Origin of the sequence: Streptomyces sp. NPDC001549, assembly GCF_042894025.1 — a bacterium.
GTDB lineage: Bacteria > Actinomycetota > Actinomycetes > Streptomycetales > Streptomycetaceae > Streptomyces > Streptomyces kutzneri.
The window spans coordinates 1-111,339 of record NZ_JBIAVJ010000029.1; the positions used below are offsets into that span (position 1 = coordinate 1).

A 111,339-nucleotide genomic window follows, 5' to 3' on the forward strand; every position below is an offset into this window, starting at 1 on the left:
CCCCCCCCCCCCCCCCCCCCCCCCCCCCCCCCCCCCCCCCCCCCCCCCCCCCGGCCCCGCGCCCCCCCCCCCCCGGGGGGGGGGGGGGGGGCGGGGGGCCCCCCCCCCCCCCCCCCCCGCGTCTGTGTTTCCGGGCCGTTCCCCAGCGGCGCCGCCCGCTTCGGTGGCAGTCTGCTCAACACCAGACACGCAGAGAGACAGCTGCAACGACAAGAAGGCGGAGGTGCCGTTCACGTGGCGTCCAATGTCAATCCCACCGTCCGACGCCGCCGACTGGGCATGGAGTTGCGCAAGCTCCGCGAGGACAAGGGCATGACGGCCGAACAGGTCGCCGAGCGCCTCCTCGTCTCCCAGTCGAAGATCAGCCGACTGGAGAACGGCCGCCGCTCCATCAGCCAGCGCGATGTCCGCGACCTGTGCGACGTCTACGAGGTCGAGGACCGCCGTCTCATCGACTCGCTCATGCAGATGGCCAAGGATTCCCGCCAGCAGGGCTGGTGGCACGCCTTCGGCGACATCCCGTACAGCGTGTACATCGGCCTGGAGACGGACGCCGCCAGCCTGCGCACGTACGAGCCCCTGGTGATCCCGGGGCTGCTCCAGACGACGGAGTACGCCCAGTCCCTCGTCCGCGGCGCGTGGCCGGAGACCGCCCCGGCCGACGTCGACAAGCGCGTCCAGGTCCGGATGCACCGCCAGAAGCGGCTCTCCGAGACGGAGAACAACAACCCGGACCTCGGTCCGCTGCGTCTGTGGGCGGTGATCGACGAGGCCGCGCTGCGCCGGCGCGTGGGCGACGCCCAGTTGATGATCAGGCAGCTCGAATACTTGATAGAGCAGTCGGAGCAGCCGCACGTCACGGTGCAGGTGATGCCCTTCGAGCTGGGAGCGCACCCCGGCGTCAACGGCCAGTACGCGATCCTGGAGTTCCCGGACGCGTCCGACTCGACCGTCGTCTACATCGAGGGCGTGACGAGCGACCTGTACCTGGAGAAGGCCAACGATGTCCAGAAATACAGCGTGATGTACGAACACCTGCGCGCGCAGGCGCTCAATGTCGACCAGACCCGCGAGTTCATCTCGCAGATCATCGATCAATACGCGGACAAGGGCGCATAGGGGCGGGAAACGACCGATATCCACCATGCGTGTGGCAAGCGGGTCGGCACCGTACACCGTCACTACCCAGCCACAGAAGGCTTGAATCGAATATGCCACCCGGTCGGGTGAATGATCCCTTCACCTGTCAGGAGCTGCCGGTAGCGTCGATCAGGTCGGCCGGAAAATTGGCCGACAGGACATCGGAACCACCGGAACTACTCGCTCACCGGAGAGAAACATGGCTATTCGCCAGGGCGCCACGGCCAACTGGATCAAGTCCTCCTACTCCGCCAACGGCGCCTGCGTCGAGGTCAAGTCCCCCGTCACGGAGGCCATCGCCGTCCGCGACTCGAAGGTGCAGGACGGACCGTCCCTCACCTTCGCCCCCGACTCCTGGACCTCGTTCGTCGCCGACGTCACCGAGGGCCGGCTGGGACGCCTCGCCTGAACATCACGGCGCATCCCAACCGCCTTAGCCGTCCCTGCCGTTCGGTCCCCGCGTCCGACACCAGCACCGGCACCGGCGGGCCCGGCTTCTGCACCACCCGCATCACCTGCACCACTTGCACCACCCGCACCACCTGCGTCACTGACTTGAGCCCTCTCGACCGACCCGCCGTCTTGGCCGAGGGGGCTCGGCCATGCCCGGTGGGCCGACGGCCCGCTCAGCGCAGCTGATCGACGTAACGGTCGGTCCCCGGCACCGTCGGGATGAACGGCGCCACCAGCTCCACCCGCCCCAGCCCGGCCTCCGCGACCTCCGCGTCCAGCCCCTGGAAGCGGTCCCAGCAGGTCCGGGGGTTCTCCTGGAGGAACCACAGCAGTGTGAGGCGGGTGTCGACCCCCTCCACCTGCTTGACGTACGTCATCCGGTCACCCGGAAGCGGGGTCGGACGGAAGACCGTCACCATCGCGGCCGGACCGCCGTGCAGTCGCTTCGGCAGGGCGCGCGAGCGCAGCCACTCCAGCAACTCGGCCCGCTGCCCGGTCCCGTCGGCGTCGACGACCTGGACGACGAGGCCCTCGTACGGGTGGTCCAGGGCATGGAAGTCCCGCGGGCCGGCGGCACCGTCGCGGTAGACGGTGGCCGCGTGGTCCTGGAAGGACGTGAAGACGTGGGTGCGGTCCTGGTAGACCCGACCGTCGCGGTTCAGGCGCTTGTTGATGCCGACGGTCCACTTCATGTGCTCGTCGTAGCGGCCCTGGGTGACCCAGTACGTCGATATGTAGCAGCCCGCGGTGACGGGCTGGGCGACGGCCGACTTCTCGGGGTAGCGCAGCTCCTGCAGCTCGCGGGTGGCCACCCAGCGGCGGCCCGCGTACATCCAGGGCATGGCCATGGCGCCGGCGTAGTAGTGGTCGTCCTCGTACCACCGGTTGTACGCGTACTCGTGGCCCGGGTGCGGTTCCACCATGGTGATCAGCGCATGGCCGGGGCGGACGCCGTAGGGGCCGACGGCCGCGAGCTCGGCGTAGTCCTCGGCGCGGGTGTCCTGCTGCTGCGGCTCCTGCTCTCCTGTCGTCATGGGACCGGTCTAGCTGATGTGGCGTCAGATGGGGAGGGGTCGGGGGCCCCGGGGTCTCCGGCGGCCGGTCCACCCCCTGATACATACATGCCGTCTACAACTTTCCCTCGCTACGATGCGCGCACCCGCCTCCTGAAGGAGCTGCCCGTGTCTGCCGCCGTGCCTGCCGCCGTGTCCGCTGCCGTGTCAGCCGCCGTGCCTGCCGCCGTGCCCGCCACCGCGCCTGCCGCCGCCACCGCCGCCGCACCGCCGCCCGCGTTCGCCGCCCGCGCCGCCTCCGTGGAGGGGTCCCCCGTACGCGAGATCCTCGCGCTCACCGAACGCCCCGGGATCATCTCCCTCGCCGGCGGCCTCCCCGCGCCCGAACTCTTCGACACCGAGGGCCTGCGGGCCGCGTACGACGCCGCCTTCGCGGTGTCCGCGCGGCGCGCGCTCCAGTACTCGACCACCGAGGGCGCCCCGGAACTCCGCGAGGCCGTCGCCGCCCGGGCGACCGCGCGCGGGCTGCCGACCGGCCCGGACGACGTACTCATCACCTCGGGCTCCCAGCAGGCCCTGACCCTCATCACCACCACCCTGATCGAACCCGGCGACGTGGTGCTGGTCGAGAACCCCACCTACCTCGCGGCCCTCCAGTGCTTCCGCCTGGCGGGGGCGCGGGTGGTGGCCGTTCCCTGCGACGCGGAGGGCATCCTCCCGGACGCGCTGGCGGACGTCGTGGCGCGCGAGCGGCCGAAGCTGCTGTACACCGTCCCCACCTTCCAGAACCCGACGGGACGCACCCTCCCGGCCACCCGCCGGGCGGCGGTCGCGCAGACCGCGGCCCGGCTCGGGCTGTGGCTGGTGGAGGACGACCCCTACGGGGAACTCCGCTACGAGGGCTCCGACGTCCCGTGGCTCGCCGCGCACCCGGGGGCGGAGGACCGTACGGCCCTGCTCGGCAGCTTCTCGAAGGTCATGGCTCCCGGGCTGCGGCTGGGCTGGCTCCGGGCCCCGGCCGCGCTGCGGCGGGCCGCGGTGGTCGCGAAGCAGGCGGCGGACCTCCACACCTCCACGGTCGACCAGCTGGCCGCCGCGCACTACCTCGCGGCGGTGGACCTCGACGCGCACATAGCCACGGTCCGGACGGCGTACCGCGAGCGCCGCGACGCCCTGCAGAGCGCCCTGAGCCGGAGCCTGCCGGCCGGCTGCGAGTGGAACCTGCCCGCGGGCGGCATGTTCCTCTGGGCCCGCCTGCCGGAGGACCACGACGCGGCGGACCTCCTCAGGACGGCCGTCACCCACGGCGTCGCCTTCGTCCCGGGCGCCCCCTTCTACGCCGCCGCCCCGGACCCCCGCACCCTGCGCCTGAACTACACGACGCACACGCCGTCCGAGATCACCGAGGGCGTCGGCCGGCTGGCCGCGGCGCTGGCGGAGTACGGAGGGAAGCAGCCGGGGAGCAGGAGCAGCTTCAGCGGCTTCAGCGGCTTCAGTGCTGAAGGGCGACCTTGAGCAGCACGATGAGCAACCCGAGGAAGAGGTTGATCGCGCCGGCCAGGAACATCAGCCGGCGTGAGGCGCCGGCGCGGCTGGCGGCCACGGTGGCCCAGCCGACCTGTCCGATCAGGGCGACCGCGAGCGCCAGCCATGCGATGCCCGTGGCGCCCAGGCCGAACAGCGGGGCGATGGCCGCGGCCACGGCCGGGGGGACGGCCGCCTTGATGATCGGGCGCTCCTCCCTGGACGTACTGCGGATCACGGCCCAGCTCAGCCGGCGCACCATGCGAGCTCCGAAGAGGCGGGAGAAGACGTGCGCGGCCCAGAACACCACCCCGGTACCGAGGAGCAGCGCGACGAGTTCCAGCCGCGGGAACTTGCCGAGCGTCCCGGCACCGACCACCACGGAGGCGGCGAGCAGGGAACCGTAGACGGCGCCGCTGTAGTCCTCGCGGCCCGCCTCCCGCTCCGGGGCCGTCTCCGGGCCGCCGCCTTCCGGACCGCCCTCCGGGGGCGCTGTCACGCGGCCCCGGCCTGCGCGGTGGGCCACTTGAGTTCGATCTCCATCTCGATCTCCCCGTCGCCGATCTCGACCTCGATCTCGGTGTGGAGCTCATCGGGGACGCGCAGGCTCATCTTCCCGGGGCCGAGTTCCAGTTCGGCATTGCCGCCGTGGCGCAGCGCCTCCGCGAGCGCGGAGAGCTGATCGGCGACCTCGAGGCGGGAAAGGGAACTCTTCTGCTCAAACTTGAGGTCCTTCACGGACGTCTCCAATCCGCTACGAACACCGGGTAAGGCTCATTGTGACGCCGCACAGGAGGTCGGGCATCCCGGGCATCCCGGGCCTCAGCCGGCCGGGCCTCAGCCGGCTGGGCCCGCCCCCGGCCGGTTGGCCCCCGGCCGGTCGAAGGCCAGGGCGAGGACCTCGCTCCACTGCATGGGCGGAGCGGTCACCGGGGCCCCCGGGCGGATCCTGGGCACCAGTACGCGCAGTGCGCCGGGGCGGATGGAGCAGGTCACGGGTGTGGGCATGGTCAGCGCCTCGCCGTCCACGGCGACGGCGATGCGTTCCGCGGCCGATCCGATCACGACCTGGCGGGAGGTGAGTACGTGGAGGCCCGCCGCCTTCGCTCCGCGCAGCGCGACGTCGGCCGCCTGGGCCGCGTTGTTCACCCGGATGCCGAGGACACCCAGCTCCCCGCGGTCGAGGCGGGACCTGCGGGCGCCCATCGGTTCGGAGGACGTGTAGGGGTTGTTGCTGACCAGCAGCGCCTGCTGGGACTCCAGCCGTTTCTCGTCGGTCACCGCGTCGAGGGTGGTGCCGGCGTATCCGAGGAGAAGGTCGGGCAGGGCGGCCAGTGCCGAGTCCGCCTTGGCGTCCCGGTACTCCGGTCGCTGCACGATCTCCGCGTAGACGCCGAACGAGGCCGTATTGACGAAGGCCTGGCCGCCCACGACCCCCAGGTCGACCCTGAGCTCCTCCCCGTCGGCCAGCGCGTCCAGGCACCGGGCCGGGTCCTCGCGGTCCAGTCCGAGGTCCATGGCGAAGTGGTTCCGGGTGCCCGCGGAGATCACGAGGAACGGCAGGTCGTGCTCGGCCGCCACCTCGGCCACCCGGGCCTGGGTGCCGTCGCCGCCCGCCACCCCGAGCAGGTCCGCTCCGTCGGCCACCGCCTGCCGGGCGAGGGCGGCGACGTCCGTCACGACCGCCGGGTCCAGCAGCACCACCCGGGCGCCGAGCGCCTCGCCCTTCTCGACCAGGCCGAAGCGGCCGACCTTCCCGCCGCCGGACTTCGGGTTCATGATCAGCACCGGGTTCCGGGGTGCGGCACGTGCGACGGCCCGCATGCCGTCGGGCCGTCGCGCGGCGCGCAGCGCGGTCCGCGCACAGGCCACGGCGGCCGCCCACAGCGCGATGGCCAGCAGCGCCGTGGGCCACAGATCCTCCTGGGCGTAGATGAGCAGGATGGCCACGGGCGCGCCCACCACCAGCAGGATGCCGACCAGCCGTACGGCCCCGCGATGGGACACCACCCACCAGGTCCCCATGGCCGTGAGCGCCGCCCCGGCCACCCCGACGGCGAGGACGAGCAGCCCCCCGACGATGCCCTCGGCCACCAACGTCACCGCCGCGAGCACCGCGCAGACCAACGCCAGCAGGGCCCACAGCCGAGCGCGCCGGGTCGCCCCGGAAGTATGCGGGAGTGCCATGCCCTCACGTCCTCGCCTCGCGCCGTGGATCTTCACCACGAGGGTGTGGTCATCTCCGATCATCCCCCGAGGAGGATCGCCCGTCGACGCGACGGGCCCGGGGCGACGCCACCCAGGGAGAGTGGCGGATTTCGTTGCTCATGCAACGAACCGCATAGGCTCGACCCCCGTGAGGCCGCTGGCGCACATCTCAACTACCAGCACCCTTGCCCCCGGCACACACACCGCCGAACAGGGATTCAACTTGCCTGGCGAGATGCGTTCGCTACCGAACAGTAAATTTTGCCGGCCTGCCAAGCCATGCAAAAGTGAGTTCGATCAAGGCGTACGGGGGCTGGGGTGGGGGGCGTTGTGGTGGGGTTCGACGAGGAGTGGGGTCGCCTGCGGGCCGCTGCCGCCCAGGCTTCCGGCCGACCGGCGGTGGTCGATCCAGCGGTAGAGGCACGAGAGGCGTTGCTGGAGCGGCTGGCGGAATTCCGTAGCCGGGTGGTTCTGGTGCCGTTGGACGTGCGGGGCGGCCTGTGGACGTCCGAACTCGGCGGGCTGGACTGGATCTGCGTGTTCTCCGACGAGGAGGCGTTGGCCCGGTTCGCCGAGGCGCGCGGCGAGGGCGACCGCGAATGGACGTACCGGCGCGTGGTCGGTGCGCGCCTGCTCGACGAGCTGGTGCCGGCGCTGGACTTTTCATGCGGGGTCGCGTGGAACGCGGCGGGGCCGGACGGGCTGGCGTTCCCGCCGGTTCGGGGGATCGTGCCGGATGCCGCGGCACTCGACGGGGAGATGGCCGCATGAGCGGGGACGGGGCGGATCTCGATGTCTCGAAGCAGGCGTTGGCGCTGATCGCGCAGGGGATCACGGCGAGCCTGGCGGAGTTGAAGGAGCTCGGGTCGGTGGGCACGGCGAGCATGGGCGGCGGCTTCACCGAGCTGGCTCTCTCGGGGATGGAGACCGGGCACGAGAGCCTGGCGTCCACTCTGGGCACGTTCTGCGAGCGCTGGGGCTGGGGGGTGCGTTCGCTGGTGCAGCAGGGAAACATGTTCGCCTTGAACGTAGGGCTGTCGGCCGGCGCGATGTACGAGCAGGACCAGTACATCCAGGGCAGCTTCAAGGTCGTGGCGAACGCGGCACTGGGCAACCCGTACGCCGAGGAGAAGGACATCATCGCCAAGGACTGGGGCGAGGTCTTCTCCGACAACCCGATCACCCAGATCAAGAACGCGGACTACAAGCCGGAATCCTTCGCCCATGCCTCGGAGAACGGCAACGAGGCCTGGAAGGGCGCTGTCCGGGATCTGAACAGTTCCGACATCCTGCTGTCCAACCAGATCATCGATGCCGTCGGACTGCGGGACGAGGCGGACGCGATGGTCGACGACGTGGTCGGCCCCGCACCCGAGGCACAGCCGGACGGTGCGGGCCGATGACGGACTGGGGCAAGCTGGTCGACAAGGGTCTCGACACGATCGACGAGAAGGTCGATTCAGCCAAGAAGGTCATCGGTCACGGCGTCGACAGAGCCACCGACGAGGTCGGCGGCCTCCTCGACCGTGCAGGCGCGCACGGCTGGGCGGACACGGTCGAGGACTTCGGCGACGGACTCGCCTCCCGACTCGGTGCCTCGGTACCCGAACAGCAGCTCGGCGACAGCGAGCAGGCCGACGAGCTGATCCACGGCAAGGCGACGGCGCTCTGGGAGACGGCCAAGCATCTGGCCGACTTCCAGGCGGCGTTCGAGCGGGTCGGCCAGGGCATGAAGGCCCTCGACTCGGACCAGTGGAAGGGGCAGGCGGCCGACGCCTTCCGCGCGAAGTTCGCCCTGCATCCCACCGACTGGCTGCGCGCCTCCGACGCGTGCGAGTCGGCATGCGCTGCGCTCAGCCGGTACGCGGAGACGGTGGAATGGGCGCAGAAGCAGGCCCAGACGGCCATCGACCTGCACAAGGCCTCGGTGAAGGCGACGAAGGAAGCCCACGACGCGCACGTCGCCAAGGAGGACGCCTACAAGGCAGCCGCGCAGGCCGGCCGTGATCCCGGCCCGATCCCGGTCGAGGGCGCCGATCCGGGGGCGGCAGCCCTCAAGCGGGCCAAGGAGATCCTGGAAGAGGCCCGCAGGCAGCGCGACGAGGCGGCCACGACGGCCGAACGCACGCTCAAAGCCGCCATGGAGCACGCCCCGGCGGAGATGCCGGCGACGGACCGGCTGCTGGCCCAGATCAGCGACTACGCGGGCTCGGAGGTGTTCGAGCTCAGCCACGTCGTGGGCGGCGTGGCGAAGGGCACGGCGGGAACGCTGAACTTCGCACGCAGCGTGAACCCCTTCGACGTGTTCAACCTGACGCACCCTGCCGACTTCCAGCAGAACCTCAACATGACGCTGGCCGGTCTCGTCTCCACCGCGTCCCACCCCGAGCGCATCCCCGGTCCGATGATCGACAGCTATATGGCGGACCCCAGCGAATTCAAGGGCCGCATCCTCCCCGATCTCATCGGCACCAAGGGCTTGCCCACCCTCCGGACCGGAATGCGCTTCGCCGAGAAGACGGCGAGCAAAAAAGCGGCGCGGACGGCGGCGAAGGCCGAAGCCGAGGCTGCCGCTCGCCGCAAAGCCGACCTGAAGTGCAAGGGCGACCCGGTCGACGTGGCGACGGGCCGGATGTTCCTGTCACAGACCGACCTGGTGCTTCCCGGCGCGCTGCCGCTCGTGTTCACCCGTACCTTCGAGTCCTCGTACCGCGCGGGCCGCTGGTTCGGGCCGTCCTGGGCGTCCACGGTCGACCAGCGTCTGGAGATCGACGGGGAAGGTGTGATCCTCGTCCGCGAGGACGGCAGCCTGCTCGCCTACCCGCACCCCGAGCCCGGAGTCCCCGTACTCCCCGGTCACGGTCAGCGCTGGCCGCTCGTCCTCGATGCGGACGGCGGCTACACGGTCACCGACCCCGAGTCCGGACACGTCCGCCACTTCACGGACGAGGGCCTCCTCAGCCAGCTCGACGACCGGGGCGGCGCCTGGATCACCTTCGAGTACGACGAGACGGGCGCGCCGACGGCCCTGTCCCACAGTGGCGGCTACGAGCTGCGCCTCAGCTCGTCGGAAGGCCGAATAACCGGCCTCGCTCTCGCCGACGGCACCGAAGTGCTCCGCTACGCGTACACGGACGGCCATCTCACCCACGTCACCAACTCCTCCGGCCGCCCGCTCCGGTTCGGCTACGACGAACTCGGCCGGATCACCTCCTGGACCGACACCAACGACCGCCACTTCGACTACGTCTACGACGAACAGCACCGCTGCACCGCCCAGTCCGGCACCAACGGCCACCTCGACGTCCGCTTCACCTACGGGGACGGCTTCACCACCTACACCGACTCCCTCGGCCACGAGACCCGGTACCTGGTCGACGACCGCGCCCGGATCACGGCCGAGATCGACCCGACCGGCGCGGTCACCCGGTTCACGCACGACGCGTACAACCGCCTACTGACCCGCACCGACCCGCTCGGCCACACGACCCGCTACGTCTACGACGAGCACGGCCGGCTCACCACGGCGCTCCGCCCCGACGGCCGCGAGGTACGGGCCGAGTACGACGGGCTGGGCCTGCCGGTCACGGTGATCCAGCCCGACGGCCGGGTCACGCGGTCGACGTACGACGAGCGCGGCAACCTCACCTCCGCCACCGCAGCGCACGGGGCCACGAACCGCTTCACGTACGACGCCCGCGGCCACCTGGCCTCGGTGACGGACGTCCTGGGCGCGGTCACGACGGTCCGCTGCGACCCGGCCGGCCTGCCCCTGGAGATCACCGACCCGCTGGGCGCGACGACCACGTACACGCGCGACCCCTTCGGCCGCCCGGTCGCCGTCACCGACCCCCTCGGCCACACCACCCGCCTCACGTGGAGCGTGGAGGGCCGCCTGCTCCGCCGGGAGACCGCCGACGGCAACACGGAGTCCTGGACCTACGACGGCGAGGGCAACTGCACCTCCCACACCGACCCGGTGGGCGGGGTGACACGCTCCGAGTACGGGGACTTCGACCTCCTCGCGGCCCGCACGGGCCCGGACAGCGTCCGCTACTCCTTCACCCACGACACCGAGCTGCGCCTCACCTCGGTCACCAACCCCCAGGGCCTGACCTGGACCTACGCCTACGATCCCGCCGGGCGACTGGCCTGCGAGACGGACTTCGACGACCGCACCCTGACCTACGGCTACGACGCCGCAGGCCGCCTGGTATCCCGTACGAACGCACTCGGCGCCACGACCACGTACGCGCACGGCACCCTCTCCCAGCTCCTGCACAAGGAGACGGCGGACGGCATCACGTCGTACGAGTACGACGACTACGACGAACTCGCCCGGGCGGTCTCGCCGGACGGCACCACACTGACCCTGCAGCGGGACCTGTACGGCCGCGTCGTCTCGGAGACGGTCGACGGACGCGCCCTCGCCCACACCTACGACGTCGCGGGCCGCCGGGCCGGCCGCACCACACCCGGCGGGGCGTTCTCCGAGTGGATGTACGACGCGGCAGGCCGGCGCAGCGCCCTCAGCGCATCGGGCCGCACGCTGACGTTCGAGCGGGACGCCGCAGGCCGGGAACTGACCCGCACCATCGGCCCGGACCTGGCCCTGGCCCACGCGTACGACCCGGTGGGACGTCTCACCGACCAGCACCTCGTCGGCCAGGACGGCCGCACCCTCCAGCGCCGCGGCTACAGCTACCGCGCGGACGGCGCCCTCACGGCGATCGACGACGCGCTCGCCGGTCCCCGCACCTTCACCCTGGACCCGGCAGCCCGGGTCACGGCGGTCGACGCGTCCAACTGGACCGAGCGCTACGCCTACGACGACGCCGGCAACCAGACCAGCGCCTCCTGGCCGTCCCGCCACCCGGGCGCGGAGGCCCAGGGCCACCGCACGTACACCGGCACCCGCATCACCCGCGCCGGCTCGATCCGCTACGAACACGACGCCCTCGGCCGGGTCACCCTCCGCCAGAAGACCCGCCTCTCCCGCAAGCCGGACACCTGGCACTACGAATGGGACGCGGAAGACCGCCTCGCCGGGGTCACCACCCCCGACGGCACGCGCTGGCGCTACCGCTACGACGCCCTCTCCCGCCGCACGGCCAAGCAGCGCCTCATGCCCACCGGCGAGGTCGCGGAAGAGGTCCTCTTCACGTGGGACGGCACCACCCTCTGCGAGCAGACGGAAGGCCCGGTCACCCTCACCTGGACCCACCACGGCCTGCACCCGCTCACCCAGGCGGAGAGCGTCCTCGGGACCACGGACGACCGATTCTTCGCCATCGTCACCGACCTCATCGGCACCCCGCGCGAACTGATCGACGAATCGGGCGAGATCGCCTGGCGCGCCCGCTCCACCCTCTGGGGCGCCACCACCTGGACCCGCGACGCCGTGGCTTACACGCCGCTCCGCTTCCCGGGCCAGTACTTCGACCCCGAGTCGGGCCTCCACCACAACTACTTCCGCACGTACGACCCCGAAACAGCCCGCTACCTCACCCCGGACCCCCTCGGACTGGCCCCCGCCCCGAACCCAGCGACGTACGTCTCGAACCCCCACACGTGGTCGGATCCGCTCGGGCTCGCTCCTGAAGGCTGTCCTGAGGAGCCTGTCAAGCTGTATCGGTCTCCGCCCGTGGGCCAGAGAGCACATGAGGCTCAGGGCCTTAACCCTGACTTCCACCCGAGTACAACGAGAGGCGGCGCCGGGACCGCCTACCTAGGCGAAAGCGAAGAAGTTGCTCGCCGGTACGCAGTCCAGGGAAGGTATGAAGATGGCTACCACGAGTTCGTCATGAAGCCTGGGTTCCTGGAGGCATTCCCACCGGACGGACGGCCTGGCGGGCCAAAACTCAGGATAAGCCACGACAGCAGGCCGGACGAATGGCAATGGGTAATCGACCAGGGCGACATCCCATATTTCAACTCATTCATCGACGACGTAACATGGATCAATTTCTACCAAGGACACCGCTGGCTCGATTGACATGACGCCTCACCTCGATAAAGGAAGACACCTCGACATGCAAATGGACCACACATTGCAGCCTGGACAAGTCTGCATGGGAATCGTTACCGCAGTGGGCGACCGCCACCTGGAAATCGACCTGGGAGAAGGGGTGCACGGAACGGTCACATCTGCGAATCTGTCCTGGATGAGGTTGGATCACCCTTCGCAGGTTGCGCGGGTCGGCCAATCGGTCACCGTCGTATTCTTGATCGCCGACCCCGACCGCGGCACCATTTCCCTGTCACTGAAAGACATCGAACCCGATCCACTTATTGGATTCGCCCGCACCGAGCTAGGGAAGATCTCTCCGGGAAGAATCACGAAGCTCACCCCGATCGGAGCCTTCGTGCGCCTCCCATCCGGAATCGAGGCTCTCCTGCCGCATACCAAATCCGGGACCGAGGGGCCGGAGGGCTTCAAGATCGGTGACGCATGCGAAGTCAAGGTGGACTACATCAATGTGCACCTTCGCCAGGTAAGGGTCTCCCTCTCCACCCCCAGGCGTGAGCCACGATAGATGGGCGAGGCGCCCTGGAGAGAAATCAAGATCCTCTATCCCGTCGGCACATGCGTCACAGGGAGGGTGGAGAGCGCCGATCGCTGGGGCGAACTGCTCAATGGCGGCGACGGCCCCTTGCCATCACCGTCAGAATTCCTGGATCGCGCTTCCACGCAGGACGCGACGCCGTCGGACCCACATCAACGCGCACGTGCGGGCGCTGCTCGCCGGGCGCGGCTGACCACCGAGGCGCCCTGGGAGAGGATCGCGTATGGAAATGAACCACTCGATGGCCCGCCTGCTGGGCCGGGTCGACACGGAGGGCATCACCCCGGACGAAGCGCCTCCGGCTTTCCTCCGGATCGCGGAAGGCGGCTGGGAGGTCACCCCCGGCGGCGCGCACGTCCTGTCGGCGCTGAAGTCCGCTCCACCGGGACCGTTCTCGGACGTGGTGCACGAGGAGTACACCGTCAATGGCCGCGGCATGACGGACCACGACCTCCCGGCCTCCGGGGAGGAGCGGGAGTCGAGGCTGTTGCGGCGCTGCGTGGCGTACGCGGGCAGCGCTCTCCTGCGTGCGGACGCAATCGGCTCCGCCGTGGAGGTCTCCGCGTACATCTCCCTCTCCTACGGCGGCCTGGCCGACGACCACCTCACGGCGAACGTCACCTTCTGCGGTGACCACCCGGGCGTTCGGCCCTATGCGGCCGACCTGGAAGCGTTCGAAACCGAATCCCTTCTCAGGCTCCGGCCCATGGGCGAGCCGCCCTGGAGCGTTCGAGGTCTGTGAGTGTGGTGGATCGTCGCGGCCGGGGACCGGCGGCGGCCTGCGCCTGCGCCACTCTTCGGATCCGCACCCCTTCACACCGCCGCGCCCGCGCCGTAGCCTGACGCCCCGTCAGATCACCCGCGCCCGGAGGTCCGTCATGCTGCTGCAAGGGAAGACCGTCATCGTCTCCGGTGTCGGGGCCGGACTCGGGCATCAGGTGGCCGCCGCCGTCGTGCGGGACGGGGGGAACGCCGTGCTCGGGGCGCGGACCGAGGCGAATCTCGCCAAATCCGCCGCCGAGATCGACCCCGAGGGGGCGCACACCGCGTACCTGGCGACCGACATCACCGACGAGGCGCAGTGCGAGGCCCTCGCCGCGCTCGCGCTCACGCGCTTCGGCCGGCTCGACGGCGTCGTGCACGTCGCCGCCTGGGACTCGTACTTCGGGGGGCTGCAGGACGCCGACTTCGGGACCTGGCAGCAGATCATCGACGTGAATCTGCTGGGGACCCTGCGGATGACCCGGGCCTGCCTGCCCGGCCTCAAGGAGCGCGGCGGGGCGGTCGTGGTCATCGGGACGCAGTCCGCCGTCGCCGCGCCCAACGAGGTGCAGCAGGCCGCCTACGCCGCCTCCAAGGGGGCGCTGACCTCCGCCATGTACTCCATGGCCCGCGAGCTCGGCCCGCACCGGATCCGCGTCAACACCGTGCTGCCCGGATGGATGTGGGGCCCGCCCGTGCAGGCCTTCGTCACCTTCACCGCCCACACCGAGGGCGTGCCCGAGGCCGAGGTGCACGCACGCCTCACGGAGCGCATGGCGCTGCCCGATCTCGCCACCGACGGGGACGTGGCGGATGCCGCCGTGTTCTTCGCCTCCGACCGGGCCCGGGCGATAACCGGCCAGTCTCTGCTGGTCAACGCCGGTGAGCTGATGCGGTGACCCGCTCCACCCCCGGATCAGCGGATCGTATGCTCGGCCCATGACCACTCCGAGTGACGCTCCGACCGAAAACGCGATGCGCCGCGCGCTCCGGCGGGCCCGCGACGGCGTCGCGCTCGACGCGACCGAGGCGGCCGTACTCCTCCAGGCGTGCGGCGAGGACCTCAAGGACCTCGCCGCCTCCGCCGCACGGGTGAGGGACGCCGGGCTCGCCGCCGCCGGGCGGCCCGGTGTCATCACCTACTCCCGCAAGGTCTTCATCCCCCTCACCCGCCTCTGCCGCGACCGGTGCCACTACTGCACCTTCGTCACCGTCCCCGGGAAGCTCCGCAAGAGCGGCCACGGGATGTACCTGTCCCCCGACGAGGTCCTCGACATCGCCCGCCAGGGCGCGGCGATGGGCTGCAAGGAAGCGCTCTTCACCCTCGGCGACCGCCCCGAGGACCGCTGGCCCGAGGCCCGCGAGTGGCTCGACGCGCACGGCTACGACGACACCCTCGCCTACGTACGCGCCATGGCGATCCGGGTCCTGGAGGAGACCGGCCTGCTGCCGCACCTCAACCCCGGCGTCATGTCCTGGTCCGACCTCCAGCGGCTCAAGCCGGTCGCGCCCAGCATGGGCATGATGCTGGAGACCACCGCCACCCGCCTGTGGTCCGAGCCGGGCGGCCCCCACCACGGCTCCCCCGACAAGGACCCGGCCGTGCGGCTGCGGGTGCTGGAGGACGCGGGCCGCTCGAACGTCCCCTTCACCACCGGCGTGCTGATCGGCATCGGCGAGTCCTACGAGGAGCGGGCGGACGCCTTCTTCGAGCTCCGGCGCGTCCAGCGCAGCTACCACGGCATCCAGGAGGTCATCGTCCAGAACTTCCGCGCCAAGCCGGACACCGCCATGCGCGGCATGCCGGACGCGGAGCTGGAGGAGCTGGCAGCCGCCATCGCCGTCGCCCGGCACATCCTGGGCCCGAGCGCGCGGATCCAGGCCCCGCCGAACCTGGTGGACGCCGAGTACGCGCTCCTCATCGGCGCGGGCATCGACGACTGGGGCGGGGTCTCCCCGCTGACCCCCGACCACGTCAACCCCGAGCGTCCCTGGCCGCACATCGAGGAGCTGGCCGACCGGACCGCCGCCGCCGGCTTCGAGCTGCGCGAGCGCCTCACCATCTATCCGGAGTTCCTGCAGCGCGGCGAGCCCTGGCTGGACCCCCGGCTGCTGCCGCACGTACGGGCCCTGGCCGACCCGGAGACCGGGCTGGCCGACGAGAGCGCCACGGTCGAGGGCCGGCCGTGGCAGGAGCCGGACGAGGGCTTCACCGCGTACGGGCGCACCGATCTGCACGCCACCATCGACACCGAGGGCCGCACCGGCGACCGCCGCGACGACTTCGACGACGTGTACGGGGACTGGGAGGCGCTGCGGGAGGCGGCCGCGCCCGGCATGGTGGCCGAGCGCATCGACACCGACGTACGGGGCGCCCTCGCGCAGGCCGCCGACGATCCGACCAAGCTGACCGATGCGCAGGCGCTGGCGCTGCTCCACGCGGACGGCCCTGCCCTGGACGCGCTGTGCCGCATCGCCGACGACCTGCGCCGGTCGGTCGTGGGCGACGAGGTCACCTACATCGTCACGCGGAACATCAACTTCACCAACGTCTGCTACACCGGCTGCCGCTTCTGCGCCTTCGCCCAGCGCCGCACGGACGCCGACGCCTACACCCTCTCCCTCGACCAGGTCGCCGACCGGGCCGCCCAGGCCTGGGACGTGGGTGCGGTCGAGGTGTGCATGCAGGGCGGCATCCACCCGGACCTGCCCGGCACGGCCTACTTCGACATCGCGCGCGCGGTGAAGCAGCGCGTCCCCGGCATGCACGTGCACGCCTTCTCGCCGATGGAGGTGGTCAACGGGGCGACCCGCACGGGGATGTCCGTACGGGACTGGCTGACGGCGGCCAAGGAGGCGGGCCTGGATTCGATCCCGGGTACGGCGGCGGAGATCCTGGACGACGAGGTCCGCTGGGTGCTGACCAAGGGCAAGCTGCCGACGGCGGACTGGATCGACGTCATCACCACCGCGCACGAGCTCGGGATCCGCTCCTCGTCCACGATGATGTACGGGCACGTGGACCAGCCGCGGCACTGGCTCGGCCACTTCCGCACGCTGTCGCGCATCCAACAGCAGACCGGTGGTTTCACGGAGTTCGTCACGCTCCCCTTCATCCACACCAACGCGCCCGTGTACCTGGCGGGCATCGCGCGGCCGGGTCCGACGGTCCGCGACAACCGCGCGGTGACGGCGATGGCCCGGATCCTGCTGCACCCGCACATCCCCAACATCCAGACGAGTTGGGTGAAGCTGGGGGCCGAGGGCGCGGCCGAGATGCTCCGGTCCGGGGCGAACGACCTGGGCGGGACGCTGATGGAGGAGACCATCTCGCGCATGGCCGGGTCGAGTTACGGCTCGTACAAGTCGGTGCAGGACCTGATCGCCGTGGCCGAGGCGGCCGGGCGGCCCGCGAAGGCCCGTACGACGCTGTACGGGGAGGTGCCGCAGGAGCGGCAGGAGGCGGCCCGCGCCTCGGACGGGCACCTGCCCGAGCTGCTCCCCGTACTGGACTGAGTGCCGGGGAGGGGGATCCCGGCCACCCGGCCGGTGATCCCCTTCCCCCGCCGGCGCAGAGCCGGATCAGCCGACCAGGAGGTCCTTCTTCAGCTCCTTCAGCTCGCGGGCGTCGATGCCGAGCCCGTCCTTGAGGTAGCGGTCGAAGGAGCCGTACTTCGCCTTGACCTCGTCGTAGCCCGCGTTCAGGTACTCGGGGCGCAGGTCGAGCAGCGGCTTGTAGACGGCGGCCTGCTGGGCGGGCAGGTGGGAGAGGATCGCGTCGTTGGCGGCCTTGCGGTAGTCGTTGCTGGCCAGGTAGTCGGCCTCGACGGTCTCGCGGGGCACGCCGAGGGCGGTCAGCAGGGTGGCGTTGGCCCAGCCGGTACGGTCCTTGCCGGCCGTGCAGTGGAAGAGGACGGAGCGGCTGCGGTCGCGGCGAGGAGGGCCTTCTTCATGGCTCCGAGGCTGGGCGGCTGCGGAGAACGTCCGATGAACGAGGCGTGACCGAAAACGACCGGCTCGAAGGCAACTGACAAAACGTGCTACCTACCGGGTCGCGGCCGGAAGTGTTCGGATTCTGGCCGATCTACGCTCACTTACGCGCCCCTTGGCCGACCGCTTCCGGATTCGACCGATCCTGTCCACTACAGTGCGGGTTCGCGTGCGCGGCGGGTACGGGCAGGGGCGCCGGGCATCGAGTGGACTGGGCAGCGGGGGGCGCGGTGCCGGGGATGGACGCAGTGAACGGTACGAACGACACGGGCTCGGCGACGGGCCCCGGCCCGGTCCCTGGCGGCCACGGCCATGCAACCGCCGCCGCCGGTACCGGTGCGTCGGCCACCCCCGTCCCGGGCGAGAACCCGGCCGCCGGCGCCCCTGCCATCTCCCTGCACGCCCCCGCCCCCACCGGCCCGGCAGGCGGCCACGGCCCCGCGGGCGGCCCCGACCTGGCCGGCGGCCATCGCCCGGCGGGCGGATCCGCCATCCCCGGCGGCCAAGGCCGGGCAGGCACAGGACCCGCCGTCCCGGGCGGCGCCGGCCGTCTGGCCACCGCCCCCGCGGGCGGCCCGGGCGCGAGCCCGGCGGGCGGCGGCCCGGCCGGGTCCGCGCACGGCCCCGGAGGCACCGGCCACGCGGCCACCACCCCCGCGCACGCCCCCGGCCGCGGCGGCGCGGGACCGGCCCCCGCCGGGGCGAACCGTACGCTCGGCCGCGGCATCGCCACCGGCCTCTGGGGCCGCGTCGAGCAGCAGGACTTCCGCAGCCGCGTCCGCGGCACCCTCCTCGGCTCCGCCCTCGGCGACGCCCTCGGCGCACCCGCCGCCGGCCTCTCCCTCGCCGCCCTCCGCGAGGCCCACGGCCCGGACGGCCTGACCGGTCCGGCCCCCGCCCTCGGGCGCCGCGGCCGGGTCACCGCCGCCACCCAGCTCACCCTCTTCACCGTGGACGGGCTGATCCGGGCCCACGTACGCCGCGACACCGGCGCCTGGCACCCGCCCACCGACCTCCACCACGCGTACCTGCGCTGGGCCGCCACCCAGCACGACTGGGGCCCCGACGAGCGCCGCAAGGACAACGGCTGGCTCGCGCAGGAGGAATGGCTCTACGCCCGCCGCGCCCCGCACCGCGCCTGCCTGACCGGCTTCGCCGACGACGTCCTCGGCACCCTCGACCAGCCGAAGAACCCCGCCGCCCGCGACGCGGCCGCCGCCGCCCGCTCGGCGCCCTTCGGGCTGCTGGTCGGCTGGGAGCCCGCCCTCGTCCTCCAGCTGTCCGTCGAATGCGCCGCGCAGAGCCACGGCCACCCCACCGCCACCCTCTCCGCCGGAGCCGTCGCCGTCATCGTCCACGGCCTGATCCGCGGCGACTCCCTCGACTCCGCCGTCCAGCGCGCCCTGGGCCTGCTCGGCGCCCGCCCCGGGCACCAGCCCGTCACGGACGCACTCCAGCGCGCCCTGGCCGCCGTCACCCAGGGCTCGCCCGGCCCCGAGGCTGTCGCGGCCCTCGCCCCCGACGAGGCGGGAGACGGGACCGACGCCACCGACGCCCTCGCCGCCGCCGTCTACTGCGCCCTGGTCGCCGAGGACGTCCCGCAGGGCCTGCGCCTCGCCGTCAACCACGGCGGCGACTCCATCGCCGCCGGCGCCCTGTGCGGGGCCCTGCTCGGCGCCCTGCACGGCGAGACGGCCCTCCCGGCCGCCTGGCTCGCCGAGCTCGAAGGCCGCGCCGCGCTGCTGGAACTCGCCGACGACTTCGCCCTGGAACTGACCCAGGGACCGAGCCTGCACGGCCCCACCGCCTCCTCCCCGGGCTGGCTGGCCCGCTACCCGCGCGGCTGAACCGCGCCCCCGGCATCTGACGCCCCCTCAACATTCGAGGGCCCAGCCCGTACCGTGGCGGGTCCCACGTCTCGGAGGTGCCAGAACACATGCGGATCGCCACGACCATCTTCCTCACCGACCGCACCATCTCCCCCGTCCGGCTGGCCCACAGCCTCGAAGAGCGCGGCTTCTCCGGCCTCTACCTCCCGGAGCACACCCACATCCCGGTCAGCCGCGAAACCGCCGCCCCCATGGGCGGCGACCTCCCCGAGATGTACGGGCGCACCCTCGACCCCTTCGTCGCCCTCGGCCAGGCCGCCGCCGTCACCGAACGGCTCCACCTCGGCACCGGCATCACCCTGGTCGCCCAGCACGACCCGATCGGCCTCGCCAAGCAGGTCGCCACCCTGGACCACCTCTCCCACGGCCGATTCACCCTCGGCATCGGCTACGGCTGGAACGTCGAGGAGGCCGCCGACCACGGCGTCGAGTGGCCCACCCGCCGCGACCTGGTCCGCGACCGGATGGCGCTGATGCGCGCCCTGTGGTCCCCCGAGCCCACCGCGTACGTCGGCCAGTACTGCTCCGTCCAGGCCAGCACCGCCTACCCGAAGCCGGCCCAGGCCCCGCGCGAACTCGGCCCCGGTGTGCCCCTGTACGGCCCGCGCACCCTGATCGGCGGCGCGGCCGGCCCCAAGCTCTTCGCCGCCATCGCCGACCACGCCGACGGCTGGCTCCCCATCGGCGGCGGCGGCCTCACCCAGTCCCTCCCGGTGCTGCGCCAGATCTGGGAGACGGCCGGGCGCGACCCGAAGTCCCTCCAGGTGGTCCCGTACGCGGTCCAGCCCACCCCCGGCAAGATGAGCCGCTACGCCGACCTCGGCATCGAGGAGGTCGTCCTCCAGCTCCCCTCGGCCGCGAAGCCGGAAGTCCTGCGCACCCTGGACGAGTTCGCCCAGTACCTCTGACGGGGCCGGGGCGGGCCGGTCCCGAAAACCCCTCGACGGCGCGCCACCGCCCTGCCGATCATGACGCCATGACGAACCGAGGGGCGGACGGCGTGGACCGGGACATCGAGAACCAGTGGACGGCCCTCCCGGCGGGCATCCGCACCCAGGCCGACGGATACGTCCTCCAGGACCGCCTCATGCAGGCGGTCAAGCTGGTCTGGGAGGCGGGCCGCGTCCGGGGCATCGGCCTGCGGGAGGCCCAGGAGATCGTCCACCTGCGCTACGTCCACTTCGGTGACCGGGTGGCCCGCACCCCCGACGATCCGCTCGACCTGGACTCGCTCGCCGCCCTCGCCGAGGGCATCCCGAGCCGGGTGGTGGCGATCGAGGCGATCTGGGACGGGGACACCGTCCACGACTGGTTCGTGAACCTGCTGGCCATCATGGAGGTACCGGCGGGGCCGAGCGGGCAGAGCGGGCAGAAGTGCCTCGCCACGATCTACTGGGGCGCGGCGGAACGCGCCCTGGACGGCGCCGACACCGGCGGCCTCCACCCCTCGGCGGCGGCCGCCACCCGCGCGGGCACCGCCCTGGCCGCCCACCTCGGTGTGCCGTTCCACTTCGCCAGCCCCGACACCCCGGACGACGAGGCGCCCCGCTGGCGCCCCTGAACGGCGGCCCGGCGGCTCAGGGCGCCGGGAGCCCGGGCATCCCGTCCACCAGCACCACCACACCGACCACGTCCCCGTCGGCGGACCTGCCCACCCAGACGGGATGCCCCCCGTCCGAGGTCACCGCGAACGCGGCCAGCTCGGCGCCGGAGGACGGCTCACGGGTCCGCACGAGGAACATGGAGAGAGGATCGGCGTTCGCCTCGTCCGTGTCCGGACCGCCGCTCTGCATCGCCCGGTCGAAGAGCGCCTGGAGCGCCACCCACTCCTTGGCATCGGCGAAGGCACCCGTCGCGCCGTCCGTGGAGAAGCAGTACACCTCACCCTCGCCGAGCAGCCGCGGGTCGTCCTCCGGCGCCGTGAGCATCTCCCAGGAAGCCGCGGGCGTCTCGCTCACGCACAGCCGGACCGCCGAGGTCTCCGTGCAGTCCACCCAGCACTCGTCGTACATGCAGTGGTACCCGTAGCTGATCCGCGCCTCTTCGAGCGGGTACTCACCGGGCGGGACGGCCACGGTCAGGCGCGGCCCCCTGCCGTCCAGCGGGCAGTCGATGCCCAGCAGTCCGCTCGGCACGTTCAGGGTCCCGCTCCGCACCGGCGCGACGACGGTCATCTCGGGGTACTGCGACGAGGTCATCCGCGTCCCGGGCCGGAACAGCGCGTCCAGCGGCCCGGACTCGCCCGGCCGGGGAGCCCGCCAGCGGTCGGCGGGCTCGCACTCCGGATCCGCGCCCGGTCGCACCACGGCCATCTCTCGGACGGCGACCGGCTCCGCCGGCCCGTGCACCTGCGCCGAGAGCAAGGGCCAGCCCCCGAACTCCGGGCGTTCCATCCACCGCTGCTCCTCGGTGACCTCGGCCGTGGTCTGCCTCGATCCCCCGTGGGAGCCCTTCGGTTCCTGCACCAGACGGCCCCGGCCGTCGGGGTACAGGGTCACGGTGGTCCGGGCGGCCTTCTTGTCGAACTCCGGCACCTCGGGCCCGGCATAGCCCCAACAGCGCGTCCGCCGGGTCAGCAGCCGGTCCCCGTCCAGGAGCCGGTAATCGACCTCATGGGTGCGGCGGCCCTGATCGTCGTAGACCCAGAGGCCCACATGGTGCTCCTGCCAGGAGACGAGCCTGACTTCGAGCGGAGCGTCCCGGCCGGGTGTCCGGTACTCGGCGACGTACGGCAGGCCGGCCGCGTCCCGCTCCCGCGCCGCCTCGGCGGTCAGCGGCCGCCACGGCGTACGGGTCGCCAGGTCCCAGCCCTCCGCGTACCCCAACTCGACGACCATCCCCGCCACCGCCCGCTCTCACCCGTTCCTGCACCTGATCGCAAGGTAGCGGCCACCACCGACAGCGCCGCGGGCGGCTACGGCCGCACCCCCGCGCGGTGCGTCAGCTCGGCCCAGACCGTCTTGCCGATCAGCCGGTCCATGACCCCCCAGTCGGCGGCGACGGCGTCGACGATGCGGAGCCCGTAGCCGGATTCGGCCTGATAGGCGTGCGGCCGCACGGCGGGCCGGCGGTCGCGGCGGGCGTCGGAGACCTCGACGCGCAGGACCCCCTCCAGCAGGGTCATCCGCAGCTCGAAGTCCCGCCCGGGCACCCGCCCGTGGACGACGGCGTTGGCGGCGAGCTCGGCCACGAGGAGCCCTGCGTCGGCGGAGAGCGCGGTGGACTCCGGGATGCCCCAGTCGTGGAGTTCCACGAGGGCCAGCTGGCGGGCGAGGCGGGCCCCGCGCCGGGTGCAGCTGAAACGCTGAGTGAACACGCGTACGAGGGTCCGGGCGGGGCCGGAAGGTGCGGTCATGGCGCCAACATCCCGCCTGGCCAGGGTCGTTCGACACCAACCGGACTCGTACAAACCAACTGTACGAGTTCACTCCCTGGACAGGGTGAGTCACGGTGCGTGAACATTTCTCGCGGAGGTGACCGCCATGGTGAGTGCCGACGACAGCGGTGACGGCGAGGTCGAACCGGATGACAACCTGCGCAGCTTCGGCGAGACGGTCAAGGCCTCCCGCCGACGGGCCGGCCTGACCCAGGAGCAACTGGCCCGGCTGATCGGGTACTCGGTCCAGTACGTCGGCTCGGTGGAACAGGGCCGCCGCCATCCGTCGCAGAAGTTCGTGAACAAGACCGACTCGGTCCTGAACGCCTTCGGCGTGATCATCATCGCGGCGCGGCAGCTGTCGCGGCGACGGGGGCTGGCGACGTGGTTCCGGCGGTGGGCGGAGCTGGAGGATGGCGCCGTCATCCTCAACACGTACGAGTGCCGGTCCGTTCCGGGGCTGCTGCAGACCGAGGCCTACGCGCGGGCCCTGGTGGACGACGTCCTGCCGCCGCCGACCCCGGAAGAGGTCGAGTCCCGCATCACGGCCCGGCTGGAGCGCCAGCAACTCCTGCACCGCACCCCGTACACGGTCTTCAGCTTCATCATCGACGAGGCCGTGATCCTGAGGCAGACCGGCGGACCGGAGGTGACCCGCGAGCTGATCGACCACCTTCTGCGCTGCGGGCAACTCCCCAACGTGGACCTGCAGATCATGCCGCTGGTGAGCCCCCAACACGCGGGCCTGGGAGGCGCCTTTCAGCTCCTCGAAACCCAGGACAACGAGTGGATGGGTTACAGCGAAGGGCAGCAGTCAGGTCGTGTGCTGTCCGACCCGAAAGACGTCAGTCTCCTCCACCAGCGGTATGCCAAACTTCGCATCCAGGCCCTCAATCCCGCGGACAGCGCGGGCCTGTTGATGCGATTGCGAGGATCCCTGTGAACAGCTCCCAGCTGCGGTGGTTCAAGAGCAGTTACAGCAGCGGCGACGGCGACAGCTGCATCGAGGTCGCCCTCTCCTGGCCCAAGTCCACGTACAGCGGCAGCGAGGGCGACGACTGCGTCGAGGTCGCCGCCTGTGCGGACGTCGTCCATGTCCGGGACTCCAAGGTGACGGCCGGTCCCGAGCTGGCCGTCGCGGCCGCGAGCTGGGGGGCCTTCTTGGCCGGGGTCACGGCAGGTTCCTGACGCGGCACGCCCGAATGACAGAGGGTGACCGCCATTGGGGTGAAACACCGTTTCCCGTGAACTCTCCGTGATGTTGAGCCGGTCGCGTGCCGTCTGTCCGGCGCGTCGATCGAACTTCTTAGGAGAGTGTCATGCGTATTCGCTCTGCCCTGACGGCGTCCGTCCTGGCTGCCGGCATCCTGCTGGGCGGCGCCGGCGCGGCCCTGGCCAACGACGGTGTCGACATCGATTACTTCTCCGGCGGCCACAAGGCCTTCGCGTCCACCTGCTCCTCCTTCGCCGGCATCCCGGCGAAGATCGGCCCCCTGTGGGCCGCGAACTGCGTGGCCGAGGGCGAGAAGGAGTGGGCCGAGTTCCACCACCTGGGCGCCTGACGCCCGGCACTCGCCGGCCGGGGGCCCGCCACGCGGGCCCCCGGCCGGCGGGGCGGCCGTGCACCGGACGCCCGAACCACCCCCGCCCCGGCAGGGTTTCGTACGCTGGCGGGCATGATCGATTCACATACTCATGTCCGCGTCGCCCGGCCCTCCCTCGACCTGGCCGCCGCCGAGCGGTTCTACGTCGACGGGCTCGGGCTGGAAGTGCAGTGGCGGAGCGCCGAGAGCGTGGCCGGGGAACACGACCTGCTGATGGTCGGACCGGCCGGGGGCGGCTGGCACTTCGAGCTCACCCGGGACGCCTCGAACCCGATCCTGCCCGCGCCCACCGTCGACGACCTGTTCGTGGTCTATCTCGGCGAGGCCCCCGACGAGGCCCTCGTCCAGCGCCTGGTCGAGCACGGCGGAACCCGCGTCGCCGCCCACAACCCGTACTGGGACGAGTGGGGGGTCACCGTCGCCGACCCCGACGGCTACCGGCTGGTGCTCTGCTCCCGCACCTGGGGCCAGGCCGTCTCACCCTCGTAGGCTGACCTGCGGATACGTCGGACGAAGGGTGACACATGCACGGGCTGGACGCGGTGGCGGCACTTGCCGGGCTGATACCGGTGGCTCACGGGGTGGACGAGCGGATCGACTGGGACGAGGTCGAGGCGGCCTGGGGGACCCGGTTCCCCTCGGACTACGTGCGCTTCATGGAGGTGTACGGGTCGGGGGTGATCAGCGACGGGATCAGCGTCCTGCTGCCGGCGCTGCGGGCCGAGGGATACCCGTACCGGGACGGCCCGGGGTTGCGGGACGAGACGGAGAACGCCCGCGAGACCTGGGAGATGTGCCGCGACGACGCCGACTTCGACGTGGACCCCGAGTCCATCGTGGCCTGGGCCGTGACCTCGGGGGCGGACATCTACTGCTGGGTAACCACGGACGCCGACCCGGACCGATGGCCGGTCCTGGTCTGCGGACGGCACACCAACCCCGAGATGCAGTTGCACCCCCTCGGCATGGCGGCGTTCCTGAACGGGCTCCTGGGGGACCCGGAGTTTCGGAAGAACAAGATCAGCGTGGTGCTGAGCGACGAGGTGTCCTTCGTCAACTGGCGCAACAGGAAGCGCGTTTCATCCGGCGGACCCGCCTGAGCGGTTCGGGCCCCCGAGGGCCGGGTAGTCGGTGTAGCCCTCCGGGCCCTGTACGTGCATCAGGAACTCCGGGCGGATCTCGTTGAGCGGTGCGCCCGTGCGCAGCCGCTCGACGAAGTCGGGGTTGGCGAGGAAACCCCGGCCCAGTGCCACGAGATCGGCGCCCTCGGACAGCAGGCGTTCGCCCCGCCGCTTGCCGCCGTCGGCCGCGACCTCCTCGCGGGAGAGCGCCGGGTTGGCGATCAGGGTGCCGGGCCAGTCCCGGCGGATCTGCGCGAAGGCGGGCCGGTCGGGGTCGGCGTGGACCTGGTGCAGGTAGACCGGCGCCAGCTCGGCCAGGGCTTTGACCAGGGCCGGGTAGATCTCCTCGGTGTCGCCCTCCTCGATCCCGTTGACGTTCACCCCGGGCGAGATGCGTACGCCGACCCGCTCCGGGCCGATGGCCTCGGCGACGGCCCGGACCACCTCGACGGTGAAACGGATGCGGTTCCGGGCGGAGCCGCCCCACTCGTCGGTACGGCGATTGGTGTTGCGCGCGAGGAACTGGTGCAGCAGGTGGCCGTTGGCGGAGTGCACCTCCACCCCGGCGAAGCCCGCCTCGACGGCGCCCCGGGCCGCGCTCGCGAAGTCGGCCACCGTGGACCGGATGTCCTCGGCGGTCATGGCGCGCGGTACGACGCCGTCCCGGAGGCCGCCGGGGGTGTGCAGCTGCTCGGGGAACGGCACCGCGGACGGGGCGAGCGGCACCTGCCCGCTGGTCTCGGGGTGGCCGACCCGGCCGCCGTGCTGGAGCTGGAGGAACATCTCCCCGCCACCGGCGGCCCGTACGGCCTCGGTGACCCGGCGCCAGCCGGCGATCTGCGCCGGGGTGTGGATGCCGGGGATGTGCGGGTAGGTCTGCCCGGCGGCGTTCGGGGTGCTGGCCTCGGCGATGATCAGGCCGGCCGAGGCGCGCTGCGCGTAGTACGTGGCCATGAGTGCGCCGGGGACGCCGTCGGCCCCGGCGCGGTTACGGGTCAGCGGGGCCATCACCAGGCGGCTGGGCAGTTCCAGGCCGCCGAGGCGGGCGGATTCGAAGAGGCGGGAGGCGGCGGGACCGTGCTGTGTCTGCGTCATGCCGGTACCGTAAAAGCTGACACTGGTGTCAGGTTCAAGGGCTGGGGTGGGCATGCGGATCGGTGAACTGGCGGCGCGCACCGGGGTCGGTGAGCGTTCGCTGCGCTACTACGAGCAGCAGGGCCTGCTCGCTTCGGACCGGACGCCCGGCGGTCACCGGGACTTCCCCGAGCGGGCGGTCGACCGGGTCATCCGGATCCAGGAGCTGTACGCGGCCGGCCTGCACAGCGCGAAGATCGCACAGATCCTGCCCTGCATGCGGGACGAGGACGGCGGCCCGTCGGTGCGCGCCACCCCGGCGCTGGTGGCCGAACTGGCCACGGAGCGGGAGCGGATCGACCGGATGATCGGCGATCTGATCCGCTCCCGCGAGGTGCTGGACGAAGTGATCGAGGCGGCGGCGGGCCGCCCGGCCTGATCAGCAGGATCGGCAGGATCGGCAGGATCGGCAGGACGCCCCCCAAGTGGCCGGCTCCGGAAGGCCTTCGGGGGTTGACGTGGGGACGGGCGGCGCGTGTCGCATCGTTGGACGTCCAGGGCGGTGCGGTGGAGGCCGGCTCGGCTGCCCGCGGAAGGGGGCTCTGGGAGACCCAGGTTGATCTGGCCCTGGCTGGCCCGAGGACTGGTGGCGAAGCTGTGGTCATGACCGACAGCAAGAGTGATGTGACCGGCTTCCACGACCGTGTCGTCCTGATCACCGGCGGAACCAGCGGGATGGGCCTGGCAACCGCACGTCTGCTCCTGGAAGCCGGCGCCCGTATCGTCATCACCGGCCGCGACGATGCCCGCCTCGACCGCGCAGCCGAACAATTGGACGAGGCGTCCGACCAGGGTGCCCGTCTGTTCACGGTCCGGGCCGACTCCGCCAGCCTCACCGATCTCGACCGCCTGGCCGCCCTGATCCGTGAACGATACGGACGTCTGGACGGGGTGTTCGCCAATGCCGGGGTCGGCGTGTTCCAGCGCAGTGGCGAGGTCACCGAGCGGGACTTCGATCTCAGTGTGGACGTCAACTTCAAGGGGGTGTTCTTCACGGTCCAGAAGGTGCTGCCGCTGCTCGACGCGGCGGGTGGCGGATCCATCGTGATCAACGCCTCGTGGACCCTGCATCGGGGCCTGGCCGTCGCACCGGTGTATGCGGCCACGAAGGCTGCCGTCCACAATCTGGCCCGCACGCTGGGCAGTGATCTCGCCGGGCGCGGCATCCGGGTCAACTCGATCAGCCCGGGCTACATCGTCACCGAGATGTTCGATGCCGCCAACCCGGACTCTGCCTCGCACGATGCCATCCGCGCCCAGGTGCCGCTGAGGCGGCTCGGCCAGGCCCGGGACATCGCCGAGACCGTGGCTTTCCTCCTTTCCCCGCGGTCGTCCTACATCACCGCCCAGGACATCGTCGTCGACGGGGGCCTGGCGACCGCCGTCCCCGCCTCCTGACAGCGGGTGGCGGGCTGCCTGGCCCCGACAGGGCCAGGCAGCCGCCCGGCACGACCGGCGACAATCGCCGTATGAGCGCAGCCATCAGCCTGGGCGAGTTCCTCCGCACCCGCCGCTCCCTCCTGCACCTCGAAGACGTCGCCCTGCCGGACTTCGGGGGCCGGCGCCGGGTCGCGGGCCTGCGCCGCGAGGAGATCGCGCAGCTCGCCGGAGTAAGCGTCGACTACTACACCCGGATGGAACAGGGCCGCGTGCCCAACCCCTCGGGCGCGGTACTCGGCGCCCTCGCCCGCGCCCTGCGGCTGGACGGGGACGCCACCCGGCACTTGCACCGCCTCGCCCGACCGCAGTCCGCCGCCCGGCACGTTCCCCGGCGCCAGGCCCGGCCGCAACGCGTGCGCCCTATGCTCCAGCGGTTGCTGGACGATCTGGTGGACATGCCGGCGGTGGTGATGGGCCGACGCATGGACATACTGGCCTGGAATACGGCAGCGGTCGCCCTCTTCGGCGACTACGCGGATCTGGACCGGGCCGAGCGCAACATCGCCCGGATCACCTTCCTCGACGAGACGTCCCGGGAGCTGTATGCGGACTGGACCTCCTGCGCCCGCGAGAACGTGGCCTACCTCCACCTGGACGCAGGACGGCACCCCGAGGACCCGATGCTGGCGAGCTTGATCGGCGAACTGTCGATGAAGAGCGAGGACTTCCGCCGCTGGTGGGCCGAGCATCCAGTGCAGGACAAGACCTCGGGTACCAAGCGATTCCACCATCCGGTGGTCGGCGATCTGGAACTCGCCTACGAGACCCTGCGCCCAGCGGACGACCCGGATCAGGCTTTGATCACGTATGGCGCCGAGCCGGGCAGCCCCTCGCACGACGCCCTGCGGATGCTGCTGGCCTGGGCCACCGAGACCCCTTCCCCCATGCCGGCCGACGACCGCGCGCGCTGACCTTCCGGGCAGGTCCGGACGATCTGCCGGCCCGGCTCGACCGGCACACACCCGCCGACCGACAAGAAGAATCCTCCGTCGCTCTGGCGGCCCGATCAAGCCCCGAAGGACTTCCGGACCTGACCGCTAAGGGGTGTCGCCCGGGGGCGTTGTCGCGGGCGTGCCCGGCTTCGCGTGGAGGACCTCGCGCGCCTGTTCCGCGGCGCGGGTGATGCCTTCGGAGACGAAGTCCATGAAGCGGGCGATGTTCTCCAGGCGGTTGGCGGCCGGGGTGTCGGGGCCGAGGATGCTGACGCCCTGGCGTGCGGTTTCTATGATCTGGGCGTTGGCGCGGGCGCTGGCGATCGTCGCCTGGTACCAGACGTCGTCGTCGACGAAGTAGCGCTCGCGGCGGCGTTCGTCGCGTTCCCTGCGGACGAGGCCCTGGCCCTCCAGGAACGTGATCGCCTTGGAGATGGACGCCGGGCTGACCTGGAGGCGCTGGACGAGTTCGGACGCGGTGAGGCTGCCCGTGTCCGTGATGTAGAGGCAGGACATCACCCGGGCCATCATCTTGGGCGTGCCGGCCTGGATGAGGACGTCGGTGAACACGTCCTCGAACTCGCGCACCGCCTCGGGGTCGCGTCCGTGGGCCTGCGGGAACGCCTCCGATCCCCGGGGTGCGGCCTGAGTGCGCCGGTGGGCGCGGCGTTCGGTGGCGCGGTGGGCCAGGTCGGCCCGGTAGGCGTTGGGGCCGCCGTTGCGCATCACCTCGCGCGAGATCGTCGAGGTCGGACGGTCGAGGCGCCTGGCGATCTCCGCGTAGGCGAGGTTGTCGGCCAGTCCCAGCGCGATCTGCTGGCGTTCCTGCTGATTGAGCCTGCCTCCCGGCATCGCGGTCTCCTTCGTGGTCCGTGGTGTCCCCCACTATAGCGTTCACTTCCATTTCATTGCAACGAACCTCATGCGGCGTGTTGCGTTAAGCGCGAAACCATTGCAATGAAATCTCAGCCCTGACCTGCGTAGATGCATTTTCAGCGCAACGAGTCCGTTGCCAGATCATCGAACGCAACGTAGCTTTTCGTTCATCAGAAACCGCGGGGCGCACGGAGCGCAGCCGCTGATGAAGGAGAAGCACCATGCAGAAGTTCGCCACCGCCGCCCCGATCGCCGCCGTCCTGGACATCCCCGCCGGGCTCATCCGGTTCATCGCCGCCGACCGGGCCGACACCACCGTCGAAATCCTTCCCGCCGACGCCTCCAAGGGCCGCGACGTGAAGGCCGCCGAGCAGACCACCGCCGAGTACAAGGACGGCGTCCTGCGGATCGCCGCCGCACCGGCGAAGAACCGGATCCTCGGCAACTCCGGATCCGTCGAGATCACCGTCCAGCTGCCGGCCGGCTCCCACGTCGAGGCGAAGACCGCGGCCGCCGAGTTCCGCGGCGTCGGTCGCCTCGGCGACGTCACCTTCGAGGCCGCCCAGGGCACGGTCAAGCTCGACGAGACCGCGAGCGCCCACCTCACCCTGATGGCCGGCGACGTCTGCGTCGGACGCCTGGGCGGCCCCGCGCAGATCACCACCCAGAAGGGCGACCTCCAGATCGCCGAGGCCCAGCACGGCACCGTCGAACTGTCCACCCAGGCGGGCGACATCACCGTCGGCACCGCCCGCGGGGTCTCCGCCACCCTCGACGCCGGCACCACCTACGGCCGGATCCACAACGCCCTCACCAACACCGACGGCGCCGCCGCCGGCCTCACCATCCGCGCCACCACCTCCTACGGCGACATCACCGCCCGCAGCATCTGACCCGCAGTCACCGCATCCGAAGGAGCACTCCTCATGACCAACCTGGCCATCGCGGCGAACGGGCTGCGCAAGTCCTACGGCGACAAGGTCGTCCTCGACGGGATCGACCTGGCGGTCCCCGCCGGAACGGTCTTCTCCCTGCTCGGCCCGAACGGCGCCGGCAAGACCACCGCCGTCAAGATCCTCTCCACCCTCCTCGGCGCGGACCCGGGCACCGGAGCCATCCACATCAACGGCCACGACCTGGCCGCCGACCCGCAGGCCGTGCGCGCCTCGATCGGTGTCACCGGCCAGTTCTCCGCCGTCGACGGCCTGATCACCGGCGAGGAGAACATGCTCCTCATGGCGGACCTGCACCACCTCTCCCGCAGCGAGGGACGGCGGGTGGCCGGCGAACTGCTGGAGCGCTTCGACCTGGTCGAGGCCGCCAAGAACCCGGCCGCCAGCTACTCCGGCGGGATGAAGCGCCGCCTCGACATCGCGATGACGCTGGTCGGTGACCCGCGGATCATCTTCCTCGACGAGCCGACCACCGGCCTCGACCCGCGCAGCCGCCACAACATGTGGCAGATCATCCGCGAACTCGTCACGGGCGGCGTCACCGTCTTCCTCACCACCCAGTACCTGGAGGAGGCCGACCAGCTCGCCGACCGCATCGCCGTGCTCAACGACGGCAGGATCGCCGCCCAGGGCACCGCCGAGGAGCTGAAGCGGCTGATCCCCGGCGGGCACGTCCGGCTCCGCTTCACCGACCCGGCCGCCTACCGGTCCGCGGCCCTCGCCCTGCGCGAGGTCACCCGGGACGACGAGGCACTGGCACTGCAGATCCCCAGCGACGGCAGCCAGCGCGAGCTGCGCTCGGTCCTCGACCGGCTGGAGGCCGCCGGCATCGAGGCGGACGAGCTGACCGTGCACACCCCCGACCTCGACGACGTGTTCTTCGCCCTCACCGGCCCGGCCGCCGCCGTCCCCGACCAGTCCAAGGAGAACGTCCGATGAGCTCCCTCTCCCTCGCCGTGCGCGACTGCTCCACGATGCTGCGCCGCAACCTCCTGCACGCCCGGCGCTACCCGTCGCTGACGCTGAACCTGCTGCTCACCCCGGTGATGCTGCTGCTGCTCTTCGTCTACATCTTCGGCGACGTGATGAGCGCCGGCATGGGCGGCGGCGCCGCCGACCGCTCCGACTACATCGCGTACGTCGTCCCCGGGATCCTGCTGATGACCATCGGCAGCACCGTCATCGGGGCCGCGGTGTCCGTCTCCACCGACATGTCCGAGGGCATCATCGCCCGCTTCCGCACCATGGCGATCCACCGCGGCTCCGTGCTCGTCGGGCACGTCGTCGGCAGCGTCCTGCAGTCCCTCGCCAGCGTGGTCCTGGTCGGCGCCGTCGCCGTCGCCATCGGCTTCCGGTCCACCGATGCCACGGCTCTGGAGTGGCTGGCCGCGTTCGGGCTGATCGCGCTCTTCGCCCTGGCGCTCACCTGGATCGCCGTCGGGATGGGCATGGCCAGCCCGAACGCCGAGGCCGCCAGCAACAGCGCGATGCCGCTGATCCTGCTGCCGCTCATCTCCAGCGCGTTCACCCCGGTCGAGGCGATGCCGGGCTGGTTCCAGCCGATCGCCCAGTACCAGCCGTTCACGCCGGCCATCGAGACCCTGCGCGGCCTGCTCCTCGGCACCGAGATCGGCTACAACGGCTGGCTCGCGGTCGCCTGGTCCCTCGGCCTGGCGGTGCTCGGCTACCGCTGGTCCGCGGCCTCCTTCCACCGCGACCCGAAGTAGCCGGTATGAGCCCGCGGGCCTCCTCCCGCAGCATCGTCCCGCCCCTGGGCGGCGTACACCGACACGGCGGTCGGCGTACGCCGCCCGTCGGCGTCGTGGCCCACGTGCGGGGAGTCCTCGGCCATGCCGACGCTCGTCCAGAGGTGCTTGAACACCGACCACAGGCGGCGGCCGGAGCCGCCGTCGTCGTGGGACGCCGGGGCGGTGGAGGAGTGCGGGGTGCGCGGCGCCGCGGGGGCGTCGAGGGACCCGTGGACCAGGCCGGCGCCCGCGGCGGCGAGGGCGGCCAGGACGGTCACGACCACGGGCCGGACGAGCCGCCGGATGCGGGTCCGGGTGCCGGACCGGGTCCGGGTCCGGGTGCGGGTCCGGGTGCGGGTGGGGATGCCGGCCATGGGAGTGCTCCTCGGGAGGCGGGGGCGTGCGGGGCGGGGTGGGTGAGCCCGTGCTTCCAGTCAGCCCGAGGGGGCGGATCGCGTCATGTCGCTGGAGTTCGGGACTTGACAGTCCGCGGACCGCTCAGCCGGCGGCCCAGAACTGCGCCAGAGCCGCCTCCTTGTAGGGATCCGGGGTCACGCTGAGGTCCCCCGCGAAGGGACGGTCCAGTGCCACCACCAGGAGCAGGCTGAAGCCGATCAGCCCGGCCACGGCCGATACGAAGAGCAGCTGCATCTTCAGGCTGCGCAGTCCGAACAGGAAGGTGAGCGGGACGATCACGAACGCTCCCCCGTACACCAGCACCTGGAGCAGGACCGGCAGCGAACTCTCGGCCATCGTGACGCGGGCCCGGCGCTGGGCCGCGACGTCGTTGAGGCGGGTGACCGCTTCGGCGTAGAAGGTCTCGGCGCGGGTGCCCTGCGGCTCGTAGGCCAGGAGCGCCTCGTAGAGGGCGTGCGTCTGCGGGCCGGTCGCCTCGTAGCTCGGCCGCCCGTCGCGCATCAGCGGCCACTGCACCTCGACGACGGCGTGCGTGTACGCGCCGACCGCCTGCTGCACCCGGTCGCGGTCGGCCGGCGGGAAGGCGTCGGCGCTGCGGACGACGAGGGCCAGGTCGGTGGCCTCGCTGGCGACGATGTTCTGGGTGTTCTCCAGCTGCGTCCACAGGGTGACGACGACGAAGGCGAGGATGATGCCGTAGATCGCGCCGAACATGCCGAGCGCGACCCCGACCATCTCGTTGTGTTCACCCCGGGCCAGGTGCGGGAAGCGGCGGCGGGCGGCCACGCTCCCGGCCACGGCGAGGCCGGTGAGGCCGCCGACCAGGAGGACGGCGATGACGAAGGTGCTGAGGTGGTTGAGCAGCCAGAGGATCATGCCCTGCTCAACGAGCGCCGCCGCTCCGCAGCCCGGCCTCAGCCGATGTTCGTCAGCCGACCTTCGGGGTCGTGGGGAGACCGGCGGTCAGGGCCGTGCCGGCGCCCTTGAGGGAGGAGTCCGTGGCCTGGCCGGCGGATCCGGCCGCCTGGGTGGTCACGCCCACCGCGGTCTTGGTGTCCTGTACGGCCTGGGCCGGGTGGTCGACGATGTCCACGACCCGGCCGACGACCGGGGGCGCCTGGTCGGGCGCCTCGTCGGCGTGCGCGGCGACGGAGGTGAGTGCGAGGGCTCCGCCGGAGACGGCCAGGACTGCGAGGGTGCGCTTCAAGGCGTTCATGCCCTGCCCAACGACCCGCCGCACCCCGGGTCACCGTGCCGGGCCGATCGGCGCCCGCGCACGCCCGCGGCCCCGGATCGGGGGAATCGATCCGGGGCCGTGGGGCATGACTCAGCGGGTGCGGCGCAGGGGCGCGGGGACGGTCAGTCCTCGACGACCAGGGCCGGGGTGGACTTCGTCAGGACCTCGCCGCGGAAGAAGGCCGGGCTGCGGCGCTCGGTGACGAACATGATCACCAGGCCGAGGGCCAGCAGGCCGACGCCGATGACGAAGACGTTGCCGACGTCGAGGCCGGGGAGCGTGGAGCCGGAGCCGTAGGACGGGTCCCAGGCGTCGTAGAGGGTCTTGAAGAAGACCGCGGCCAGCAGCAGGCCGCCCAGGATCGGGAAGACGCCCTTGAAGAACAGGTCGCGGGAGGAGCGGCGCAGCTCGCCGCGGAAGTACCAGACGCAGGCGAAGGCCGTCAGCGAGTAGTAGAAGCAGATCATCAGGCCGAGCGCGAAGATCGTGTCGGTGAGGACGTTCTCGCTGACCAGGGTCATGACCGTGTAGAAGACGCCGGTGGCGACGCCCGCCATGACGGTGGCGCGGCCCGGGGTCTTGAAGCGCGGGTGGACCTTGGCGTAGGAGGGCGGCAGGGCCTCGTACGTCGACATGGCGAGGACCGTGCGGGCCACCGGGATGAAGGTGGTCTGCAGGGAGGCCGCGGCGGAGGCCAGGACGGCCACGAAGAGCAGGATGCCGAGGACCGGGCCCATGACGGGGCCGGCGAGGGCGGCGAAGACGTTGCCCGAGGTCTCCTCGTTGGCGAGGCCGAGGCCCTCGCCGCCGGAGCCGACGGCCATCTGGGCGGCGACGCCGGTGGCCAGGTAGGAGCCGACCAGGACGATCATCGCGATGAGCGAGGCGCGGCCGGGGGTCTTCGTCGAGCCGGTGGTCTCCTCATTGGTGGCCAGGCACGCGTCCCAGCCCCAGTACATGAAGATCGAGAGCGAGAGTCCGGCGGTGAAGGCAGCCATGGACTCGACCGCGAAGGGGTTCATCCAGGACCAGGAGAAGTCCAGGCCGGTGTCGAAGGTGCCGGCGGAGGCCTTCTGGAAGGCCATGGCGACGAAGACGGCGAGCACGACGAGCTGGAGGCCGACCAGGGCGTACTGGACGCCCTTGGTGGCGGTCATGCCGCGGTAGCTGATGGCGGTCGCGACGGCGATCAGCGTGAGGCAGGTGACGATGTGGACGAGCTTGTTGTCGTCCAGGGCGGCGATCGACGGATTGTTCGTGATCTCGCCGGCCAGCAGCCAGAAGTACGAGGTGGCGACGCCCGCGAGGTTGGAGAGCACGATGATCGTGGCGATCACCAGGCCCCAGCCGCACATCCAGCCGATCCGCGGGCCGAAGGCCTTGACGGTCCAGGTGAAGGAGGTGCCGCAGTCCGGCATGGCCTTGTTGAGCTCGCGGTAGGCGAAGGCGACCAGGAGCATGGGGAGGAAGCCTGCGAGGAAGATCGCGGGCATCTGCATGCCGACCTCACCGGCGGTGGAGCCGAGGGTCGAGGTCAGGCAGTAGACCGGGGCGACGGTCGAGATGCCGATGACGGCGCTTCCGACCAGTCCGACGGACCCCTTGCCGAGGCCCTTGCCGCGAACGTCGCCCTCGGCGACGCCGCTTACCGTGTCTCCGGCCTGAGGCCGAACGTCCAGCTGAGTCATGAGTCAGGACGTTAGATGGTGCGTTTTCCACATCTGGACGATCGAAGTCCGGAACTCAACACCCCCGAACGCCTTCGAATCCTGAGACCGGGACCGTTCACAAGCACTTAATACAAGGTTCACTTTGACGTGCACCCGTGCTTCAGCAGGCTCGACCGAGACTCTTTCGGCATGCGGAAACCGCAGCCATGTCCGTTTTGCACATTTTCAAAGTTTCCGTCGTGACTTTGCGGTGACCAGTGGTAACAGCGATCCGGACGGGTTTGCCGTGGCCATGATCATCGACCTAGAGTCACCGCCGTTCAAGGTCATTTACACGGGGGACGAGCACACTCATGCGCATGCGCACTTCACTCATCGCATCGGCCGCGGCCGTCGCCGCGCTGCTCACGCTCACCGCCTGCGGCGGGGGTGAGAGCGGCGCGGCACCGGTCATCGGGGCCGGCTCCGGCGCGGACGGCGGCACCGGCGCCGACGGCGGCCCCCACGAGGGCACCCTGGAGAACCCCACCAAGAACGGCGGGGTCAACGGGAACGCGCCCAAGGACGGGACGGCCTTCCAGAAGCTGCCCAAGGCGGGCACCATGGCCGCCGCCGCCCGCTTCATCAACGGCTACACCCCGTGCGCCCCGGTCAGCCTCACCCCTCCCGAGGGCAAGGAGAACTCGGGAGGGGACTCCCAGTTCGGCCCGGCCTTCTCCGTCACCGAGACCGGCTACTGCGGTCGGCGGGGCATCACCACCGTCGTCCTGATCAAGGACCCCAAGGCCTTCCAGACGGCCTTCAAGGCCCGGATCGCCGCCAGGAACGGCGGCGGGAACCCCAACCAGGGCATCGTCGTCGGCCAGGACTTCGCCATGGGGTCCGAGAGCTCGGACGCCATGAGTGCCCTGCTGCAGCCGCAGGCCGGGCTGCTCATGCTCAACTGCCACCCCGACTTCAAGGCGCCGAGCGGCTACCGCAAGGAGCCGGCCCTGGTGAAGGGCTGCGTCCTCACGGACTACTACAAGGACGAGTAGGGGCCAGGACACCACCTTGCGACGACGTCCCGGGACCGGCCACCGGGCCCGGGCGTCATCGGCGAGACTGGCCCCATGCCCACGGCCGATGAGCTCCTCAGCGCAGACACCGTCACCGCCCTCGCCCGGCTGCTCGCCCACGCGGGCGGCCGCCGGTCCTCGCCGGCCCTGCGCGCCCGCGCCGACGCCCTCGACGGGCTGACCTTCAGCGGCCGCGTCGCCGCCGTCCGCGACGCCGTGCTCGACGACCTTCCCGGCGAATGGCCCGCCTTCGAGACCGTCGTACGCAACGCCCTCGCCCTGCCCGGCTTCGAGGGCTGGATGACCTTCCCCGTCAACGAGGCCGTCGCCGTCCGCGGGCTGGAGGCGTTCGAGCCCGGGCTGGACCTGCTGCACGACCTCACCTCCCGGCTCACCGCCGAGTCCGCCGTCCGGCCCTTCCTGCGCGCCGACCCGGACCGCGCCCTGGCCGTCGTACAGAAGTGGACCGCCGACCCGGACCCGCACGTACGCCGCCTCGCCAGCGAGGGCACCCGGCCCCGGCTGCCGTGGGCCCCGCAGCTGCCCGCCTTCGTCGCCGACCCGCGGCCGGCCCTGCCGGTGCTGGACGCCCTCTACCGCGACGGGTCCGAGTACGTCCGCCGCTCCGTCTCCAACCACCTCAACGACATCAGCCGCGACCACCCCGCCCTCGCGGTCGAGGCCGCGGGCCGCTGGCTGGCCGAACCCGAGGCCACGACCGACCGCGTCGTACGCCACGGACTGCGCACCCTGATCAAGGCCGGGCGGCCCGAGGCGCTGACCCTGCTCGGCCACTCCCCCGACGTGCCCGTCACCGTGAGCGGCCCGGTCGTCGCCGATCCGCGGATCGCCGTCGGCGAGTACCTCGTCTTCGACTGGACGGTCACCAACACCGGCCCGCTCGCGGCGCAGCTGGTCATCGACTACGTCGTCCACCACGCGAAGGCCAACGGCACCCGCACCCCCAAGGTGTTCAAACTCGTCACCCGCGCCCTGGCCCCCGGCGAAACCCTCGGCGGCACCAAGCGCCACTCCTTCAAGCCCATCACCACCCGCCGCTACCACTCCGGCGAGCACCTGGTGCAGCTCCAGATCAACGGCCGGGTCCGCGGCGAGGCCCCTTTTTCGCTGGACGCGTCCTGACCCCGCCTGACACCCTCTCGGCATGACCTACGGAATCGAGTCCCACCCCGCCCGATGAGCGTCCGTGACGAGCGCGAGCCGCTCGCCCCCCGGACGACGTCCCTGTACGACTACGCCCTCTTCCGGCACGGCATCGAGCCGGACGGCCACGTCCCGCGCAAGGGCTACCCCCTGCCCGACGGATCCCCGCCGGAGCCCTCCCGCAAGCATCTGACCTGGGAAGAGACGCGGACCGAGATCACCGCCGCGCTCACTCCCGCACTGGCCGACCCCGACCCGGTACGGGCCGCCGAGGCCGTCCACCAGAGGGCCCGCACGCTGGGGATGACCCCCCGCACCCTGCACGCGCACACCGCACGGCTCCCCCTGACCGACGAGGAAGCCGCCCGGCGCACCGCCCGGCAGCTGACCCGCACCGGTACCACCGCAGCGGCCGTCGTCATCGGCATCGCCCTGCTGATCCGCCTCGGCGAGCCCGAGGACGTGCCCTTCCTCAAAGCCCTCGGCACGCTCTCCGGCCTCGCGTCCGTGGCGAGCGCCGCACTCGACCCGCTCGACCGGCAGGCGGCCGCCCTCCTGGTGATCCGTGGCCGGGACCGGTCCGAGCGGCTGACCCCGCTCGCCACCGCGATCGCCACCGGTGACGCGGAGGCCGTCCGGGCCGCGCTGGTCGCGGTGCCCGACGAACCACAGCCCGTGCTCTGCCCCCGGCACATCGCCGAGGCCGCCGACCTCCACGGGCTGCTGTGCTCCCGTCCGGTGGACCCCGAACTGCTGGCCGTGGCGGGCCACCTGCTGCACCGGATGTCCCGCGACCGGGGACAACGACCGGAGATCCTCGACTACTTGCCGGCCACGTCCCTGTACGCGTTCTTCGTCGGGTACGCCGACCGGCTGCCCCCGACCCCGCAGCTCCACGAGCTGCTGCTGTCGACCGCCCTCGACCTGCACAGCGGGCCCGCCGCACTGCTGGACTGGCGGCCCCACCGGCGGGAGGCCCTGCTCGGCGGCCTGGAGCGGCTGCTGGACGGGCCCGCGTGGACGCCCGGCGCCGAGCCCCCTCCCGGGGCGGAACGCCGCCGCGCGGACTGGATCCGGCGCACCCGGCGGAAGCCGTTCGTCCCCGCGCCGGCGCCGGGATCGCACCCCCGCTGGGAGGTGGCCGTGGTCCACGACGCCCCGGACTCGAACTCCGTCGAGACCCGGATCCTCGTCGACGGACTCCCGCTGCTGCCCGCCCTGTTCGGGAAGGGCCCGGGCAGCGCTCCCGAGTACCTGATCGACAACGGCGCCCTGCGCGCCGGGCCCGAGCCGCGGGAGGTGCAGCTCGCCGAGGCGTCCTGCACCGAGGGCTGCTGCGGCGCGCTGTACGTGACGATCCGCCGGGACGGCGCGGAGGTGGTGTGGGACGGCTGGCGCGGGGCGGTGGGCCCGCCGCCGCCCGCGTACCGCTTCGACGCGGCCGCCTACGACGCCGAGCTCGAACGCGCCGGGCGGGACCACTCCTGGTGCTGGCCGGCCCGGCGCACGGCGCGGCTGATCACCGCCGGTCTGCGGGAGCGGCCGGACCTGCTGCGGCGCTGGGACCTCGCCGCCACCTGGGTCGGGACCGGCTGGCACGAGCCGCACACGACGGTGCTGTGGCTCGTGTTCTCGCCCCCGGACGGCGCCGAGGGGCCGGGCGGGACCCCGCTCCGGCTGTACTTCGAGTGGCGTCTGCCCGACGACGACGGCCTCCCGCCGGAGGACCTGGCGGCCGCCGCGCTGGAACGGATCGCGGGGTCCGATCCCAAGGGCTTCGCCCGCCTCCAGCGGGGCAGCAGCGAACTCGCCGAGTCCCTCGGCTACAGCTGGCCACAGAACTAGGCCGGGGTACGGCCGGGGTGTCCACCCCGGCCGTACCCCGTACCGCCGTACCCCGTACCGCCGGGCCTCAGCCCGTCCAGACGATCGACTGCATCTCGCTGTAGGCGTGCAGCGCGTACGAGCCCACGTCCCGGCCCACCCCGCTGCGCTTGAAGCCGCCGAACGGCGCCTCCATGTTGCGGCCGATGGTGTTGACCCCGACCCCGCCCGACCGCAGCCGCCGCGCCACCCGGAACGCGCGCGCCGAATCCCCCGACCACACGTAACTCAGCAGCCCGAAGTCGCTGTCGTTGGCCAGCGCCACGGCCTCGTCCTCGCCGCCGTCGAAGGGGACCACCACGACCACCGGGCCGAAGATCTCCTCACGGACCACCCGCATGTCGTTCGTGCAGTCGACCAGCAGGGTCGGAGCCACGTAGAAGCCGCGGCCGTCCCCCACCACCGGGCGCTCGCCGCCGTACGCGATCCGGGCCCCCTCCTTCTTCCCCAGCTCGATGTACGACTCCACCCGGTCGCGGTGCACCGCCGAGATCACCGGGCCGACCACCGTGCCCGCCGCCGCCGGATCACCGACCTTCATGAAGGCCAGATAGCCGGTCAGCTTCTCGATCAGCCGGTCGTGGACCGACCGGTGCGCGATCACCCGGGTCGGGGCCGTGCAGATCTGCCCGGAGTAGAAGGAGAAGGTCGTCCCGATCCCCATCACCGCCGCGTCCAGGTCCGCGTCCTCGAAGACGATCGCCGCGCCCTTGCCGCCCAGCTCCATCAGCTGCCGCTTCATGGACCGGCCGCAGACCTCCGCGATGCGCTGCCCGACGGCCGTGGAACCGGTGAAGGAGACCATGTCCACGTGCGGCGAGTCCACCGCGGCCTCGCCGACCTCCACCGCCTGGCCGCCCACGACGTTCACCACGCCCGCCGGCACCCCTGCCTCGTGCAGGGCGTCCGCCATCCTGAACACCGACAGCGGGTCCTGCGGCGCCGGCTTGACCACCACCGTGTTGCCCATGGCCAGGGCCGGGGCCACCTTGCCCGCCGGGTTCGCCCAGGGGTTGTTGTAGGAGGTGATGCAGGTGACCACCCCGACCGGCTGGCGCACCTCCAGCGCGCCCAGGATGCTCGCCCGCCCCATCGGGCCGGCCTCGGTGACCTGCGGGGGCAGGCCCCTCTCCACCGGTTCGAGGGCCCCCTTCGCGTACCGCCGGAAGCGGGTGACGCCCACCCCGACCTGCATGCCGCGCGCGATGCCGGTCGGTGCGCCCGTCTCCTGCCGGGCCAGCACCGCCCACGGCTCGTACTCCCGCTGCATGATGTCCGCGGCCCGGTCCAGGATCGCCGCGCGCGCCTCGGGCGTCGTACGGGACCAGCTCTCGAAGGCCTCGGCCGCGGCGCGCGCCGCCTCCTCGACCTGCTGGCGCGAGGCCTCGGGAGCGAGCCCGACCACCGACTCGTCCGCCGGGTTGATCACCTCGTAGTGGCCGCCCGCGGGCTCCACCCACTCACCGCCGATGTAGAGCTTCTGTGCGCTCAACGGGTGCTCACCGTCCTCGTGTCCCGGCCCGACCGGAGGACGATCCCGGGGATCGCCCCCGTCACCTCGTCGTCGCGGATGGTCTCCACGCCGTTGACCCGTACCGACACGATGCCGATGGCCCGCGCGTCCAGCCGCGGGCTGTCCCCGGGCAGGTCGTGGACCAGGGTCGCGGGACCGGCCTCGATCCGCTCCGGGTCGAAGAGGACCAGGTCCGCGTGGAAGCCCTCGGCGAGGCGGCCGCGCTCGCGCAGCCCGAACAGCCGGGCCGGGTCGTCGGTGAGCATCCGCACCGCCTGCTCCAGCGGCACCAGCTTGCGGCCGCGCAGACAGTCCCCGAGGAAACGGGTCGTGTACGGGGCCCCGCACATCCGGTCCAGGTGCGCGCCGGCGTCGGAGCCGCCGAGCATGACGTCCTCGTGCTGCCAGGTCTCCTGGCGCAGGGCCCAGCTCGCCGGATCGTTGTCGGTGGGCATCGGCCAGAGCACCGTGCGCAGGTCGTCGTTGGCGCAGATCTCCACCAGGCACTGGAAGGGGTCCTGGCCGCGTTCGGCGGCGATGTCGTTCACGACCCGGCCGGAGAGGCCCTCGTTCTCCTTGCTGTACGTGTCCCCTATGACGTACCGCCCGAAGTGGGCGAGGCGCCGGAAGACTCCGGCCTCCTTGCTGTCGGCGCGGCGCAGCATCTCGGCGCGTACGCCGGCGTCGCGGAGCTTCTCGATCCGCTCGGGGACGGGCAGGCCGAGGATCTCGCCCCAGCCGGGGATGAGGTTGAGCGCGCAGAAGGTCCCCAGCGACATGTTCATGGGGGTGAGGATGGGCATCGTCAGCGCGACGATCCGCCCGCCGGCCTTGCGGGCGCGCTCGCTGGGGATCAGCTGGCGCGGGACCCGTTCGGGGACGGAGGCGTCGATGGTGAGGACGTTCCAGTTGAGGGGCCGGCCGGCGGCGGCGCTCATCTCCACGAAGAGGTCGATCTCGTCGTCCGAGAACTGGTCGAGGCAGCCGGCGACGATCGCCTCCAGCTGGGTGCCCTCGTGTTCGGCGACCGCCTTCGACAGCGCGAGCAGCTCGGCGGGCCGGGCGTGGCGGGAGGCCACGGGGGCGCCGGACCCGTCGGAGTGGGTGGAGGACTGGGTGGTGGACAGGCCCCAGGCGCCGGCGTTCATGGCGTCGTGGAAGAGGTCGAGCATCTGCTGCATCTGCTCGGGGGTGGGCTGGCCGCCGACGGCGTCCTCGCCCATCACGTGGCGGCGCAGGGCGCAGTGGCCGACCATGAACCCGGCGTTGACGGCGATCCGGCCCTCCAGGGCGTCGAGGTACTCGCCGAAGGTGGACCAGGTCCAGTCGACGCCCTCTTCCAAGGCCTTGAGGGCCATGCCCTCGACCTTGCTCATCATGCGGCGGGTGTAGTCGGCGTCCTCGGGGCGGGCCGGGTTGAGCGGGGCCAGGGTGAACCCGCAGTTGCCGCCGGCGACGGTGGTCACGCCGTGGTTCATGGAGGGCGTGGCGTACGGGTCCCAGAAGAGCTGGGCGTCGTAGTGCGTGTGCGGGTCGACGAAGCCGGGGGTGAGGACCAGGCCGGTGGCGTCCTCGGTGGTGCGGGCCTCTTCGGTGACGGTGCCGGGCTCGGCGATGACGGCGATGCGGCCGTCGCGTATGCCGAGGTCTGCGACGCGGGCGGGGGCGCCGGTGCCGTCCACGACGGTCGCGCCCTTGATCAGGTGGTCGAGCATGACGTCCCTTCACACTTGGAGCCCCGCCGGTGGCCGGCGAGGCTGGATGTGGCCCCGGCCGATGGCCGCCCGGCCGGGGCCGGTGCGGGACGGCGGTCCGGGAAGACGCCGTCCCCGTACACGCGCCGGCCGGCCGGGGCTGGTGGGGCTCCGCCCCACACCCCGCGCCTCACACGCCGGCGGGGCTGAAAATCAGACGGCCTGGCGGAAGCGGGTCGTGCGGTGGACCGGGTCCGTGTCGATGTGCGGGATCACGTGTTCGCCGATCAGCTTGATCGTCGTCATCGTGTCCTCGGGCGAGACACCGGTCGGCAGGCCGAAGGACAGCTGGTCGGCGCCGGCCTGCTCCCAGCGCTTGCACTGGGCCCGGACCTCCGACGGGTCGCCGCAGATCAGCAGTTCTTCCGCGATCAGCAGTTCGATGATCTCCGCGTTGTACTCCGGCAGGGTCTCGGGCCACTGCGGGATCGCCTCGGGCCGCGGGAAGGTGTCGTGGTAGCGGAAGACCAGCGACTGGAAGCGGTTCATGTTGGCGTTGACGGCGATCTCGACGGCCTTGTCGTGGGTCTCGGCGCAGATCGCGGTCGAGGTGACCATGACGTTGTCGTTGACGAAGGCGCCGATGGCCTTCGCCTCCCGGATGGCCGTCTTGTACTGGTCGAGGACCCACTCCATGTCGGAGACCTTCTGCACGCTGAAGCCCAGCACGCCGAGGCCCTTCTTCGCCGCCATCGCGTACGAGGACGGGGAGCCGGCGGCGTACCACATGGCCGGGTGGGCCTTGCCGTACGGCTTGGGGAAGATCTTCCGCGGCGGGAGCGACCAGTGCTTGCCCTGGAACCCCTCGTACTCCTCCTGGAGGAACATCTTGGGGAATTCCGCGATGGTCTCCTCCCAGATCTCCTTGGTGCCGTTCATGTCCTCGATGCCCGGCAGGAAGCCGAGGATCTCGTGGCTGCCCGCGCCGCGGCCGGTGCCGAACTCGAAGCGGCCCTTGGAGAGGTGGTCGAGCATGGCGACCTTCTCGGCCACCTTCACCGGGTGGTTCACCGGGGCGAGCGGGTTGAAGATGCCGGAGCCGAGGTGGATGCGCTCGGTGGCGTGGGCGAGGTACCCGAGGAACACCTCGTTCGCCGACAGGTGCGAGTACTCCTCCAGGAAGTGGTGCTCGGACGCCCAGGCGTACTTGAAGCCGGACTTGTCCGCCTGTATGACGTACTCGGTCTCCTCGATCAGCGCCTTGTGCTCTGCCTCGGGGTCGACCTTGGACCGCGCCTCAGGCACGTATCCCTGCACAAAGAGCCCGAATTCCAAGGGGGTTCACCGTCCTTTGGTTTCTGACGTTCCGTCAGATTCGATGTCTCGACTGTTCCACTGCCGGGGTGCGAGCGTCAATACCTGACGTCCCATCAGAGAATGCTGACGCCCGCCATCCAGCCGCCGTCGATCACGAACGGCTGGCCGGTGATGTACGAGGAGTCCTCGCCCGTCAGGAAGAGCGCCAGCTTCGCGATCTCCTCCGGCTGCCCCACCCGCCCCATCGGGACCACCCGCTTGTACAGCTCGGCCATCGCGTCCCTGGCCTCGTCGGTCATGTTCGCCGGGTCCAGCAGGCCCGGGTTGGCCATCGGGGTGTCCACGGCACCCGGGCACATCGCGTTGACCCGGATGCCCTTGCCGGCCAGCTCCAGGGCGGCCACCCGGGTCAGGCCGAGGATCGCCGCCTTGGTGGCGGCGTAGGTCCCGACGTACGCCATGCCCGTCAGGCCCGTGTACGAGGAGGTGTTGACGATGGTGCCGCCGCCGGCCGCCTCGATCTCGGGGGCCACCGTCTTGATGCCGAGAAAGGCGCCCACCTGGTTGACCTGGACCACCTGCTGGAACTCCTCCAGCGGGGTCGCGGTCAGCTCGTTGAAGCGCAGGATGCCCGCGTTGTTGACCAGGCCGTCGACCGGACCGAAGGTCTCCTTCGCGACGGAGATCGCGGCCGCCCAGTCCTCCTCGCGGCTCACGTCCATCCGCACGTACCGGGCCCGGTCCTCGCCGATGTCCTTGGCCACCGCCGCGCCCTGCTCGTCCAGCACGTCGCCGAGGAGCACCCGCGCCCCCTCGGCGGCGAAGAGCCGGGCCTCCTGCTCGCCCTGCCCGCGTGCCGCGCCGGTGATGATGACGACGCGCCCGTCCAGCTTGCCCATGGTCCGTCAGCCCCTAGTCGTTGAGGAGGGGGGCCACCTCGGCCCCGAAAGCGGTGATCTGGTCGACGAGTTCGGCGCGGTCGCGGCTGCGGAAGCGCACCTGGATCTGGTCCACGCCGAGCGCCTGGTACTCCCGCAGGGACTCGGCGAGCGCCTCCGCCTTGCCGGTGAGGGCGCGGCGGCCGGTGTCCCAGCCGGGCTCGCCGACGTACAGCGCCTCGGTGATCGCGCCGAACTCGATGGGATCGGTGACCCCGGCCGCCTCGCGCAGCTCCCTGATCCGGGCGATCTGCTGCGGAAGCCTCTCGCGCGGGTCGCCCTGCGGGAGCCAGCCGTCCCCGCGTACGGCGGCGCGGCGTACGGCGGCGGGCGAGGAGCCGCCGACCCAGACGGGGATCCGCTCCTGCGCGGGCCGGGGCAGCTGGCCGAGGTCCTTGAAGGAGAACAGTTCGCCCTCGAACTCCGGGTACTCCTCGGGCCCCAGCGCCGCCCGCAGCGCGTCCAGGGTCTCGTCGAGGACGGCACCGCGGCGCGCGAAGTCCACGCCGAGGATCTCGAACTCCTCCTGCACGTGCCCGGCGCCCACCCCGAGGATCAGCCGGCCGCCGGAGAGGTGGTCGAGGGTGGCGTACTGCTTGGCGCTGATCAGCGGGTGGCGCAGGCCGAGGATGGCGACGTGGCTGAGGAGCCGGACGTTCTCGGTGATGCCCGCCAGGAAGGACAGGGTCGCCACCGGGTCGTACCAGACGGTGCTCATGGGTCCGGCGAGCCGCCGCGGGATGGCCACGTGGTCGCAGGTGGCCACGTACCCGAAGCCGGCCCGGTCGGCGGCCCGCGCGATCCCGGCGAGATCGGCGGCGGTGGCCGACGCCTCCCAGCGCTCGGCATAGATGGTGCTCTGCGACTGGACCGGGAGCTGCATCCCGTAGACCAGCCGACCTTGCGGAAATACGCGCGCCATGGCGGACCCGCCTCGCCTTCGTCTGCCGATTCGTCATATCGGTGCGGGGCCATCGTCGTAGCTGACGGACCGTCAGACAAGGGGTGTGACACACGCCGGGTCGAACAGGGGGCGTTCCCCTGCGCCGCTCCCCTCGCTAGGGTGCGCGGGTGGATCTGATACTCACGCTGGTCAGCGGGATCGCCTGGACGGTCGTGTACGTGGAGGCGATCCGCGTCGGGCTGCGGGACCGGACGTACGCGATGCCCGTCGCCGCGCTCGCACTCAACTTCGCCTGGGAGGCGACCTACGCGGCCCGCGACATCTCGGTCGGGATCTCCGCGCAGGGCGTGGTCAACGTGGTGTGGGCGGTGGCCGACCTGGTGATCGTCTACACCTACCTGCGCTTCGGGCGGGCCGAACTGCCCGAGTTCGTGACCCGGCCGCTCTTCGCCGCCTGGTCGCTCCTGGTGTTCGGTACGGGATTCGCCGTGCAGTGGATGTTCCTGGCGCACTTCGGGGCGCACGACGCGAGCCGGTACTCGGCGTTCCTGCAGAACCTGCTGATGTCCGGCCTGTTCATCGCCCTGTACGCCTCCCGGCAGGGGCCGCTCGGACAGTCCCTGACCATCGCCGTCGCCAAATGGCTGGGGACGCTCGCCCCGACCCTGCTGTTCGGGGTGCTGGAGGACGCGCCGTTCATCCTCGGTCTCGGGATCCTGTGCAGCCTCTTCGACCTCGCCTACATCGGACTGCTGCTGCGGCCCCGCCTCGCCCGGCTCAGAAGCCTTCCGGCCCCATCACGATGACCGGCTCCGCCGCCGGGTCGAGGGTCTCCAGGACCTTCTGCATGGCCGCCCTCGGGATGCCCACGCAGCCCTGCGAGGGCCCGTCGTGGTCCACGTGCAGCCAGATGTTGCCGCCCTTGTCCTCGCCGTCCGGCATGACCGGGTCCAGCGGGGACCGGCCCGGCCTGCGGTTGAAGTCGATGGCGACGACGTAGTCGAAGGAGCCCGCCAGGGACTCCCCGTTCACCCCGAGGCCCGAAGGGACGAAGCCGTTGTTCTCGTCGTACGGGAGCCGGGTCCCGGGCGGCTTCGGCAGGAGACCGCCCGCGTCGGTGAGCGCGAACACGCCCATCGGCGAGGTCAGATCTCCGTATGTGCGTTCGGTGGACCAGCCCTTGGCCCCGTTGCGGGCCGGCCAGCTCCCGGTCCGGACCCAGTCGGCGCCGGCCGCGGGGCGCGTGTAGAAGGCGGCGGTGGAGTCCGAGGAGTCCACCGCCTTTCCGGTGACCAGGATGAGCTGGCGGGACTCGGCCGGGATCCGGGCCCGGGTCTGCTCGCTGACGCCGGTCAGGCCCTGCGGGGCGGCGGCCTGCTGCGCGGCCCGCCGGGCATCCTGCTGGGCGGCGGCGCGCTGCACATCACGAGCGGCGCGGTCCTCCGCCTGCGGGCGGGCGTCCGCGTGGGTCTGCGGCCGGGGGCCGGCGGCCCTGTCCGGGTCCTGGGCCACGTACACCCAGCCGGCCGTGAAGGTCGCCAGGCCGAGCACGGCGGCGAGGGCCACCCGGCGGGTCCTGCGGATCGCACGGGGCTTGCGTGGCTTGCTGCGCGGGCGGGAGCGGGCTCGGGCGTGCTGGCTCATTCCTCCGACCGTACATCAGCAGGCCCCCGGAGCCCGGGTGGCTACGACGTGCGCGCCTCGCGGGTCAGCGGGAAGCGGACGCGGACCGTGAGGCCGCCCTCCGGGGCCGGATTGGCCTCCGCCGTCAGCTCCGCCCCGTGCGCCCGCGCGATCGAGGCCACGATCGACAGTCCCAACCCGGCGCCCTCGCCTGCGGTGTGCAGCCGTTCGGCGCGCCTGCGGAAGGGCTCCAGCAGCCCCGGCACGTCCGCCGGATCGATCACCGGGCCGGTGTTCGACACCGTCAGTTCCCCCTCCGCGGAAGTGGACACGGTGATCCGGCCCTCCGCGCGGTTGTGGCGCACCGCATTGGTCAGCAGGTTCCGCAGCAGGTGCCCCAGCAGGGTCCGGTCGCCCGGCACGGTCAGCGGCGCGAGGGTCCGTACGACGGTCAGCCCCTGCTGCGGACACGCCGCCAGCTCGGCCGCCGCGAGCGCCGCCAGGTCCACCGGACCGGTGGACTCCAGCCCCTGTTCCGAGACGGCGAGCAGCAGCAGGGACTCGATGAGGTGCTCGCTGGAATCGGCGACACCGATCAGCTTGGCGCGGATCCGGGCCACCTTCTCCGGTGACGGGTCCCCCGCCAGGCCGATCTCGGCCGCCGCCCGCTGCACGGCCAGCGGGGTGCGCAGTTCGTGCGCCGCGTTCGCCGCGAACCGCCGTTGCGCGGAGACCAGCTGCTCCATCCGCCCCAGCATCGCGTCGAAGGTGTCGGCCAGCTGCTTGAGCTCGCCGGGCGGCGCGTCGAGGGAGATCCTCTCGTCCAGGTTCTCCCCGGACAGGCGGCGCGCGGTCTCGGTGATCACGCCGACGGGGCGCAGCACCCGGCCGGCCATCCACCAGGCGAGCCAGATCGACAGCACGGCGAAGACGGCCAGCGCGAGGAGGGAGTACATGAGCAGCCGCTGCCGGGTGGCCTCGGTGACCGCGTCGGAGAGGTTCTGGGTGTACGCGTAGCCCTTGAGCTGCTCGGGGGTGGGGGTCTGGCCCGGGGGAAGCTTCTGCGCCGGTTGGCAGGGGCAGCCGGGGGCGAGCGTCCGGCCGGGGACGGGCGGCCCCGGCGACTGGAGGACGTAGGCCGGCGAGACGGTACGGACGGCCCCGCTGACGCTCGCGTACAGGCCCTGGCCGACGAGAACGTAGACCAGCGCCACCAGGCCGCCGCCCGCCAGGAGCAGCAGGGAGCCGTACAGGGCGGTGAGACGGCCGCGCTCGGTGCGCAGCAGCCGCGTCGACGGGCGCCCGCTCACCGGGCCGCGATCCGGTAGCCCGCGCCCGGCACGGTCTCGATCAGCGGCGGCTCGCCCAGCTTGGCGCGGAGCTTGCTGAGGGTGACGCGGACGGCGTTGGTGGAGTAGCTGGTGTCCTGCTCCCACACCTGCTCGATCAGGTCGTCGTTGCTGACGACGGCGCCCTCGGCGCGCAGCAGCGCCTCCAGCACCGCGAACTCCTTGCGGGACAGCGCGAGCCGGTGCCCGTCGCGGGTGGCGCCGCGCCGGGCGGTGTCGACGGCGACCCCGGCGCGCTCCAGTACGGGCGGCAGCGCGGGGCGGGCCCGCCGGCCCAGGGCCAGGACGCGGGCGAGCAGCTCGTCGTAGGCGAAGGGCTTGGTGAGGTAGTCGTCGGCGCCGAGACCGAGGCCTTCGACCCGGTCCCGTACGGTCCCTGACGCGGTCAGCATCAGGACGCGGGTCAGCAGCCGCTCGCGCACGACCTGCCTGCAGACCTCGTCGCCGTGCAGGCCGGGCAGGTCGCGGTCCAGGACGAGGACGTCGTACTCGCCGAGGCGCAGGCGCCTCAGGGCCTCCAGGCCGTCGCTCGCCTCGTCGACCGCGAGCGCGTCGCGGCGCAGCCCCTCGGCGATCATCTCCCGGAGGAATTCCTCGTCCTCCACCACCAGTACGCGCATGGCGTCCTCTTTACCGGAGATCGGTATTTCGCCGTTGTAAGCAGGGTGCGAGAGGGAAGCGAAAGGCCCTTTCACCGCAGGCTCGGGCTCATGAAGCGATCCCTGATCATGACCACGGCCGCGGTCGTCACCGGGCTGACCCTGTTCGCCACCGCCTGCGCGAACGACTCGTCGGCGGGGAAGAAGGACTCCTCCGGGGGTGGCGGCGGGGGCGGCGCCGGCACGGTGGCCGACAACGCGGTGAAGATGCGCCAGTGCCTGCGCGAGCACGGCATAGACGTGCCCGACCCCGAGCCCGGCCAGGACCCGCGCGGGATGACGCTGGGCGGGGACGCCGATCCGCAGAAGATGCAGGAGGCCATGAAGGCCTGCGGGATGAGCACCGGCGCCGGCGCCGGCAAGGAGCCCACGCAGGAGGAGAAGGACAAGGAGCTGGAGTGGATCCGGTGCATGCGCGAGAACGGGGTCGCCCTCAAGGACCCTGAGTACAACGGCGGCATGAAGAGCGCCACCGAGATCCCCAAGGGTCAGGAGAAGGCCTTCGAGGAGGCCCAGAAGAAGTGCGACACCGGCCGATGAGGAAGCGGGCCAAGTGGCTGCTGGCCTCGCTGGCCGCCGTACTGGCCGTCTCGGGCGGCGGCTGGGCCGTCATGGCGCAGCCGCAGCGCGACGCGGGCGGGCAGGAGCGGCGCGCGGCCGGCGGACTGCCGCCGGCCACGGCGCCGGTCAAGCGCGGCGACCTCGGCTCGGGCCTCCAGGTGGAGGGCACCCTCGGCTACGCGGGGGAGCGCAAGCTCAACGCGGCCGGGCCCGGCGTGCTGACGTGGATCGCGGGCGAGGGTTCGGCGGTGGAGCGGGACGGGAAGCTGTACGAGGTCAACGGCCGGGCGGTGCGGCTCATGTACGGGTCCACGCCGGTGTACCGGCCGCTGAAGGCCGGCGACAAGGGCGAGGACGTCAAGCAGCTCAAGCGCAATCTGCAGGCCCTCGGGTACGGGACCGGGCTCGACCCGCAGGACGGCACCTTCACGGCGGGTACGGCCACGGCGGTCAAGCGGTGGCAGAAGGCGCACAAGGCGGCGGAGACGGGCGAGGTCGGCAAGGAGGACATCGCCTTCGCCTCGGGGCCGCAGCGGGTGCGCGCGGGCGACGCGGCGGTCGGTGACGAGCTGGCGCCGGGCAAGCCGGTGCTGACGGTGACGGGCACCGAGCGGATCGTCCGCTTCCAGCTGGACGCGGCGAAGGCGGGCGCGGCGAGGGCCGGCGACCCGGTGACCGTACGGCCGGCGGGAGGCGGCAGCGCCACCGGGAAGATCGACTCGGTGGGCGGGGCCGGCCGGCCCGACGACGAGAACGGCGGCGGCGCGGGCGGCCCGGGCGGCGGTGGCGGCGGCGGCGGCGGCGACAAGAAGGCGCAGGTCGAGGTGGTCGTCGCCTTCGACAAGCCCGCCGAGGTGAGCGCCCCGGACCAGTCCCCGGTGAGCGTCGGCCTGACCGGTGAGACCCGCAAGGGCGTGCTCTCCGTACCGGTCAACGCGCTGCTCGCGCTCGCGGGCGGCGGCTTCGGCGTCCAGGTCGTGGAGGACGGCCGGGCCCGCGAGGTCCCGGTCGAGCTGGGCATGTTCGGCAACGGCCGGGTCGAGGTGACCGGCGACGCTCTTGAGGAGGGCATGCAGGTGGGGATCCCGAAGCTGTGACGGCCACGACGACGCATCCGCCGGCGCATCCGACGACACATCCGGACCTGGTCGTGGAACTGACCGGGGTCACCAAGGAGTACCCGGGCGGGGTCGCGGCCCTGCGCGGGGTCGACCTGACGGTCGCCGCCGGCGAACTCCTCGCCATCGTCGGCCCGTCGGGCTCCGGCAAGTCCACCCTCCTGCACATCGTCGGCACCCTGGACCGCCCGACCGCGGGCGGCGTACGGATCGCCGGGTACGACATCGCGGCCCTCCCGGACCGTTCGCTGTCGGCCCTGCGCTCCCGGCACGTCGGCTTCGTCTTCCAGTCCTTCCACCTGGTGCCGGGCATCAGCGCCCGGGCGAACGTCGCCGAAGGGCTGCTCTACAGCGGCCTCCCGCGGGCCGAACGGCTGCGCCGGGCGGCGCAGGCCCTGGACCGGGTGGGCCTCGGCGACCGGATGGACCACCGGCCGCACGAGCTGTCCGGCGGGCAGAAGCAGCGGGTGGCGATCGCCCGGGCGGTGGCGGGCGCGCCGGACCTGCTGCTGGCCGACGAGCCGACGGGCGCGCTGGACACGGCGTCCGGGGAGTCGGTGATGGAGCTGCTGCGCGAGCTGAACCGGGACGGGGCCACCATCGCCGTGATCACCCACGACCAGGAGATCGCGGCGAGCCTGCCGCGGCAGGTGCGGATCCGCGACGGGGAGATCGTCGCGGACGTACGGAACCGGCCGGGGGTGCCGTCATGAGCCGCGCGAGGCCCCGTACGGGGACGCGCTCCCGGCGGTTGAAGCCGCCGCGGCTGTCCCCGCGGGACGTGCTGCACGTCGGGTCGGCGGGCCTGCGCGCCCGCCCGATGCGGGTGTTCCTGTCCGCGCTCGGCATCGCCATCGGCATCGCGACGATGATCGCGGTGGTCGGGATCTCCTCCTCCAGCCAGGCGAAGCTGCTGCGGGAGCTCGACAGGCTCGGCACCAACATGCTGGTCGCGAAGCCGGGTGAGGGGATGTTCACCGGCCAGGACACCAAGCTGCCCGAGGACGCCCCCGGCATGATCTCCCGGATCGCGGGGGTCGAGTCGGTCGGCACCACCGGTGACGTGCCCGAGTCCGTACGCCGCTCGGAGAACATCCCGAAGGGGGAGACGGGCGGGATCGTGCTCAAGGCGGCCAAGGACGACCTGCTGGGCACGCTGCGCGCGCGGATGGCGAGCGGCACCTGGCTCAACGCGGCCACCGGCCGCTACCCCTCGGTGGTGCTCGGGGACGTCTCCGCGCGCCGGCTCGGCATCACCGGACCGGGTCAGCAGGTCTTCATCGGCGGCCGGTACTTCACGGTGACCGGCATCCTGGAGCCCGTCCCGCTGGCCCCGGAGATCGAGCGCTCCGCGCTCATCGGGTGGGACGCGGCCGAGCAGCTGCTGGGCTTCGACGGTCACCCGACGGCGGTGTACGAGCGGTCGGCGGACGACCGGGTGGCGGCGGTCCGCGCGCTCATCCCGCGAACGGCCAACCCGCAGACCCCGAGCGCGGTGCAGGTCAGCGACCCCTCGGCGGCGCTCCAGGCGAAGGCGGCCACGGAGGGCGCGTTCAGCACGCTGTTGCTGGGGCTGGGCGGGATCGCGCTGCTGGTGGGCGGGGTCGGCGTCGCCAACACGATGATCATCTCGGTGCTTGAGCGGCGGCACGAGATCGGCCTGCGGCGGTCCCTGGGCGGCACGAAGGGCCAGATCCGGATCCAGTTCGTGACGGAGTCCCTGCTGCTGTCCGGGCTCGGCGGCCTGGCGGGCATCGCCCTGGGCGGCGCGGCCACGGCGGTCTACGCCCGGGCCGGCGGCCTGCCCTGGGTGGTCCCGCTCTGGGCGGTGACCGGCGGCTTCGCCGCCACCCTGGTGATCGGCACCCTGGCCGGGCTCTACCCGGCGGTGCGCGCGGCCCGGCTGTCGCCGACGCTGGCGCTGGCGGCGGCGTAGCGGATCGGGGCGGGGCGGGGCGGGGCGGGGGGACGGGCACGCAAAAGGCGGTAAAAGGCCAGGTGCAAGCCCATCCCCCGGAACCGATCACCGGCGTACATTGAATCGATGATGCGAACTCCACGTCACGCAGCGCGCGTTGTCATCCTGTCCCCCACCGGTTCCGTGTTCCTCTTCCGGGAGGACAACGTGGAGGTGGGCATCCACTGGCTCCCGCCCGGCGGCGGCATCGATCCCGGCGAGAGCCCGGAGGAGTGCGTGCGGCGCGAGCTGCGCGAGGAGACCGGCTGGACCGACCTCGAACCCGAACGGCTGCTCTGCACCTGGGAGCACGACTTCACGCACCAGGGCATCCCGGTCCGCCAGCACGAGCACATCTTCGTCACCACGGGCCCGCACCGCGAGCCGGTCCTGGAGGCCCCGGACATCCACTGGCAGTGGCTGACCCCGCAGCGCCTGGCCACCCTGGGCGAACCCCTGTGGCCCCCGCGCCTGCCGGACCTCCTGGCCGACACCCCGGCGGAGCCGGTCCACCTGGGGCTGCTGGCCTAGGCTTTGGGCTTCGCGGTGGCCTTGGCGTAGAGCGAGGCCGCGTACTCGCCGAGGACCGTGCTGGTCGACACGTCGTCCGTGTCCCCGCCCGTGAGGATGCCGATGATCTTCCCGTCGCGGGCGATCCACGCGCTGCCGCTGGTGCCGCCCGGGAAGTCGGCGCAGTCGAAGCGCTGTTGGGTCGCGCTTTCGCGGACGGCGACCGACGTGCAGGTACGGGGAACCTTGCGGTCGGCGGGGTAACCGGTCACGGTGACCTCCTCGCCCGCGCGGCCGCTGGTGTCGAGGACGGCCGCGCCGGTCACGTCCTCGATGGTGCGGCCCTTGGCGTCCGGGGCGAGGCGGGCGAAGGCGAGGTCGTAGTCGTCGTCCGTGCCCTCGGCCCAGCGGTCGTCCTCGAAGACTTCCTCGATCTTCCATGTGCCGTACGGGGCGACCCCGTTGGCGTACGCGGGTGCGAAGACGGCGCTTCCGCCGCCCTGGTCCCCTTCGAGCAGGCAGTGCCCGGCAGTGATGATCATGTTCCGGCCGGGGCTGCTCACCACGGTGGCGGTACAGAAGTGATCACTGTCCAGGCCATTGGTGAACAGGGCCCCGGTGAAGGCGGCGGGCCCACCGGGCGGCGGGGTGACAGCCGGCGGCAGGGTGGCACCGGGAGGCGGGGACAGCTGCGGCTTCGCCACTTGCGATCGCGACGACGGTCCCGTCGGGGAGGCGCTCGGCGCGGCCTTCGCCCGTACCGGGGGGACCCCCTCCGGCGGCGGCGCGAGCTTGGCCACCGCGGCGGACGCCCCCAGAGCCGCCACCGCGCACAGCACCGCCGTCACGACGGTCCGCTTGTCCACCGGCATGATCATCCTCCCGCTTTGCCCTGGCGAAGCATGCCTCGGCGGCAGGGTCGGGTGCAAGGCCGAGAACGGCTCCCGGACCGTGCCTCACACGGTTTCGGCCCGCAGGTCGCATACGAAGCGCAGGCCCGGACGGCCGTCCAGATCGACATCTCCGGTGGTCACGAATCCCGTACGGGCCAGCACGGCGCGTGAGCCGGCGTTGTCGAGCGTCGTGACCGCCCGCAGCGTGGCCAGTCCGTACTGCGTGACCGCCAGCCCGCGGGCCTCCCGGACCGCGGCCGTGGCCAGGCCCCGGCCCGTGGCCCGCTCGGCGATCCGGTACCCGAGCTCGGCCGAACCGTCGGCCACGTCAACGAGGTTGACCCGGCCCACCACCTCCCCGCCGTCGTCCACCAGGACGTGGAAGAAGCACAGCCCGGCGGCCTGCTCGGCCATCAGCGCGGCGTGCCGCTCGTCGAAGTCGGCGAAGTAACGATCGCCCCGGTCCGGGACCGACGCGGCGAAGTAGGCCCGGTTCTCCCGCTCGAACGCGAGCAGGGCCGGGGCATGGTCGAAGCGCAGCAACTGCAGTCGGGGCACAGCCCGATGCTAGGGGGTGTCTTGTCGATCGGGCCGGATCAGGGAGCGGTGTCCGGTGCGTGCGATCGCAAGGCCGGGGAGGGAGTCGACGCGGAGCGTCGGCGACCGACGAGAACGCGGCGAGCGTGCGTGCCGGGCACCGCGAGCCCGGCGTGATCGGCAAGACACCCCCTCCGGGGTGTCCGGTGGCCACCGCGGGTTCTCACGGACGCCGGGCCGGGCGCTCGCGCAGCCGCTGCCGGGCCGCGATGCCGAGGGTGATCCCCCAGAGCAGGAAGAGCGCGTACCAGAAGAGCCCCCAGGCGGCCTGCGGGTGGGCGTCCTTGGCAGCGAAGGCGGGCGAGGAGACGACGCGGTCGGCGGCCAGCAGGTACTGCATCGCGAAGTACGTGAAGCCCCACAGCGTCATGCCGCACGCGGCGATCCCCGCCGGTACGGCGATCAGGAGGGCGGGGATGCGGCGGCCCCACGGGCTGACCAGCGCGAGGGAGAGCACCGCGCCGAACACCGCCACCGCGCCCATCACCCAGTAGCCGATCGCGGCCTCCAGGTTGTCCTGCGGGGCTCCGGCGAAGTCGCCGGGGAACATGGCCGCGACCCCGGCGCCCCACCAGAAGTGCGGGGCCGCGTATCCCAGGGCCGCGGCGGCGGCCGTGTAACCCGGCCAGGTGCGCCGGCGGGTGGCGGGCTCGCAGGTGGGGAGCAAGGTCTCGTGCACGGTCGCCATGGATTCCTCCGGTGTGCTCGGTTTCGGTGTGGCGGTCCGGGCCTCACCCGCCTGGATCCAGCCTCACCGACCCGGCGCCTGCGCGGATCCGGCCCCCGCACGATCCCGTTCTCCCCCGCGCGGGGGAACCCCGGGTGCGGCGTATAGGTCGTCTGCCCGATCCCCGGCCCCCGCCTTAGAACACAGGCTGGGCCGGTGATCGATCGAGGAGTGGGAAAGGTCCTGCGGGACCGCAACGCGGGGCTCTACCTGTCCGGTGTGGTGGTCTCGGGATTCGGTACGACCGCCATGTGGCTGGTCGCCGGGGTCTGGGTGAAGTCACTGACCGGTTCGGACGCGCTCGCAGCCCTGACCGTGTTCACCATGTGGGCGCCGGTCCTGGCCGGACCGGCGCTGGGGGCGCTCGCCGACCGGCTGCCCCGGCGGCCGCTGCTGGTCGCCCTCGGCCTCGTGATGGCCGCGCTGCTGCCCGTACTGACCCTGCTGGACTCGGCGGACCGGGTGTGGCTGCTGTTCGCGGTCCTGCTCGTGTACGGGATCTGCGGCACCGTGCACGGGGCGGCGGAGGCGGCCCTGGTCCCGCAGGCCGTGGGCCACCGGCTCCTCGGGGACTTCAACGGGCTGCGGCTGACCGCCGACGAGGGCATGAAGCTGCTCGCACCGCTGGTGGGCGCGGGCCTGTTCGCCCGCTTCGGCGGGGCGTCGGTGGCCTTGCTCGACGCGGTGACCTTCGCGCTCGCGGCGGGGATCTTCGCCCTGCTGCGGGTGCCCGGGGAGCCGCCGGAACGGGAGCGGATCCGGGACGGGCCGGGGGGATTCGCGGGGATGCCGGAGGGCTGGCGGCAGCTGCGGGGGGCACCTGCGGCGCGCACGCTGGTGGCGGCCGGCGCCGCCGTGATGTTCCTGGCCGGGCTGAACGGCGCGGTGATCTACGCGGTCGCCGGGGACGTGCTGGGGCACGCGCCCACCTACGTGGGGGTGTTGTACGCGGTGCAGGGCGCGGGTTCGGTCCTGAGCGGGCTCGTGGCGGGCCCGCTGCTGCGGCGAATGCCGGAGAGGCTCTTCGCGGCCGCCGGAATGGCTCTGTTCGCCCTCGGCGCCGGGGTCCGGGCGCTGCCGTACGACGCGGTGGCCCTGGCGGGCAGCGCGGCCATCGGCGCCGGGCTGCCGTGCGTGCTGATCGCCGCGCTGACGGCGGTGCAGCGCGAGGTCCCGAACGCCGCGCTGGGCCGCGCCGCGGCCACGGCCAACACCCTGGTCTTCGTACCGAACGCGCTGGCCCTGGCGCTGGGTTCCGCCCTGGTGGCCTTCGTGGACGTGCGGGTGCTGCTGCCGGCGCTGACGGTGGCGGGCCTGGCCACGGCGCTGCCGCTCGCGGCCCTGGGCGCGGACCGGGCGCGAGTGGCCGTAGGACGCCAGTGGCCGTAAGGCGTGGCCGGCGGAGGGGACCGGGCCACGCCCTACGGCCGCAGGCTCACGCCCTACAGCCGCAGGCTCACGCCCTACGGCCGCAGGCTCACGTCCCCGGCCCCGCCCACAGGCCGTCCGCCGTGAGCCCGAGCAGGTCGATCGCGTTGCCGCGCACGATGCGGTCCACCACGTCCGGTGCCAGGTGGCCCATCTGGGACTCGCCGACCTCGCGGGACTTGGGCCAGGTGGAGTCGGAGTGGGGGTAGTCCGTCTCGTAGAGGACGTTGGCGACGCCGATCGAGTCGAGGTTCTTCAGGCCGAAGGCGTCGTCGAAGAAGCAGCCGAAGACGTGCTCGGCGAAGAGCTCCGACGGCGGGCGCAGCACCTTGTCCGCGACTCCGCCCCAGCCGCGGTTCTCCTCCCAGACCACGTTCGCGCGCTCGAGGATGTACGGGATCCAGCCGATCTGGCCCTCCGCATACATGATCTTCAGGTTCGGGAAGCGCTCGAACTTGCCGCTCATCAGCCAGTCGACCATCGAGAAGCAGCAGTTGGCGAAGGTGATGGTGGAGCCGACCGCGGGCGGGGCGTCGGCCGAGGTGGACGGCATGCGGGAGGAGGAGCCGATGTGCATGGCGATGACCGTGCCGGTCTCGTTGCACGCCTCCAGGAAGGGGTCCCAGTCGTCCGTGTGGATGGAGGGGAGGCCCAGGTGCGGGGGTATCTCGGAGAACGCGACCGCACGCACCCCGCGCGCGGCGTTGCGGCGGACCTCGGCGGCGGCCAGGCGGGCGTCCCAGAGCGGGATCAGGGTGAGGGGGATGAGGCGGCCGCGGGCGTCCGGGCCGCACCACTCCTCCACCATCCAGTCGTTGTAGGCCCGTACGCCGAGGAGCCCCAGCTCACGGTCCTTGGCCTCGGTGAAGGTCTGGCCGCAGAAGCGGGGGAAGGTCGGGAAGCAGAGGGCCGACTGGACGTGGTTGACGTCCATGTCCGCGAGCCGGTCGGGAACCGAGTAGGACCCGGGGCGCATCTGCTCGTAGGTGATGACTTCCAGTTTGATCTCGTCGCGGTCGTACCCGACAGCCGTGTCGAGGCGGGTGAGCGGCCGGTGCAGGTCCTCGTACACCCACCAGTCGCCGATGGGGCCGTCGTCGCCCTCGGCCCCCATCACGGGGGCGAACTTGCCGCCGAGGAAGGTCATTTCCTTCAACGGGGCGCGGACGACGCGGGGGCCGATGTCGCGGTACTTGGACGGGAGCCGGTCCCGCCAGACGTGGGGGGGCTCAACCGTGTGGTCGTCCACCGAGATGATCTTCGGGAAGGTCTCCATGGCTCATACGGTAGCGCTGATCTGACGAACCGTCAGCTAGTCGGCCGGTGATCGGTCGGACACGGGCTGACGTCCACGCGCGAGACAGGGCAGACTGACCCTTACACCGACGGAAGGCAGGGGGACGACAGATGGACGGCGTACCGGCCATCCCGAGCCCGCGGAAACATCCCGAGGCCCGTACGGCTGCCGTCGTACCCGAAGCCGGTCCGGGGGCGCCCCCCGCACGCGCGACCGCCGCACCCGCGGCCGAGTCCACGGCGGCCCAGGCCCCCACCCACCCGGCACGGGCCGGGTCCACGGCGGGTCCTGCCGCCGAACCCACCGCACGGGCCGATTCCGCCCAGGGCCCGGCGGGCGCGGCCTCCCCGGCCCCGGCCCGCGCCACCGCCCCCCGAACGAGTCCGGAACGGTCCGGGTCCGCCGAGCCCGCCGCAGGCGACACCGCAGGTCCGGGCGAGTCCCGCTTCGCCGTCCTCGGCCCCGTCCGCGCCTGGCGCGGCGCCGAGATCCTGCCCTCCGGCACCCCCCAGCAGCGCGCCCTGCTCGCCGTGCTCCTGCTGCGCGACGGCCGCACCGCCACCGCGCCCGAACTCATCGACGCCATCTGGGGCGAGGACCCGCCGCAGCAGGCCCTCGCCACCATCCGTACGTACGCCTCCCGCCTGCGCAAGGTCGTCGCACCCGGCCTCCTCGTCACCGAGTCCGGCGGCTACGCCATCCGGCTGCGCTCCACCGCCACCCTCGACCTCGGCGTCGCCCGCAGCCTCGCCGCCGACGCCGACGCGGCCCGGGCCGCCGGTGACCGCTCCCTCGCCCGTACGCTCCTGGCGCGCGCCCTCGACCTCTGGGAGGGCGAGCCCCTTGCCGGCGTCCCCGGCCCGCACGCCGAGACCGAGCGCATCCGGCTCGCCGAATGGCGCCTCCAGCTGCTGGAGACCCGCCTCGACCTCGACCTGGAGGTCGGCCACCACGCCGAGGCCGTCTCCGAGCTCACCGCCCTCACCGCCGCCCACCCGCTGCGCGAACGCCTGCGCGAGCTGCTGATGCTCGCCCTCTACCGCAGCGGCCGGCAGGCCGAGGCCCTCGCCGTCTACGCCGACACCCGCCGGCTCCTCGCCGACGAGCTCGGCGTCGACCCCCGTCCCGAACTGGCCGCGCTCCAGCAGCGCATCCTCAACGCCGACGCCGATCTCGCCCGCGCGGAGGACCCGGCCCCGGCCGCCGCGACCGTTCACGTGAGGCCCGCCCAATTGCCTGCGACCGTCCCCGACTTCACCGGCCGCTCCAGCTTCGTCGCCGAGCTCGGCGCCATCCTGGGCGGCGGCGCCCTGGACCAGGTCATGGCCGTCTCCGCGCTCGCCGGCATCGGCGGCGTCGGCAAGACCACCCTCGCCGTCCACGTGGCCCACGCCGCCCGCCCGCACTTCCCCGACGGCCAGCTCTACGTCGACCTCCAGGGCACCGAGGCCCGCCCCGCCGAACCGGAGGCCGTCCTCGGTTCCTTCCTGCGCGCCCTCGGCACCCCCGACACGGCCATCCCCGACTCCCCCGCCGAGCGGGCCGCGCTCTACCGCTCCATCCTCGACGGCCGCCGCGTGCTGGTCCTCCTCGACAACGCCCGCGACGCCGCCCAGGTCCGCCCGCTGCTGCCGGGCACCGCCGGCTGCGCCGCCCTCGTCACCAGCCGGGTCCGCATGGCGGGCCTCGCCGGCGCCCATCTCGTCGACCTCGACGTGATGAGCCCCGAGGAGGCCCTCCAGCTGTTCACCCGCATCGTCGGCGAGGAGCGCGTACGCGCCGAACGCCAGGCCGCCCTCGACGTCGTCGGCGCCTGCGGCTTCCTGCCGCTCGCCATCCGCATCGCCGCCTCCCGGCTCGCCGCCCGCCGCACCTGGACCGTCTCCGTCCTGGCCGCCAAGCTCGCCGACGAGCGCCGCCGCCTCGACGAGCTCCAGACCGGCGACCTCGCCGTCAAGGCCACCTTCGAGCTCGGCTACGGCCAGCTGGAGCCCGCCCAGCAGCGCGCGTTCCGCCTCCTCGGCCTCGCCGACGGCCCCGACATCTCCCTCTCGGCGGCGGCCGCCGTGCTCGACCTGCCCGAGTACGACACCGAGGACCTCCTGGAAGCCTTAGTCGACTGCTCCCTCCTCGAATCCGCCGCCCCCGGCCGCTACCGCTTCCACGACCTCGTACGCCTCTACGCGCGTGCCTGCGCCGAGCGCGACGAGCAGCCTCCGAGCGGGCGCGAGGCGGCCCTGGACCGGCTGCTGGACTTCTACCTGGCCACCGCCTCCGGGGTCTACGCCCTGGAACGCCCCGGTGACCGGCTGCCCGCGCACCTGTCCGACACCCACTACCCCGGGCTGGTCTTCGCCGAACCGCGCGCCGCCCTGGACTGGCTGTACGCCGAGGCCGACCCGCTGCTGGCGTGCGTACGGCAGGCCTCCGTACGGGGTGGCGAGTCACTGGTCCTGCGCCGGGCCGTGGACCTGCTGTGGGCGGCGAAGGACCTCGCCGAGTCCGGGGCCAACTCCCGGCAGTACGAGTCGGCCGCCGTGGCCCTGCGCGACGCCGCCCAGGCCGCGAAGGACCCGTACGCCGAGGGCCGCGCCCGCACCACCCTCACCAACGTCCACCTGGTCGCGGGCCGCTTCGCCGAGGCCGACGACGAGGCCGCCCGGGCCACCGTGCTCGCGCGCGAGGCCGGCGATCCGCTGCCCATGTGCTGGGCCCCCAACGACCGCGGGATCATCGCCCTCTACGAGGGCCGGCACGCGGACGGCGAGCGCTACCTGCTGCAGGCCATCGAGTGCTTCCGCGCCGACGGCAACAACGTCGGCGAGGCCAGTGCCCTGTGCAACCTCTCCCGCATCCACGTAGAGCTGGGCCGCCTGCCCAGCGCCATAGACCTGGCCCAGCAGGGCATCGCCATCTACGACCGGATGGGCCTGAGCCTGCGCCTGGCCAACGGCCGCTACGCGCTGGGCATCGCCCTCACCCAGGCCGGGCGGCTCGGCGAGGCCCTGGCGCAGCTCGCCGAGGCGCTGTCGCTGTTCCACGAGAACCGCCAGCCCCTGTGGGAGGGCGTGACCCACTTCCGGCTGGCCGAGGCCCATCTGGCGGCGCGCCGGCCCACCCTGGCCGCCTCGCACGCCGAGCAGGCCATCGCGCTGCGCGGGATCGGCGGGGAGTGGCGCCGGGCGACGGTCCTGACGGTGCTCGGCAAGGCGCTGCGGCGGCTGGGGCAGCGGGACCGCGCGCGGGCCTGCTGGCGGGACGCGGAGACCGTGTTCACGCAGCTGAGGTCGGCCGAACTGGGCGAGGTACAGGCCCTGCTGGCCTCGGAGATCGCCGCCTGAGCTGCGGGGACGCCGGTTGAACGCGGCGTTCATCGTTCGTTTATCGCCGTCCGACACGATAAGTGCATCGACCCGGCGCCTCGGGGGAGCATCCGGGCCGGTTGGTGGACTACCCGTTCGGCGGTCATCGGGGGAATCGCCGAACGGGCCCAGCCCTACCCATCCATCAGGAGAATCGATGACGACGAACGAGAACCTCAAGCCGCTCGACAACCACGCCTCGGGCGTCGAGATCGAGACCCTGGACAACCACGCCTCGGGCATCGAGATCAAGCCGCTGGGGCAGACCGAGACGGACACCGCCGCTGCCGCCGCGGCCGCCGCTGCGGCCATCGCCGCGGGCGAGGAGATCCAGACGCTGGACAACCACGCGTCCGGTCCGCGCCCGTAGCACTCGCAAGACGTACGGGGGATTCCACGGGGGAATCGGGGGAACGGCGGTCGCGGTGGCCCGGAGGGGGAGCCACCGCGACCGCCGTACACGTGCGCCCGGACCGGAGCCCGGCGGCGGCATAGTCTGGGGGTGTGTTCTCCTCCCACGGACCGAGCGTCCGCGAACTGGCAGTGCAGGGCCTCTCCTCGGTGGAGCGGGGCTACGACCTCCTCGCGCCGAAGTTCGACCACACCCCCTTCCGCACCCCGGACCGGATACTCGACGCCGTCGAGGAGACCCTCGCCCAGGTGGAGGGCGGCTTCGGAGCCGGCCTGGACGTGTGCTGCGGCACGGGCGCCGGGATCGACATGCTGCGCCGGCTGTGCCGCGACCGGATCACCGGGGTGGACCTCAGCGCGGGCATGCTCGCGGAGGCCGGGCGCGCGTACGCGGACGATGACCGCGTGGACTTCGTACGGGCCGACGCGCGGGCCCTGCCGCCCGCCCTCGGGGACACGTACGACCTGGCGGTCAGCTTCGGCGCGTTCGGCCACTTCCTCCCGAAGGAACGGCCCGCGCTCTTCTCCGGGATCCACGCGGCGCTGCGCGAGGGCGGCGTCTTCGCCTTCCCGATCGGCGCCCCGCTGCCGCTCGGCTCCCGGGTGTGGTGGGCGACGACGGGCTTCGACGCGGCGATGCGGGTGCGCAACGCGGTGTGGCGTCCCCCCTTCGTCATGTATTACCGCACCTTCCCCCTGGGCCCGGTCCGCGAGGACCTCCGGGCAGCCGGCTTCACGGTGGAAACGGTCCCCCTGACCCCCTTCGGCCACCGCCCGGACGGCACCCCCCACTGGCGCCTGCTCCTGGCCCGCCGCCGGTAGCGTGCCCGTGCCGCCGTATCCCGGTGTGCGAGGGCGCCGCCGAGTAGGCTGAACCAGCGCACCCCCTGGAGGACACCATGGCCGCCGAGCTCCCCGAATGGATGCTCCCGCCCCGCCCGAGCGGCTGGGAAGCGGACGACCTCGATCACCTGCCCCAGGCCCCCCGGCACACCGAGCTCATCGACGGAGCGCTGATCTTCATGATGTCGCCGCAGCGGAACTGGCACTCCCGTCTCGTGGAGAACCTGACTTTCGCCCTGCGGCAGGCGGCACCTGACGACATCGAGGTCTCCCGGGAGATGACCATCCGGCTCGACCGGAAGAGCCGCCCGGAACCGGACATCCTGGCTGCGGCCGTCCCCTACGACCCGGACCGCACCCGCTACCTCCCTGACGAGGTGGTTCTGGTGATCGAAGTGGTGTCCGAGGAGTCGGTGGACCGCGATCGTTCCATCAAGCCCTTCAAATACGCCCAGGCGGGAATCCCCCACTTCTGGCGTGTCGAGGACGAGACGACCGGGCCCGCCGTCCACGTCTACGAGCTGGACACCGTCACCCGGTCGTACGTCGCGACCGGAATCCACCGGGAGTGGCTCAAGGTGGCGGTTCCGTTCGCCGCGACCATCGATCTGGGCAGCCTCGTCCCCTGAACCGACTCAGCCGGTGCGGAGGGCGCGTTTGAGGATCTTGCCGCTCGCGTTGCGCGGGAGTTCCGTCACGAACTCCACCGCGCGCGGGACCTTGTAGTTGGCCATCTCGCGGCGGGACCAGGCGATCAGGTCGTCCGCGGTGAGGGTGGAGCCGGGGCGGCGGACGGCGTAGGCCTTGCCGACCTCGCCGAGGCGCGGGTCCGGGATGCCGATCACCGCGACGTCCGCGATGTCCGGGTGGAGGCCGAGGAGTTGCTCGATCTCGGCGGGGTAGGCGTTGAACCCGCCGACGATGAACATGTCCTTGATCCGGTCGGTGATGCGCAGGTTGCCGTGCTCGTCCATGTACCCCACGTCGCCGGTGTGCAGCCAGCCCTCGGGGGTGACCGTCCGGGCGGTCTCCTCGGGGTCCTCGAAGTAGCCCTGCATGACGTGGTAGCCGCGGACCGCGATCTCGCCCGCGTGCCCGGCCGGCTGCGGCCGCCCGCCCGCGTCCAGGATCACCACCTCCGTTTCCGGTATGGCCCGGCCGGAGGTGGCGGAGACGGTCTCCGCGGGGTCGCCGCGGCGGCACATGGTGACGATGCCGCTGGCCTCGGAGAGCCCGTACGCCGTGAGGACGGTGGCGATGCGCAGTTCGCCGCGCAGCCGTTCGACGAGCCGCAGCGGGACCACGGCCGCGCCGGTGACGACCAGGCGCAGGGCGGAGAGGTCGTGGTGGTCGCGCTGGGGGTGGTCGAGGAGCGACTGGTGGAGGGTGGGCGGCCCGGGGAGTACGGAGATCCGCTCGGCGGCGACGTTCGCGAGGACGGTGTCCACGTTGAACACGGACTGCGGGACCATCGTGGCCCCGCGCATCAGGCAGGCGATGATCCCCGCCTTGTAGCCGAAGGTGTGGAAGAAGGGGTTCACGATCAGGTAGCGGTCGCCCTCGCGCAGTCCGGCGAGCTCGCTCCACACGTCGTAGCAGCGCAGGGACTGGGCGTGGGTGATGACCGCGCCCTTGGGGCTGCCGGTGGTGCCGGAGGTGAAGATGATGTCGGAGGGGGACTCGGGGCGGATGGCCTCGGCGCGCTCGCGGACCGCCGCGGCCGGTACGCCGTCCCCGCCTGCCAGGAAGTCCTTCCACGTGCGGAAGGAGTCGGGGGCGTCGTCGGCGAGGACGACGACCTGTTCCAGGTGCGGCAGTCCCGGCAGCGGTCCGGTGCCGGGGCCCTCGGCCGCGGCGCGGCGCAGGGAGGCGACGTAGGAGGTACCGAGGAAGGTGCCGGTGACGAAGAGCAGCCGGGCCCGGCTGCGCTCCAGGATGTACGCGGCCTCCGCGCCCTTGAAGCGGGTGTTGAGGGGGACGAGCACCGCGCCGGCCGAGACGGCGCCGAGGGCGGAGACGATCCACTCCAGGGTGTTGGGGGCCCAGACGGCCACCCGGTCGCCGGGCTCGGTCCCGGCGGCGATGCAGGCCGCGGCGGCGCGCTCGACGCGTTCGCCGAGCTGCGCGTAACTGATCCGGGTGCGCCCGTCGACGACGGCCTCGCGGTCGGCGTACCGTGCCGCTGCCGCCCGGACGAGCTGCGCGATGCTGCCCCAGCGCAGATCCCCGCGTACGTTCTCGCGTACGTCCTCGCGCCCGTCGCCGCCCATGCGTGCCGCCTTCCCGCAGACCCAGTAGCTGACTATCCGTCAGATTAGCTGTAGCCTTCGCGGCTGTCAGTACTGGCGCACCCCGGAGGTGGCGATGGCGGCAACGCTCAAGGACGCGACGGCGATAGTCGGCATCGGGCAGACCGCCTTCGCCAGACACCTGCCGCAGTCCGAGAAGGAACTGGCCTGCCGCGCCATCCTCGCGGCCCTCGCCGACGCCGGCATCGAACCGTCCGAGGTCGACGCCTTCGCCTCCTACACCATGGAGGAGACCGACGAGGTCGAGGTCGCCAAGGCCATCGGCGCCGGCGACGTCACCTTCTTCTCCAAGATCGGCTACGGCGGGGGCGGTTCCTGCGCCACCGTCGGCCACCTCGCCTCCGCCGTCGCCACCGGCCAGGCCACCGTCGGCGTCGCCTGGCGCTCCCGCAAACGCGGCTCGGGCCCCCGCCCCTGGAAGAACACCGCCGTCCAGCTGCCCACCCCCGGCCAGTGGACCAGACCCTTCGGCCTTCTGCGCCCCGCCGACGAGATCGGCATGCTCGCCCGCCGCTACATGCACGAGTACGGCGCCACCCGCGACCACCTCTTCAACGTCGCCATGGCCTGCCGCAACCGGGCCAACGCCAACCCGGCCGCGATGATGTACGAACGCCCGCTGACCCGCGAGATGTACATGACCTCCCGCATGATCAGCGACCCGCTCTGCCTCTTCGACAACTGCCTGGAGACCGACGGCGCGCTGGCCTGCGTGATCGTCTCCGCCGAGCGCGCCCGCGACTGCCGCCAGAAGCCCGTCTACGTCCACTCCGTCGCCCAGGGCCTGCCCGCCCAGCACCACGGCATGGTCAACTACTGGAACGACGACCCGCTCTCCGGCCCCGCCTGGACCGCCGCCCGCCACCTGTGGAAGCAGGCCGACTTCGGGCCCCAGGACGTGGACGTCGCCCAGATCTACGACGCCTTCACCCCGCTGATCCCGCTCTCCCTGGAGGGCTACGGCTTCTGCGGCCGCGGCGAGGGCGCCGCCTTCACCGAGGGCGGCGCCCTGGAGACGGGCGGCCGGCTCCCCATCAACACCGGGGGCGGCGGCCTGTCCGAGGCGTACGTGCACGGCTTCAACCTGATCAACGAGGGCGTCAAGCAGCTGCGCGGCGTCTCCACCGCCCAGGTCCCCGACGCCGCGACCTGCCTGGTGACGGCGGGCGAGGGAGTCCCGACGTCCGCGATCCTGCTGAGGAGCTGACCCGATGACCCCAGTGACCCCGATGACCCCGATGGCCGCCGCCTCCGCCGCTGCGGACGAACTGCTGCTGCCGGTCCCCGACGAGGACGGCGCCCCCTTCTGGGAGTACGCCGCCCAGGGCGAGCTCCGCGTCCAGGCCTGCGCCGGCTGCGGCCGGCTGCGCTTCCCGCCCCGCCCCTGCTGCCCGCACTGCCGGTCCTTCGACAGCGAGTGGCGCCGGATGAGCGGCCGCGGCCGCATCTGGTCCTACGTACGGCCGCACCCGCCGCTGCTGCCCGCGTACGCCGCGCAGGCCCCGTACAACGTGATCCTCGTGGAGCTCGCCGACGCCCCGCACATCCGGCTCGCCGGGAACCTGGTGACCTCGGCCGACGCCCCGCTCGACTCGGTGGACCCGGCCCGGCTGCGGATCGGCGCCCGGGTGCACGTGGTGTTCACCGAGACGGGCGGCATGGCCGTGCCCCGCTGGGTCCTGGAGAAGTCATGACCGTGCGGGTGGAACGGGACAAGGCGACCGGCGTCGCCGTCGTCACTCTGGACCGGGAGCACCGGCACAACGCCATCGACCTGGAGACCGCCGCCGAACTGGGCGCGGTGTGGCGGGAGTTCCGGTTCGCCGAGGAGGTACGGGCGGTGGTGCTGACGGGCGCCGGGGCGGCCGCCTTCTGCACCGGCATCGACCGCGGCGTCGACGTGCCGCAGCCCGCCTCCCCCTACTCGGCCGACGACCCGCTGATCGCCATCGGCCCCAAGGCGGGCGACCTGTGGAAGCCGGTCGTCGCCGCCGTCAACGGCATGGCCTGCGGCGGGGCCTTCTACCTGCTGGGCGAGGCGGAGTTCCTGATCGCCTCCGAGACCGCCACCTTCTTCGACCCGCACACCACCTACGGGATGGTCAGCGCCTACGAGGCCGTCTACATGGCACAGCGGATGCCCTTCGGGGAGGCGGCCCGGATGTCCCTGATGGGCACGGCCGAGCGGCTCTCCGCGCGCCGGGCCCACGAGATCGGACTGGTCTCGGAACTGACGGCGCCCGACGGGCTGCTCCCGGCGGCCCTCCGGGCGGCGGAGACCCTGGCCGGCTTCCCCACGGAGGCCGTGCAGGGCACCGTACGGGCCCTGTGGTCGGCGAAGCAGGCCGCGCTCCAGCAGGCCCTGGCCCAGGCTCCGGCGCTGATCGCGCTGGGGAACCTGGCGCCGGAGCGGCAGGCGGAGCTGTTCGGCTCGCGGCGGCCCGGAACGGAGTTCAGGCTGCGCTGACGGCAGGCCTCAGTGCTTGCGCGTGGACTTCGGCGTGGACTTCTTCGGGGTGGATTTCAGCGTGGGCCTGGAACCGCCCGAGGTGGTCCTGGCCGGGCCCGGCGTCCCGGTGCCGGACGCTTCGCGGGGCCGGTCGAGCCTGCACGTGGTGACCTCGGCCGCACGCGCGGGCTCCGCCAGCGCGACCTCGACCGTCCGGGTCTCACGGGCCTCCAGGGTCGCCTCGACCTCGGTCGACTCGATGGTGGCGCCGTTCGCGCCCTCCCGGTACAGGTCCACCGTGAACGTCGCCTTGCGGTCCACGTTCGAGGTGAACCTGACCGTGGTGACCGGCGGGGTGCCTGCGACGCAGGTGACCACGACCGCCGTGGCCGGGGCGCCGCCCGCACTCGCGGAGGGCGACGCGGTGGCCGTGCTGTTGTTGCTGCCGCTGCCGTGGCTCTTCTTCTTGCTCTTGGAGCTGGAGCACCCGCCACCGCTGCTGCTCTTGCTCTTGCCGCTGCTCCCGCTGCTGCCGCTGCTGCTGCTTCCGCCGTGCGACGAGAAGCCGGTCAGGGCCAGCACGACCCCCACCAGCACCGCGGTGAACCTGATACGACGCCCAGCCACCATGGCCCGAACCCCTCCCCTGGGACAACGGCGGGTCACGCTACCAGCCGGGGCGCGCCACGTAAGAGGAACATAAAGGCCGTTTCCGCCGGAACCCTCCGGAGTGCGGGCCGCGGGGGCCGGGCGTAGCGTCGGGATCGAGATCCCTATCCCGGAGGGCCGGGCATGCTCCGCAACGCACTCGGCTCCCTGATGGGTCTGATCGGAGCGGCGGCCGCCGTCTGGAGCCCCTTCCGTGCCTGGTACGACGGCCGTCACGGACGCGACTACGGCGTCCAGGAGCTCTTCACCTCCGCCGGGATCACCGGCCACACGCCCACCCTGCTGGCCTCGGTCCTGCTCCCGTACCTCTTCGCCGCGGTCCTCACCGTGTGCGCGGTGCTGCTCCGCTCGCGGCTGCTGATGGCGCTGGCGGGGGTGGTCGTGCTCGGCTTCACGATCCTGTGGATGGTCCGCCAGGGCCAGGCCGTCGGCAGCCTCTCGGTGGGCGGCGACGGCCGGGGTCTCGGTGACGGCCTCGCCAACGCCCTCGGCGCGGGTGCGCTGATCCTCCTGGGTGCGGCGGTCATGCGCGGCCGCCCCGCCCCGCGCACCCGCCCCCTCCCCCCGACGACACCCGTTGCCGGCTGACCCCGGAAACGGCGGCGGCCCCGGCCCCCCCCCGGAGGGGGCGGGGCCGACCGGCCGGACAGGCGGGTGGGAATCAGGCGGCGGCGACGACGCCGGAGGCCGCGATCTCGACCTTGCCCTTGGGGGCGCCGGACTGGGAGCCCAGGGCCTCGATCTGGTCCACGAGCTCCTGGCCCGAGACGACCTCGCCGAAGACGACGTGCTTGCCGTCGAGCCACGAGGTGACGACGGTGGTGATGAAGAACTGCGAGCCGTTGGTGTTGCGGCCGGCGTTCGCCATCGACAGCAGGTACGGGCGGTCGTGCTTCAGCTGGAAGTTCTCGTCCGCGAACTTCTCGCCGTAGATGCTCTTGCCACCGGTGCCGTTGTGGTTGGTGAAGTCACCGCCCTGCAGCATGAACTGGGGGATGACGCGGTGGAAGCCCGAGCCGGCGTAGCCGTAGCCGTTCTGGCCGGTGCACAGCTCGCGGAAGTTGCGCGCCGTCTTCGGGACGGCCTCGTCGAAGAGGGCGAAGACGATGCGGCCGGCGGGGGCGCCGTTAATGGTGATGTCGAAGTAGACGTTGTCGCTCATGGGGTCCATCCTGTCACTCCCGGTGCGGTGCGCTGCCCGGCGGGGCCGCAGCCCCGCCTCCGGGCAGGTCAACCGCTCGTACGGGTGCCCGTACCCTTCGCCGCGTCCAGCGCGTACACGCAGCGGTCCTTGCTGCATGCGTAGACCACGCCCGCCTCCGCCACCGGGGCGCCCGTGATCTCGCCGCCCGTGGCCAGCTTCCAGCGCAGCTGGCCGCCCGCCGCGTCCAGGGTGTACAGGCAGTGGTCGGCCGAACCGAAGTGCACACGGCCGTCCGCGACCGCCGGCAGACCGGTGATCTCGCCGCCCGCCGCGAACCGCCACTTCGGGGTGCCGGTGACCGCGTCGAGCGTGTACAGCGCGCTGCCCGCGCCCAGGTGGACGTTGCCGTTCGCGACCACCACCGGGTCCGAGGACTGCCGTCCCTCCGTCGCGATCCGCCAGCGGTCCTGGCCGGTGGCCGCGTCGAGGGCGTAGACCGTGCCCAGGTAGTCGACGAGGTAGACCCCGCCGCCCGTGATGGCCGCGCCCGGCGCGAAGGCCGGGGGCGCCAGGAAGACCGCAGGGGCCTCGAAGTGCCAGCGGACCCGGCCCGAGGCCCGGTCCACCGAGATGACCCGGGTGCCGGCCGCGACGTAGACGTTGCCGTCCGGGGCCGGAGTGACCCGCACGGGCACGTTCCCGCAGGAGGCCGCGTCACCGATCGGGTAGGACCAGGACTCGCGGCCGGTACGGGCGTCCAGGGCGCGCAGCCGGGCGTCCTGCCACACGTACACCGTGCCGTCGTGGAGGACGGGGGCCGCCTCCGGGGTCTCGAAGTCGCTCTGCGCGCCGGTCAGCTCCCACAGCTTGTGGCCGTTGGAGGCCTCCCGGCCCTGCACGCCGCCGCCGCGCGTGGCGGTGACGACCGTGCCGCGCTCGGCGCGCAGCGCGTACACCCAGGCGTCGGTGGACAGCCGCCACCGCTCGGAGCCGTCGCCGGCGTCGAGCGCGTAGAGGGAGGGGCCGTCGGAGGCGTGGATCCGGCCGTCGGCGACCGCCATGGACCAGGCGACGTCGCGGGTCTTGAACTGGCGGCGGCCGCTCGCCACGTCCAGCGCGTGGACCTCGAAGGAGGTCACGTAGAGCAGGTTCCCGGCGACGGTCGGGGTGCCCCAGACCTCGTTTGACATGCGGAAGCGCCACGGCCGCCAGCGGCCGCTGTCCGGGGCCGGAGCGGGACTCTGGCTCGGTACGGGCTGCACCGCCGAGGGGGTGGCCACCGACCCGCCGGGCGGGCGGATCCAGCCGGTCGCCGAGTCCGCGGCGGCGGGGGAGGCGTGCGCGGCCGGGGCGGCGGCGCTCGCGCGCGGCCCGGGCCCGATCGGCACCGGCGAGCCGCCCAGGCGCACCGGCTCGCCCGAGGGCACCGGGGACATCGGCGGGTGGTGCGGGCGCTGCGGGACGGCCTGGCCGGTACGCGGGTCCACCCAGGAGTCGGCCCCGCGCGGGCGGCGGTGGGTGACGGCCTCGGAGGCCGGCCCGCGGCCCCCGGAGCCCGGGCCGGGCGCCGGAACCACCGGGACGGGCGCGGGCGGCGTACGGTGCCCCGCGCGCCGGGCCTCGATCATCGCGACGGCCCGCGCGGGCAGCCACGCCGAGGCGGTGCCGCTGTCGTCGCCGCCGTCGAACAGGTGCGGGGCCAGCTGCGCCTGCAGGTCGGCCGGGGTGGGCCGGAGCGTGGCGTCCATCTGCATGCAGGAGTCGATCAGCGGCCGCAGCTCGGCCGGGAGCCCCTCCAGGTTGGGCCCCTCGCGCAGCAGCATGAAGACCGTCTCCACCGGGTTCGCCCCGTGGTACGGCGGGTGCCCGGTGGCGGCGAAGACGAGCGTGGAGCCGAGCGAGAAGACGTCGCTGGCGCCCTTGACGCTGCGCGAGTCCTTGGCCTGCTCGGGCGACATGTAGGCGGGGGTGCCGACGGCGACGTTCGTCATGGTCAGGCGGGTGTTGGAGACCCCGCTCGCGATACCGAAGTCGATCACGCGCGGGCCGTCCTCGACGACGAGCACGTTGGACGGCTTCAGGTCGCGGTGGACCAGGCCGGCGCCGTGGATGGACTGCAGGGCCTCGGCGATACCGGCCGCGAGCCACCGTACGGCCTGGGCGGGCATGGGCCCGCACTCGTTGACGATCTCCTCCAGGGAGGGCGCCGGGACGTAGGCGGTCGCCAGCCACGGCACGGCGGCACGCGGGTCGGCGTCGACCACGGCCGCGGTGTAGAAGCCGGACACGGCGCGGGCCGCCTCCACCTCGCGGGTGAAGCGGACGCGGAAGAGCTGGTCCTCGGCGAGCTCGGTGCGCACCGTCTTGATCGCGACCCGCCGTCCGGACGCGGACCGCGCGAGATAGACCAGCCCCATGCCGCCGGCGCCGAGCCGTCCCAGCACCTCGAAGGGGCCGATCCGTCTCGGGTCGTGCTGCGTCAGCTGCTCCACCACTCGCCTCCACACCTCCCCGTACGGGCCACTCAGCGGGCCCGCTTCCACCGGCACGGGGCCCTGCCCCGTGCAGCGTCTCACTCCGGGCGCCGCCCGGGTCGAGCAACCCCGATTCTGTCAGGCCCGGACCCGGTCCGGCCCCGGCACGTCGAGCCGGGCGGTGTGATCTGCTCGGCGATCTTTCCGGGACCGGGGCCTTGCGGACCGCGCGGCGCGGTGGGCGGGGGCTGCGCGGCCCGGTGGGCGGGGGCTACGCGGCCGGCTTCGAGCGGGGTTCCGAGAGCAGCCCGAAGACCGCCCCCTGGTTGTCGGCGACGACCGCGATCCGCCCGTAGGGGGTGTCGAAGGGGTCGGCGGTGACCCGGCCGCCGAGCCGCTGCACCATGGCGACGGACTGGTCGCAGTCCGGTACGGCGAAGTAGGCGAGGAAGTGCGCGGGCATGGCCTCGGGGAAGGCGCCGGTGATCAGGCTGCGGCCGAGGACGGCGGTGTCCGTGCCGGGCGCGGTCCCGGGCGGGGACCAGATGCGGTACTCGACGCCGGCGTCGTCCTGGTCCTGCGGGACGTAACCGAAGACCTTGGCGTAGAAGACGTCGACGGCGTCGCGGGCCCGAGTGTAGACCTCGCTCCAGCAGTACGTGTACGGCTCCTGCTGGGCGTCGAAGCCGTGGTGGGTGCCGGGCTGCCACAGGCCGAAGACGGCGCCGCCGGGGTCGGCGGCCATCGCCGCGGTGCCGTACGGGCCGACCGGCATCGGGTCCATCACCATCTGGCCGCCGGCCGCGCGGATGCGCTGGGCGCAGGCGTAGGCGTCGGTGGTGTAGAGGTAGATCCCCCAGACGGTGGGCATGCGGCCGTCGGGCTTGGGGGCGAGGGCGGCGACGTTGCGGCCGCGGCTGTAGGCCTGCGTGTAGTGGCCGTACTCGGCGCCCGCACCCTCGGCGAAGGTCCACCCGAAGAGCTCACCGTAGAAGCGCTTGCCCGCCTCGACGTCCGGAAGCGAGGCGTCCACCCAGCAGGGTGCGCCTTCCGCGAATGCGGCCATGGGCCCGTTTCCTTCCGTTGTGCGGGGGTGTGTACCCTCCCAACCCTCTCAGCCATGATCCGCCCGAAAACTTGTCCACAGCCTGTTGATAAGACTATTCGGGGGAAATCTTGCGGAACCGGGCGACACGCCCGGCCCGGGGGGCGGGCCGGGCCCGGCGCGGGGACAGGGCCCGGCCGGGGGCGCACGGGGGCCGATTTCCGTCCGGAATGCGCCTGCGCGGCCGCCCGGGACCGTCTTCCACCCAGGCCAGGGACCCCGTAACCCCATTTGCAGGCGGCCGAATAGCGCGCCGATCACCCCTCGGTAAGCTGACGGCATGACAGGACAAGTACGCACCGTCGACGGGCGTGTCGCCGGCCGGCGCGGCCAGGCGACGCGGCAGAAGCTGCTCGACTGCCTCAGCGAGATGCTCAGCTCCTCGCCGTACCGCGACGTCAAAGTGATCGACGTCGCCCGCAAGGCCGGTACCTCCCCCGCGACCTTCTACCAGTACTTCCCGGACGTCGAGGGCGCCGTCCTGGAGATCGCCGAACACATGGCCACCGAGGGCGCGCAGTTGACGTCGCTCGTCGAGGGCCGGACCTGGGTCGGCAAGTCAGGGTGGGCCGCCGCCGAGGAACTCGTCGAGGGCTTCCTGGAGTTCTGGCGCCGCAACGACGCGATCCTGCGGGTCGTCGACCTCGGCGCGGCCGAGGGCGACAAGCGCTTCTACAAGATCCGCATGAAGATCCTGAACTCGGTCACCAACTCCCTCACGGAATCGATGAAGGAGCTCCAGGCCAAGGGCAAGGTCGACAAGGACATCAGCCCCGCGGCGATGGCCGGTTCACTGGTTGCGATGCTGGCCGCGGTCGCCTCGCACCAGAAAGGCTTCCAGACCTGGGGCGTCAAGCAGGCCGAGCTCAAGCCGAACCTGGCGCTGCTCGTCCACCTCGGCATCACGGGCAAGAAGCCCACGAAGTGACGATTCTCGCCCCATGGATTGGGGCGATTCCCTTCAGCTCGCGTGGGCGGGCTTCGGGGCTTCACGCATCCGCCTCCGGCCGGTGGCCGGGACTCGCACCCTGGGGATGCTGCGCGTGCTGTTGATGTCCGAGCCACCCGTCCGGCGGGCTCGGGCCTCGATCTCCACCGAGGCATTGTGGTCGGCATCGTCCTCGTGCCCACAGTGGGTACAGGCAAACAACCGACCACAGCCCTTGCGGGATTCGGGATCGACCTGGCCGCATGCGGCACAGGTCTGGGAGGTGTGGAACGGCGCTACCGCGACGAGTACGGATCCGAACAGGTGGGTTTTGTATTCAAGCTGTCGCCGCCGCTCTCCCGGGATGTTGTCGAGGATCGACCGGTTCAGTCCGGCCTTCTGGCGGACGCTCTTGCCCGGCCTTTCGGCGGTGCCCTTTGCTGAGGCCGTCATGGCCGTCACGCGCAGATCCTCGATACCGATCAGGCCGTGATTTTTGGCGAGGTCGGTGGTGAGCTTGTGCGTGAAATCCTGGCGGCGGTTAGCCCGCCGGGTGGTCAGCTTCGCGATCTGGGCGACCGTCGCATGCAGGCGGGTCCCGTACTTCCCTCCGTTGTGCTTCCTCGCGTAGGTGATCTGTCTCGCCTTGCGCTGCTCCAGAGCCTTGAGTCGCTTCTTCTCGTTGGCCGTCAGTGAAGGGGGCATGAGACGGGATGTGGTCTCGGTGGACACGAATGCGGACGCGGCGACACCGAAGTCCACCCCGCACGCGGGCTTCCCGTTAGGCATTCCCGGCTTGCGGCCCGTATGGACACCGAACGAGACGTGCCAGCCGCTGCCGTCCCGGGACACCGTGGCGTTACGGATCGCGCCCCCGATGGCGCGGGAGAGCCGAAACCGTAGCCACCCGATTTTCGGCAGGCGCACTTCAGCCCACTTACGGTTCAGCTTCCGGACTTCGACCGCCTGCCCGGGAAACGGAACCGACAAGCGGTGGCCGCGCTTCTTTCTCGCTGGGAACCGGGCCGGATGTTCGAGGTTCCAAAAGTTGTCGTACGCCCGGTCAAGGCTGCGGAGGATCTGCTGCCCGGCCTGCGCGGGCAGTTCACCGATCCAGTCCAGGTCGGCTCGCGCTGCCGTCAGGTACCTGCACTGCTCCGCAGATCGGAGGGTGTACCGGCGCTGCTCCCACAGGTATACGCGCTGCTGCTTCCGTGGTGCGCCGCCATTGACTTCGTGACGAAATACCGGCACAAAATGTTCACCGACGTATATCTCAATCGGATGGAGAAGATCACGAACACGGTGTGCGCGGACTTCGAGCGCGAGCTGGTCGAGTTCAACGACGCTCTTCGCCAACGGGCTGGAGCCCGATGCGCACTGGCTTCGATGGCGGCGGACCCCTCCAGGGTCCGCCGCCCGGCACCTCTCCCGTACTCCTGCGATCAGCGACGCTCCAGGCGGAACAACCGGATCTCGCGCTCGATGCGCGCCTGGTACGTCGCATACGGCGGCCAGAACCTCAGCACCGCCTGCCACGCCTCCGCGCGTTCCTCACCCGCCAGCAGCCGGGCCCGGACGGGGATGTCCCGGCCTTGCCAACTCACATCCGCGTCCGGGTGCTTGAGGAGGTTCCCGGTCCATGCCGGGTGCCCGGGCCGGCCGAAGTTGGAGCCGATCAGGATCCATGTCGTCCCGCCGTCCTCCGGCATGCAGGCGAGCGGGGTCGTGCGCGGCTCACCGGTCTTGGCACCCTTGGCGGTGAGGATCACGCCCGGCAGCATCTGGGCGCTGAGGATGACCTTGCCGCGGGTCAGCTTGTGCACCGCCTTGTCCATGGCGGGGATGAAGTGCGGTGCGATCTTGGCGAAGAGCATGGTCGAGGAGACCTTCTGCATCAGCTTGACGCCGGGAGCCATCAGACGGCCACCTTCTCTGGTGTGGGCGGGGACGTGGGGTCGGGCGAAGGTTGCGGCGGAGCCGCGGCCGGAGCGGCCGCCGGGTCCGCCCGGTCCGCCGGGTCCGCCGGGTCCGCCGGGTCCGCCGGGTCCGCCGGGTCCGCCGGGTCCGCCGGGTCCGCCGGGTCCGCGAACAGGCCCGCGCGGTCGGCGGCGTGCGCCCGCAGCCGGTGGACCGGACCGAACAGCAGCTCGTCGGCCGCCGCCCGCTTGAAGTAGAGGTGCGCGTCGTGCTCCCAGGTGAAGCCGATGCCGCCGTGCAGCTGGATGGCCTCGCCCGCGGTCACCCGCAGGGCTTCCAGGGCCTGGGCGAGCGCGAGTCCGCCCTGGTCCGGGTCCCAGGCGGCGTAGTAGGCCGCCGAGCGGGCCGCCTGCACCTGCACGTACAGGTCCGCGAGGCGGTGCTTGACCGCCTGGAAGGAGCCGATCGCCCGGCCGAACTGCTCGCGCCCGCGTACGTACTCCACCGTGCGGGCCAGCGCCTGACCGGCCGCGCCGACCGCCTCGGCGGCCAGGACGGCAGCGGCGGTACGCCCGGTGGCGGCGAGCGCGCCGAGCACATCGGCCCCTTCGTCGCCGAGCAACTCCGCCGACACGTCACGCAGTTCGATCCTGGCCTGCGGGCGGGTCTCGTCCAGGACGGCCTGCCGGGACCGTACGAGCCCCGGCGCGTCCTCCCGTACGAGGAACAGCAGCGTGCGGCTGCGCGCGAAGCCGCCGGTGTGCGCGGCGACCAGCAGCAGCCCGGCGCTGTGCCCGTCGAGCACCTGAACGGCCTCCCCGTACAGCCGCCAGCCACCCCCGGAGCCGGCGTCGTCGGCATGTGCGTCGGCGGTGACGGCGCGGGCCTGGACACCGCCGGCGCGGCCGCCGCCGGACCACTGCCCGGAGGTGTCCTCGCCGGTCAGCGCGAGGGCGGTGGCCAGCGCCGGGCCGCTGACGGCAAGGGCGGCGGTCAGCCCGCCCGTGGCCAGCGGCGGGAGCAGCTCGGAGCGCTGGGCGCCGGTGCCGAGGGCGGCGATCAGGGGCACGCACAGCGCTGCGGTGGCCAGCAGCGGCGAGGGCAGCAGCGCCCGGCCCGTCTCCTCGCAGGCCAGGGCCAGGTCGGCGGGGGCACAGCCGACACCGCCGTACTCCTCGGCGATGGCGATGCCCGGCAGCCCGAGCTGACGGGCCAGCTGCTGCCAGAGCTCGCGGTCGTGTCCGGCGGTGGTACGGACGGCGGCCTTGACCTCGTCGGGGCCGCAGCGTTTGCCCAGGATCTCGCGCAGGGTACGGCGTATCTCGCCCTGCTCCGCGGTGAAGGCGGCATCCATCGTCGGGCTCCTCCCGGGGGCACCTCCCAGCGGTAGCTGGGGGGATCTGACGGGCCGTCATGTTAGGCCCGGCGGGGACAGAAGCACAGGGGGCGGCGGAGGTGGTTTGCGCGGCGGGGTCTAGCGTCTGACACTTCGTCAGATATACCGTCCCCTCATGCCTGGACCCACACCTGGACCCACATCCGGACCGATATCCGGACCTCCGTCCGGACCTCCGTCCGGACCTCCGTCCGGACCTCCGTCCGGACCGACATCCCGGCCCGCGACCGGGCCCGCGACCGGAGCCGCACCCCGCGCCCGCAGGAGGGTCGCGGTGGTCGGCGTCGCCCTCTCGGAGTGCGGCCGGGTCGACGGCCCCACCCCCTACGCCCTGCACGCACAGGCCGCCCGGCGCGCCCTGGCCGACTCCGGCCTGCACCGCTCCGTCATCGACGGCTTCGCCTCGGCCGGCCTCGGCACGCTCGCACCGGTCGAGGTGGCCGAGTACCTGGGCCTGCGGCCGACCTGGGTCGACTCCACCTCGGTCGGCGGCTCGACCTGGGAGGTCATGGCCGCCCACGCGGCGGACGCGATCGCCGCCGGGCACGCCAACGCCGTGCTCCTGGTCTACGGCTCCACGGCCCGCGCGGACATCAAGGCGCGGCGCCGCACGTCCAACCTCTCCTTCGGAGCGCGGGGACCGCTGCAGTTCGAGGTCCCGTACGGCCACACGCTGATCTCCAAGTACGCCATGGCCGCCCGCCGCCACATGCACGAGTACGGGACGACACTGGAACAGCTCGCCTCCGTGGCCGTACAGGCCCGGGCGAACGCGGCCACCAACCCGGACGCCATGTTCCGCGACCCGATCACGGTCGAGGACGTGCTCGGCGGCGACATGATCGCCGACCCCTTCACCAAGCTGCACTGCTGCATCCGCTCGGACGGCGGCTGCGCGGTGCTCCTGGCGGCGGAGGACTACGTACCGGACACCGCGAAGGCCCCCGTCTGGATCCTGGGGGCCGGCACGTCCGTCTCCCACACCACCATGTCGGAGTGGGAGGACTTCACGGTGTCCCCGGCGGCGGTATCGGGCCGCATCGCCTTCGAACAGGCCGGTCTCACCCCGGCGGACGTGGACCTCGCGGAGATCTACGACGCCTTCACCTACATGACCCTGGTGACCCTGGAAGACCTCGGCTTCTGCGCGAAGGGCGAGGGCGGGGCCTTCGTGGAGAAGGGCCGCCTGCTGCGCGACGGGGAACTCCCGGTCAACACCGACGGCGGCGGCCTCTCGGCCTGCCACCCCGGCATGCGCGGGCTGTTCCTCCTGGTCGAAGCCGTCCGCCAACTCCGCGGCGAAGCGGGGGCCGGCCAGGTCATCAAACCCGGCGGCCGTCTCCCGGAGGTCGCCCTGGCCTCGGGCACCGGCGGCTGGTTCTGCTCGTCGGGAACGATCCTGCTCGGGCGGGGGTGACCGCCCCCCGCCCGGGGGCGGGTCCGGGGACAGGTCCGGGGACGGAGGCGGGACGGAGGCGGGACAGAGGCGGGGACGGAGGCGGGGACGGGGAGGGTTACTTGCCCTCGGCGAGGGTGTGCGCCACGAGGGCGTTGGCGTGACCGTGCCCCAGACCGTGCTCGGTCTTGAGCCACGAGACGAGCTCCATGTGCTTGGTCAGCGGCGAGGACCGAATGAGGTCCTGCCACTCCCCGATCGGCCGTCCGTACTTCTTCTCGATCGAGGGGAAGTAGCTGACGGGGCCCTTCACTGTCTCGGCCATGATGCGTGTCCCTCCGGGGGTGCGGGTGTGTGTGCGGTGCGGTGGGGTGCGGTCTCGTAGGTATGACTGCGTCGGGGACGAGAACTCATCGGTGGGGCGGAAGATTTCTTCAGGGGGGGGTGGCCCTCCCGACCCCGCCCCCCGAAGCCACCGACCCCCGACCCCGACCCGTCGGCCCCTGGTCCCTGTCCCCCGCCCTGCTGTTCCATATGCCTCATGACCAGCGAGACCAGCGAGACCGGCCAGGCCGGCGAAGCCGCCCCCGACGCATTCCGCGCCACCCTGCATTCCCTGCGCGTGTGGGACACCCCGCTCCCCGGGTTCGATACCTCCGCCGCGCCCCGCGAGCCCTTGGCGCTGTTCCGGGAATGGTTCGTGCATGCCGCCCGGGCGGGGCAGTTGGAGCCGCACACCATGAGTCTGGCGACGGTGGACGGGGAGGGGCGGCCCGATGTGCGGACGTTGATGCTGCACGACGTCGACGCGCGCGGCTGGCACTTCGCCTCGCACGCCACCAGCGCCAAGGGCGTGCAGCTGACCGGACACCCGGAGGCGGCGCTCGGGTTCTACTGGCCGGCCGTCGGCCGCCAGGTCCGCGTCCGGGGCCGGGTCACCGCCTGCGGGCCCGAGGAGAGCCGGGCGGACCTGGCGGTCCGCTCGCGGGGTGCGCTCGCCGCCGCGCTCACGGGCCGGCAGAGCGAGGTGCTCGGCTCCGCCGAGGAGCTGGCGCGGGTCTCGGCGGCCGCCTGGGAGCGGGCCGGAGCCGAGCCGGACGCGCCGGCTCCGACCTGGACGCGGTACGTGCTGGACCCCGCCGAGGTGGAGTTCTTCCAGGGTGACGCCGCGCGCCGGCACATCCGCCTGCGGTACTCCCGTACAGAAGGCGGGTCCTGGGAGCGCGAGCTGCTCTGGCCCTGACCCCCGGCCCGAAGGGCCCTCAGTCCGGAGGCGGCGCCGGCCGGAAGACCGCCACCCACACCCCGTCCGCGGCCTCGCGGAAGGTGACCGTCAGCGGCATGCCGATGCGCAGGTCCGCCGCCTCGCAGTCCACCACCTCGGTCATCATCCGCGGGCCTTCGGCGAGGTCGACGACCGCCGCCGTGTACGGGACGCGCGTACCGAACGGCGGGAGGTCGTTGCGGTGGATCACCGACCACGTATAGAGGATCGCCCGGCCGCTCGCCGTCTCCCACGTCACACGGTCCTCGCCCGCCCAGCAGAACGGGCAGAACTCGCGCGGGTAGTGGTGCGCCCGCCCGCAGTCGGCGCAGCGGCGGAGGAGCAGCCGGCCCTCGGCAGCCGCGTCCCAGTAGGGGCGGGTGAACTCGTCCGCCTCGGGGAGGTCGTACCGCACCGTACCGGTCACAGGAACAGTCCGGTCGCCGCGTCGAGGGACCACGTCTGCCAGGACATGGCGAGGAGCGCGACGAGGGAGATGAGCGCCATCATCGCGTTCTGGCCCTGCTCGGCCCAGTCGTGGATCATCAGCACCAGGTAGAGCAGGTTCAGCAGGAGTCCGCCGATCAGTGCGACCGGGGTCAGGAAGCCGAGTACGAGGCCCAGCCCGAGTGCGAGTTCCGCGTAGACGACGATGTACGCCATCGCCTTCGGCCGCGGTGCGACGACCAGTTCGAAGCCGCCCTTGACGAAGGTCCAGCGGTGTTTGCCGGCGACGTCGGCGGCCCAGGCGATGCCGGTGCCGCGCTCGAACCAGCCCTTCTTGTCCTTGTGCCGCCAGCTCTCCAGCCACCACAGGCCGAGGCCTATCCGGAGCACGGCGAGCCATTCGGCCCCACTGAGCCAGATGGTCTGCATCGGCAGCCCCCACCCCTCTCGCGATCGACGCGCACGCTCTATCTGACGGTACGTCAGTTGAGCGGATCCGGGGCGATCGCGCAAGGCCCCGGCCGGCCGCGGGTCCGCGGCCCCGCGGGCGTTCCGGGCGCCCGTGATCGATCCGCAATCGATTCCCCGCCCGACCGAGACCCATCAACCCAGCGTGGCGATACGATCACACCTCATGCCCGGAGACCCCACAGCACCCGACATGACCACCCAGCCCCGCCCCGTGTACGTCATCGGGGCCGGCCCCGGCGGCCTCGCCGCGGCCGCCGCGCTGCGCGCCCGCGGGGTCCGCGCGGTGGTCGTCGAGAAGTCCGACGCGGTCGGCGCATCCTGGCGGCAGCACTACGACCGGCTGCGCCTGCACACCACGCGCCGGCTCTCCGCCCTCCCGGGTCTGGCCATGCCGCGCCGCTTCGGACGCTGGGTCTCCCGCGACAACGTCGTGCGCTACCTGGAGCGGTACGCCGAGTTCCACGAGCTGGAGCTGGTCACCGGTGTGGAGGTGACCCGGATCGAGCCCGCCGCTCCCGGCCCCGAGGGCGAGGGCGAGGGCGGCTGGATCCTGCACGCCAGCGGCGGCCGGGAGCTGGCGGCCGCGGCCGTCGTCGTCGCAACCGGGTACAACCACACGCCCGCGCTCCCCGACTGGCCGGGCCGGGACGCGTACGAGGGCCGGCTGCTGCACGCCTGCGACTACCGCAATCCCCAGCCGTACGCCGGCCAGGACGTGCTCGTCGTCGGCGTCGGCAACACCGGCGCCGAGATAGCCGTCGACCTCGTCGAGGGTGGCGCGGCGCGGGTGCGGCTCGCCGTGCGCACCGCGCCGCACATCATGCGCCGCTCCACCGCCGGCTGGCCGGCCCAGCGCAGCGGGATCCTCGTACGCCGGCTGCCCGCGCCGCTGGTGGACAAGCTGTCGGTGCTCGTCGCCAGGGCCTCCGTCCCGGACCTGTCGGCGTACGGGCTTCCGCGCCCGGCCACCGGCCTGTACAGCAGGGTCAAGCAGGGGTCGATACCGGTTCAGGACGTCGGTCTGGTCGACGCGGTCCGTAGCGGCAAGGTGGAACCGGTGGCCGCCGTCGAGGGCTTCGACGGCGCCGAGGTGGTGCTCGCGGACGGCTCGCGGATCACCCCGGACGCGGTGATCGCGGCGACCGGCTACCGCCGGGCGCTGGAGGGGCTGGTCGGCCACCTCGGGGTGCTCGACGAGCACGGCCGCCCGCGTACGCACGGCGCCCGCACCCCCGAGCAGGCCCGTGGCCTGTACTTCACGGGCTTCTCGAACCCCATCAGCGGCATGTTCCGGGAGATGGCCCTGGACGCGGAGAAGATCGCCAAGGCGGTCGCCCGGCGGTCCGGGGCGGGCGCCTCGTGAAGCTGCCCGGCTCGAACGCCCCGGCCCGGATCCGGGGGGCCGCCCTGACCGCGTGGAGCGAGCCGCTGTCCCGGGGCTACCTGGTGCTGCTCGCGGTGTGCGCGGTGTGGTCCATGACCGGCGGCGTCGGGCTCGGCGAGAACGGCTGGCTGATCCGCAACATCGCCGTGGTGCTGACGCTGCCCTGGCTCCTCGCCGTACACCTCTTCCTCGTCGTCACCCAGGTCGACACCTGGCTGCTCGGCTACAGCTTCTACTTCGAATCGCCCGCCTGGCTGTTCGAGCCGCTCTGGGTGCTCTACTGCCTGACCGCCGGGCTGCTGAACGCCCGGCTGCTGGCCCGCGTGTCGCGCTCGACGCGGGAGGCGGGATCCGCGCCGTGGTGGGTCCCGATGTTCACCCTGGCCTTCTTCGCCGGGCTGTTCGCCCTCTGGCACGCCTGAGCCACGGCGGCCGCCGGGTCAGGCGGCGGGCGGGCCGGGGTCGAGGCAGGGCCAGGGTCGGGCGGGCCCGACCCGCCCGGTCGCCGTGTCGGCCGAATCGCGCCTGGACCGGTCCGGGCGGGATCTGTCACCGTTCACTTCACCGGAATTCTCTCAGGAGGCCCCGGCCTTCAGGCCGGGGAGGAATGGGTCCTTGGGTCGGAGGCGCGGAGCGCCGGAGGTCGGTTCGCATCTGGTCCGACCTGTGCTTTCGGCTGCTGTCAGTGGTCGGGGATAGGTTGTTGGGATGGTGACGACGCCGATGGCGGGGGATTCCATACATGCCCGGTGGACCTTCCGCGTGCGCGTGTCGTCCACCGCGCTCGCCGCCCTGACGGCGGAGTGGGACCGGTGTCGCTGGGTGTGGAACGAGTGCTGCGCGAAGTCGAAGCAGACGCACCTGTGGAACAAGGACCGGCCCGAGGGTGTCGACAAGCGGACCTGTGGTCCGGCCCAGCTCGACAAGATGCTGACCGAGGCCCGAACAAAGAACACCTGGCTTCGGGATGGATCCTCGGTTCCGCAGCAACAGTTGATCCGGGACTTCGGCAAGTCCAAGGCCAGGGCGCAGAAGGACATCCGCGCACGGCTGCCCATGGCGCGTCGGGCCGGGATGCCGAAGTGGAAGAAGAAGCGGGAAGCGCTGCCGTCCCTCAACTACACCCGGCGCGGTTTTCGATTGAAGGACGGGAATCTGCACCTGGCGGGCGGGATCGCCCTGACGGTCGTGTGGTCGCGCGGCCTCCCTGCCGACCCGACCTCCGTGCGTGTCTACCAGGACAGTCTCGGGCACTGGTACTGCTCGTTCGTCGTCCCCGCCGAGGTCGAGCCGCTTGCGGAAACCGGCGCGGTGATCGGTATCGACTGGGGTGTGAAGGAGACCGCGACCACCACCAGCGATCCCCACGACCTCCCGCACTCCGAGCACGGCAAGAAGGCCGCCGCCGGCCTCGCGCGCTATCAGCGGATGATGGCCCGCCGGAAACCGAAGAAGGGCAAGCCCGGCTCGAAGGGCTACGAGCGGGCGAAGAGGCGAGTCGCGAAGCTGCACAAGAAGGTGGCCCGGCAGCGCCAGGACACCGGCCGTAAATGGGCCAAGCGTGTGATCCGCGACCACGACGCCCTGGCGGTGGAGGACTTCCGCCCGAAGTTCCTCGCCAAGTCCACCATGGCGCGGAAGGCGGCCGACGCGGCGATCTCCGCGACGAAGACGGCCCTGGTCGAGATGGGCCGAAAGCACGGCCGTGCCGTGCACCTGGTACACCCCGCGCACACCACCATGGATTGCGCGCAGTGCGGAGCGAGAACCAAGCACGCACTCCCCCTCTCGGAACGAACCTATGCCTGCACCGTGTGCGGAGCCGTGTCCCCCAGGGACAAGAACTCCGCCCGCGTGATGCTGGGCCGGGCTGGTCTCAACCCGGCTGGTGCCGAGGGCGTAAGACCACCTGGGGCGCTGCCCCAGGTGGCTGCCTGAGCCAGAAATCCCCGATCAGCCCTGGAGGGTGAAGAACCCCCTCCCTTCAGGGAGGGGAGGATTCAACACACCACCTCCACACCTTTCCTGCGCAGCCCTGTTCCTGACGGCACGTCAGTTCAGTAATCTGACTACACGTCAGTTATTGAGTTCCATCGAGGTTCATCGAGCAGGAGCGGGCGGCAACGATGCTTGGATCTACTCACGGCACCCTCACCACCGACTTCCGCGCACGTGTCGAGGCCTGCGGGGAGTCTCCCAGGACCGCCGTCCATTCGTCGGCGGCCCCCTCCGCCGACGACGCGGTCCCCCTGGACGTCAGCGGACGACCGCTGCACGCCGACGTGCCCGACCTGGACCGGTTCTTCCGGCCCGAGTCCGTGGCCGTCATCGGCGCCTCCGACACGGAGGGCCGGCCCAACACCGGCATCACCCGCCAGCTCATCGCCTGGGCGGAGCGCGTCGGCGCCCGGATCCACCCCCTGCACCCCACCCGCCCCACCGTCTTCGGGCTGACCTGCCACGCCTCCGTGGCCGACCTGCCCGAACAGGTGGACCTCGCCGTCCTCCTCGTCGCCGACCCGCTCCCCGTCATCGAGGAACTGGCCGGGACCAAGGTCAAGTTCGCGGTCGCCTTCGCCTCCGGCTTCGCCGAGACCGGCGATGCGGGGGCCGCCGCCCAGGAGCGGCTCGGCGCCGCCGTCCGGGGCTCCGGCCTGCGCCTGCTGGGCCCCAACACCAACCTCAACGCCTTCGAGAAGTTCCGCGAGGACCTCGACGGCCCGGCGATCGCCCTCATCACCCAGTCCGGCCACCAGGGCCGGCCCGTCTACACCCTCCAGGAGCTGGGCATCCGGCTCTCCCACTGGGCACCCACCGGCAACGAGGCGGACCTGGAGACCTCCGACTTCATCTCCTACTTCGCCGAGCAGCCCGAGGTCGGGGCCATCGCCTGCTACGTGGAGGGCCTCAAGGACGGCCGGTCCTTCCTGCTCGCCGCCGACCGGGCCGCGCGCAACGGCGTCCCCGTCGTCGCCGTCAAGGTCGGCCGCACCGAGACCGGCGCCCGCATGGCCGCCTCCCACACCGGGAAGCTGACCGGCGCCGACACCGTCGTGGACGCCGCCATGCGCCAGTTCGGCGTCATCCGCGTCGACGGGCTCGACGAGCTCCAGGACACCGCCGCCCTGCTCGCCCGGGCCCGCAAGCCCAAGGCGGACGGGGTCGTCGTCTACTCCATCTCCGGTGGCACCGGGGCCCACTTCTCCGACCTGGCCACGGAAGCGGGCCTGACCCTGCCCACCCTCTCGCAGGCCAAGCAGGACGAACTCCACCAGTGGATCCCCGGGTACCTGAACGTCGCCAACCCCGTCGACAACGGCGGCCACCCGGTCGGCGACTGGCGCGGCCGCAAGATCATCGACGCGATCCTCGCCGACCCCGCCGTGGGCGTCCTGATCTGCCCGATCACCGGCCCCTTCCCGCCCATGAGCGACAAACTCGCCCAGGACCTGGTGGACGCCGCCGAGCAGAGCGACAAGCTGATCTGCGTGATCTGGGGCTCCCCCGTCGGCACCGAGGACGCCTACCGCACCACCCTCCTCGGCTCCTCCCGCGTGGCCACCTTCCGTACCTTCGGCAACTGCATCACCGCCGTACGCGCCTACCTCGGCCACCACCGCTTCACCGCCGGATACCGCTCCCCCTTCGAGGACGCACCGCGCACGCCCTCGCCCTCGTACCGCAAGGCACAAGCCCTCATGCGGCCGTCGCAGCAGCTCAGCGAGCACGCCGCGAAGCAGCTCCTGCGCGCCTACGGGATACGGGTCCCCCGCGAGCAGCTGGTGACCAGCGCGGCGGCGGCGGTCCGCGCGGCCGGGCTGGTCGGCTACCCGGTGGTGATGAAGGCCTCGGGCCCGCAACTGGGCCACAAGACGGAGCTCGGCCTGGTGAAGATCGGCCTCACCTCGGCGAGCCAGATCCGTGACGCGTACCGGGAACTGACCGACATCGCGCGCTACGAGAACGTGCCGCTCGACGGGATCCTGGTCTGCCAGATGGTGGAGCGGGGCGTGGAGATGGTCGTCGGCGTGACCCAGGACGACCTCTTCGGCCCCACCGTCACCGTCGGGCTGGGCGGGGTCCTGGTGGAGGTCCTGCACGACGCGGCGGTCCGCGTGCCGCCGTTCGGCGAGGACCAGGCGCGCGCGATGCTGAGGGAACTGCGCGGGCATGCGCTGCTGGAGGGCGTACGGGGGGCGCCCCCGGCCGATGTGGACGCCCTGGTGGAGGTCGTCCTGCGCATCCAGCGGATGGCGCTCGAACTGGGCGACGAGCTGTCCGAGCTGGACATCAACCCGCTGATGGTGCTCCCGCGGGGGCAGGGGGCGGTGGCGCTGGACGCGCTCGCCATCTGCCGCTGACGCTGCGCTCGCCCCGCGGTCACCGCTGCGCGGAGCCTTCTCCCCGCCCCGCCCCTTCGCCGCTTCCCGGGGCTCCGCCCCGGACCCTGTACGTGCGCTGCGCGCCCGTACGCTCAAACGCCGCGCGGGCTGGATCCTCCAGCCCCGCCGGCGCTTGAGGCGCGGGGGTCCGGGGGCGGAGCCCTCGGCAACGGCGCCGCACCCATCCCCCGAACGGAAGTTCACCATGACCGGCATCACGGAGGACGAAGTCCTCCACCGCATCGACAACGGCGTCGCCTGGATCACCCTCAACCGCCCCGAGGCCATGAACGCCGTCACCTGGGACCAGCGCGAGCGCGTGATCGCGCTGCTCGCCGAGGCCTCCGCCGACCCGGCCGTGCGGGCCGTCGTCGTCACCGCCACCGGCAAGGGCTTCTGCGCGGGCGCCGACCTGCGCGGCGGCAGTGCCCCCGCGGGCGAGAGGGTCGCCGGTGACGTCGCCCGTATGATCCGCCTCGGCGCGCAGCGCCTGATCACCGCCGTGCTCGACTGCGAGAAGCCCGTCCTCGCCGCCGTCAACGGCACGGCCGCGGGTATCGGCGCCCACCTCGCCCTCGCCTGCGACCTCGTGATCGCCGCCGAACCGGCCCGTTTCATCGAGGTGTTCGTCCGCCGCGGCCTGGTACCCGACGGCGGGGGCGCGTATCTGCTGCCCCGGCTCGTCGGGCCGCAGAAGGCCAAGGAGCTGATGTTCTTCGGCGACGCCGTCCCCGCCGCCGAGGCCGAGCGCCTGGGTCTGGTCAACCGGGTGGTTCCGGCCGAGGAGTTGGAGGCGACGGCCCGCGAATGGGCCGAGCGGCTCGCCCAGGGGCCCACCCGGGCCCTGGCCATGACCAAGCAGCTGGTCAATGCCTCCCTGGACGGCGACCGGGCGGCCGCACTCGCCGCCGAGGCCACCGCCCAGGAGATCAACATGACCACCGCCGACGCCAACGAGGGCGTGGCGAGCTTCGTGGAGCGCCGCACGCCCAAGTACCTCGGCCGCTGACCCCGGCGCGGCGTACTACATCCGCGGGTCGGGCTTGAGGAGCGCGAACACCGCTCCGGCCGGGTCGGCCAGCCAGGCGATCCGGCCGACCTCCGGGAGGTCGGTGGCCGGCATGAGCACCGATCCGCCGTTCGCCTTGGCCGCCGCGACGGTGGCGTCGACGTCCGCCGAAGCGAAGTACGGCACCCAGCGCGCCTGCTCGCCCTCGCTCTCCCCCAGGAAGGGGGCGACCCCGCCGAAGGAGGCGTCCTGCTGGTCTCCGCCGGCGGTGCTCAGCACCCGGTACGTCATTCCGGGCGCGGGCATCTCGGCGCTGCGCCAGCCGAACACCCCGGCGTAGAAGGCGATGTCGGCGACGGGGTCCGCCACGTGGAGCTCGGTCCACACCAGCGTGTTGTCGGCGGAGGTCAGCTGGAGTCCGGCGGTCTTCCCGGGCTGCCAGCAGGCGAACTCGGCGCCCTGCGGGTCGGTGAACTGGGCCAGCCAGCCCTCTCCCATGACGTCCATGGGCTCCATCCGGACCTTGCCGCCGCCGGCGGTGACGGCCGTCGCGGTGGCCTGGATGTCGGGGGTCATGAAGTGCTGCATCCAGGCGGACGTGGCCCCCTCCTCGGTGAGCGGCCCGAGCGCGGCAACGGTCTTGCCGTCGACCTGGAAGAACCCGTACCCGCCCGCCTCGGGCCCGGCGGAGACGAACTCCCAGCCGAGGACGGCGCTGTAGAACGCGGCGGCGGCCTCGGTGTCGGGACTGCCGAGGTCGAGCCAGTTGGGTGATCCGGTGGTGAAGTCGGTGCCGAGCATGGGGTCCTCCCGGGACTACGGCGGCGGTACGAGGTCGCTGCCACGATGCCGAGCCTCCACCCGCGCCCGGGCGCACGGACCCACGAAGACGGGGGGTTTCACCCGTGTGGGGGAACGGGATGCTCGGCGCGGCGGCCGGGGATCACGACGAGATGAGGAGGTCCGGCGGGCCGGAGCGCCACAGGGCGCATGGCGCCGTCGCCCGGGTCACCGACCGGGTGGAGCTCCGGGCGGGCCGCGGGCCCGGCCTCCTCCACTGCGACTCCCAGCCGGGGCAGCCGCTGACGATCAGGTCCACCCCGGCCCGCTGGTCGAACCGCGCGCCGGCCGGCCGTTCCCGCCAGGTGCCCGAGGCGGTGCAACGCGCCACGAAGCCGTCGCCCGGGCCGGCCGGGAGGTCCTCGGCAGCGAGCTCGCCGCCCTCCCGAAGCCGGACCGTCCCGCCGTCCTCACCGCGCCACGTGCCGACGTACAGCGGCAGCCACGCCCCGGGCAGCCCGTAGCCGTTCACCACGACCCCGTCGGTCGCGTACGGCCCACCCAGGACGACGAGCAGGGCCGGCCCTGTCAGCAGCCGCCCGGCGAAGACCGCTTCCGCGCCAGGTGCCGACGCCCACCATCCGCGGTCCACCCCTTCCTATCTGACGAACCGTCAGCTTCAATCATTGCTGTGATGGGACATGCAGGGATGGCGGCCACCGTCGTCCGATACCTCAGGTCAGTCGGCTCCCCCACCTCCGCCTCGGCGCAGCGGGAACCCGAGTCCGTCGACGCCCTGCCGCGTCCCGACCTGCGGGCCGTCGGCGAAAACGAGCGCGCGCCCGTGTCCCCCGCCGAGTTCCGGGCCGTGCTCGGGAACTTCGCCAGCGGGGTCACGGTCATCACCGCGCCGCCCGGCGAGGACGAGGAGGGCCCGGCCGGCTTCGCCTGCCAGTCCTTCGCCTCGCTGTCCCTCGACCCGCCCCTGGTCACCTTCATGGTGGCCCGTACGTCGACCACCTGGCCGCGGATCGCCCGCGCCGGGGTGTTCTGCGTCAACATCCTCGGCGCCGAACAGGGCGAGCTGTGCCGGTCCTTCGCCGTCAGCGGCGCGGACAAGTTCGCGGGGGTGACCCACACCCCCGCCCCCGTCACGGGATCACCGCAGCTCGACGCCGTGCCCGCCTGGATCGACTGCCGGATCCAGGCCGTCCACACCGGCGGGGACCACCTCATCGTCGTGGGCCGGGTGGTGGCCATGGGCGCGGCCGGCGAAGGCGAGCCGCTCCTCTTCCACAAGGGCCGCTTCGGGCGCCTCGCCGACTGACGGGCCGACTGACGGGCCGAGTGACGGGCCGACCGCCGGACGGGTCGCTGACCGGTCCCGCTCCCGCAGTTCGATGTCCCCGCGTCCGTCCGCTGCGTAAGCTCCCCCACGGGCTGGGCACCTCGGTGTTCCCTCGGTGTTCCAGTCCCTTCGGAATTCTTCGGATACGCGGGGATTTGATTTGATACTGAACCTGATGCGCCGCACGCGCGGCGCGGTCGCCGTGACGGTCGCCACCGGGGCCCTCCTGGTGGCCGCTTCGCCGGCCTCGTCGGCGGCTCCCGTCGCCGCACCCCCCGTCACGGCCGCAGGCGCGATCCTGATCGACGGCACCAGCGGGGCCACGCTCACCGGCAAGGCCGCTGACACCCAGCGGCAGGGGGCGAGCACCACGAAGATCATGACGGCCCACGTCGTGCTCCGTACGCCCAATGTGGACCTCAACAAGAAGGTCACCATCAAGAAGGAGTACGCGGACTACGTCGTCCGCGAGGGCGCGAGCTCGGCCCACCTGAAGGTGGGCGCCACCCCGACGGTCCGCCAGCTGCTGTACGGGCTGATGCTCCCGTCGGGCTGCGACGCGGCCTACGCGCTCGCCGACACCTTCGGCAAGGGCACGACCACGGCGGCCCGCAAGGCGGACTTCATCGCGCAGATGAACGCCAAGGCGAAGTCGCTGGGCATGACCAAGACCGTCTACGACTCCTTCGACGGCATCTCGCCGACCGGCAAGAACCTCACGACCCCGCGCGACCTCGCGAAGCTCACCAAGTCCGCGATGTCGGGCATCACCTTCCCGAAGCTCGTGCAGGCGAAGACCTACAGCACCGGCGGCACCTCGACCGACGCCACGTGGGGCAACAGCAACCTGCTGATCAGGGAGCGTCCCACCGGCTACGCGTACCCGGGTGCGATCGGTGTCAAGACCGGCACCGGCACCGCCGCGGGCAAGTGCCTCGTCTACTCCGCGACCCGTAACGGCAAGACCGTCATCGGCGTCCTGCTGAACGACGAGGAGCGCTACGCGGACGCCATGAAGCTCATGGACTGGGCGCTCGGTTCGAGCGCCGGCTCCGGGGCGGCACTGCAGCGCGGCAACACCGACCCGATCCCGGACGTCCTCGACTGACGGTGACACGGTTCACGGCTCCTCCGCCGGCGGGCGCGTTCCCGCCGGCGGAGGAGCCGAGTCGTTTCCGGGGAGCGGCAAGGACGGGGACGGGGACGGGGGCGGGTCAGAAGGTGAGCACTCCCCTGGCCACCCGCCCGTGGTGGGCGTCGTCCACGGCCTTGGCGAAGTCCTCGACCGGGTAGACCTCCGTCACCAGTTCGTCCAGCAGCAGCCGGCCCTGCCGGTAGAGCTCGGCGTAGAGCGCGATGTCGCGCTGCGGGCGCGAGGACCCGTACCGGCAGCCCATGATCGTCTTGTCCAGGTACATGGACGACACGAGGAACGAGGCCTCCTCCTGGAAGCCGGGCACGCCGAGCAGGACCGCCTGCCCGTGCCGGTCGAGGAGGTCGATCGCCTGGCGGATCAGCTTGACGTTGCCCACGCACTCGAAGGCGTGGTCGGCGCCGGTCGGCAGGATCTCGCGGACCGCCGCCGACGAGTCGGCGACGGCGGACGCGTCGATGAAGTGCGTCGCGCCGAACTGCCGGGCCACCGCCTCCTTCGCCGGGTTCGCGTCCACCGCCACGATCGTCGTGGCGCCCGCGATCCGGGCCCCCTGCAGCACGTTCAGCCCGATGCCGCCGGTGCCGATGACGACCACCGTCTCACCGCGGTCCACACGCGCCCGGTTCAGTACCGCCCCCACCCCCGTGAGGACCCCGCAGCCGATGAGCGCCGCCGAGGTCAGCGGGATGTCGGCCGGGATCTTCACGGCCTGCACGGCCTTGACGATCGTGCGCTCCGCGAAGGCGGAGTTGGAGGCGAACTGGAACAGCGGCGTCCCGCCCCGCGAGAACGGCCGGCCCGGCATCCCGATCGCCTTGCGGCACATCGTCGGCCGGCCCCGGTCGCAGTCCGCGCACGCCCCGCAGTTGGCCAGGGTGGACAGCGCCACGTGATCGCCCGGCACCACGTGGGTGACCCCCGGGCCCACCGCCTCGACGACCCCCGCGCCCTCGTGCCCGAGCACCACCGGCGGTGGGAAGGGGATCGTCCCGTCGATCACCGACAGGTCGCTGTGGCACAGCCCGGCCGCACCGATCGCGACCAGCACCTCCCCGGGCCCCGGGTCCCGGATCTCCAGGTCGTCGACCACCTGAGCCTGCTTGCCGTCGAACACGACGCCTCTCACCTGGACTCCTTAGGCAGGCCGAGCACGCGCTCGGCGATGATGTTCCGCTGGATCTCGTCCGAGCCGCCGTAGATGGTGTCGGCACGGGTGAACAGGAACAGGCGCTGCTCCTCGTCGAGTCCGAGTTCGTACGGGAGCCCGGGCGCCCAGCCCGCCGGCCCGGCCGTGGCCGCCGCGCCGCGGACCTCCACCGCCAGCTCCCCGAGCCGCCGGTGCCAGCCGCCCCACAGCAGCTTGGCCACGCTGGGCGCGCCCGGATCCCCGGTGGAGGCGAGGGTGCGCAGCGCGTTCCACCGCATCGTGCGCAGCTCGGCCCACTGCCGGACCAGCCGGTCCCGCAGGACGGGGTCACCGGCACCCGAGGCGGCCCGCGCCGCGTACGCGGCCAGGACGCGCTCCAGTTCCGCCGCGAACCCGATCTGCTGGACCAGGGTCGAGACCCCCCGCTCCAGGGCGAGCAGACCCATGGCCACGGTCCAGCCGTCGCCCTCGGCGCCGACGACCTCCGCCGCGACCGCCCCGTCGAAGAACACCTCGTTGAACTCGCTCGTGCCCGACATCTGCCGGATCGGCCGGACCTCGACGCGGCCGGGCTGGTCCATGCGTACGAGCAGGAAGGACAGCCCCCGGTGACGGCGCGAGCCGGGCTCGGTACGGGCCAGCACGAAGCACCAGTCGGCGTCGTGGGCGAGCGAGGTCCAGATCTTCTGGCCGGTCACCCGGTACAGCCCGTCGGCCGCGTCCCGGACCGCGGCCGTACGGACCCCCGCGAGGTCGGACCCGGCGTCCGGCTCGCTGTAGCCCTGGCACCACAGCTCCTCGCCCCGCGCGATGCCGGGCAGGAAGCGGCCTTGCTGCTCGGGCGACCCGTAGGCGATGAGGGTCGGGGCGAGGAGGTTCTCGCCGATGTGGCCGACCCGGCCGGGCGCGCGCAGGGCCGCGTACTCCTCGGCCCACACCACCTGGCCGGTCAGGGAGAGCCGCCGGTTTCCCCACCCGTCGGCCTCCCAGCCCTGCCCGATCCAGCCGCCCCGGCCGAGCTCGCGTTCCCACGCCCGCCGGATCCCGGCCCCCTCGTGCTCACTGCCCGGTCCGCCGAGGCCGACGGCCTGTGCGTACGAGCCCACGAGGTGCTCCGACAGCCACGCCCGGGCGCGCCCGCGCAGCTCCTCGTCCTCGGCCCCGAAGCTGAAGTCCACGCCGCTCCCCCTTGGTCCAGTGCAGTCCGGTGCGGTCCGGGCCGGTGCGGTCCGGTGCGGTCCGGGCCTACGCGTTGGGGCGGTCCTTGGCGGCCGCCGCCTTGGCCATGGCCTCCAGTTGCGCGAGCATCGGCATCGGGTCGGTGCCCACCGTGCCGGGGAGGAAGTCGGCGATCTTCTCCGGCGTCCAGGAGCCTTCGGCGTATCCGGCGCGCAGCTCGCGCGGCTGCGCCCAGACGGCGATCTTCGGGCCGGCGATCGTGTAGACCTGCCCGGTGATGTCCTCGGCCCTGGCCCGGTCGCTGAGCAGGTAGGTGACCAGCGCCGCCACGTCCTCGGGCTCGCCGATCTCCTTGAGCTCCATGGGGACGCCCGCGGACATGCGGGTGCGGGCGACGGGTGCGACGGCGTTGGCCGTAACCCCGTACTTGGCCAGGCCCAGCGCGGCGGAGCGGACGAGCGAGATGATCCCGCCCTTGGCGGCGCTGTAGTTGGCCTGGGCGACGGAGCCCTGGTGGTTGCCGCTGGTGAAGCCGATCAGGGTGCCCGTGCCCTGCCTGCGCATGACGGCGGAGGCGGCGCGGAACACGGTGAAGGTGCCCTTGAGGTGGGTGGCGATGACCGGGTCCCACTCCTCCTCGGACATGTTGAACAGCATCCGTTCGCGCAGGATGCCGGCCACGCACACGACGCCGTCGATGCGGCCGTACCGCGTAAGCGCCGTGTCGACGAGGCGCTGGCCGCCCGCCATGGTGGAGATGTCGTCGGCGACGGCGACGGCCTCCCCGCCGAGGGCGGTGATCTCCTTCACCACGGCCTCGGCGATCTCGCTGGTGGGCTCCGCGCCCTCGATCCCGACCCCGTAGTCGTTGACGACGACCTTGGCGCCCTCGGCGGCCGCGGCGAGTGCCACGGCCCGCCCGATGCCCCGGCCGGCGCCGGTGACGGCGACGACCTTGCCTGCCAAGAAGTTCCCCACGTCCGGCCCCTTCCCGCGATTTCTGACGGACCGTTAGATTCTATGGGTAGTCAGATACACCTGCACAAGCCCTCGTTGCCGTCGTAACCGCCGCATCCACGCAAGGAGCCGTCGACGCCCATGACCCTGCCCGCCGAGTTCCACGACATCGCCAAGCGCGTCAACAACTGGGGGCGCTGGGGCGCCGACGACGAGATCGGCACACTGAACCTGATCACCGACGAGGTGGTCCGGGGCGCCGCGGCGGAGATCCGCACCGGCCGCCGGATCCCGCTCGCCCTCCCGCTCAAGGAGGACGGGGTGCAGGTCGGCATGATCCCCGGCCGGATCAACCCGCTGCACACGATGGTGCAGATCAATCAGGAGCTCTTCGGTCCCGGCACGGTGGCCTGCAGCGACGACGCCGTGAGCATGGGTCTCCAGGCGGGCACCCACTGGGACGCCCTCACCCATGTCTCGCACTCGGGGAAGATCTACAACGGCCGCCCGGCCGGCACCATCACAGCCCACGGCCGCGCCGAGTTCAGCGGCATAGACAAGGCCGGCCACATCGTCTCGCGCGGGGTGCTCCTCGACGTCGCGCGCGCGAAGGGGCTGGACCGGCTGCCGGGCGACCACGCGGTGACCCCCGGGGACCTGGCCGAGGCCGAGGAGTTCGGCGGGGTCACCGTCCGCCCCGGCGACATCGTCCTGGTCCGCACCGGCCAGATCCAGGTCTACCTGGCGGGCGACAAGCACGGCTACGGCTTCCCCTCGCCCGGGCTGTCCGTCCGTGCGCCCGAGTGGTTCCACGCGCGGGACGTGGCGGCCGTCGCGAACGACACGCTGACCTTCGAGATCTTCCCGCCGGAGATCGAGAACCTGTGGCTCCCGGTCCACGCCCTCCACCTGGTCGAGATGGGCATGCACCAGGGCCAGAACTGGAATCTCGAAAAGTTGTCCACAGCCTGTGCAGAAGAGAACCGCTACGCGTTCCTCCTCTCCGCGATGCCGGAACCCTTCGTCGGCGGCACCGGAACCCCCGTGGCCCCGGTGGCCGTCCTCTGATCCGACGGCATTCCGCCCCGGGGGCTTTGCCGCACCGCCCCCGGGGCGTACGGCAGCGTGGAACCATGAGGTGTACATGACGCGTCACCGTTCGCGCATCACCCATGGAGCCCACCACCCTCACTGCAGGAGAAGCGCATGGCCAACCCGTACGAGGTAACACCGCCGCCCCAGGCCCCCAGACGCCGGTCGAACGGAGGCCTCGTGGCCTTCCTCGCCATCGTCCTGGTCGTCGGCGGTGTCTACGGCGCCTCGAAGCTGCTCGGCGGCGACGACGGCAAGTCCAAGACCTCCGCGCCCACCACGGCGTCCCCGTCCGCCAAGCCGTCCAAGGACCCGGGCAACCCCGAGTCCTCCTCCGACACCTCCAGCGCGTGGAAGGTCGGCGACTGCGGCGGCCCCGACCCGGCCAAGGCCCCCGACGGGTACAAGCGGCAGGGCTGCTCCGACTCCGGCGCCACCTTCAAGGCCATCGACATCAAGGACGCCAGCATCCTTCCCGGCTCGATCCAGTGCCCGGCCGGCACCGACCTGATGATCGAGGTCAGCATCTCCTACAACGGCAAGAGCAGCGGCATCCCCACCAACACGGTCTGCGGCCGCAACATCTCGGGCGACCACCCCGGCGACGCGGGCGCGGGCGGCGGACAGCTGGTCCAGGGCGACTGCGTGAGCGCCCAGGCCCAGGAGGTCCCCTGCGGCTCCGGCAAGGCCAAGGTGCTCGGCCTGGTCAAGACGAAGAGCGAGTGCCCGTCCGGGACCACCAAGCCCCTCCAGCTGACCATGGCCGTCGGCCGCCCCTACGACGTGATCTGCACCGACGGCTGAGACAGAGACACCCCGGAACGTGACCGCCCGCTGTCCCGGCACGGCGCCCGGGACGGCGGGCGACAGCAGCCGGCCGCCATCCACCGCCGCCACCGACCGCCGGCCGCCGCCGAAAATTCCGTGCCCCGGCGTCGGTGAAGGCGCAAACTCACCCCATGGCGGACATGCAGGCATTCCGGGAAGCGCTCGACGACTGGGCGAGCGGCGGTCCCGGCGAGGCCGCCGGCGAGCTGGCCGCCCGCCTGGACGTGCGGACGGCGGTGCTGCTGGAAGGACCCAGCGACCACGCGGCCGTCGAAGCACTGGCCGCACGGCGCGGCCGCGACCTCGCCGCCGAAGGGGTGTGCGTCGTACCGATGGGCGGCGCGATGAGCGTGGCCCGCTACACCGGCCTCCTCGGGCCGCCCGGCCTCGGCTTGCGCCTGACCGGACTGTGCGACGAGCGCGAGCAGCCCTTCTACGACCGCGCGCTGGAACGGGCCGGGGCGCCGCGGCAGGGCTTCTTCGTGTGCGTGGCGGACCTGGAGGACGAACTCATCCGGGCACTGGGCACCGCGCGGATCGAGGAGATCCTCCGGGCCGAGGGCGACCTCCGCTCCTGGGAGACCTTCGTACGCCAGCCCGCCCAGCACGGCCGGCCCCGGCAGCGGCAGTTGCGGCGCTTCCTCGGCACGAAGAAGGGCCGCAAGATCCGCTACGGCCGCCTCCTCGTCGAGGCCCTCGGCCCCGGCCAGACACCGGCGCCGCTCGACGATCTCCTCGCGAGCCTGTGACCGGTCGGGCCGGGCCGCTCGACGCGGCCCGGCGGGTTCTGCGGGTGGCGGCGACGCGCATGCACGCCCCGAGCGCGGCACGGCAGCCGCCACCCCACGACCCGCACTCGTCAAGGCCTGCCCTTGGCGTCCCCTCGCGTCGAATCGCTCCACACCAGGGTGATCAAGATGTGACGAACCGTCAACACCTCGTTAGAGGTACACGCGTGGTTCCCGCGGCGGGGTATGAAATTCCGACGGGCCGTCCGAGGGCCGCTCGGACGCGCAGTCCGAGGTCGATTTCTGCGCGCGGTCGATCTCGCACCAGATCCGTTTGCCCGCGCCCTCGCGCTGCCAGCCCCAGCGGTCCGCCAGCCCGTCGACCAGCTCCAGGCCGCGTCCGCCGGTGTCCTCCCCGCACGCCTGCCGGCGGTTCGGCGCCCGGTCGCTCGCGTCGGCCACCTCGACCCGCACCCCCGGCCCCCCGAACAGCATCCGCAGCACGGCCGGACAGCCCGTGTGCACGACCGCGTTCGTGACCAGCTCGGAGATCAGCAGGATCAGCGTCTCGGCGAGCGGCTCGTCGTCCCCTATGCCCGACCCCGCCAACCGGGAACGCGCCCACCGGCGGGCCCGGCCGACCTCGGCGGGATCCGCACCGACCTCAAGCTGAACCTGAAGCACCTGCACCGCTCACACCATCCGAACCGGCGGACACTTCGCCTCGCGACAGGACGGGATCACCGACTGTGATCCCCTTCCGTAGCAGCATGGTTGACATACAGTCACCACAACAAGCGCTTCGGGCATATTCACGCGCGAAGGAGGGGGCGTGGTGCATACTGTGCGACGCTCGCGCCGCTCAACCGCTCGCATTCGTGGGAGCGTACCGGAGCAGGCCCCCGCTTCCGGGCCGCAATGAGTTGGGCGAAGGACACAAACCGATATCAACTCTCTGTAATCGGACATGCGTCCCGCGCCGTCCTTCCCGTGCCTCCACATCACCGTGAGCAACGTCCGCCGAGGGTCCTCCGCCGACCCGCCGCCCCGCCGAATCGCCGACCGGCCGACGTGGCCCCCGTGTCCGACGCGGCCGGCTACCCCGCCCGGCCCGCCTGCCCCGCCGAGCCCAGCAGCTCCTGCGCCAGCAGCTCCTCCGCCTGCGCCGCCGTCCGCCACTGCTCGGCCCGCACCCAGGCCCGCTTCAGGTGCAGGTGCACGTCCGCCTCCCAGGTGAAGCCCATCCCGCCGTGCACCTGCAGGCAGTCCCGGGCGCCCAGCACCGCCGCCTCGTCCGCGAGGAGCTTGGCCGCGGCCACCTCGCCCGCGTCCCCCGTCACCGCCGCCGCGTAGACCGCCGTACGGGCCACCTCCGCCCGCACCAGCATCCGCGCGCACAGGTGCTTGACCGCCTGGAACGCCCCGATCGGCTGCCCGAACTGCTCGCGCTCGCCCGCGTACCGCACCGCCAGCTCCACCGTCCGCAGCGCGCTCCCGAGCTGCAGCGCGGCCGTCAGCAGGGCCCCCGCCTCCCGGTACGCCGACGAGTCGCCCGCCACCGCCACCCGGTGCAGCGGAGTCAGCGGGTCCACCGAACGCACCGGCTCGCCCGCCGGCACCTCGGCCGCCCCCAGCACCGCGTCCGCCTCCCCGAGGTGGGCCACCAGCGGCCCGCCCAGGTCGAAGGCGCTCACCACCGCCGTCCCCGCCGCCGCCCCCGGGACCACCCCGGCGGCCAGGTGCGTGGCCACCAGCGGGCCCGGCACCAGCGCCCGCCCGGCCTCCTCGAAGACCAGGACCGCCTCCGGCAGCCCCAGGCCCACACCGCCCTCGGATTCCGGCAGACGCAGTGCGAAGAAGCCCGCCTCGCCCAGCTCCCGCCACAGCGCGCGGTCCACGCTCACACCCGTGTCCACCGAGGCCCGCAGCGCCTCGCGTCCGTACCGGCCCGCCAGCAGGTCCCGTACGCCCGCCCGCAGATCCTTCTGGTCCTCGGTCGGCTGGAAGTCCATGCCCCTCACCGGCCCTTCGGGAGGCCGAGGATCCGCTCGGCGACGATGTTCCGCTGGATCTGCGAGGTGCCCGCCGCGATCGTGTACGAGAGGGAGGAGAGCCGGTCCAGGGTCCACTCCTCCTCCAGGGACAGGGACTGGGCTCCGAGGACCTCCGCCGCCGTGTCGTACAGCTCCTGGCGGGCGTGCGAGTAGGCGAGCTTGAAGACGGAACCACCGATGCCGGGGACCCCGCCCGCCGATCGCCCGGCCTCGCTGACGTTCCACTGGGTGAGCCGCCACAGCGCGCCGAACTCCCCGTACAGCCGGCCCAGCCTGCGCCTCAGCACCGGGTCGTCCCACCGGCCGTTGGCCTTCGCCGTCCGGGCCAGTTCCCCCAGGGTCCGGCGGCAGGCGACGACCTCGCCGACGAAGGCGGTGCCCCGCTCGAAGGACAGCGTGACCATGGTGACCCGCCAGCCGTCGTTCTCCGCGCCGACCCGGTTGGCCACCGGGACCCGTACCCCGTCGAGGAACATCTCCGCGAACTCCGCCGACCCGGCGAGCGTGCGCAGCGGCCGTACGGTCACCCCCAGCGCGTCCATCGGCATGGCCAGCCAGGAGATCCCCCGGTGCTTGGGCGCCCCGGGATCGGTGCGCACCAGCAGCTCGCACCAGTCGGCGACCTCCGCGTGCGAGGTCCAGATCTTCGACCCGCTGATCACGTAGTCGTCGCCGTCGCGCACGGCCCGCGTCCGCAGGGAGGCCAGGTCGGAGCCCGCGTCCGGCTCGCTGAACCCCTGGCACCACACCTCGTCGCCGCGCAGTACGGGCGGCAGCCAGCGCGTCCGCTGCTCCGCCGTGCCCTCGGCGGCGACGGTCGGGCCGGCGTGCAGCAGCCCGACGAAGTTCGCGCCGACGTACGGGGCCCCGGCGCGCTCGGTCTCCTCCAGGAAGATCAGGTGCTGGGTCGGGGTGGCCCCGCGGCCGCCCGCGTCCACCGGCCAGTGCAGGCCCGCGTACCCGGCCTCGTACAGCCTGCGCTGCCAGCCGAGGTCGTACGCGCGCCGGCCCGGCCAGTCGTCGGGGGAAGGCCTGGCGGGCAGCTCGGGAAGCACCTTGGCGAGCCATTCGCGCAGGTGGGCCCGGAAGTCCTGCTCCTCCTCGGTGTAGGTCAGGTCCATCAGCGGCGGCTCTTGTCCAGGTCGAGGCCGAGCATGCGGATGGCGTTGCCGCGCATCAGCTTGTAGACCGTCTCGTCGTCGAGGCCCTTCACGTGGTCGAGGGCGACCTCCTTGGTGTGCGGGAAGGTCGAGTCCACGTGGGGGTAGTCGGTCTCGAAGGTGGCGTTGTCGCGTCCGACGACGTCGAGGGAGGCGATCCCGTGCTTGTCGCGGAAGAAGCAGCAGAACATCTGCCGGTAGTAGTACGTGGACGGCGGCTCGGGGATCAGGTCGCGGACCCCGCCCCAGGCCCGGTGCTCCTCCCAGACGTCGTCGGCCCGTTCCAGGGCGTAGGGGATCCAGCCCATCTGGCCCTCGCTGTAGGCGAGCTTGAGCGTCGGGAACTTCACCAGGACGCCGCTGAAGAGGAAGTCCATCATCGAGGCCATCGCGTTGTTGAAGCTGAGCGAGGCCTGGACGGCGGGGGGTGCGTCGGGGGAGGCGGCGGGCATCTGGGAGCTGGACCCGATGTGCATGTTGACCACCGTGCCGGTCTCCTGGCAGACGGCGAAGAAGGGGTCCCAGTAGCCGGAGTGGATCGAGGGGAGCCCGAGGTAGGTGGGGATCTCGGAGAAGGTCACGGCCTTCACCCCGCGGGCCGCGTTGCGCCGGATCTCCGCCACCGCCAGGTCGATGTCCCAGAGCGGGATGATGCACAGCGGGATCAGCCGGCCGCCGCTGTCGCCGCACCACTCCTCGACCATCCAGTCGTTGTAGGCGCGGACACAGGCGACCGCCACTTCCTTGTCCTGGGCCTCGGCGAAGGTCTGCCCGCAGAAGCGCGGGAAGGTCGGGAAGCACAGGGACGCCTCGACGTGGTTCAGGTCCATGTCGGCGAGGCGCGCCTTGGGGTCCCAGCAGCCGCGGCGCATCTCCTCGCGGGTGATGCCCTCCAGGGTCATGTCGTCGCGGTCGAAGCCGACGGCGGCGATGTTGCGCTTGTACGGGAACTTCAGGTCCTCGTAGATCCACCAGTCGGTCGGCGGGCCGTCGGGGTCCATGGTGATGACGTACTTGCCGCCGGTGTAGGCGAGTTCGCCGATGCCGGCGGTGAGCGCCTTGGGGCCGCGGTCGCGGTACCTGGCGGGCAGCCAGACGTCGAACAGGTGCGCGGGCTCGATCACGTGGTCGTCGACGCTGATGATCCGAGGCAGTCCCAGTTCCATGAAAGTCTCCCCAATTCACCGATCTGATGGATCGTCAGAAACAAGCTAGCCCCGCCACCCCTGGACCGACAAGCGTCGGCGCTCTACGCTCTGCGCTTGATCTGACTATCCGTCAGCTATGGGGAGGTCTGGGATGACGGACACCGCGACCGCGACAGAACTGAGCCGGTCCCGGACCCTGTGGGAACTGATCTCCCGCCGGGCCGCGCTGACCCCGGACACCACCGCCTTGACCGAAGCCGCCGAGGACCCCGCACACGACCGCCGGCTCACCTTCGGCGCACTGCGCGACCGCTCCGAACGCGTCGCCGCCGGCCTCCACGCCATGGGCGTGCGCCCCGGCACCGTCGTCGCCTGGCAGCTCCCCACCCGCATCGAGACCGTGCTGCTCTCCGCCGCCCTCGCCCGGATCGGCGCCGTACAGACCCCCGTCATCCCCTTCTACCGGGACCGCGAGGTCGGCTTCGCCCTCCGCGAGTCCAAGGCCGAGTACTTCGCCGTCCCCGGAACCTGGCGCGGCTTCGACCACACCGCCATGGCCGCCCGCCTCGGCGCGCGCGGCGTCTTCGAGGCCTACGCGGACCTCCCCGACGGCGACCCGGCCGTACTCCCCCCACCGCCCGCCTCCGGCACCGGCGTCCGCTGGATCTACTGGACCTCCGGCACCACCTCCGACCCCAAGGGCGTCCTGCACACCGACCGCTCCCTGATCGCGGGCGGCTCCTGCCTCGCCCACGCCCTCCGCCTGAGCCCGTCCGACGTCGGCTCCATGGCCTTCCCGTACGCGCACATAGGCGGCCCGGACTACCTGGTGATGCTCCTCCTGTACGGCTTCCCCGCGGTGCTCTTCGAGAAGTTCGCGATGCCGGACGCGCTGGACGGCTACCGCCGCCACGGGGTCACCGTGGCCGGCGGCTCCACCGCCTTCTACTCCATGTTCCTGACCGAGCAGCGCAAGGCCCCGGACGTCCCCCTCATCCCCACCCTGCGCCTCCTGGCGGGCGGCGGCGCCCCCAAGCCGCCGGAGATCTACCACGCGGTCGTACGGGAGCTGCGCTGCCAGCTGACCCACGGCTACGGAATGACCGAGGTCCCGATGATCACCATGGGCTCCCCGGACGACACCGCCGAGAACCTCGCCACCACCGAGGGCCGCCCCCCGGCGGGCATGTCCATCCGCATCACCGCCCCGGACGGCACCGAGCTGCCCCCGGACACCGACGGCGAGGTCCGCCTCCGGGGCGAGGCCGTCTGCCAGGGCTACCTGAACCGCGACGGGTCGACGGATGCCTTCGACCCCGACGGCTACCTGATCACGGGCGACCTCGGCCACCTGACGCAGGACGGCTACCTGGTCCTCACCGGCCGCAGCAAGGACGTCATCATCCGCAAGGGCGAGAACATCTCGGCGAAGGAGATCGAGGACCTCCTCCACCAGCTCCCGGGCATCACGGACGTGGCGGTCATCGGCCTCCCGGACCCGGCCCGCGGCGAACGCGTCTGCGCGGTGGTGGAACAACCCCCGGAAGCCGCCCCCCTGACCCTCCCCCAGCTGACCGCCTACCTCCGCACCCAGGGCCTGGCCACCCACAAGCTCCCGGAACAACTGGAACTCCTGGAGACCCTTCCCCGCAACGAGGCCCTGCGCAAGATCCTGAAATACAAACTGCGGGAGCGGTACGCGTAAGGGGGCGGGCCTGTACGGGCACCACCGCGCCCGGGGACTTCACCCCCGTGGCGTCACCACCCCGGGCCCGTGGTTGCCCACCCGCCCCCGGGGCGCGGCGGGGTCGGAGCGCGGCGGAAGCCGACGGGGGCGAGGCCGGGAGGTGCGGCGGGGTACAGGGGGCGGGGTCCGAGCCGGGCGGCATCAGAGCTGTTCCGGGGGTTTCCCGTCAGTCCCATCGTCTCTCCCGTTCGGGCTGGCCCGTCAAGGGCGCTCGTTCCTCGCGTCGCTTCGCGATGTCGCTGCGCTCCACCCTTGACCGACCGACCCGCCCCGGACATACGAGGACAGCCGGGAAACCCCCGAAGGAACGGGCCGGCCGACAAGAGACCACCGGGGCGTCGGAGTGGCCCGGGCGGAGCCCGGAGCGCGTCCAATCGCTACGCGCTCCTGCCTGACAGCGTCCGCAAGCCTCTTGGGCTGGACATAGGCCGCCTCAGATCGCTACGCGCTGCCCTGGGACCGATGGGGCGTGTCCCTCACACGGGTGATGGCCGAGGCAGGTGGCGCGCAGGGCCGCCGCCTGTCTGCGACGTCAGCGAACGACAGGTCCTCGACCAGCGCGCCAGTCGTCGATGCGCTTGCGAATGCTGGGCACCATCTGGAGATCGTCCGTTTCCTCGGGCGCGAACCAGGCAACCTCATGCGACTCGTCGGACGTCCGGAGGCTTCCGCCCGTGGGCTGGGCGAGAAGACAGATCGAGAACTCCTGCCGGACTTCTCCGTCGTCGTAGGCGAAGACGTGTCCGGGGTTCGTGTACGTACCGACGATCCCCACGATCACGACCGAGATGCCGGTCTCCTCAAGTGTCTCCCGGACCGCGCAGTCGCCGATGCTCTCCCCGAATTCCATCTTGCCGCCCGGCAGAGCCCACATCTCGTTGTCCGTGCGCCGTTGCAGCAGCACCCGCCCGTCGTCGTCGACGACGATCGCCGAGGCCGCCGGCACCAGGCTGTTCGCCACCGGGGCGTTGGGATCGTCCTCGTAGTCACGCCTGGGCATCTTGCCTCGCCTCTCGGATGTCCCGGCCACGGCTCCACAGCTCTTCGACATGAGCCGAGAAACGGTCGAACATCCCGTCCGTCTGCCTCCGCCGTAAATGCATCATCGGCGAATCGTGGCCGACCCTGCGCGCCAGGATCGGGGTAACGATCATCTCGTCGTCGAACCGGAAGACGGAAAGATTGACGTGCCCGGTCTCGAACCTGCCCTCGATCCCACTGACCTCGTGCAGCTTCTCCAACTCGTTCAGCGTGACGGCAATGCGGGTGGACAGCGTCAGCGGCACACCTTCCTCAGCCTCTCGCGCGGCAGTGACCGGACTGTCCGGGTCTCCGATCAGGAATCTCACCCTGCAACCACCCTCAGCCTTACGCCTCAGGGCACCGGACAAGTTCGCCTGCTCCAGCCACAGGAAGTAGTTGGTGTACCCGGCGAACACCAACTCGCGCTGTGCCTTCGTCACCAAAGACTTCCACAGGCTTGTCGGCGCAGCCGAGCGATAGGGAAAGACTTGGACGATCTCCCGGTCAGGCCCGGTGCTGAGTGCCGACCGTACGGCGTTCGGCCACAAAGCTGCCTCCTCCTCACCCAATGCCTCAGAGGCCGCCCACCGGTGGCGGGCATGAGGATTGCGGTTCGGCGCAGTGATCCATCGACTGACCGTCTTCGTGTCGACCCCGCATGCTTCTGCAAGCTGCGCTTCGGACATCTTGGCATTCGCCATCGCTCGGCGCAGCGCGTGATTCATGGTTCGCCTCCACAGCCCGTCAGGGACGGCACGAACCTACTCCCGAATCGTCCCAAACGTCCCGCGAACGCGGTAGCAACGCTCCAACGAGGGCTGGAGCATCGATACGTGTCCGGTCTGGGACTACCGAGGAGTGATCTGCATGCGCCCACACATCGAGGCGTTCGGCGTCAGCACGGAGGATGCCGTTTCGGTGGCTGCCAGAGGAGAGCCGAGTTCGGACCTGCTCGACCGGGCCCTGGTCGGCTGGGAGCGTTTCCTCAGCACCATGAAGCGAGAAGTCGATGAGTGACCGCTACGAATACGTACCGCACCGACTGCTGCGCCGCCCCGTCCGCGACGTCGCCTCTGGCGTGGAGGGTGAGCTGATGGCCGTGATCAATGAAAGCGTCTCGGACTCGGGCCGCGAGCACTGGGTCGAACTGGCCTACATCCGAAACGCATCCGGCCGTGAGTTCACCACGTCGATTTCCAACGTCGAGCCTGCCGGCTGACGCCCGACGTAGAAAGGTGCAGAGATCGGACGCGTCTTGTTCCAAGCCGCGCACGACTCGCAGACGCCGAACTCAGGTCATGTCTGGCGATCGATGGCGGCTCCACACCCGCCCAAGAGCCCTGCGGACGCGGTCCCAGGGCAGCGCGTAGCGATCTGAGGCAGCCTATGTCCAGCCCAAGAGGCTTGCGGACGCTGTCAGGCAGGAGCGCGTAGCGATTGGACGCGCTCCGGGCTCCGCCCGGGCCACTCCGACGCCCCGGTGGTCTCTTGTCGGCCGGCCCGTTCCTTCGGGGGTTTCCCGGCTGTCCTCGTACGTCCGGGGCGGGACGGTCGGTCAAGGGTGGCCGAAGGCCATCGCGTAGCGACGCGACCGAAGGGAGCGCCCTTGAGGGACCGGCCCGAACCGGAGAGACGATGGGACTGACGGGAAACCCCCGGAACAGCTCTGATGCCGCCCAGCACAGACCCCGCCCCTGTACCCCGCCGCACCTCCCGGCCCCGCCCCCCCCGTCGGCTTCCGCCGCACCCCGCGGGTGGGTAGGCAGCCGCCGCCCCGGGGCGGGGGTGCCGAGGGGGTGAAGGCCCCGCCCCCGTGGGACCTGTACCCCCTACAACCGGCTCAGCGATGCCGCCGCGAACAGGACGTCGCGGATCGCCTCGCGGTCGCCGTGCTGGCCCACCGCCGCCTCCTCCGGGGAGATGTGCCCGGCGGCCAGCTGGCAGAACTCGATGCCGTCCAGGGCGATCTCCGCCACCGTGCGTTCCGGCGACGGTTTCGCTCCCGGCGAGTCCAGCGCGATGTCCCAGCCTCCGCCGCCCGAGCCCTCGATCTCCAGGTGCAGGGTCCGCCCGGGTGCGCCCGCCGCGACCAGGCCCCGCGCCGGAGCGGCCAGACCCGCGCGCCTGCGCTGCGCCAGCGCGCCCGGCAGGAGCCGCGCCGCCAGGTCGATCATCCGGTGCAGGTGCGGACCGGCCGGCGGCTCGTACGGGTAGTCCACCGCCTCCGCGATGTCCCACGCGTGCACCCAGCACTCGAAGGCCCGTTCCAGGAACGCGTCCCCGAGCGGCAGCGCGAAGCCGCCGTAGTCCACCGCCAGCTCGGCGACTCCCCGGCCTGCGAAGGAGACCGTACGCACCAGGGTGTGGCCCTGTTCCCGCCACGGGTCGCGGACCTGCCGCGTCACCGGGTACGGAGTCGCACCCCAGAAGTGCTCCGTCCGCACGGTCGGCCCGCCCTTCGGCGCGTCCGGACCCAGCGGGTCGTCGAGCCCCAGCGCCGAGGCGATCAGCCCGTCCACCGTCAGCAGATGGCCGATCACCCCCGCCACGGTGGTCCGATGCGACCGCCGCCGCTCCTCCTCGAACCACTTGAGCCGCACCGGGGTGTGCCACTCCGAGTCCCCGAAGTCCTGCAGCAGCGCGTCGAGCCGCGCGGTCTCGGTGTCGTACGGACTCGCCCACACCGGCACCGGAATGCGGGCCGGCCGCTTGCCCAGGCAGTCCTCCAGGACGCGCGAGCGCAGCAGCGGTTTCAGGTCGAGGTTCTCCTCCGGGTGCAGCAGCCCCACCGCGTCGCGCAGCCGCAGCGCCTCCTCCGCGCAGGGCGCGCACTCGGTGAGGTGGTCCTCCACCGCCTGGGTCTCCTCGGCCGAGCAGGCCGCCAGTGCCCACGCCCCGAGCAGGGACTTCAGCACGGCGTGCGAGGGCGGAGGCGGCACCTCGGCCGGCGCCGGCGGCGGTGGCGGTGGCGGTGGCGGTGGCGGCATCGACCGGGGCGCGTGCCCCGGGTCGAGGTCGTCCGCGGCCCCGCGCGGACCCGGTATCCGCGCCTGGCCTCCGGGACGCGCGTATCCGTCATCGGGCGACTGGGGAGGGCCGTTCATCGAGGCGTTCCATATCCGGACCGGGCGGTCTCCTCCTGCGGGAGGGTGTTGGCGGTCGACAGCAACTGCAGCCCGAGCCGCAGCCTGCGCCGCGCCTCGTCCTCGCTGATCTGCAGGTCGGCGGCGGCCTGCCGGTAGTCGCGCCGCTTGAAGTACGCGAGTTCCAGCGCGGCGCGCAGGGGCGCGGGCATCGAGGTGACGATGTAGTCGGCGCGTGCGGCCGCGTTGGCACTGCGCACCTTCTGCTCCAGCTCCTCGCGTGAGCCGCGGCCCAGTTCGGCCTGGCGCAGCCGGGCCACCGCCTGGCCCTGGGTGATCCGGGCGACCCAGGAGCGCATGGAGCCCTGCTTGGGGTCGTAGGCGTCCGGGTTCTCCCAGATGTAGCCGAAGACCTCGCGGGTGATCCGGTCCGCCGCCTTCTCGTCGCCCAGCACCCGGTGCGCCAGGCTGTGCACGAGCGAGGCGAAGCGGTCGTACAGCTCCCCGAGCGCGGCGGCCTCGCCACGGGCGAGCCGCTGCTGCATGCGGCGGTCCCAGCGCGGTGGTGCGTCCTTCGGCATGAATGCCCCCAGCCGTGTGTCGACTCAACGAATGTAGTGGGCACATGGCGGATCGCGCCTGTTTTGGAAGAACCTCACCCTGGAAGTGCGCCCTGCGTGATAGGGGCGTGGCAGGGCGTGAACGGTGGTACGCCCGACGGCACATGGGGACAGGTGTACGCGCCCCACCGCGCTCCCCGTGCGCGGGTTCGATGCGGCCGCCTCCTCGACCACTTCGCTTAACGCTCAGGCCACATAGGGCTTACGCTCCTGCCTTGTCTTGATCTGAACCCCACTGCACATGTGAAGGCGGAACGCCGAAATGGACAGCGCAGAATACGAGCGCAAGATCGCCGCCCGATTCGCCACCTTCGACCAGGACGGGTCCGGCTATATCGACCGGGAGGACTTCAGCGCGGCCGCGAAGGCCGTCCTGGCCGAATTCGGTACCACCGCCCGGTCGGACAAGGGCCAGGCCGTCTTCGCGGGCGCCGAGGCCTTCTGGCAGGGAATGGCCGGCATCGCGGACGTCGACGGGGACCAGCGGGTGTCCCGCGAGGAGTTCATCACCGGGGCCGCGAAGCGGCTGCGCGACAACCCGCAGCGGTTCGCGGAGATCGCGCGGCCGTTCCTGCGGGCCGTGATCGCGGTGGCGGACGAGGACGGCGGCGGCGCGACCCCACCGAACGCGGCCCGGGTGCTGCGCGTCCTGGGCACCGCCCCGGAGCTGGCCACCCAGGTGGCGGCGGCCCTGGACGCGGACCGCGACGGCCGCATCTCGGAGGACGAGATCCTGGCGGCCTTCGCGGGCTACTGCGGCGTGGAGGCCCCCGACGCGTAACGCCTGCGGCGCGCTCGGCAGTACATCCGGCCCGGCCGCACATTCGGCTCCGCCGGCATGTTCAGCCTCGCCGGCGTTTGAGGCACGGGGGGTCCGGGGGCAGCGCCCCCAGCGGCCGGCCTGCACGGGCCTGCTGCGCCTCGAACGCCGGCGGGGCTGTACTTCGCTACGCGAAGACGACCGTGCGGGCACCGTTGAGCAGCACGCGGTGCTCGCTGTGCCACTTCACCGCCCGCGCGAGCGCCTGGCACTCCACGTCCCGCCCGACCGCCACCAGCTGGTCCGGCGTCACCTCGTGGCCCACCCGCTCGACCTCCTGCTCGATGATCGGCCCCTCGTCGAGGTTCGCCGTCACGTAGTGCGCGGTCGCGCCGATCAGCTTCACACCTCGCGCGTGCGCCTGGTGGTACGGCTTCGCGCCCTTGAAGCTCGGCAGGAACGAGTGGTGGATGTTGATGATCCGCCCGCTCAGTTCCGTGCACAGCTTGTCGGACAGCACCTGCATGTAGCGCGCCAGGACCACCAGGTCGACGTTCTCGGCGCGCACCAGCTCCAGCAGCTGTGCCTCCGCGTCCGCCTTCGTGTCCTTCGTGACGGGGATGTGCACGAACGGGATGTCGTAGGAGCCGACCAGTTCGGCGAAGTCGGTGTGGTTGGAGACCACGGCCGCGATCTCGACCGGCAGGGCGCCGATCCGCGTGCGGAACAGCAGGTCGTTCAGGCAGTGTCCGAACTTGGACACCATGAGGATGATCCGCATGCGCTCCTCGGAGCGGTGGATCTGCCAGTCCATCTTGAAGGAGTCGCCGATCGCGGCGAAGCTGGCGCGCAGCTTCTCGACCGTCACCGGGGGCTCGGCCTCGAAGTGCACCCGCATGAAGAAGAGCCCGGTCTCCCGGTCTCCGAACTGCTGGCTGTCCACGATGTTGCATCCGGTCATGAAGAGGTAACTCGACACGGCATGCACGATGCCCTGCTTGTCGGGGCAGGACATGGTCAGGACGTACTGGGGCTGGGCCTGGGCCTCGGTGTGCGGGTCGCTCATGACCGCACAGCCTTTCACACCGCGCGGGTGAGGATCTTCAACACATCGAGCGATGCAGGTCGCACGTCGGGGTCGTCCCCGTCGGCTTCCGCCAGCCGTACGTGCGCCTCGCGCGCGGCACGCACCGCCTCGGGCCACGCGTGGTGCTCCAGGTAGGCGGAGACGGGGGCGTCGGGCCCGACCTGGTGGAGGATGCGGAGCACCCGCAGCACCGCGAGGTCGACGACGGCCGCCTCCTGCGAGTCACGGAAGATCGTGCCGACGTACTTCTCGGCGGACCAGCTGTCGAGCCAGGTGTCCTCGACGAGCCGGTACACGGCGTCGGTGATGTCGCCGTACGCCTCGTCGCCGGCCAGCCAGGTGTCCTCGTGGAAGACCGGATCGGAAAGCATGTGCAGCGCCGAGCGCACGTTGCTGCGCCAGCGCCACCAGGGCATGTCGTTCAGGGGCATGCCGCCCATGGTGGAGGAGCGGCCACCGCGTCGGGAAGAGTTCTTCGAACCTTGGGCGAATGTCACGCTTTCGATCGTACGTTCCTGTTCAGCGCGATCTTGAAGCGCCCACGGGGACCGCGCCCCCGTAATTCACCTGAGCGTCACCCGATGTTGTGTCCATCTCACTCGACAGTTACCGGTGGGGCGGAATGGTGCATGGACATGACCATCTCGCGACGCGCCGTATCCCGCACCCGCACCTTCGTGGCCACGGCGATGGGTGCGTGTCTCATCGCCGGGTGCGGGGCACTCCCCGGGGGCTCGGGGGGCTCCGGGGGAACCGTCACCGTCATGACCTTCGCCCCTGAAGACACCAAAGCGACCAATATGCCTGGAATGACCGGCATGGCCAAGGCGTACGA

The 111,339-nt window shown here is 72.1% G+C and carries 110 protein-coding genes and 1 pseudogene (1 of these 111 only partly in view); 60 read left to right on the forward strand and 51 right to left on the reverse strand.

Going from position 1 to position 111,339, the window contains the following annotated elements:
- The first annotated feature begins 234 nt into the window (after positions 1-234).
- Together ACFY04_RS35075 and ACFY04_RS35080 are read left to right on the forward strand one after the other, a co-directional pair.
- Positions 235-1,119: a helix-turn-helix transcriptional regulator gene (locus tag ACFY04_RS35075; RefSeq protein ID WP_314250524.1), complete on the forward strand. Its 885-nt coding sequence runs from the start codon at positions 235-237 to the stop codon at positions 1,117-1,119.
- 220 nt (positions 1,120-1,339) lie between these two features.
- A complete protein-coding gene (locus ACFY04_RS35080) occupies positions 1,340-1,549 on the forward strand; it encodes a DUF397 domain-containing protein (RefSeq protein ID WP_301370251.1) in 210 nt (69 codons plus the stop codon).
- 217 nt (positions 1,550-1,766) lie between these two features.
- On the opposite strand, the gene ACFY04_RS35085 is transcribed toward ACFY04_RS35080, so the two are convergent.
- Positions 1,767-2,627: a hypothetical protein gene (locus tag ACFY04_RS35085; protein ID WP_389123314.1), complete on the reverse strand. Its 861-nt coding sequence runs from the start codon at positions 2,625-2,627 to the stop codon at positions 1,767-1,769.
- Positions 2,628-2,834: 207 nt separating this feature from the next.
- On the opposite strand from ACFY04_RS35085, the gene ACFY04_RS35090 reads away from it, so the two are divergent.
- The gene (locus ACFY04_RS35090; protein ID WP_389123537.1) at positions 2,835-4,121 is read left to right on the forward strand and encodes a PLP-dependent aminotransferase family protein; all 1,287 of its coding nucleotides are present in this window, start codon (positions 2,835-2,837) and stop codon (positions 4,119-4,121) included.
- Here ACFY04_RS35090 and ACFY04_RS35095 read toward each other — a convergent pair.
- The 3 genes from ACFY04_RS35095 to ACFY04_RS35105 form a co-directional block, all read right to left on the reverse strand.
- Positions 4,099-4,629, reverse strand: coding sequence for a hypothetical protein (locus tag ACFY04_RS35095; RefSeq protein WP_389123316.1), 531 nt, complete (start codon positions 4,627-4,629; stop codon positions 4,099-4,101). The two genes, ACFY04_RS35090 and ACFY04_RS35095, sit on opposite strands and share 23 nt — an antisense overlap.
- The gene (locus tag ACFY04_RS35100) at positions 4,626-4,868 is read right to left on the reverse strand and encodes an amphi-Trp domain-containing protein (RefSeq protein WP_389123317.1); all 243 of its coding nucleotides are present in this window, start codon (positions 4,866-4,868) and stop codon (positions 4,626-4,628) included. The genes ACFY04_RS35095 and ACFY04_RS35100 overlap by 4 nt, the downstream gene beginning before the upstream one ends.
- Positions 4,869-4,967: 99 nt before the next feature.
- Entirely contained in the window at positions 4,968-6,317 is a 1,350-nt protein-coding gene (locus ACFY04_RS35105) for a diacylglycerol/lipid kinase family protein (protein ID WP_389123319.1), read from the reverse strand.
- Between the two features lie 354 nt (positions 6,318-6,671).
- Between ACFY04_RS35105 and ACFY04_RS35110 the strand changes: the two genes are divergently transcribed.
- The 7 genes from ACFY04_RS35110 to ACFY04_RS35140 all read left to right on the forward strand — a co-directional run bounded on the left by ACFY04_RS35110 (position 6,672) and on the right by ACFY04_RS35140 (position 17,182).
- Positions 6,672-7,109, forward strand: coding sequence for an SseB family protein (locus ACFY04_RS35110; protein ID WP_389123322.1), 438 nt, complete (start codon positions 6,672-6,674; stop codon positions 7,107-7,109).
- Entirely contained in the window at positions 7,106-7,741 is a 636-nt protein-coding gene (locus tag ACFY04_RS35115) for a hypothetical protein (RefSeq protein ID WP_389123324.1), read from the forward strand. The genes ACFY04_RS35110 and ACFY04_RS35115 overlap by 4 nt, the downstream gene beginning before the upstream one ends.
- On the forward strand, positions 7,738-12,333 hold the full coding sequence (locus tag ACFY04_RS35120; protein ID WP_389123325.1) for a putative T7SS-secreted protein: 4,596 nt from the start codon (positions 7,738-7,740) through the stop codon (positions 12,331-12,333). Before ACFY04_RS35115 ends, ACFY04_RS35120 begins: the two co-directional genes overlap by 4 nt.
- A 37-nt stretch (positions 12,334-12,370) precedes the next feature.
- Positions 12,371-12,874, forward strand: a complete 504-nt coding sequence (locus tag ACFY04_RS35125) for a S1 RNA-binding domain-containing protein (protein WP_389123327.1) — start codon at positions 12,371-12,373, stop codon at positions 12,872-12,874.
- Between the two features lie 253 nt (positions 12,875-13,127).
- A complete protein-coding gene (locus tag ACFY04_RS35130) occupies positions 13,128-13,646 on the forward strand; it encodes a hypothetical protein (protein ID WP_389123328.1) in 519 nt (172 codons plus the stop codon).
- Between the two features lie 136 nt (positions 13,647-13,782).
- Complete coding sequence (locus ACFY04_RS35135) at positions 13,783-14,565, forward strand: SDR family oxidoreductase (RefSeq protein ID WP_389123329.1); 783 nt, start codon at positions 13,783-13,785, stop codon at positions 14,563-14,565.
- A 40-nt stretch (positions 14,566-14,605) separates the two neighbouring features.
- On the forward strand, positions 14,606-17,182 hold the full coding sequence (locus tag ACFY04_RS35140; protein WP_389123331.1) for a bifunctional FO biosynthesis protein CofGH: 2,577 nt from the start codon (positions 14,606-14,608) through the stop codon (positions 17,180-17,182).
- A 66-nt stretch (positions 17,183-17,248) separates the two neighbouring features.
- On the opposite strand, the pseudogene ACFY04_RS35145 reads toward ACFY04_RS35140, so the two are convergent.
- Positions 17,249-17,578 (reverse strand): annotated as a pseudogene (locus ACFY04_RS35145) (tyrosine-protein phosphatase); the annotation flags it as partial.
- 803 nt (positions 17,579-18,381) lie between these two features.
- On the opposite strand from ACFY04_RS35145, the gene ACFY04_RS35150 reads away from it, so the two are divergent.
- The 3 genes from ACFY04_RS35150 to ACFY04_RS35160 all read left to right on the forward strand — a co-directional run bounded on the left by ACFY04_RS35150 (position 18,382) and on the right by ACFY04_RS35160 (position 21,106).
- A complete protein-coding gene (locus tag ACFY04_RS35150; RefSeq protein ID WP_389123539.1) occupies positions 18,382-19,503 on the forward strand; it encodes an ADP-ribosylglycohydrolase family protein in 1,122 nt (373 codons plus the stop codon).
- A gap of 89 nt (positions 19,504-19,592) precedes the next feature.
- On the forward strand, positions 19,593-20,453 hold the full coding sequence (locus tag ACFY04_RS35155; RefSeq protein WP_389123333.1) for a TIGR03619 family F420-dependent LLM class oxidoreductase: 861 nt from the start codon (positions 19,593-19,595) through the stop codon (positions 20,451-20,453).
- A gap of 68 nt (positions 20,454-20,521) precedes the next feature.
- Complete coding sequence (locus ACFY04_RS35160; RefSeq protein ID WP_389123336.1) at positions 20,522-21,106, forward strand: hypothetical protein; 585 nt, start codon at positions 20,522-20,524, stop codon at positions 21,104-21,106.
- A 16-nt stretch (positions 21,107-21,122) separates the two neighbouring features.
- Here ACFY04_RS35160 and ACFY04_RS35165 read toward each other — a convergent pair whose 3' ends face one another.
- Positions 21,123-22,382, reverse strand: a complete 1,260-nt coding sequence (locus tag ACFY04_RS35165; protein WP_389123339.1) for a DUF4241 domain-containing protein — start codon at positions 22,380-22,382, stop codon at positions 21,123-21,125.
- 77 nt (positions 22,383-22,459) lie between these two features.
- Positions 22,460-22,900 (reverse strand): ATP-binding protein, encoded by a 441-nt coding sequence (locus ACFY04_RS35170; RefSeq protein ID WP_389123340.1) that lies wholly within the window; start codon positions 22,898-22,900, stop codon positions 22,460-22,462.
- A 127-nt stretch (positions 22,901-23,027) separates the two neighbouring features.
- Here ACFY04_RS35170 and ACFY04_RS35175 point away from each other — a divergent pair, with 127 nt between their 5' ends.
- From ACFY04_RS35175 to ACFY04_RS35195, 5 genes are all read left to right on the forward strand, one after another.
- The gene (locus tag ACFY04_RS35175; RefSeq protein WP_389123342.1) at positions 23,028-23,864 is read left to right on the forward strand and encodes a Scr1 family TA system antitoxin-like transcriptional regulator; all 837 of its coding nucleotides are present in this window, start codon (positions 23,028-23,030) and stop codon (positions 23,862-23,864) included.
- Positions 23,861-24,109: a DUF397 domain-containing protein gene (locus ACFY04_RS35180; protein ID WP_389123345.1), complete on the forward strand. Its 249-nt coding sequence runs from the start codon at positions 23,861-23,863 to the stop codon at positions 24,107-24,109. Before ACFY04_RS35175 ends, ACFY04_RS35180 begins: the two co-directional genes overlap by 4 nt.
- Positions 24,110-24,240: 131 nt before the next feature.
- The gene (locus tag ACFY04_RS35185; protein WP_389123348.1) at positions 24,241-24,483 is read left to right on the forward strand and encodes a hypothetical protein; all 243 of its coding nucleotides are present in this window, start codon (positions 24,241-24,243) and stop codon (positions 24,481-24,483) included.
- A gap of 114 nt (positions 24,484-24,597) precedes the next feature.
- Positions 24,598-25,014, forward strand: coding sequence for a VOC family protein (locus ACFY04_RS35190; RefSeq protein WP_389123350.1), 417 nt, complete (start codon positions 24,598-24,600; stop codon positions 25,012-25,014).
- A gap of 35 nt (positions 25,015-25,049) precedes the next feature.
- Positions 25,050-25,625, forward strand: coding sequence for an SMI1/KNR4 family protein (locus ACFY04_RS35195; RefSeq protein ID WP_389123353.1), 576 nt, complete (start codon positions 25,050-25,052; stop codon positions 25,623-25,625).
- On the opposite strand, the gene ACFY04_RS35200 is transcribed toward ACFY04_RS35195, so the two are convergent.
- Complete coding sequence (locus ACFY04_RS35200; protein ID WP_389123354.1) at positions 25,605-26,741, reverse strand: alkene reductase; 1,137 nt, start codon at positions 26,739-26,741, stop codon at positions 25,605-25,607. The genes ACFY04_RS35195 and ACFY04_RS35200 overlap by 21 nt on opposite strands.
- A gap of 52 nt (positions 26,742-26,793) precedes the next feature.
- Here ACFY04_RS35200 and ACFY04_RS35205 point away from each other — a divergent pair, with 52 nt between their 5' ends.
- The 3 genes from ACFY04_RS35205 to ACFY04_RS35215 all read left to right on the forward strand — a co-directional run bounded on the left by ACFY04_RS35205 (position 26,794) and on the right by ACFY04_RS35215 (position 29,131).
- On the forward strand, positions 26,794-27,159 hold the full coding sequence (locus ACFY04_RS35205) for a MerR family transcriptional regulator (RefSeq protein ID WP_327735920.1): 366 nt from the start codon (positions 26,794-26,796) through the stop codon (positions 27,157-27,159).
- Between the two features lie 107 nt (positions 27,160-27,266).
- Positions 27,267-28,178, forward strand: coding sequence for an SDR family NAD(P)-dependent oxidoreductase (locus ACFY04_RS35210; RefSeq protein ID WP_389123357.1), 912 nt, complete (start codon positions 27,267-27,269; stop codon positions 28,176-28,178).
- Between the two features lie 71 nt (positions 28,179-28,249).
- Positions 28,250-29,131 (forward strand): helix-turn-helix transcriptional regulator, encoded by an 882-nt coding sequence (locus ACFY04_RS35215; RefSeq protein WP_389123359.1) that lies wholly within the window; start codon positions 28,250-28,252, stop codon positions 29,129-29,131.
- Positions 29,132-29,257: 126 nt separating this feature from the next.
- Here the strand turns inward: ACFY04_RS35215 and ACFY04_RS35220 are convergent, their stop codons facing one another.
- Positions 29,258-30,004: a helix-turn-helix domain-containing protein gene (locus ACFY04_RS35220; protein WP_389123361.1), complete on the reverse strand. Its 747-nt coding sequence runs from the start codon at positions 30,002-30,004 to the stop codon at positions 29,258-29,260.
- A gap of 245 nt (positions 30,005-30,249) precedes the next feature.
- On the opposite strand from ACFY04_RS35220, the gene ACFY04_RS35225 reads away from it, so the two are divergent.
- The 3 genes from ACFY04_RS35225 to ACFY04_RS35235 are packed head-to-tail and all read left to right on the forward strand — an operon-like array spanning position 30,250 to position 32,708.
- Entirely contained in the window at positions 30,250-30,921 is a 672-nt protein-coding gene (locus ACFY04_RS35225) for a DUF4097 family beta strand repeat-containing protein (protein ID WP_389123364.1), read from the forward strand.
- A gap of 33 nt (positions 30,922-30,954) precedes the next feature.
- Entirely contained in the window at positions 30,955-31,920 is a 966-nt protein-coding gene (locus ACFY04_RS35230; RefSeq protein ID WP_389123366.1) for an ATP-binding cassette domain-containing protein, read from the forward strand.
- Positions 31,917-32,708 carry an ABC transporter permease gene (locus ACFY04_RS35235; protein WP_389123368.1) on the forward strand — a complete coding sequence of 264 codons (792 nt, stop codon included), beginning with the start codon at positions 31,917-31,919 and terminating at the stop codon, positions 32,706-32,708. The genes ACFY04_RS35230 and ACFY04_RS35235 overlap by 4 nt, the downstream gene beginning before the upstream one ends.
- Here ACFY04_RS35235 and ACFY04_RS35240 read toward each other — a convergent pair.
- The 4 genes from ACFY04_RS35240 to ACFY04_RS35255 form a co-directional block, all read right to left on the reverse strand.
- Entirely contained in the window at positions 32,666-33,103 is a 438-nt protein-coding gene (locus ACFY04_RS35240; RefSeq protein ID WP_389123370.1) for a hypothetical protein, read from the reverse strand. The genes ACFY04_RS35235 and ACFY04_RS35240 overlap by 43 nt on opposite strands.
- Before the next feature lie 124 nt (positions 33,104-33,227).
- Positions 33,228-34,022 carry a DUF4239 domain-containing protein gene (locus tag ACFY04_RS35245; protein WP_389123372.1) on the reverse strand — a complete coding sequence of 265 codons (795 nt, stop codon included), beginning with the start codon at positions 34,020-34,022 and terminating at the stop codon, positions 33,228-33,230.
- Between the two features lie 52 nt (positions 34,023-34,074).
- Positions 34,075-34,362, reverse strand: a complete 288-nt coding sequence (locus tag ACFY04_RS35250) for a hypothetical protein (RefSeq protein WP_389123373.1) — start codon at positions 34,360-34,362, stop codon at positions 34,075-34,077.
- Between the two features lie 143 nt (positions 34,363-34,505).
- Positions 34,506-36,071 carry an APC family permease gene (locus ACFY04_RS35255; RefSeq protein ID WP_389123375.1) on the reverse strand — a complete coding sequence of 522 codons (1,566 nt, stop codon included), beginning with the start codon at positions 36,069-36,071 and terminating at the stop codon, positions 34,506-34,508.
- Between the two features lie 341 nt (positions 36,072-36,412).
- Here ACFY04_RS35255 and ACFY04_RS35260 point away from each other — a divergent pair, with 341 nt between their 5' ends.
- The 3 genes from ACFY04_RS35260 (at position 36,413) to ACFY04_RS35270 (ending at position 40,120) form a co-directional block, all read left to right on the forward strand.
- Positions 36,413-37,090 carry a hypothetical protein gene (locus ACFY04_RS35260; protein WP_389123377.1) on the forward strand — a complete coding sequence of 226 codons (678 nt, stop codon included), beginning with the start codon at positions 36,413-36,415 and terminating at the stop codon, positions 37,088-37,090.
- A gap of 75 nt (positions 37,091-37,165) precedes the next feature.
- Positions 37,166-38,254: a DNA alkylation repair protein gene (locus ACFY04_RS35265; protein WP_389123379.1), complete on the forward strand. Its 1,089-nt coding sequence runs from the start codon at positions 37,166-37,168 to the stop codon at positions 38,252-38,254.
- 54 nt (positions 38,255-38,308) lie between these two features.
- On the forward strand, positions 38,309-40,120 hold the full coding sequence (locus ACFY04_RS35270; protein WP_389123380.1) for a hypothetical protein: 1,812 nt from the start codon (positions 38,309-38,311) through the stop codon (positions 40,118-40,120).
- A 67-nt stretch (positions 40,121-40,187) separates the two neighbouring features.
- On the opposite strand, the gene ACFY04_RS35275 is transcribed toward ACFY04_RS35270, so the two are convergent.
- From ACFY04_RS35275 to ACFY04_RS35295, 5 genes are all read right to left on the reverse strand, one after another.
- Positions 40,188-41,651: an aldehyde dehydrogenase family protein gene (locus ACFY04_RS35275; protein WP_389123382.1), complete on the reverse strand. Its 1,464-nt coding sequence runs from the start codon at positions 41,649-41,651 to the stop codon at positions 40,188-40,190.
- A complete protein-coding gene (locus tag ACFY04_RS35280) occupies positions 41,648-43,387 on the reverse strand; it encodes an amidohydrolase family protein (RefSeq protein ID WP_389123384.1) in 1,740 nt (579 codons plus the stop codon). The genes ACFY04_RS35275 and ACFY04_RS35280 overlap by 4 nt, the downstream gene beginning before the upstream one ends.
- A gap of 192 nt (positions 43,388-43,579) precedes the next feature.
- On the reverse strand, positions 43,580-44,701 hold the full coding sequence (locus ACFY04_RS35285; protein WP_052872699.1) for an LLM class flavin-dependent oxidoreductase: 1,122 nt from the start codon (positions 44,699-44,701) through the stop codon (positions 43,580-43,582).
- Positions 44,702-44,796: 95 nt separating this feature from the next.
- Positions 44,797-45,582, reverse strand: coding sequence for an SDR family NAD(P)-dependent oxidoreductase (locus tag ACFY04_RS35290; RefSeq protein ID WP_389123387.1), 786 nt, complete (start codon positions 45,580-45,582; stop codon positions 44,797-44,799).
- 13 nt (positions 45,583-45,595) lie between these two features.
- Positions 45,596-46,543: an LLM class F420-dependent oxidoreductase gene (locus tag ACFY04_RS35295; protein WP_389123389.1), complete on the reverse strand. Its 948-nt coding sequence runs from the start codon at positions 46,541-46,543 to the stop codon at positions 45,596-45,598.
- Positions 46,544-46,692: 149 nt separating this feature from the next.
- On the opposite strand from ACFY04_RS35295, the gene ACFY04_RS35300 reads away from it, so the two are divergent.
- Complete coding sequence (locus tag ACFY04_RS35300) at positions 46,693-47,331, forward strand: hypothetical protein (RefSeq protein WP_389123391.1); 639 nt, start codon at positions 46,693-46,695, stop codon at positions 47,329-47,331.
- Here ACFY04_RS35300 and ACFY04_RS35305 read toward each other — a convergent pair.
- Genes ACFY04_RS35305 through ACFY04_RS35315 form a run of 3 tightly spaced genes read right to left on the reverse strand, consistent with a single transcriptional unit; the run spans position 47,303 to position 50,117 of the window.
- On the reverse strand, positions 47,303-48,169 hold the full coding sequence (locus ACFY04_RS35305) for a L,D-transpeptidase family protein (protein WP_389123393.1): 867 nt from the start codon (positions 48,167-48,169) through the stop codon (positions 47,303-47,305). The genes ACFY04_RS35300 and ACFY04_RS35305 overlap by 29 nt on opposite strands.
- A gap of 41 nt (positions 48,170-48,210) precedes the next feature.
- On the reverse strand, positions 48,211-49,458 hold the full coding sequence (locus ACFY04_RS35310; RefSeq protein WP_389123395.1) for an ATP-binding protein: 1,248 nt from the start codon (positions 49,456-49,458) through the stop codon (positions 48,211-48,213).
- Positions 49,455-50,117 carry a response regulator transcription factor gene (locus ACFY04_RS35315; RefSeq protein WP_389123398.1) on the reverse strand — a complete coding sequence of 221 codons (663 nt, stop codon included), beginning with the start codon at positions 50,115-50,117 and terminating at the stop codon, positions 49,455-49,457. The genes ACFY04_RS35310 and ACFY04_RS35315 overlap by 4 nt, the downstream gene beginning before the upstream one ends.
- A gap of 90 nt (positions 50,118-50,207) precedes the next feature.
- On the opposite strand from ACFY04_RS35315, the gene ACFY04_RS35320 reads away from it, so the two are divergent.
- The 5 genes from ACFY04_RS35320 (at position 50,208) to ACFY04_RS35340 (ending at position 54,323) form a co-directional block, all read left to right on the forward strand.
- Positions 50,208-50,696: a hypothetical protein gene (locus ACFY04_RS35320; RefSeq protein ID WP_389123401.1), complete on the forward strand. Its 489-nt coding sequence runs from the start codon at positions 50,208-50,210 to the stop codon at positions 50,694-50,696.
- Positions 50,693-51,814, forward strand: coding sequence for a peptidoglycan-binding protein (locus ACFY04_RS35325; protein ID WP_389123404.1), 1,122 nt, complete (start codon positions 50,693-50,695; stop codon positions 51,812-51,814). Before ACFY04_RS35320 ends, ACFY04_RS35325 begins: the two co-directional genes overlap by 4 nt.
- A 47-nt stretch (positions 51,815-51,861) precedes the next feature.
- Positions 51,862-52,548 (forward strand): ABC transporter ATP-binding protein, encoded by a 687-nt coding sequence (locus ACFY04_RS35330; protein ID WP_389123541.1) that lies wholly within the window; start codon positions 51,862-51,864, stop codon positions 52,546-52,548.
- On the forward strand, positions 52,545-53,771 hold the full coding sequence (locus ACFY04_RS35335; RefSeq protein ID WP_389123406.1) for an ABC transporter permease: 1,227 nt from the start codon (positions 52,545-52,547) through the stop codon (positions 53,769-53,771). Before ACFY04_RS35330 ends, ACFY04_RS35335 begins: the two co-directional genes overlap by 4 nt.
- Positions 53,772-53,879: 108 nt before the next feature.
- A complete protein-coding gene (locus ACFY04_RS35340) occupies positions 53,880-54,323 on the forward strand; it encodes an NUDIX domain-containing protein (protein ID WP_314250447.1) in 444 nt (147 codons plus the stop codon).
- On the opposite strand, the gene ACFY04_RS35345 is transcribed toward ACFY04_RS35340, so the two are convergent.
- The 3 genes from ACFY04_RS35345 to ACFY04_RS35355 form a co-directional block, all read right to left on the reverse strand.
- On the reverse strand, positions 54,320-55,174 hold the full coding sequence (locus ACFY04_RS35345) for a trypsin-like serine protease (protein WP_389123407.1): 855 nt from the start codon (positions 55,172-55,174) through the stop codon (positions 54,320-54,322). The two genes, ACFY04_RS35340 and ACFY04_RS35345, sit on opposite strands and share 4 nt — an antisense overlap.
- An 84-nt stretch (positions 55,175-55,258) precedes the next feature.
- Entirely contained in the window at positions 55,259-55,753 is a 495-nt protein-coding gene (locus ACFY04_RS35350) for a GNAT family N-acetyltransferase (protein ID WP_389123410.1), read from the reverse strand.
- 202 nt (positions 55,754-55,955) lie between these two features.
- A complete protein-coding gene (locus tag ACFY04_RS35355; RefSeq protein ID WP_389123413.1) occupies positions 55,956-56,480 on the reverse strand; it encodes a DUF3995 domain-containing protein in 525 nt (174 codons plus the stop codon).
- Between the two features lie 195 nt (positions 56,481-56,675).
- Between ACFY04_RS35355 and ACFY04_RS35360 the strand changes: the two genes are divergently transcribed.
- Positions 56,676-57,908: an MFS transporter gene (locus tag ACFY04_RS35360; protein ID WP_389123414.1), complete on the forward strand. Its 1,233-nt coding sequence runs from the start codon at positions 56,676-56,678 to the stop codon at positions 57,906-57,908.
- 88 nt (positions 57,909-57,996) lie between these two features.
- Here the strand turns inward: ACFY04_RS35360 and ACFY04_RS35365 are convergent, their stop codons facing one another.
- A complete protein-coding gene (locus ACFY04_RS35365) occupies positions 57,997-59,223 on the reverse strand; it encodes an amidohydrolase family protein (protein WP_389123415.1) in 1,227 nt (408 codons plus the stop codon).
- 131 nt (positions 59,224-59,354) lie between these two features.
- Here ACFY04_RS35365 and ACFY04_RS35370 point away from each other — a divergent pair, with 131 nt between their 5' ends.
- The 4 genes from ACFY04_RS35370 to ACFY04_RS35385 all read left to right on the forward strand — a co-directional run bounded on the left by ACFY04_RS35370 (position 59,355) and on the right by ACFY04_RS35385 (position 64,489).
- On the forward strand, positions 59,355-62,585 hold the full coding sequence (locus ACFY04_RS35370; RefSeq protein WP_389123417.1) for a BTAD domain-containing putative transcriptional regulator: 3,231 nt from the start codon (positions 59,355-59,357) through the stop codon (positions 62,583-62,585).
- 178 nt (positions 62,586-62,763) lie between these two features.
- Positions 62,764-62,976 (forward strand): hypothetical protein, encoded by a 213-nt coding sequence (locus ACFY04_RS35375; protein ID WP_389123419.1) that lies wholly within the window; start codon positions 62,764-62,766, stop codon positions 62,974-62,976.
- A gap of 134 nt (positions 62,977-63,110) precedes the next feature.
- A complete protein-coding gene (locus ACFY04_RS35380) occupies positions 63,111-63,839 on the forward strand; it encodes a class I SAM-dependent methyltransferase (RefSeq protein ID WP_389123421.1) in 729 nt (242 codons plus the stop codon).
- 77 nt (positions 63,840-63,916) lie between these two features.
- Complete coding sequence (locus tag ACFY04_RS35385; RefSeq protein WP_389123424.1) at positions 63,917-64,489, forward strand: Uma2 family endonuclease; 573 nt, start codon at positions 63,917-63,919, stop codon at positions 64,487-64,489.
- 6 nt (positions 64,490-64,495) lie between these two features.
- Here the strand turns inward: ACFY04_RS35385 and ACFY04_RS35390 are convergent, their stop codons facing one another.
- Complete coding sequence (locus tag ACFY04_RS35390; protein WP_389123426.1) at positions 64,496-66,130, reverse strand: FadD3 family acyl-CoA ligase; 1,635 nt, start codon at positions 66,128-66,130, stop codon at positions 64,496-64,498.
- A 94-nt stretch (positions 66,131-66,224) separates the two neighbouring features.
- On the opposite strand from ACFY04_RS35390, the gene ACFY04_RS35395 reads away from it, so the two are divergent.
- Genes ACFY04_RS35395 through ACFY04_RS35405 form a run of 3 tightly spaced genes read left to right on the forward strand, consistent with a single transcriptional unit; the run spans position 66,225 to position 68,636 of the window.
- Positions 66,225-67,376 (forward strand): lipid-transfer protein, encoded by a 1,152-nt coding sequence (locus ACFY04_RS35395; protein ID WP_389123427.1) that lies wholly within the window; start codon positions 66,225-66,227, stop codon positions 67,374-67,376.
- A 4-nt stretch (positions 67,377-67,380) separates the two neighbouring features.
- Positions 67,381-67,863, forward strand: coding sequence for a Zn-ribbon domain-containing OB-fold protein (locus ACFY04_RS35400; RefSeq protein WP_389123430.1), 483 nt, complete (start codon positions 67,381-67,383; stop codon positions 67,861-67,863).
- Positions 67,860-68,636 (forward strand): enoyl-CoA hydratase/isomerase family protein, encoded by a 777-nt coding sequence (locus ACFY04_RS35405; RefSeq protein ID WP_389123432.1) that lies wholly within the window; start codon positions 67,860-67,862, stop codon positions 68,634-68,636. Before ACFY04_RS35400 ends, ACFY04_RS35405 begins: the two co-directional genes overlap by 4 nt.
- 9 nt (positions 68,637-68,645) lie before the next feature.
- On the opposite strand, the gene ACFY04_RS35410 is transcribed toward ACFY04_RS35405, so the two are convergent.
- The gene (locus ACFY04_RS35410; protein ID WP_389123434.1) at positions 68,646-69,248 is read right to left on the reverse strand and encodes a hypothetical protein; all 603 of its coding nucleotides are present in this window, start codon (positions 69,246-69,248) and stop codon (positions 68,646-68,648) included.
- 162 nt (positions 69,249-69,410) lie between these two features.
- On the opposite strand from ACFY04_RS35410, the gene ACFY04_RS35415 reads away from it, so the two are divergent.
- Positions 69,411-69,875 (forward strand): hypothetical protein, encoded by a 465-nt coding sequence (locus tag ACFY04_RS35415; protein ID WP_389123435.1) that lies wholly within the window; start codon positions 69,411-69,413, stop codon positions 69,873-69,875.
- A gap of 73 nt (positions 69,876-69,948) precedes the next feature.
- Here ACFY04_RS35415 and ACFY04_RS35420 read toward each other — a convergent pair whose 3' ends face one another.
- The 3 genes from ACFY04_RS35420 to ACFY04_RS35430 form a co-directional block, all read right to left on the reverse strand.
- Positions 69,949-70,449, reverse strand: a complete 501-nt coding sequence (locus ACFY04_RS35420; protein WP_389123437.1) for a peptidylprolyl isomerase — start codon at positions 70,447-70,449, stop codon at positions 69,949-69,951.
- 68 nt (positions 70,450-70,517) lie between these two features.
- Positions 70,518-72,926 (reverse strand): serine/threonine-protein kinase, encoded by a 2,409-nt coding sequence (locus tag ACFY04_RS35425; protein WP_389123439.1) that lies wholly within the window; start codon positions 72,924-72,926, stop codon positions 70,518-70,520.
- 250 nt (positions 72,927-73,176) lie between these two features.
- On the reverse strand, positions 73,177-73,971 hold the full coding sequence (locus tag ACFY04_RS35430; protein WP_389123441.1) for a VOC family protein: 795 nt from the start codon (positions 73,969-73,971) through the stop codon (positions 73,177-73,179).
- Between the two features lie 319 nt (positions 73,972-74,290).
- Between ACFY04_RS35430 and ACFY04_RS35435 the strand changes: the two genes are divergently transcribed.
- On the forward strand, positions 74,291-74,938 hold the full coding sequence (locus ACFY04_RS35435; protein ID WP_052872673.1) for a TetR/AcrR family transcriptional regulator: 648 nt from the start codon (positions 74,291-74,293) through the stop codon (positions 74,936-74,938).
- 33 nt (positions 74,939-74,971) lie between these two features.
- Here the strand turns inward: ACFY04_RS35435 and ACFY04_RS35440 are convergent, their stop codons facing one another.
- From ACFY04_RS35440 to ACFY04_RS35450, 3 genes are all read right to left on the reverse strand, one after another.
- Positions 74,972-76,297, reverse strand: coding sequence for an RNA-guided endonuclease InsQ/TnpB family protein (locus ACFY04_RS35440; RefSeq protein ID WP_389123444.1), 1,326 nt, complete (start codon positions 76,295-76,297; stop codon positions 74,972-74,974).
- A gap of 86 nt (positions 76,298-76,383) precedes the next feature.
- Positions 76,384-76,857 (reverse strand): nitroreductase family deazaflavin-dependent oxidoreductase, encoded by a 474-nt coding sequence (locus ACFY04_RS35445; protein ID WP_301370158.1) that lies wholly within the window; start codon positions 76,855-76,857, stop codon positions 76,384-76,386.
- A complete protein-coding gene (locus ACFY04_RS35450) occupies positions 76,857-78,212 on the reverse strand; it encodes an acyl-CoA dehydrogenase family protein (RefSeq protein ID WP_389123446.1) in 1,356 nt (451 codons plus the stop codon). The genes ACFY04_RS35445 and ACFY04_RS35450 overlap by 1 nt, the downstream gene beginning before the upstream one ends.
- A 157-nt stretch (positions 78,213-78,369) precedes the next feature.
- On the opposite strand from ACFY04_RS35450, the gene ACFY04_RS35455 reads away from it, so the two are divergent.
- A complete protein-coding gene (locus tag ACFY04_RS35455) occupies positions 78,370-79,671 on the forward strand; it encodes an acetyl-CoA acetyltransferase (protein ID WP_389123449.1) in 1,302 nt (433 codons plus the stop codon).
- A 97-nt stretch (positions 79,672-79,768) separates the two neighbouring features.
- Here the strand turns inward: ACFY04_RS35455 and ACFY04_RS35460 are convergent, their stop codons facing one another.
- Entirely contained in the window at positions 79,769-79,975 is a 207-nt protein-coding gene (locus ACFY04_RS35460; protein ID WP_189971490.1) for a DUF4287 domain-containing protein, read from the reverse strand.
- Positions 79,976-80,191: 216 nt separating this feature from the next.
- Here ACFY04_RS35460 and ACFY04_RS35465 point away from each other — a divergent pair, with 216 nt between their 5' ends.
- Positions 80,192-80,893, forward strand: coding sequence for a pyridoxal 5'-phosphate synthase (locus ACFY04_RS35465; protein WP_389123453.1), 702 nt, complete (start codon positions 80,192-80,194; stop codon positions 80,891-80,893).
- Between the two features lie 19 nt (positions 80,894-80,912).
- On the opposite strand, the gene ACFY04_RS35470 is transcribed toward ACFY04_RS35465, so the two are convergent.
- A complete protein-coding gene (locus tag ACFY04_RS35470; RefSeq protein ID WP_389123455.1) occupies positions 80,913-81,341 on the reverse strand; it encodes a Zn-ribbon domain-containing OB-fold protein in 429 nt (142 codons plus the stop codon).
- Positions 81,338-81,790 (reverse strand): DoxX family protein, encoded by a 453-nt coding sequence (locus ACFY04_RS35475; protein WP_389123458.1) that lies wholly within the window; start codon positions 81,788-81,790, stop codon positions 81,338-81,340. Before ACFY04_RS35475 ends, ACFY04_RS35470 begins: the two co-directional genes overlap by 4 nt.
- Positions 81,791-81,995: 205 nt before the next feature.
- Here ACFY04_RS35475 and ACFY04_RS35480 point away from each other — a divergent pair, with 205 nt between their 5' ends.
- The 5 genes from ACFY04_RS35480 (at position 81,996) to ACFY04_RS35500 (ending at position 88,607) form a co-directional block, all read left to right on the forward strand.
- Positions 81,996-83,195: a flavin-containing monooxygenase gene (locus tag ACFY04_RS35480; RefSeq protein ID WP_389123461.1), complete on the forward strand. Its 1,200-nt coding sequence runs from the start codon at positions 81,996-81,998 to the stop codon at positions 83,193-83,195.
- Entirely contained in the window at positions 83,192-83,638 is a 447-nt protein-coding gene (locus tag ACFY04_RS35485) for a hypothetical protein (protein ID WP_389123464.1), read from the forward strand. Before ACFY04_RS35480 ends, ACFY04_RS35485 begins: the two co-directional genes overlap by 4 nt.
- Positions 83,639-83,924: 286 nt before the next feature.
- Positions 83,925-85,154, forward strand: a complete 1,230-nt coding sequence (locus ACFY04_RS35490) for an RNA-guided endonuclease InsQ/TnpB family protein (protein WP_389123466.1) — start codon at positions 83,925-83,927, stop codon at positions 85,152-85,154.
- A 188-nt stretch (positions 85,155-85,342) separates the two neighbouring features.
- Entirely contained in the window at positions 85,343-87,577 is a 2,235-nt protein-coding gene (locus ACFY04_RS35495) for an acetate--CoA ligase family protein (protein WP_389123469.1), read from the forward strand.
- A gap of 226 nt (positions 87,578-87,803) precedes the next feature.
- Entirely contained in the window at positions 87,804-88,607 is an 804-nt protein-coding gene (locus ACFY04_RS35500; protein ID WP_314251777.1) for an enoyl-CoA hydratase-related protein, read from the forward strand.
- A 15-nt stretch (positions 88,608-88,622) separates the two neighbouring features.
- Here ACFY04_RS35500 and ACFY04_RS35505 read toward each other — a convergent pair whose 3' ends face one another.
- Entirely contained in the window at positions 88,623-89,408 is a 786-nt protein-coding gene (locus ACFY04_RS35505; protein ID WP_389123472.1) for a VOC family protein, read from the reverse strand.
- Positions 89,409-89,550: 142 nt separating this feature from the next.
- A complete protein-coding gene (locus ACFY04_RS35510; RefSeq protein WP_389123474.1) occupies positions 89,551-90,039 on the reverse strand; it encodes a hypothetical protein in 489 nt (162 codons plus the stop codon).
- Positions 90,040-90,096: 57 nt separating this feature from the next.
- Between ACFY04_RS35510 and ACFY04_RS35515 the strand changes: the two genes are divergently transcribed.
- A complete protein-coding gene (locus ACFY04_RS35515) occupies positions 90,097-90,714 on the forward strand; it encodes a flavin reductase family protein (protein WP_389123543.1) in 618 nt (205 codons plus the stop codon).
- Positions 90,715-90,910: 196 nt separating this feature from the next.
- Complete coding sequence (locus tag ACFY04_RS35520) at positions 90,911-91,843, forward strand: D-alanyl-D-alanine carboxypeptidase family protein (protein ID WP_389123477.1); 933 nt, start codon at positions 90,911-90,913, stop codon at positions 91,841-91,843.
- 106 nt (positions 91,844-91,949) lie between these two features.
- Here ACFY04_RS35520 and ACFY04_RS35525 read toward each other — a convergent pair whose 3' ends face one another.
- The 3 genes from ACFY04_RS35525 to ACFY04_RS35535 all read right to left on the reverse strand — a co-directional run bounded on the left by ACFY04_RS35525 (position 91,950) and on the right by ACFY04_RS35535 (position 95,195).
- Entirely contained in the window at positions 91,950-93,017 is a 1,068-nt protein-coding gene (locus ACFY04_RS35525; protein ID WP_389123479.1) for a Zn-dependent alcohol dehydrogenase, read from the reverse strand.
- Positions 93,014-94,216 (reverse strand): acyl-CoA dehydrogenase family protein, encoded by a 1,203-nt coding sequence (locus tag ACFY04_RS35530; protein WP_389123481.1) that lies wholly within the window; start codon positions 94,214-94,216, stop codon positions 93,014-93,016. Before ACFY04_RS35530 ends, ACFY04_RS35525 begins: the two co-directional genes overlap by 4 nt.
- A gap of 67 nt (positions 94,217-94,283) precedes the next feature.
- A complete protein-coding gene (locus ACFY04_RS35535) occupies positions 94,284-95,195 on the reverse strand; it encodes an SDR family oxidoreductase (protein ID WP_389123483.1) in 912 nt (303 codons plus the stop codon).
- A gap of 120 nt (positions 95,196-95,315) precedes the next feature.
- Here ACFY04_RS35535 and ACFY04_RS35540 point away from each other — a divergent pair, with 120 nt between their 5' ends.
- The 3 genes from ACFY04_RS35540 to ACFY04_RS35550 all read left to right on the forward strand — a co-directional run bounded on the left by ACFY04_RS35540 (position 95,316) and on the right by ACFY04_RS35550 (position 97,843).
- Positions 95,316-96,242 carry a cyclase family protein gene (locus ACFY04_RS35540; RefSeq protein ID WP_389123485.1) on the forward strand — a complete coding sequence of 309 codons (927 nt, stop codon included), beginning with the start codon at positions 95,316-95,318 and terminating at the stop codon, positions 96,240-96,242.
- 138 nt (positions 96,243-96,380) lie between these two features.
- Positions 96,381-97,070 carry a hypothetical protein gene (locus tag ACFY04_RS35545; RefSeq protein WP_389123486.1) on the forward strand — a complete coding sequence of 230 codons (690 nt, stop codon included), beginning with the start codon at positions 96,381-96,383 and terminating at the stop codon, positions 97,068-97,070.
- Between the two features lie 155 nt (positions 97,071-97,225).
- Complete coding sequence (locus tag ACFY04_RS35550) at positions 97,226-97,843, forward strand: TOPRIM nucleotidyl transferase/hydrolase domain-containing protein (RefSeq protein ID WP_389123487.1); 618 nt, start codon at positions 97,226-97,228, stop codon at positions 97,841-97,843.
- A gap of 192 nt (positions 97,844-98,035) precedes the next feature.
- On the opposite strand, the gene ACFY04_RS35555 is transcribed toward ACFY04_RS35550, so the two are convergent.
- The 4 genes from ACFY04_RS35555 to ACFY04_RS35570 all read right to left on the reverse strand — a co-directional run bounded on the left by ACFY04_RS35555 (position 98,036) and on the right by ACFY04_RS35570 (position 102,202).
- Entirely contained in the window at positions 98,036-98,512 is a 477-nt protein-coding gene (locus ACFY04_RS35555) for an ATP-binding protein (protein ID WP_314251800.1), read from the reverse strand.
- A gap of 407 nt (positions 98,513-98,919) precedes the next feature.
- Positions 98,920-99,834 (reverse strand): acyl-CoA dehydrogenase family protein, encoded by a 915-nt coding sequence (locus ACFY04_RS35560; RefSeq protein WP_389123489.1) that lies wholly within the window; start codon positions 99,832-99,834, stop codon positions 98,920-98,922.
- A gap of 5 nt (positions 99,835-99,839) precedes the next feature.
- Entirely contained in the window at positions 99,840-100,997 is a 1,158-nt protein-coding gene (locus ACFY04_RS35565; RefSeq protein ID WP_389123490.1) for an acyl-CoA dehydrogenase, read from the reverse strand.
- The gene (locus ACFY04_RS35570; RefSeq protein ID WP_389123492.1) at positions 100,997-102,202 is read right to left on the reverse strand and encodes an amidohydrolase family protein; all 1,206 of its coding nucleotides are present in this window, start codon (positions 102,200-102,202) and stop codon (positions 100,997-100,999) included. Before ACFY04_RS35570 ends, ACFY04_RS35565 begins: the two co-directional genes overlap by 1 nt.
- Before the next feature lie 133 nt (positions 102,203-102,335).
- Here ACFY04_RS35570 and ACFY04_RS35575 point away from each other — a divergent pair, with 133 nt between their 5' ends.
- A complete protein-coding gene (locus ACFY04_RS35575; protein ID WP_389123494.1) occupies positions 102,336-103,889 on the forward strand; it encodes an AMP-binding protein in 1,554 nt (517 codons plus the stop codon).
- A 574-nt stretch (positions 103,890-104,463) separates the two neighbouring features.
- Here ACFY04_RS35575 and ACFY04_RS35580 read toward each other — a convergent pair.
- A complete protein-coding gene (locus ACFY04_RS35580; RefSeq protein ID WP_389123497.1) occupies positions 104,464-104,931 on the reverse strand; it encodes an NUDIX hydrolase in 468 nt (155 codons plus the stop codon).
- Positions 104,918-105,679, reverse strand: coding sequence for an XRE family transcriptional regulator (locus tag ACFY04_RS35585; RefSeq protein WP_389123499.1), 762 nt, complete (start codon positions 105,677-105,679; stop codon positions 104,918-104,920). Before ACFY04_RS35585 ends, ACFY04_RS35580 begins: the two co-directional genes overlap by 14 nt.
- A gap of 142 nt (positions 105,680-105,821) precedes the next feature.
- Between ACFY04_RS35585 and ACFY04_RS35590 the strand changes: the two genes are divergently transcribed.
- Both ACFY04_RS35590 and ACFY04_RS35595 read left to right on the forward strand, forming a co-directional pair.
- Positions 105,822-105,971: a hypothetical protein gene (locus ACFY04_RS35590; RefSeq protein WP_389123500.1), complete on the forward strand. Its 150-nt coding sequence runs from the start codon at positions 105,822-105,824 to the stop codon at positions 105,969-105,971.
- Positions 105,964-106,173, forward strand: a complete 210-nt coding sequence (locus ACFY04_RS35595; RefSeq protein ID WP_389123502.1) for a hypothetical protein — start codon at positions 105,964-105,966, stop codon at positions 106,171-106,173. Before ACFY04_RS35590 ends, ACFY04_RS35595 begins: the two co-directional genes overlap by 8 nt.
- A gap of 610 nt (positions 106,174-106,783) precedes the next feature.
- Here ACFY04_RS35595 and ACFY04_RS35600 read toward each other — a convergent pair.
- Both ACFY04_RS35600 and ACFY04_RS35605 read right to left on the reverse strand, forming a co-directional pair.
- Entirely contained in the window at positions 106,784-108,058 is a 1,275-nt protein-coding gene (locus ACFY04_RS35600; RefSeq protein WP_389123504.1) for a zf-HC2 domain-containing protein, read from the reverse strand.
- Positions 108,055-108,618 carry a sigma-70 family RNA polymerase sigma factor gene (locus tag ACFY04_RS35605; protein WP_033223709.1) on the reverse strand — a complete coding sequence of 188 codons (564 nt, stop codon included), beginning with the start codon at positions 108,616-108,618 and terminating at the stop codon, positions 108,055-108,057. Before ACFY04_RS35605 ends, ACFY04_RS35600 begins: the two co-directional genes overlap by 4 nt.
- A gap of 301 nt (positions 108,619-108,919) precedes the next feature.
- On the opposite strand from ACFY04_RS35605, the gene ACFY04_RS35610 reads away from it, so the two are divergent.
- The gene (locus tag ACFY04_RS35610) at positions 108,920-109,438 is read left to right on the forward strand and encodes an EF-hand domain-containing protein (RefSeq protein ID WP_389123507.1); all 519 of its coding nucleotides are present in this window, start codon (positions 108,920-108,922) and stop codon (positions 109,436-109,438) included.
- 166 nt (positions 109,439-109,604) lie between these two features.
- On the opposite strand, the gene purU is transcribed toward ACFY04_RS35610, so the two are convergent.
- Together purU and ACFY04_RS35620 are read right to left on the reverse strand one after the other, a co-directional pair.
- Positions 109,605-110,483, reverse strand: a complete 879-nt coding sequence (purU, locus tag ACFY04_RS35615) for a formyltetrahydrofolate deformylase (protein ID WP_389123509.1) — start codon at positions 110,481-110,483, stop codon at positions 109,605-109,607.
- A gap of 14 nt (positions 110,484-110,497) precedes the next feature.
- Entirely contained in the window at positions 110,498-110,944 is a 447-nt protein-coding gene (locus ACFY04_RS35620) for a hypothetical protein (RefSeq protein WP_389123545.1), read from the reverse strand.
- 195 nt (positions 110,945-111,139) lie between these two features.
- Between ACFY04_RS35620 and ACFY04_RS35625 the strand changes: the two genes are divergently transcribed.
- Positions 111,140-111,339, forward strand: partial view of an ABC transporter substrate-binding protein gene (locus ACFY04_RS35625; protein WP_389123512.1) — the 5' end (the start) only. It continues 1,090 nt past the right edge of the window; the window shows 200 of its 1,290 coding nt (coding positions 1-200); it begins with the start codon at positions 111,140-111,142; its stop codon lies beyond the right edge, outside the window.

Coding starts and splice junctions, on each gene's coding strand:
- ACFY04_RS35445 (WP_301370158.1), bottom strand. CDS start 76,857: ATGGCTCCCGGCGTCAAGCTGATGCAGAAGGTCTCCTCGACCATGCTC.
- ACFY04_RS35390 (WP_389123426.1), bottom strand. CDS start 66,130: ATGGGCGGCGACGGGCGCGAGGACGTACGCGAGAACGTACGCGGGGAT.
- ACFY04_RS35115 (WP_389123324.1), top strand. CDS start 7,106: ATGAGCGGGGACGGGGCGGATCTCGATGTCTCGAAGCAGGCGTTGGCG.
- ACFY04_RS35435 (WP_052872673.1), top strand. CDS start 74,291: ATGACAGGACAAGTACGCACCGTCGACGGGCGTGTCGCCGGCCGGCGC.
- ACFY04_RS35245 (WP_389123372.1), bottom strand. CDS start 34,022: ATGATCCTCTGGCTGCTCAACCACCTCAGCACCTTCGTCATCGCCGTC.
- ACFY04_RS35225 (WP_389123364.1), top strand. CDS start 30,250: ATGCAGAAGTTCGCCACCGCCGCCCCGATCGCCGCCGTCCTGGACATC.
- ACFY04_RS35415 (WP_389123435.1), top strand. CDS start 69,411: ATGCTCCGCAACGCACTCGGCTCCCTGATGGGTCTGATCGGAGCGGCG.
- ACFY04_RS35410 (WP_389123434.1), bottom strand. CDS start 69,248: ATGGTGGCTGGGCGTCGTATCAGGTTCACCGCGGTGCTGGTGGGGGTC.
- ACFY04_RS35365 (WP_389123415.1), bottom strand. CDS start 59,223: ATGGAGACCTTCCCGAAGATCATCTCGGTGGACGACCACACGGTTGAG.
- ACFY04_RS35460 (WP_189971490.1), bottom strand. CDS start 79,975: ATGGCCGAGACAGTGAAGGGCCCCGTCAGCTACTTCCCCTCGATCGAG.
- ACFY04_RS35295 (WP_389123389.1), bottom strand. CDS start 46,543: ATGGCGCGCGTATTTCCGCAAGGTCGGCTGGTCTACGGGATGCAGCTC.
- ACFY04_RS35125 (WP_389123327.1), top strand. CDS start 12,371: ATGCAAATGGACCACACATTGCAGCCTGGACAAGTCTGCATGGGAATC.
- ACFY04_RS35255 (WP_389123375.1), bottom strand. CDS start 36,071: ATGACTCAGCTGGACGTTCGGCCTCAGGCCGGAGACACGGTAAGCGGC.
- ACFY04_RS35465 (WP_389123453.1), top strand. CDS start 80,192: ATGACCAGCGAGACCAGCGAGACCGGCCAGGCCGGCGAAGCCGCCCCC.
- ACFY04_RS35585 (WP_389123499.1), bottom strand. CDS start 105,679: ATGAATCACGCGCTGCGCCGAGCGATGGCGAATGCCAAGATGTCCGAA.
- ACFY04_RS35620 (WP_389123545.1), bottom strand. CDS start 110,944: ATGGGCGGCATGCCCCTGAACGACATGCCCTGGTGGCGCTGGCGCAGC.
- ACFY04_RS35135 (WP_389123329.1), top strand. CDS start 13,783: ATGCTGCTGCAAGGGAAGACCGTCATCGTCTCCGGTGTCGGGGCCGGA.
- ACFY04_RS35590 (WP_389123500.1), top strand. CDS start 105,822: ATGCGCCCACACATCGAGGCGTTCGGCGTCAGCACGGAGGATGCCGTT.
- ACFY04_RS35495 (WP_389123469.1), top strand. CDS start 85,343: ATGCTTGGATCTACTCACGGCACCCTCACCACCGACTTCCGCGCACGT.
- ACFY04_RS35405 (WP_389123432.1), top strand. CDS start 67,860: ATGACCGTGCGGGTGGAACGGGACAAGGCGACCGGCGTCGCCGTCGTC.
- ACFY04_RS35400 (WP_389123430.1), top strand. CDS start 67,381: ATGACCCCAGTGACCCCGATGACCCCGATGGCCGCCGCCTCCGCCGCT.
- ACFY04_RS35605 (WP_033223709.1), bottom strand. CDS start 108,618: ATGCCGAAGGACGCACCACCGCGCTGGGACCGCCGCATGCAGCAGCGG.
- ACFY04_RS35600 (WP_389123504.1), bottom strand. CDS start 108,058: ATGAACGGCCCTCCCCAGTCGCCCGATGACGGATACGCGCGTCCCGGA.
- ACFY04_RS35550 (WP_389123487.1), top strand. CDS start 97,226: ATGGCGGACATGCAGGCATTCCGGGAAGCGCTCGACGACTGGGCGAGC.
- ACFY04_RS35160 (WP_389123336.1), top strand. CDS start 20,522: ATGACGAACCGAGGGGCGGACGGCGTGGACCGGGACATCGAGAACCAG.
- ACFY04_RS35265 (WP_389123379.1), top strand. CDS start 37,166: ATGCCCACGGCCGATGAGCTCCTCAGCGCAGACACCGTCACCGCCCTC.
- ACFY04_RS35355 (WP_389123413.1), bottom strand. CDS start 56,480: ATGGCGACCGTGCACGAGACCTTGCTCCCCACCTGCGAGCCCGCCACC.
- ACFY04_RS35290 (WP_389123387.1), bottom strand. CDS start 45,582: ATGGGCAAGCTGGACGGGCGCGTCGTCATCATCACCGGCGCGGCACGC.
- ACFY04_RS35375 (WP_389123419.1), top strand. CDS start 62,764: ATGACGACGAACGAGAACCTCAAGCCGCTCGACAACCACGCCTCGGGC.
- ACFY04_RS35565 (WP_389123490.1), bottom strand. CDS start 100,997: ATGGACCTGACCTACACCGAGGAGGAGCAGGACTTCCGGGCCCACCTG.
- ACFY04_RS35540 (WP_389123485.1), top strand. CDS start 95,316: ATGACCCTGCCCGCCGAGTTCCACGACATCGCCAAGCGCGTCAACAAC.
- ACFY04_RS35475 (WP_389123458.1), bottom strand. CDS start 81,790: ATGCAGACCATCTGGCTCAGTGGGGCCGAATGGCTCGCCGTGCTCCGG.
- ACFY04_RS35215 (WP_389123359.1), top strand. CDS start 28,250: ATGAGCGCAGCCATCAGCCTGGGCGAGTTCCTCCGCACCCGCCGCTCC.
- ACFY04_RS35345 (WP_389123407.1), bottom strand. CDS start 55,174: ATGCCGGTGGACAAGCGGACCGTCGTGACGGCGGTGCTGTGCGCGGTG.
- ACFY04_RS35175 (WP_389123342.1), top strand. CDS start 23,028: ATGGTGAGTGCCGACGACAGCGGTGACGGCGAGGTCGAACCGGATGAC.
- ACFY04_RS35220 (WP_389123361.1), bottom strand. CDS start 30,004: ATGCCGGGAGGCAGGCTCAATCAGCAGGAACGCCAGCAGATCGCGCTG.
- ACFY04_RS35170 (WP_389123340.1), bottom strand. CDS start 22,900: ATGACCGCACCTTCCGGCCCCGCCCGGACCCTCGTACGCGTGTTCACT.
- ACFY04_RS35480 (WP_389123461.1), top strand. CDS start 81,996: ATGCCCGGAGACCCCACAGCACCCGACATGACCACCCAGCCCCGCCCC.
- purU (WP_389123509.1), bottom strand. CDS start 110,483: ATGAGCGACCCGCACACCGAGGCCCAGGCCCAGCCCCAGTACGTCCTG.
- ACFY04_RS35505 (WP_389123472.1), bottom strand. CDS start 89,408: ATGCTCGGCACCGACTTCACCACCGGATCACCCAACTGGCTCGACCTC.
- ACFY04_RS35190 (WP_389123350.1), top strand. CDS start 24,598: ATGATCGATTCACATACTCATGTCCGCGTCGCCCGGCCCTCCCTCGAC.
- ACFY04_RS35085 (WP_389123314.1), bottom strand. CDS start 2,627: ATGACGACAGGAGAGCAGGAGCCGCAGCAGCAGGACACCCGCGCCGAG.
- ACFY04_RS35305 (WP_389123393.1), bottom strand. CDS start 48,169: ATGAGCCAGCACGCCCGAGCCCGCTCCCGCCCGCGCAGCAAGCCACGC.
- ACFY04_RS35185 (WP_389123348.1), top strand. CDS start 24,241: ATGCGTATTCGCTCTGCCCTGACGGCGTCCGTCCTGGCTGCCGGCATC.
- ACFY04_RS35105 (WP_389123319.1), bottom strand. CDS start 6,317: ATGGCACTCCCGCATACTTCCGGGGCGACCCGGCGCGCTCGGCTGTGG.
- ACFY04_RS35520 (WP_389123477.1), top strand. CDS start 90,911: ATGCGCCGCACGCGCGGCGCGGTCGCCGTGACGGTCGCCACCGGGGCC.
- ACFY04_RS35420 (WP_389123437.1), bottom strand. CDS start 70,449: ATGAGCGACAACGTCTACTTCGACATCACCATTAACGGCGCCCCCGCC.
- ACFY04_RS35165 (WP_389123339.1), bottom strand. CDS start 22,382: ATGGTCGTCGAGTTGGGGTACGCGGAGGGCTGGGACCTGGCGACCCGT.
- ACFY04_RS35120 (WP_389123325.1), top strand. CDS start 7,738: ATGACGGACTGGGGCAAGCTGGTCGACAAGGGTCTCGACACGATCGAC.
- ACFY04_RS35570 (WP_389123492.1), bottom strand. CDS start 102,202: ATGGAACTGGGACTGCCTCGGATCATCAGCGTCGACGACCACGTGATC.
- ACFY04_RS35340 (WP_314250447.1), top strand. CDS start 53,880: ATGATGCGAACTCCACGTCACGCAGCGCGCGTTGTCATCCTGTCCCCC.
- ACFY04_RS35080 (WP_301370251.1), top strand. CDS start 1,340: ATGGCTATTCGCCAGGGCGCCACGGCCAACTGGATCAAGTCCTCCTAC.
- ACFY04_RS35490 (WP_389123466.1), top strand. CDS start 83,925: ATGGTGACGACGCCGATGGCGGGGGATTCCATACATGCCCGGTGGACC.
- ACFY04_RS35240 (WP_389123370.1), bottom strand. CDS start 33,103: ATGGCCGGCATCCCCACCCGCACCCGGACCCGCACCCGGACCCGGACC.
- ACFY04_RS35320 (WP_389123401.1), top strand. CDS start 50,208: ATGAAGCGATCCCTGATCATGACCACGGCCGCGGTCGTCACCGGGCTG.
- ACFY04_RS35270 (WP_389123380.1), top strand. CDS start 38,309: ATGAGCGTCCGTGACGAGCGCGAGCCGCTCGCCCCCCGGACGACGTCC.
- ACFY04_RS35575 (WP_389123494.1), top strand. CDS start 102,336: ATGACGGACACCGCGACCGCGACAGAACTGAGCCGGTCCCGGACCCTG.
- ACFY04_RS35455 (WP_389123449.1), top strand. CDS start 78,370: ATGCCTGGACCCACACCTGGACCCACATCCGGACCGATATCCGGACCT.
- ACFY04_RS35250 (WP_389123373.1), bottom strand. CDS start 34,362: ATGAACGCCTTGAAGCGCACCCTCGCAGTCCTGGCCGTCTCCGGCGGA.
- ACFY04_RS35325 (WP_389123404.1), top strand. CDS start 50,693: ATGAGGAAGCGGGCCAAGTGGCTGCTGGCCTCGCTGGCCGCCGTACTG.
- ACFY04_RS35315 (WP_389123398.1), bottom strand. CDS start 50,117: ATGCGCGTACTGGTGGTGGAGGACGAGGAATTCCTCCGGGAGATGATC.
- ACFY04_RS35230 (WP_389123366.1), top strand. CDS start 30,955: ATGACCAACCTGGCCATCGCGGCGAACGGGCTGCGCAAGTCCTACGGC.
- ACFY04_RS35370 (WP_389123417.1), top strand. CDS start 59,355: ATGGACGGCGTACCGGCCATCCCGAGCCCGCGGAAACATCCCGAGGCC.
- ACFY04_RS35335 (WP_389123406.1), top strand. CDS start 52,545: ATGAGCCGCGCGAGGCCCCGTACGGGGACGCGCTCCCGGCGGTTGAAG.
- ACFY04_RS35610 (WP_389123507.1), top strand. CDS start 108,920: ATGGACAGCGCAGAATACGAGCGCAAGATCGCCGCCCGATTCGCCACC.
- ACFY04_RS35430 (WP_389123441.1), bottom strand. CDS start 73,971: ATGGCCGCATTCGCGGAAGGCGCACCCTGCTGGGTGGACGCCTCGCTT.
- ACFY04_RS35205 (WP_327735920.1), top strand. CDS start 26,794: ATGCGGATCGGTGAACTGGCGGCGCGCACCGGGGTCGGTGAGCGTTCG.
- ACFY04_RS35195 (WP_389123353.1), top strand. CDS start 25,050: ATGCACGGGCTGGACGCGGTGGCGGCACTTGCCGGGCTGATACCGGTG.
- ACFY04_RS35280 (WP_389123384.1), bottom strand. CDS start 43,387: ATGCTCGACCACCTGATCAAGGGCGCGACCGTCGTGGACGGCACCGGC.
- ACFY04_RS35595 (WP_389123502.1), top strand. CDS start 105,964: ATGAGTGACCGCTACGAATACGTACCGCACCGACTGCTGCGCCGCCCC.
- ACFY04_RS35450 (WP_389123446.1), bottom strand. CDS start 78,212: ATGGATGCCGCCTTCACCGCGGAGCAGGGCGAGATACGCCGTACCCTG.
- ACFY04_RS35545 (WP_389123486.1), top strand. CDS start 96,381: ATGGCCAACCCGTACGAGGTAACACCGCCGCCCCAGGCCCCCAGACGC.
- ACFY04_RS35155 (WP_389123333.1), top strand. CDS start 19,593: ATGCGGATCGCCACGACCATCTTCCTCACCGACCGCACCATCTCCCCC.
- ACFY04_RS35580 (WP_389123497.1), bottom strand. CDS start 104,931: ATGCCCAGGCGTGACTACGAGGACGATCCCAACGCCCCGGTGGCGAAC.
- ACFY04_RS35130 (WP_389123328.1), top strand. CDS start 13,128: ATGGAAATGAACCACTCGATGGCCCGCCTGCTGGGCCGGGTCGACACG.
- ACFY04_RS35200 (WP_389123354.1), bottom strand. CDS start 26,741: ATGACGCAGACACAGCACGGTCCCGCCGCCTCCCGCCTCTTCGAATCC.
- ACFY04_RS35500 (WP_314251777.1), top strand. CDS start 87,804: ATGACCGGCATCACGGAGGACGAAGTCCTCCACCGCATCGACAACGGC.
- ACFY04_RS35260 (WP_389123377.1), top strand. CDS start 36,413: ATGCGCACTTCACTCATCGCATCGGCCGCGGCCGTCGCCGCGCTGCTC.
- ACFY04_RS35385 (WP_389123424.1), top strand. CDS start 63,917: ATGGCCGCCGAGCTCCCCGAATGGATGCTCCCGCCCCGCCCGAGCGGC.
- ACFY04_RS35515 (WP_389123543.1), top strand. CDS start 90,097: ATGGCGGCCACCGTCGTCCGATACCTCAGGTCAGTCGGCTCCCCCACC.
- ACFY04_RS35140 (WP_389123331.1), top strand. CDS start 14,606: ATGACCACTCCGAGTGACGCTCCGACCGAAAACGCGATGCGCCGCGCG.
- ACFY04_RS35395 (WP_389123427.1), top strand. CDS start 66,225: ATGGCGGCAACGCTCAAGGACGCGACGGCGATAGTCGGCATCGGGCAG.
- ACFY04_RS35235 (WP_389123368.1), top strand. CDS start 31,917: ATGAGCTCCCTCTCCCTCGCCGTGCGCGACTGCTCCACGATGCTGCGC.
- ACFY04_RS35560 (WP_389123489.1), bottom strand. CDS start 99,834: ATGGACTTCCAGCCGACCGAGGACCAGAAGGATCTGCGGGCGGGCGTA.